At 59.5% G+C, this 114,339-nt stretch carries 106 protein-coding genes and 2 tRNA genes (2 of these 108 running past the window's edge); 61 read left to right on the plus strand and 47 right to left on the minus strand.

All coding sequences use genetic code 11. From position 1 onward, the window contains the following. The 3 genes in view from ACSHXH_RS11300 to ACSHXH_RS11310 are tightly spaced (each overlapping or abutting the next) and all read right to left on the minus strand, a layout consistent with a single transcriptional unit that may run on beyond the window. Positions 1-305, minus strand: partial view of an amidohydrolase family protein gene (locus tag ACSHXH_RS11300; RefSeq protein WP_435671900.1) — the beginning only. 556 nt of this gene lie to the left of the window's left edge; only the first 305 of its 861 coding nucleotides appear in the window; it begins with the start codon at positions 303-305; its stop codon lies off the left edge, out of view. Beyond that, a complete protein-coding gene (locus tag ACSHXH_RS11305) occupies positions 298-1,890 on the minus strand; it encodes an ATP-dependent DNA ligase (protein ID WP_435671901.1) in 1,593 nt (530 codons plus the stop codon). The genes ACSHXH_RS11300 and ACSHXH_RS11305 overlap by 8 nt, the downstream gene beginning before the upstream one ends. Beyond that, positions 1,887-2,894 carry a ligase-associated DNA damage response exonuclease gene (locus ACSHXH_RS11310; RefSeq protein WP_435671902.1) on the minus strand — a complete coding sequence of 336 codons (1,008 nt, stop codon included), beginning with the start codon at positions 2,892-2,894 and terminating at the stop codon, positions 1,887-1,889. The genes ACSHXH_RS11305 and ACSHXH_RS11310 overlap by 4 nt, the downstream gene beginning before the upstream one ends. A gap of 107 nt (positions 2,895-3,001) precedes the next feature. Between ACSHXH_RS11310 and ACSHXH_RS11315 the strand changes: the two genes are divergently transcribed. Continuing rightward, on the plus strand, positions 3,002-3,772 hold the full coding sequence (locus tag ACSHXH_RS11315; protein ID WP_435671903.1) for an HpcH/HpaI aldolase family protein: 771 nt from the start codon (positions 3,002-3,004) through the stop codon (positions 3,770-3,772). Between the two features lie 10 nt (positions 3,773-3,782). Here ACSHXH_RS11315 and ACSHXH_RS11320 read toward each other — a convergent pair whose 3' ends face one another. After that, complete coding sequence (locus tag ACSHXH_RS11320) at positions 3,783-4,721, minus strand: alpha/beta fold hydrolase (RefSeq protein WP_435671904.1); 939 nt, start codon at positions 4,719-4,721, stop codon at positions 3,783-3,785. Beyond that, on the minus strand, positions 4,721-5,011 hold the full coding sequence (locus ACSHXH_RS11325) for an SCP2 sterol-binding domain-containing protein (RefSeq protein WP_435671905.1): 291 nt from the start codon (positions 5,009-5,011) through the stop codon (positions 4,721-4,723). The genes ACSHXH_RS11320 and ACSHXH_RS11325 overlap by 1 nt, the downstream gene beginning before the upstream one ends. 90 nt (positions 5,012-5,101) lie before the next feature. Here ACSHXH_RS11325 and ACSHXH_RS11330 point away from each other — a divergent pair, with 90 nt between their 5' ends. The 5 genes from ACSHXH_RS11330 (at position 5,102) to ACSHXH_RS11350 (ending at position 10,138) form a co-directional block, all read left to right on the plus strand. After that, positions 5,102-5,656, plus strand: coding sequence for a tetratricopeptide repeat protein (locus tag ACSHXH_RS11330; RefSeq protein ID WP_435671906.1), 555 nt, complete (start codon positions 5,102-5,104; stop codon positions 5,654-5,656). A 38-nt stretch (positions 5,657-5,694) separates the two neighbouring features. After that, positions 5,695-8,577, plus strand: coding sequence for a helicase-related protein (locus ACSHXH_RS11335; protein ID WP_435671907.1), 2,883 nt, complete (start codon positions 5,695-5,697; stop codon positions 8,575-8,577). A gap of 1 nt (position 8,578) precedes the next feature. Next, positions 8,579-8,959, plus strand: coding sequence for an RNA-binding S4 domain-containing protein (locus ACSHXH_RS11340; protein WP_435671908.1), 381 nt, complete (start codon positions 8,579-8,581; stop codon positions 8,957-8,959). Between the two features lie 48 nt (positions 8,960-9,007). Further along, the gene (gene fdxA / locus ACSHXH_RS11345; protein WP_435671909.1) at positions 9,008-9,346 is read left to right on the plus strand and encodes a ferredoxin FdxA; all 339 of its coding nucleotides are present in this window, start codon (positions 9,008-9,010) and stop codon (positions 9,344-9,346) included. Positions 9,347-9,619: 273 nt separating this feature from the next. Beyond that, positions 9,620-10,138, plus strand: coding sequence for a CarD family transcriptional regulator (locus ACSHXH_RS11350; RefSeq protein ID WP_435671910.1), 519 nt, complete (start codon positions 9,620-9,622; stop codon positions 10,136-10,138). Positions 10,139-10,187: 49 nt separating this feature from the next. Here ACSHXH_RS11350 and ACSHXH_RS11355 read toward each other — a convergent pair whose 3' ends face one another. Together ACSHXH_RS11355 and ACSHXH_RS11360 are read right to left on the minus strand one after the other, a co-directional pair. Continuing rightward, complete coding sequence (locus tag ACSHXH_RS11355; RefSeq protein ID WP_435671911.1) at positions 10,188-12,068, minus strand: monovalent cation:proton antiporter-2 (CPA2) family protein; 1,881 nt, start codon at positions 12,066-12,068, stop codon at positions 10,188-10,190. Between the two features lie 134 nt (positions 12,069-12,202). Beyond that, positions 12,203-14,743, minus strand: a complete 2,541-nt coding sequence (locus ACSHXH_RS11360; RefSeq protein WP_435671912.1) for a hypothetical protein — start codon at positions 14,741-14,743, stop codon at positions 12,203-12,205. A 157-nt stretch (positions 14,744-14,900) separates the two neighbouring features. Here ACSHXH_RS11360 and ACSHXH_RS11365 point away from each other — a divergent pair, with 157 nt between their 5' ends. From ACSHXH_RS11365 to ACSHXH_RS11405, 9 genes are all read left to right on the plus strand, one after another. Further along, complete coding sequence (locus ACSHXH_RS11365) at positions 14,901-15,599, plus strand: SIMPL domain-containing protein (RefSeq protein ID WP_435671913.1); 699 nt, start codon at positions 14,901-14,903, stop codon at positions 15,597-15,599. Positions 15,600-15,675: 76 nt separating this feature from the next. After that, positions 15,676-16,680: a hypothetical protein gene (locus tag ACSHXH_RS11370; RefSeq protein WP_435671914.1), complete on the plus strand. Its 1,005-nt coding sequence runs from the start codon at positions 15,676-15,678 to the stop codon at positions 16,678-16,680. A 155-nt stretch (positions 16,681-16,835) separates the two neighbouring features. Beyond that, positions 16,836-18,698: a DUF4214 domain-containing protein gene (locus tag ACSHXH_RS11375; protein ID WP_435671915.1), complete on the plus strand. Its 1,863-nt coding sequence runs from the start codon at positions 16,836-16,838 to the stop codon at positions 18,696-18,698. Positions 18,699-18,756: 58 nt separating this feature from the next. After that, complete coding sequence (locus ACSHXH_RS11380; protein WP_435671916.1) at positions 18,757-19,422, plus strand: Crp/Fnr family transcriptional regulator; 666 nt, start codon at positions 18,757-18,759, stop codon at positions 19,420-19,422. Between the two features lie 133 nt (positions 19,423-19,555). Next, entirely contained in the window at positions 19,556-19,768 is a 213-nt protein-coding gene (locus tag ACSHXH_RS11385; protein ID WP_435671917.1) for a YgaP family membrane protein, read from the plus strand. 106 nt (positions 19,769-19,874) lie between these two features. Then, positions 19,875-20,759: an MBL fold metallo-hydrolase gene (locus ACSHXH_RS11390; protein WP_435671918.1), complete on the plus strand. Its 885-nt coding sequence runs from the start codon at positions 19,875-19,877 to the stop codon at positions 20,757-20,759. 33 nt (positions 20,760-20,792) lie between these two features. Beyond that, positions 20,793-22,532 carry a SulP family inorganic anion transporter gene (locus tag ACSHXH_RS11395; RefSeq protein ID WP_435671919.1) on the plus strand — a complete coding sequence of 580 codons (1,740 nt, stop codon included), beginning with the start codon at positions 20,793-20,795 and terminating at the stop codon, positions 22,530-22,532. 45 nt (positions 22,533-22,577) lie between these two features. Continuing rightward, positions 22,578-23,546 carry an SLAC1 anion channel family protein gene (locus ACSHXH_RS11400; protein ID WP_435671920.1) on the plus strand — a complete coding sequence of 323 codons (969 nt, stop codon included), beginning with the start codon at positions 22,578-22,580 and terminating at the stop codon, positions 23,544-23,546. A 108-nt stretch (positions 23,547-23,654) separates the two neighbouring features. Next, positions 23,655-24,704, plus strand: a complete 1,050-nt coding sequence (locus ACSHXH_RS11405) for a dipeptidase (protein WP_435671921.1) — start codon at positions 23,655-23,657, stop codon at positions 24,702-24,704. Between the two features lie 284 nt (positions 24,705-24,988). Here the strand turns inward: ACSHXH_RS11405 and ACSHXH_RS11410 are convergent. Then, positions 24,989-25,078, minus strand: a tRNA-Ser gene (locus ACSHXH_RS11410). A gap of 149 nt (positions 25,079-25,227) precedes the next feature. Here ACSHXH_RS11410 and ACSHXH_RS11415 point away from each other — a divergent pair. From ACSHXH_RS11415 to ACSHXH_RS11450, 8 genes are all read left to right on the plus strand, one after another. Beyond that, entirely contained in the window at positions 25,228-26,049 is an 822-nt protein-coding gene (locus ACSHXH_RS11415) for a DUF2059 domain-containing protein (RefSeq protein WP_435671922.1), read from the plus strand. A 190-nt stretch (positions 26,050-26,239) separates the two neighbouring features. Further along, on the plus strand, positions 26,240-26,896 hold the full coding sequence (locus tag ACSHXH_RS11420) for a 50S ribosomal protein L21 (protein WP_435671923.1): 657 nt from the start codon (positions 26,240-26,242) through the stop codon (positions 26,894-26,896). A gap of 13 nt (positions 26,897-26,909) precedes the next feature. Then, positions 26,910-27,179, plus strand: coding sequence for a 50S ribosomal protein L27 (gene rpmA / locus ACSHXH_RS11425; protein WP_435671924.1), 270 nt, complete (start codon positions 26,910-26,912; stop codon positions 27,177-27,179). Between the two features lie 108 nt (positions 27,180-27,287). Beyond that, a complete protein-coding gene (locus ACSHXH_RS11430; protein ID WP_435671925.1) occupies positions 27,288-27,830 on the plus strand; it encodes a GNAT family N-acetyltransferase in 543 nt (180 codons plus the stop codon). Between the two features lie 53 nt (positions 27,831-27,883). Continuing rightward, a complete protein-coding gene (gene obgE / locus ACSHXH_RS11435; RefSeq protein ID WP_435671926.1) occupies positions 27,884-28,918 on the plus strand; it encodes a GTPase ObgE in 1,035 nt (344 codons plus the stop codon). Further along, a complete protein-coding gene (gene proB / locus ACSHXH_RS11440) occupies positions 28,906-30,012 on the plus strand; it encodes a glutamate 5-kinase (protein ID WP_435671927.1) in 1,107 nt (368 codons plus the stop codon). The genes obgE and proB overlap by 13 nt, the downstream gene beginning before the upstream one ends. A 54-nt stretch (positions 30,013-30,066) precedes the next feature. Then, a complete protein-coding gene (locus tag ACSHXH_RS11445; RefSeq protein WP_435671928.1) occupies positions 30,067-31,332 on the plus strand; it encodes a glutamate-5-semialdehyde dehydrogenase in 1,266 nt (421 codons plus the stop codon). Between the two features lie 80 nt (positions 31,333-31,412). Continuing rightward, entirely contained in the window at positions 31,413-32,516 is a 1,104-nt protein-coding gene (locus ACSHXH_RS11450) for an ABC transporter ATP-binding protein (RefSeq protein WP_435671929.1), read from the plus strand. Here the strand turns inward: ACSHXH_RS11450 and ACSHXH_RS11455 are convergent. The 4 genes from ACSHXH_RS11455 to ACSHXH_RS11470 form a co-directional block, all read right to left on the minus strand. Then, on the minus strand, positions 32,513-33,580 hold the full coding sequence (locus ACSHXH_RS11455; protein WP_435671930.1) for a flagellar motor switch protein FliG: 1,068 nt from the start codon (positions 33,578-33,580) through the stop codon (positions 32,513-32,515). The two genes, ACSHXH_RS11450 and ACSHXH_RS11455, sit on opposite strands and share 4 nt — an antisense overlap. 54 nt (positions 33,581-33,634) lie before the next feature. Beyond that, on the minus strand, positions 33,635-34,171 hold the full coding sequence (locus ACSHXH_RS11460; protein WP_435671931.1) for a tetratricopeptide repeat protein: 537 nt from the start codon (positions 34,169-34,171) through the stop codon (positions 33,635-33,637). A 90-nt stretch (positions 34,172-34,261) separates the two neighbouring features. Beyond that, positions 34,262-34,423, minus strand: coding sequence for a chitin-binding domain-containing protein (locus ACSHXH_RS11465; RefSeq protein ID WP_435671932.1), 162 nt, complete (start codon positions 34,421-34,423; stop codon positions 34,262-34,264). Between the two features lie 67 nt (positions 34,424-34,490). Next, positions 34,491-34,928: a DUF6314 family protein gene (locus ACSHXH_RS11470; protein WP_435671933.1), complete on the minus strand. Its 438-nt coding sequence runs from the start codon at positions 34,926-34,928 to the stop codon at positions 34,491-34,493. A gap of 87 nt (positions 34,929-35,015) precedes the next feature. On the opposite strand from ACSHXH_RS11470, the gene purB reads away from it, so the two are divergent. After that, entirely contained in the window at positions 35,016-36,323 is a 1,308-nt protein-coding gene (gene purB, locus ACSHXH_RS11475; protein WP_435671934.1) for an adenylosuccinate lyase, read from the plus strand. Between the two features lie 40 nt (positions 36,324-36,363). On the opposite strand, the gene ACSHXH_RS11480 is transcribed toward purB, so the two are convergent. The 4 genes from ACSHXH_RS11480 to ACSHXH_RS11495 all read right to left on the minus strand — a co-directional run bounded on the left by ACSHXH_RS11480 (position 36,364) and on the right by ACSHXH_RS11495 (position 39,776). Further along, positions 36,364-37,494 (minus strand): saccharopine dehydrogenase family protein, encoded by a 1,131-nt coding sequence (locus ACSHXH_RS11480; protein ID WP_435671935.1) that lies wholly within the window; start codon positions 37,492-37,494, stop codon positions 36,364-36,366. Further along, positions 37,491-38,543: a saccharopine dehydrogenase gene (locus ACSHXH_RS11485; protein WP_435671936.1), complete on the minus strand. Its 1,053-nt coding sequence runs from the start codon at positions 38,541-38,543 to the stop codon at positions 37,491-37,493. Before ACSHXH_RS11485 ends, ACSHXH_RS11480 begins: the two co-directional genes overlap by 4 nt. 182 nt (positions 38,544-38,725) lie before the next feature. Beyond that, on the minus strand, positions 38,726-39,385 hold the full coding sequence (locus tag ACSHXH_RS11490) for a histidine phosphatase family protein (RefSeq protein ID WP_435671937.1): 660 nt from the start codon (positions 39,383-39,385) through the stop codon (positions 38,726-38,728). 76 nt (positions 39,386-39,461) lie between these two features. After that, complete coding sequence (locus tag ACSHXH_RS11495) at positions 39,462-39,776, minus strand: DUF1476 domain-containing protein (RefSeq protein ID WP_435671938.1); 315 nt, start codon at positions 39,774-39,776, stop codon at positions 39,462-39,464. 199 nt (positions 39,777-39,975) lie between these two features. Here ACSHXH_RS11495 and purC point away from each other — a divergent pair, with 199 nt between their 5' ends. The 5 genes from purC (at position 39,976) to ACSHXH_RS11520 (ending at position 44,893) form a co-directional block, all read left to right on the plus strand. After that, entirely contained in the window at positions 39,976-40,737 is a 762-nt protein-coding gene (gene purC / locus ACSHXH_RS11500) for a phosphoribosylaminoimidazolesuccinocarboxamide synthase (RefSeq protein ID WP_085631071.1), read from the plus strand. Between the two features lie 87 nt (positions 40,738-40,824). After that, a complete protein-coding gene (purS, locus tag ACSHXH_RS11505; RefSeq protein ID WP_435671939.1) occupies positions 40,825-41,055 on the plus strand; it encodes a phosphoribosylformylglycinamidine synthase subunit PurS in 231 nt (76 codons plus the stop codon). Beyond that, on the plus strand, positions 41,055-41,723 hold the full coding sequence (gene purQ, locus ACSHXH_RS11510; RefSeq protein WP_435671940.1) for a phosphoribosylformylglycinamidine synthase subunit PurQ: 669 nt from the start codon (positions 41,055-41,057) through the stop codon (positions 41,721-41,723). Before purS ends, purQ begins: the two co-directional genes overlap by 1 nt. Positions 41,724-41,790: 67 nt before the next feature. Then, complete coding sequence (locus tag ACSHXH_RS11515) at positions 41,791-43,554, plus strand: sensor histidine kinase (RefSeq protein ID WP_435671941.1); 1,764 nt, start codon at positions 41,791-41,793, stop codon at positions 43,552-43,554. 4 nt (positions 43,555-43,558) lie between these two features. Continuing rightward, entirely contained in the window at positions 43,559-44,893 is a 1,335-nt protein-coding gene (locus tag ACSHXH_RS11520; RefSeq protein WP_435671942.1) for a sigma-54-dependent transcriptional regulator, read from the plus strand. A gap of 56 nt (positions 44,894-44,949) precedes the next feature. Here the strand turns inward: ACSHXH_RS11520 and ACSHXH_RS11525 are convergent, their stop codons facing one another. Together ACSHXH_RS11525 and rocF are read right to left on the minus strand one after the other, a co-directional pair. Continuing rightward, on the minus strand, positions 44,950-45,993 hold the full coding sequence (locus ACSHXH_RS11525) for an ornithine cyclodeaminase (protein ID WP_435671943.1): 1,044 nt from the start codon (positions 45,991-45,993) through the stop codon (positions 44,950-44,952). 9 nt (positions 45,994-46,002) lie between these two features. Beyond that, on the minus strand, positions 46,003-46,926 hold the full coding sequence (gene rocF, locus ACSHXH_RS11530) for an arginase (protein WP_435671944.1): 924 nt from the start codon (positions 46,924-46,926) through the stop codon (positions 46,003-46,005). 120 nt (positions 46,927-47,046) lie between these two features. Here rocF and ACSHXH_RS11535 point away from each other — a divergent pair, with 120 nt between their 5' ends. After that, positions 47,047-47,475 carry an Lrp/AsnC family transcriptional regulator gene (locus tag ACSHXH_RS11535; RefSeq protein ID WP_435671945.1) on the plus strand — a complete coding sequence of 143 codons (429 nt, stop codon included), beginning with the start codon at positions 47,047-47,049 and terminating at the stop codon, positions 47,473-47,475. Here ACSHXH_RS11535 and ACSHXH_RS11540 read toward each other — a convergent pair. After that, the gene (locus ACSHXH_RS11540; protein ID WP_435671946.1) at positions 47,472-47,939 is read right to left on the minus strand and encodes a disulfide bond formation protein B; all 468 of its coding nucleotides are present in this window, start codon (positions 47,937-47,939) and stop codon (positions 47,472-47,474) included. The two genes, ACSHXH_RS11535 and ACSHXH_RS11540, sit on opposite strands and share 4 nt — an antisense overlap. 1 nt (position 47,940) lies before the next feature. Then, the gene (locus tag ACSHXH_RS11545; protein WP_435671947.1) at positions 47,941-48,555 is read right to left on the minus strand and encodes an exopolysaccharide biosynthesis protein; all 615 of its coding nucleotides are present in this window, start codon (positions 48,553-48,555) and stop codon (positions 47,941-47,943) included. 218 nt (positions 48,556-48,773) lie between these two features. On the opposite strand from ACSHXH_RS11545, the gene ACSHXH_RS11550 reads away from it, so the two are divergent. The 5 genes from ACSHXH_RS11550 (at position 48,774) to ACSHXH_RS11570 (ending at position 53,687) form a co-directional block, all read left to right on the plus strand. Continuing rightward, positions 48,774-48,859: transfer RNA gene (locus tag ACSHXH_RS11550), tRNA-Leu, on the plus strand. A 201-nt stretch (positions 48,860-49,060) separates the two neighbouring features. Continuing rightward, positions 49,061-49,717: an ABC transporter ATP-binding protein gene (locus ACSHXH_RS11555; RefSeq protein WP_435671948.1), complete on the plus strand. Its 657-nt coding sequence runs from the start codon at positions 49,061-49,063 to the stop codon at positions 49,715-49,717. Continuing rightward, positions 49,714-52,110, plus strand: coding sequence for an FtsX-like permease family protein (locus ACSHXH_RS11560; RefSeq protein WP_435671949.1), 2,397 nt, complete (start codon positions 49,714-49,716; stop codon positions 52,108-52,110). Before ACSHXH_RS11555 ends, ACSHXH_RS11560 begins: the two co-directional genes overlap by 4 nt. Further along, positions 52,100-53,140 (plus strand): lipocalin-like domain-containing protein, encoded by a 1,041-nt coding sequence (locus ACSHXH_RS11565; protein ID WP_435671950.1) that lies wholly within the window; start codon positions 52,100-52,102, stop codon positions 53,138-53,140. The genes ACSHXH_RS11560 and ACSHXH_RS11565 overlap by 11 nt, the downstream gene beginning before the upstream one ends. Next, a complete protein-coding gene (locus tag ACSHXH_RS11570; protein WP_435671951.1) occupies positions 53,133-53,687 on the plus strand; it encodes a pyridoxamine 5'-phosphate oxidase family protein in 555 nt (184 codons plus the stop codon). The genes ACSHXH_RS11565 and ACSHXH_RS11570 overlap by 8 nt, the downstream gene beginning before the upstream one ends. 205 nt (positions 53,688-53,892) lie before the next feature. Here ACSHXH_RS11570 and ACSHXH_RS11575 read toward each other — a convergent pair whose 3' ends face one another. Then, positions 53,893-54,498 (minus strand): nucleotidyltransferase family protein, encoded by a 606-nt coding sequence (locus ACSHXH_RS11575; RefSeq protein WP_435671952.1) that lies wholly within the window; start codon positions 54,496-54,498, stop codon positions 53,893-53,895. 9 nt (positions 54,499-54,507) lie between these two features. After that, positions 54,508-56,913: a GcvT family protein gene (locus tag ACSHXH_RS11580; protein WP_435671953.1), complete on the minus strand. Its 2,406-nt coding sequence runs from the start codon at positions 56,911-56,913 to the stop codon at positions 54,508-54,510. A gap of 146 nt (positions 56,914-57,059) precedes the next feature. Here ACSHXH_RS11580 and ACSHXH_RS11585 point away from each other — a divergent pair, with 146 nt between their 5' ends. Then, entirely contained in the window at positions 57,060-59,474 is a 2,415-nt protein-coding gene (locus ACSHXH_RS11585) for a GcvT family protein (RefSeq protein ID WP_435671954.1), read from the plus strand. A 38-nt stretch (positions 59,475-59,512) separates the two neighbouring features. On the opposite strand, the gene ACSHXH_RS11590 is transcribed toward ACSHXH_RS11585, so the two are convergent. The 4 genes from ACSHXH_RS11590 to ACSHXH_RS11605 form a co-directional block, all read right to left on the minus strand. Next, on the minus strand, positions 59,513-60,829 hold the full coding sequence (locus tag ACSHXH_RS11590) for an HlyC/CorC family transporter (protein WP_435671955.1): 1,317 nt from the start codon (positions 60,827-60,829) through the stop codon (positions 59,513-59,515). A 68-nt stretch (positions 60,830-60,897) separates the two neighbouring features. Next, the gene (locus ACSHXH_RS11595; RefSeq protein WP_435671956.1) at positions 60,898-61,824 is read right to left on the minus strand and encodes a site-specific tyrosine recombinase XerD; all 927 of its coding nucleotides are present in this window, start codon (positions 61,822-61,824) and stop codon (positions 60,898-60,900) included. After that, positions 61,821-63,377 (minus strand): hypothetical protein, encoded by a 1,557-nt coding sequence (locus tag ACSHXH_RS11600; RefSeq protein WP_435671957.1) that lies wholly within the window; start codon positions 63,375-63,377, stop codon positions 61,821-61,823. Before ACSHXH_RS11600 ends, ACSHXH_RS11595 begins: the two co-directional genes overlap by 4 nt. Further along, entirely contained in the window at positions 63,367-63,516 is a 150-nt protein-coding gene (locus tag ACSHXH_RS11605; protein WP_435671958.1) for a hypothetical protein, read from the minus strand. The genes ACSHXH_RS11600 and ACSHXH_RS11605 overlap by 11 nt, the downstream gene beginning before the upstream one ends. 120 nt (positions 63,517-63,636) lie before the next feature. Here ACSHXH_RS11605 and ACSHXH_RS11610 point away from each other — a divergent pair, with 120 nt between their 5' ends. Together ACSHXH_RS11610 and aroB are read left to right on the plus strand one after the other, a co-directional pair. Beyond that, the gene (locus ACSHXH_RS11610) at positions 63,637-64,197 is read left to right on the plus strand and encodes a shikimate kinase (protein ID WP_435671959.1); all 561 of its coding nucleotides are present in this window, start codon (positions 63,637-63,639) and stop codon (positions 64,195-64,197) included. Then, entirely contained in the window at positions 64,194-65,306 is a 1,113-nt protein-coding gene (gene aroB, locus ACSHXH_RS11615) for a 3-dehydroquinate synthase (RefSeq protein ID WP_435671960.1), read from the plus strand. The genes ACSHXH_RS11610 and aroB overlap by 4 nt, the downstream gene beginning before the upstream one ends. 37 nt (positions 65,307-65,343) lie before the next feature. Here aroB and ssb read toward each other — a convergent pair whose 3' ends face one another. Next, positions 65,344-65,865, minus strand: coding sequence for a single-stranded DNA-binding protein (gene ssb / locus ACSHXH_RS11620; protein WP_435671961.1), 522 nt, complete (start codon positions 65,863-65,865; stop codon positions 65,344-65,346). Between the two features lie 225 nt (positions 65,866-66,090). On the opposite strand from ssb, the gene ACSHXH_RS11625 reads away from it, so the two are divergent. Next, positions 66,091-66,660, plus strand: coding sequence for a lytic transglycosylase domain-containing protein (locus ACSHXH_RS11625; protein ID WP_435671962.1), 570 nt, complete (start codon positions 66,091-66,093; stop codon positions 66,658-66,660). Between the two features lie 252 nt (positions 66,661-66,912). Continuing rightward, positions 66,913-67,098, plus strand: a complete 186-nt coding sequence (locus ACSHXH_RS11630) for a Flp family type IVb pilin (RefSeq protein WP_435671963.1) — start codon at positions 66,913-66,915, stop codon at positions 67,096-67,098. Between the two features lie 85 nt (positions 67,099-67,183). On the opposite strand, the gene ACSHXH_RS11635 is transcribed toward ACSHXH_RS11630, so the two are convergent. The 5 genes from ACSHXH_RS11635 to miaA form a co-directional block, all read right to left on the minus strand. Then, complete coding sequence (locus ACSHXH_RS11635) at positions 67,184-69,268, minus strand: dipeptide ABC transporter ATP-binding protein (protein ID WP_435671964.1); 2,085 nt, start codon at positions 69,266-69,268, stop codon at positions 67,184-67,186. Between the two features lie 97 nt (positions 69,269-69,365). After that, entirely contained in the window at positions 69,366-70,559 is a 1,194-nt protein-coding gene (locus ACSHXH_RS11640) for an ABC transporter permease (RefSeq protein ID WP_435671965.1), read from the minus strand. Between the two features lie 17 nt (positions 70,560-70,576). Beyond that, positions 70,577-71,632 carry an ABC transporter permease gene (locus tag ACSHXH_RS11645; RefSeq protein WP_435671966.1) on the minus strand — a complete coding sequence of 352 codons (1,056 nt, stop codon included), beginning with the start codon at positions 71,630-71,632 and terminating at the stop codon, positions 70,577-70,579. A gap of 107 nt (positions 71,633-71,739) precedes the next feature. Then, positions 71,740-73,407 carry an ABC transporter substrate-binding protein gene (locus tag ACSHXH_RS11650; protein WP_435671967.1) on the minus strand — a complete coding sequence of 556 codons (1,668 nt, stop codon included), beginning with the start codon at positions 73,405-73,407 and terminating at the stop codon, positions 71,740-71,742. Positions 73,408-73,608: 201 nt separating this feature from the next. After that, complete coding sequence (gene miaA, locus ACSHXH_RS11655; RefSeq protein ID WP_435671968.1) at positions 73,609-74,505, minus strand: tRNA (adenosine(37)-N6)-dimethylallyltransferase MiaA; 897 nt, start codon at positions 74,503-74,505, stop codon at positions 73,609-73,611. 129 nt (positions 74,506-74,634) lie between these two features. Here miaA and pyrH point away from each other — a divergent pair, with 129 nt between their 5' ends. From pyrH to lpxB, 13 genes are all read left to right on the plus strand, one after another. Beyond that, positions 74,635-75,384: a UMP kinase gene (gene pyrH / locus ACSHXH_RS11660; protein WP_435671969.1), complete on the plus strand. Its 750-nt coding sequence runs from the start codon at positions 74,635-74,637 to the stop codon at positions 75,382-75,384. Between the two features lie 133 nt (positions 75,385-75,517). Then, the gene (gene frr, locus ACSHXH_RS11665) at positions 75,518-76,081 is read left to right on the plus strand and encodes a ribosome recycling factor (protein WP_435671970.1); all 564 of its coding nucleotides are present in this window, start codon (positions 75,518-75,520) and stop codon (positions 76,079-76,081) included. Between the two features lie 27 nt (positions 76,082-76,108). Further along, the gene (uppS, locus tag ACSHXH_RS11670; RefSeq protein ID WP_435671971.1) at positions 76,109-76,840 is read left to right on the plus strand and encodes a polyprenyl diphosphate synthase; all 732 of its coding nucleotides are present in this window, start codon (positions 76,109-76,111) and stop codon (positions 76,838-76,840) included. Continuing rightward, positions 76,837-77,625, plus strand: a complete 789-nt coding sequence (locus tag ACSHXH_RS11675; RefSeq protein WP_435671972.1) for a phosphatidate cytidylyltransferase — start codon at positions 76,837-76,839, stop codon at positions 77,623-77,625. The genes uppS and ACSHXH_RS11675 overlap by 4 nt, the downstream gene beginning before the upstream one ends. Next, positions 77,622-78,794 carry a 1-deoxy-D-xylulose-5-phosphate reductoisomerase gene (gene dxr, locus ACSHXH_RS11680; RefSeq protein ID WP_435671973.1) on the plus strand — a complete coding sequence of 391 codons (1,173 nt, stop codon included), beginning with the start codon at positions 77,622-77,624 and terminating at the stop codon, positions 78,792-78,794. The genes ACSHXH_RS11675 and dxr overlap by 4 nt, the downstream gene beginning before the upstream one ends. Positions 78,795-78,797: 3 nt before the next feature. Continuing rightward, positions 78,798-80,141, plus strand: a complete 1,344-nt coding sequence (gene rseP / locus ACSHXH_RS11685; protein WP_435671974.1) for an RIP metalloprotease RseP — start codon at positions 78,798-78,800, stop codon at positions 80,139-80,141. Positions 80,142-80,249: 108 nt separating this feature from the next. Beyond that, positions 80,250-80,408: a hypothetical protein gene (locus ACSHXH_RS11690; protein WP_435671975.1), complete on the plus strand. Its 159-nt coding sequence runs from the start codon at positions 80,250-80,252 to the stop codon at positions 80,406-80,408. 153 nt (positions 80,409-80,561) lie between these two features. Next, positions 80,562-82,835: an outer membrane protein assembly factor BamA gene (gene bamA, locus ACSHXH_RS11695; protein WP_435671976.1), complete on the plus strand. Its 2,274-nt coding sequence runs from the start codon at positions 80,562-80,564 to the stop codon at positions 82,833-82,835. Beyond that, complete coding sequence (locus ACSHXH_RS11700; protein WP_435671977.1) at positions 82,836-83,420, plus strand: OmpH family outer membrane protein; 585 nt, start codon at positions 82,836-82,838, stop codon at positions 83,418-83,420. It abuts the gene before it with no gap. 60 nt (positions 83,421-83,480) lie between these two features. After that, complete coding sequence (fabZ, locus tag ACSHXH_RS11705; protein WP_435671978.1) at positions 83,481-83,942, plus strand: 3-hydroxyacyl-ACP dehydratase FabZ; 462 nt, start codon at positions 83,481-83,483, stop codon at positions 83,940-83,942. Further along, on the plus strand, positions 83,906-84,724 hold the full coding sequence (gene lpxA, locus ACSHXH_RS11710; protein WP_435671979.1) for an acyl-ACP--UDP-N-acetylglucosamine O-acyltransferase: 819 nt from the start codon (positions 83,906-83,908) through the stop codon (positions 84,722-84,724). The genes fabZ and lpxA overlap by 37 nt, the downstream gene beginning before the upstream one ends. Positions 84,725-84,727: 3 nt before the next feature. Next, complete coding sequence (locus ACSHXH_RS11715) at positions 84,728-85,630, plus strand: LpxI family protein (protein WP_435671980.1); 903 nt, start codon at positions 84,728-84,730, stop codon at positions 85,628-85,630. Continuing rightward, positions 85,630-86,793 (plus strand): lipid-A-disaccharide synthase, encoded by a 1,164-nt coding sequence (gene lpxB / locus ACSHXH_RS11720; protein WP_435671981.1) that lies wholly within the window; start codon positions 85,630-85,632, stop codon positions 86,791-86,793. The genes ACSHXH_RS11715 and lpxB overlap by 1 nt, the downstream gene beginning before the upstream one ends. A gap of 33 nt (positions 86,794-86,826) precedes the next feature. On the opposite strand, the gene ACSHXH_RS11725 is transcribed toward lpxB, so the two are convergent. After that, complete coding sequence (locus tag ACSHXH_RS11725; protein ID WP_435671982.1) at positions 86,827-87,462, minus strand: invasion associated locus B family protein; 636 nt, start codon at positions 87,460-87,462, stop codon at positions 86,827-86,829. 460 nt (positions 87,463-87,922) lie between these two features. Here ACSHXH_RS11725 and ACSHXH_RS11730 point away from each other — a divergent pair, with 460 nt between their 5' ends. Continuing rightward, the gene (locus ACSHXH_RS11730; protein WP_435672026.1) at positions 87,923-89,479 is read left to right on the plus strand and encodes a helicase HerA-like domain-containing protein; all 1,557 of its coding nucleotides are present in this window, start codon (positions 87,923-87,925) and stop codon (positions 89,477-89,479) included. Positions 89,480-89,542: 63 nt separating this feature from the next. Next, complete coding sequence (locus ACSHXH_RS11735; protein WP_435671983.1) at positions 89,543-91,360, plus strand: ABCB family ABC transporter ATP-binding protein/permease; 1,818 nt, start codon at positions 89,543-89,545, stop codon at positions 91,358-91,360. Between the two features lie 83 nt (positions 91,361-91,443). Here ACSHXH_RS11735 and ACSHXH_RS11740 read toward each other — a convergent pair whose 3' ends face one another. After that, positions 91,444-95,211 carry an efflux RND transporter permease subunit gene (locus tag ACSHXH_RS11740; protein ID WP_435671984.1) on the minus strand — a complete coding sequence of 1,256 codons (3,768 nt, stop codon included), beginning with the start codon at positions 95,209-95,211 and terminating at the stop codon, positions 91,444-91,446. Then, positions 95,208-96,512: an efflux RND transporter periplasmic adaptor subunit gene (locus ACSHXH_RS11745; protein WP_435671985.1), complete on the minus strand. Its 1,305-nt coding sequence runs from the start codon at positions 96,510-96,512 to the stop codon at positions 95,208-95,210. Before ACSHXH_RS11745 ends, ACSHXH_RS11740 begins: the two co-directional genes overlap by 4 nt. A gap of 344 nt (positions 96,513-96,856) precedes the next feature. Here ACSHXH_RS11745 and ACSHXH_RS11750 point away from each other — a divergent pair, with 344 nt between their 5' ends. The 3 genes from ACSHXH_RS11750 (at position 96,857) to der (ending at position 100,422) form a co-directional block, all read left to right on the plus strand. Next, positions 96,857-97,513, plus strand: a complete 657-nt coding sequence (locus ACSHXH_RS11750) for a hypothetical protein (RefSeq protein WP_435671986.1) — start codon at positions 96,857-96,859, stop codon at positions 97,511-97,513. A 49-nt stretch (positions 97,514-97,562) separates the two neighbouring features. Beyond that, complete coding sequence (locus ACSHXH_RS11755; protein ID WP_435671987.1) at positions 97,563-98,891, plus strand: PQQ-binding-like beta-propeller repeat protein; 1,329 nt, start codon at positions 97,563-97,565, stop codon at positions 98,889-98,891. 79 nt (positions 98,892-98,970) lie between these two features. Beyond that, on the plus strand, positions 98,971-100,422 hold the full coding sequence (gene der / locus ACSHXH_RS11760; RefSeq protein WP_435671988.1) for a ribosome biogenesis GTPase Der: 1,452 nt from the start codon (positions 98,971-98,973) through the stop codon (positions 100,420-100,422). Positions 100,423-100,460: 38 nt separating this feature from the next. Here der and ACSHXH_RS11765 read toward each other — a convergent pair whose 3' ends face one another. The 6 genes from ACSHXH_RS11765 to ACSHXH_RS11790 form a co-directional block, all read right to left on the minus strand. Further along, positions 100,461-101,642 carry a peptidase S41 gene (locus tag ACSHXH_RS11765; protein WP_435671989.1) on the minus strand — a complete coding sequence of 394 codons (1,182 nt, stop codon included), beginning with the start codon at positions 101,640-101,642 and terminating at the stop codon, positions 100,461-100,463. A 133-nt stretch (positions 101,643-101,775) separates the two neighbouring features. After that, on the minus strand, positions 101,776-103,545 hold the full coding sequence (locus ACSHXH_RS11770) for a PQQ-dependent methanol/ethanol family dehydrogenase (RefSeq protein ID WP_435671990.1): 1,770 nt from the start codon (positions 103,543-103,545) through the stop codon (positions 101,776-101,778). Positions 103,546-103,942: 397 nt separating this feature from the next. After that, complete coding sequence (locus tag ACSHXH_RS11775; protein ID WP_435671991.1) at positions 103,943-104,458, minus strand: hypothetical protein; 516 nt, start codon at positions 104,456-104,458, stop codon at positions 103,943-103,945. Between the two features lie 36 nt (positions 104,459-104,494). Beyond that, positions 104,495-104,782, minus strand: coding sequence for a hypothetical protein (locus ACSHXH_RS11780; protein WP_435671992.1), 288 nt, complete (start codon positions 104,780-104,782; stop codon positions 104,495-104,497). Positions 104,783-105,067: 285 nt separating this feature from the next. Continuing rightward, a complete protein-coding gene (locus ACSHXH_RS11785; RefSeq protein ID WP_435671993.1) occupies positions 105,068-106,492 on the minus strand; it encodes a DUF4123 domain-containing protein in 1,425 nt (474 codons plus the stop codon). A 299-nt stretch (positions 106,493-106,791) separates the two neighbouring features. After that, entirely contained in the window at positions 106,792-107,202 is a 411-nt protein-coding gene (locus ACSHXH_RS11790) for a c-type cytochrome (RefSeq protein ID WP_435671994.1), read from the minus strand. Positions 107,203-107,357: 155 nt separating this feature from the next. On the opposite strand from ACSHXH_RS11790, the gene ACSHXH_RS11795 reads away from it, so the two are divergent. Both ACSHXH_RS11795 and ACSHXH_RS11800 read left to right on the plus strand, forming a co-directional pair. Further along, positions 107,358-108,335: an ABC transporter substrate-binding protein gene (locus tag ACSHXH_RS11795; protein WP_435671995.1), complete on the plus strand. Its 978-nt coding sequence runs from the start codon at positions 107,358-107,360 to the stop codon at positions 108,333-108,335. A 10-nt stretch (positions 108,336-108,345) separates the two neighbouring features. Continuing rightward, complete coding sequence (locus ACSHXH_RS11800; RefSeq protein WP_435671996.1) at positions 108,346-109,008, plus strand: ABC transporter ATP-binding protein; 663 nt, start codon at positions 108,346-108,348, stop codon at positions 109,006-109,008. A gap of 6 nt (positions 109,009-109,014) precedes the next feature. Here the strand turns inward: ACSHXH_RS11800 and ACSHXH_RS11805 are convergent, their stop codons facing one another. From ACSHXH_RS11805 to ACSHXH_RS11830, 6 genes are all read right to left on the minus strand, one after another. Further along, positions 109,015-109,569: a tetratricopeptide repeat protein gene (locus ACSHXH_RS11805; protein ID WP_435671997.1), complete on the minus strand. Its 555-nt coding sequence runs from the start codon at positions 109,567-109,569 to the stop codon at positions 109,015-109,017. Between the two features lie 54 nt (positions 109,570-109,623). Then, entirely contained in the window at positions 109,624-110,424 is an 801-nt protein-coding gene (locus ACSHXH_RS11810; protein ID WP_435671998.1) for an ABC transporter permease, read from the minus strand. Next, a complete protein-coding gene (locus ACSHXH_RS11815; protein WP_435671999.1) occupies positions 110,421-111,137 on the minus strand; it encodes an ABC transporter ATP-binding protein in 717 nt (238 codons plus the stop codon). Before ACSHXH_RS11815 ends, ACSHXH_RS11810 begins: the two co-directional genes overlap by 4 nt. A 143-nt stretch (positions 111,138-111,280) precedes the next feature. Beyond that, complete coding sequence (locus ACSHXH_RS11820) at positions 111,281-111,727, minus strand: hypothetical protein (protein WP_435672000.1); 447 nt, start codon at positions 111,725-111,727, stop codon at positions 111,281-111,283. A gap of 45 nt (positions 111,728-111,772) precedes the next feature. After that, positions 111,773-112,741 carry a YVTN family beta-propeller repeat protein gene (locus tag ACSHXH_RS11825; RefSeq protein ID WP_435672001.1) on the minus strand — a complete coding sequence of 323 codons (969 nt, stop codon included), beginning with the start codon at positions 112,739-112,741 and terminating at the stop codon, positions 111,773-111,775. Positions 112,742-112,818: 77 nt separating this feature from the next. Next, the gene (locus ACSHXH_RS11830; protein ID WP_435672002.1) at positions 112,819-114,000 is read right to left on the minus strand and encodes an ABC transporter substrate-binding protein; all 1,182 of its coding nucleotides are present in this window, start codon (positions 113,998-114,000) and stop codon (positions 112,819-112,821) included. Positions 114,001-114,173: 173 nt separating this feature from the next. Here ACSHXH_RS11830 and pedF point away from each other — a divergent pair, with 173 nt between their 5' ends. Further along, positions 114,174-114,339, plus strand: partial view of a cytochrome c-550 PedF gene (gene pedF / locus ACSHXH_RS11835; protein ID WP_435672003.1) — the 5' portion only. It continues 533 nt past the right edge of the window; only the first 166 of its 699 coding nucleotides appear in the window; its start codon is at positions 114,174-114,176; the stop codon falls past the right edge of the window.

Here is a 114,339-nt window from a genome sequence, read left to right on the forward strand (position 1 = left end):
ATCAGGCAGACCGCGCGAAACTGTTCGCCCATTTGGCGGGTCGCCTCAAGGGTGATGGTGTTGTCGCCGCCATAGAGGATGGAGTGCACGATAACCCCCCGTGTGCAGCCCAAAGCCGCCAGATGCGTGCGATAACGGCCCAGCCAAGCGTCCAGCGTGCCTGCAGGCGGGGTTTCCACGCGGCCGTCCCATAGGGCAAAGTCATCCCCGATAAGGTGCACATGGGCGTCGCAAGCGGCGTTGGGCAAACAGGCGCTGGGCGGGGTGACCGTACTGGGTGGTGCGTCTGCGGTGGGTTTATCCATAAGTCTTTAGCAATTCCTTAAGATCATCGAGGGTATTTGCCTCTTGCAGCGGTTTGTCCTGCCGCCATCGTGCCATGCGCGGGAACCGCAAGGCGATGCCGGACTTATGACGAGGAGACGCGTGGATGCCTTCGAATGCGATTTCAAAGACATGGTGCGGTGTGACCTGCCGCACCGGGCCAAATCGCTGTTGCGTGTTCTTGCGGACCCATGCCGTGATCTTGCGGAATTCGTTGTCGGTGAGGCCGGAATAGGCTTTTGTAAAGGGGACCAGATCGTTGCCATTCCAGACGGCAAAGGTGAAGTCGGTAAACAGGTTGGCGCGGCGGCCATGGCCTTGCTGGGCATAAATCATCACGGCGTCCACCGTCAGGGGATCAAGCTTCCATTTCCACCAATCGCCTTTCTTGCGGCCCGACAGGTAAGGGCTGTCTTTGCGTTTGAGCATAAGCCCTTCGGCACGGGCCTCGCGGGCGCGGGCGCGGGTCTGTGCCAGCGTATCCCACGTGTCGAACGGCAAGGGCGGGGCGGCTTTGACCGGTGCGTCGTCGGGGAGGGTTTGCAGCAGCGTGTCCATGCGGGCACGGCGGGTGCTCAAGGGCAGATCGCGCAGATCCTCACCGTTTTGTTCCAGCAGATCATAAGCCAAAAGGATCACTGGCGCCTCTGCCAAAAGCTTTTTCGGCACTGTCTTGCGCCCGATGCGGGCTTGCAATGTGTTGAACGAATGCGGCTGCACACCGTCCCACGCGACGATCTCTCCATCGAGAACTGTACCATCTGGTAAAATATCCGACAGGCGCGCAAATTCTGGGAACCGGTCGGTCATCAGCTCTTCACCGCGCGACCAGACATGGTGGGTGTCGCCCCGCAGAATGACCTGACCGCGGATTCCATCCCATTTCCATTCGGCTTGCCAGTCCGCAGGCGACCCTAGATCGCTTGGTGCGCTATCAAGTTGATACGCCAGGTAGAATGGGTAGGGACGGCTGTCGTCAGCGGTGGCATCTTCGGCTACGATCAGCGCGTGGTAGGTGGTGGTTTCCGGCGTCCAGCCCCCCATCAGACGGTGCGCGAGGCTCGGTTCAGCCTGCCCCGTGGCCTGGGCCAGAGCGCGGGTCATGAGCTTTTGGCTGACGCCAATCCGAAAACCGCCAGTGATCAGCTTGTTGAACAGAAACCGCTCTGTTGGATCAAGCTGATCCCAAGCGTCAAGGATGCGTGCCTTGCGCGTGTCGATATCAAGCGCAGAAAGTGATTTTAGCTCGTTGATCCAGTGGGTTAGGGGAAGGTCGCTTTGGCGGCTGGGCAGAGGCAGGGTCAAGGCGATGGTTTCGGCCAGATCACCAACGATTGGGTAGCTTTCCTCTAGCAGCCAAAGCGGGATGCCACCCACCTCGGCGGCCCATGCGCGCAGCTGCGGTGTGGTAACTGCGCGCTTGGGGCGACGGCCGGAAAACAGCGCGATGGTCCAGAGCTTGTCATCGTCCGAAGCTGTCTGAAAGAACGCGGCCAACGCCTTGGTTTTGAGGCTTGTTTTGGTGGTCTGGTCGAGGGTGATGAAGAGCGCGGCAAAGTCTTTCATGCAGCGTCTGCCGCGTCATCACCGCTGCCAAATTCGGTTGGAACAACCTGTGCATTATAGCCTTCACTGTTCAACCATCGCGCAAATATATCCGTGTAACCATGTGTTGTGTATATATTTTCCGCCGATGTTTGTTTTATGGCATCAATCAATCCGTCCCAATCGGCATGGTCTGAAATGACAAATCCCCTGTCGGCCGCACGACGGCGGCGCACGCCGCGCAAGCGCATCCACCCCGAAGCAAATGCGGTGGATGCCGGGCCAAACTGGCGGGTCCAGTTGGACCCAAGCGCGGCAGGCGGTGCAATGATCAACGCGCCGGGGTGGTCTTTGGCGTTCAAGCCGGGCGTGACCGCTATGGTGTCGGGCAAGGCATAGCCCTGCGCGCGTAAGACCGCGTTGGTGTTTTCCACCGCGCTATGAGTGAGAATCGGGCCGACACTGGGATCGACCATCGACAAGAGGCGTTGCGCCTTGCCCAGCGAATACGCCCCCAAGATCGTTGCCTTACCATCGGCTGCATTGCGCGCCCACCAGGTGTTGAGGTCTTGGGCCACTGAAGTTTGATCGTCCCATTTGAAAACCGGCAGGCCGAATGTGCATTCAGTGATGAAGCTATGGCATCTAACAGGTTCAAAAGCTTCGCAAAACCCATCTGGAACAACTTTGTAATCTCCAGACGCAACCCAGACTTCGCCCGCCACTTCGACACGGATTTGCGCGGAGCCCGGCAGGTGGCCAGCGGGGTGAAATGACACGAAAGCATCGCCAATTTTACGAACTTCCCCGAATTTAACGGTTTCTACAGAAATTGGCCCCAACCTGTGTTGCATAACCGGCGCGCAGGCATCGGTGCACAGATACCGTTTGTGACCCGGGCGGGCGTGATCGGCGTGACCGTGGGTGATGAGGGCACGATCCACGGGGCGCCATGGGTCGATGTAGAAATCGCCGGCGAGGCAATATATGCCGCGGTCGGTAAATGTGAGAACTTGGTTGGCCATGCGCCTAAGTATAGGAGACAAATCACACATCTCCAGTGGGGACGAAGGGTTGCCATGGCGCGCGCACGGCGTAGGGTGGCCTGATCAAGACCATCAGGAGACCCTTCATGCAGATCGCCGGATTTCGTCAACGCCTTTTGTCGCGTGTGCCATTGGCGGGCACCTTTCTGAAAACCCCGGCGTATCAGGTGATCGAGGTGCTTGCGCAGTCAGAGCTGGATTTCGTCTGTCTGGATGCGGAACACGCACCTTTTGACCGCAGTGCGATTGATGCGTGCTGTGCGATGGGTCGGGCCTTGGATTTCCCTGTGCTGGTCCGCGTTGGAGACAGTTCGGCGCGCGGAATCCTGCAAGCGCTGGATTGTGGGGCAGTTGGCGTGGTTGTTCCACATGTGGACAGTGCGGCCAAAGCGGCGGATGTGGCACGGGCCGCGCGGTTCGGGCGCGGCGGGCGTGGGTATGCCGGGTCTTCGCGGTGGGCGGGCTACGCAACGCAGTCGATGCCAGATTTGCTTCGGAAGTCGGCAGAGGAGACGGTTGTCATGGCGCAGATCGAAGAACCCGAAGGGGTTGCGGCAAGTGGTGCGATCGCCGCCACGGAGGGGATCGATGCGCTGTTTCTAGGACCTGCGGATTTGTCAGTGGGCTACGGGCATGACCATCAAGGGTCAGAGGATTTGATGGTGGCCATGGCGCAGGTGGGCAAGGCGGCAGAGGCGGCGGGCAAAGCCTATGTAACTTGGGTGTCCAATGCGCAAAAGGCGCAGGACTGGTCGCAGTACGGAATGAGCTGTTTTTTCATATCTTCGGAACATGCTTGGATGCGGGCCGGTGCCACCGCAGAGGCGCGCGGTGTGCACGAGATCGGCAAGGCTTAGGTCAGGTGGGCTAGGTTTTGAAGCTTGAAAACAGTGACACGGCAGAGCCGGTGACCTGACGCCGGATATTGCCACCTTCCATCAGCACTTCGTGTTCGGCACCGTCGACCAGAAGCAGCTTTCCTCCGGGCCATTTTGTCATGCGGTCGCGGATGGCGTCGGTGTCGACGATCCGTTCGTTGGAGCCGACAAAACACAGGGTCGGAAGCGCAGGCGAGGGCATCGCGGCAAGTGCTGCACATTCCGTCAAAGCGGTGGACAACCACGCGTAAGACGGCCCGCCAAGGCCGAATTTCGGCTCTGCCTCGACATGGCGGCGCAGGTCTTCGTAAAGGGCCGGATCGGTGGTCAGCAGGTTGTTCTCGAACGGTTCGGACGCGGGGTAGCTTTGGATCGACGTGGTGAGCGACAGGCGGTGGCCTTGCCCCAGCGCGATGGCCAGACGTGGCAACGCCCACGCCACGGGGCGCAAGTAGGGGGCCATCTTGACGCCCCACATTGGGCCGGTGAACACAGCCGATTTCATGTCCGACCCGGTCATCAGCGCGCGCAACCCGATACAACCGCCCATCGAATGCGCCACCATGTGCCACGGTTTGGGCAAGCCGTGATCGCGGGCAAAGCTGCGCACCGCGTCCCAATCCTTTTGAAAATCCAGAAACCGGTCAACGTGACCCACCATTGGATTTGGAGCGAGCCGGTCCGCCAGTCCCTGACCGCGCCAATCGACGGTCAGGGTGTGAAACCCGGCACGCACAAAATCCTTGGCGGTGCGGCCATATTTTTCGGTGTATTCGGTGCGGCCGGGCAAGATGAACACTGTGCCCTTGGCCTCTGGTGCGGCGGCGTGACCTACCCGAAGGCGCACCCCATCCGAGCTGCGCAGCCAATAGGCCTGAGTGTCCGGGCCTGATGCCAGATCGTGGCGATAGGGTGCGGGTTCGGCCATCAAGCGAGCGTGGCAGCCAGTTTCATTGCCATGCCCATGTCGCCGTCAATGGTCAGGCGGCCCGACATGAAGGCAGATGTGGGGTTGAGCGACCCGTCGAAAATCTCGCGCAGGGTGTCGGCATCGGCAGTGAAGGTCACGTCTGCGTCCGCGTCCCCGGCGCGCGCGCCATCGCTGTCCACAACAAGGCTGCCTTCGCCTTCGATGTTGAATTGCGCGGTGCCGTCGATTCCGCTGCCACCCAGTTTTTCGTTCATAGCGGCGACCGCCTGTGCCACAACATCGCTCATTATATCGTCTCCTTGTGATCGTATCAGGGTCTGAAAGGCTGGCATTTGCCGAACCTCGCGCTAAACTCCACCGTGGTTATGAGGTTCACAATGCGCAAATACAAATCTGCCGTTGCGGCATTTATTCTGGCATCCGGGGTGGCCGTTGGCCCTGTTTTGGCACAGGACGAACCGGCACGCGACCTGATGCAAGACCTTGCACAGGCCGAAGATGCCCGCGCCGCTGATCGGCTTGAGCGGCAGGTGCGGCAGGAATGGTCGAAATCGGGGTCAGCCACGTTGGATCTGTTGCTCAAGCGTGGGCAGGATGCGTTGGATGTCGACAATGTAGCGGCCGCGTTAGAGCATTTAACCGCGCTTACGGATCACGCACCCGATTTTGCCGAAGGCTGGCACGCGCTGGCACTGGCCTATTTCCGGGCTGAAATGGTTGGGCCTGCGGTGGATGCGCTGGAACGGACGCTTGCGCTCAACCCCGACCATTTCGGGGCGATGCGCGGCTTGGGTGCGATATTCGAACAGGTGGACAAGCCGCACCTTGCGTATGATGCCTATTCGCGGGTACTCAGCCTGCGACCGCACGATTCCGATGTGATTGACGCGTTGGAGCGGTTAGACCTTCAAGTGAACGGGCAGACGCTCTGACATCTTGACGACCCAGCAGGACGGCAAAGGACGCCAACATGGCCGGACATGCGCGGGTTGCGGCCATCCTTGGCCCGACCAACACAGGCAAAACCCATTACGCGATTGATCGGATGCTGGGCTATCGCACCGGCATGATTGGTTTGCCGCTGCGCCTTTTGGCGCGCGAGGTTTATGACAAGATCGTCGCGGCGCGGGGGCCGTCCGTTGTGGCCTTGGTCACGGGCGAGGAACGTATTATGCCGCCGCGCGCGCAATATTGGGTGTGCACGGTAGAGGCGATGCCCGAGGGGATGGGCTGTGATTTTGTCGGGATCGACGAAATCCAGCTATGTGCCGACCCCGAGCGGGGGCATGTGTTCACTGATCGCTTGCTGCGGATGCGCGGGTTGCATGAGACGCTGTTCATGGGCTCTGACACGATGCGCGGGCCGATCTCGGAACTGGTCGAGGGCGTTGAATTTGTGCGCCGCGAACGGATGAGCCAGCTGACGTATACCGGATCCAAAAAGATCAGCAGGTTGCAGCCGCGCACGGCGATTGTCGGCTTCTCGGTTGAAAACGTCTATGCGATTGCCGAGCTGTTGCGCCGTCAAAAGGGGGGCGCGGCTGTGGTGATGGGTGCGTTGTCGCCCCGGACCCGCAACGCGCAGGTGGACCTGTATCAGAATGGCGAGGTGGATTACCTCGTGGCGACTGATGCCATCGGGATGGGGCTGAACCTTGATATCAACCATGTCGCGTTTTCGTCGCTGACCAAATTTGACGGTCGCCGGATGCGCCCCCTGATGCCCAATGAATTGGCGCAGATCGCCGGACGGGCCGGGCGCGGGATGGCGAATGGCACGTTTGGCGTGACCGGCGAGGCGGGGCAACTGACCGAAGACGTGGCCGAGGCGATCACCAATCACCGGTTCACTCCGTTGAAAAAACTCAACTGGCGCAGTGCCGATTTGCGGTTTGGCACCCTGGAGACGCTGATTGCGTCGCTTGAGGTGAGCCCAAATGACGACCGTCTGGTCAAGGCCCGTGAGGCGGACGACCTTCAGGCGCTCAAGGCGTTAAGCGCTGTGGCCGAGGTGCAGGCGCGCGCGTCGAGCCCGCAATCGGTACAATTGTTGTGGGATGTTTGCCGTATCCCTGATTTTCGCGGTATCAGCCACGCCGAACATGCGGGGTTGTTAGAGGTTATTTTCGGGCATTTGCACCAGCGCGGCGCGATCCCGGATGATTTTCTGGCACGGCAGGTCAATCGGATCGACCGGACAGATGGCGACATTGACACGCTGTCGAAACGATTGGCGTATATCCGCACATGGACCTATGTGGCGCAACGCAAAGCGTGGGTGCATGACGAAAGCCATTGGCGCGAGCAAACGCGCGCTGTAGAAGACCGACTGTCAGATGCGTTGCACGAACGCCTGACCCAGAGATTTGTTGACCGGCGCACATCAGTGCTCTTGCGGCGGTTGAAGCAGAAGGAGGCCCTTTTGGCCGAAGTGAATGACAAGGGTGAAGTCACCGTCGAAGGCGAATTCGTCGGCAGGCTTGAAGGGTTCCGGTTCCGCCAGGACAAGGATGCAACCGGGCAAGAGGCCAAGACGCTGAAGACAGCGTCGCTTCAGGCGTTGGCCCCACATTTCCATCTTCGGGCGGACCGCTTTTATAACGCGCCCGATACCGAGATGGATTACACCGAACAGGGTGGCCTCATGTGGGGCGATCAGGCGGTGGGCAAGCTGACCGCTGGCGATGATCCGCTCAAGCCGCGCATTGTGGCGTTTGTCGATGAAGAGGCTGGACCGGATGTGGCGCAAAAGGTGCAGCGCCGCTTGCAGCACTTTATTGATCGCAAGATCGCGGCGCTTTTCGAGCCGCTTCTCAACCTCCAGAATGACGAGACATTGAATGGCCTGGCACGGGGCTTTGCCTTCCGCATGGTCGAGTCGATGGGAATTCTGCCGCGCGCTGATGTGGCCGATGACGTCAAGGCGCTCGATCAGGACGCACGTGGGGTGCTGCGCAAGCATGGCATCCGCTTTGGTCAGTTCACCGTGTTCATGCCGCTGCTGCTCAAGCCTGCGCCGACACGTCTGCGCCTTGTCTTGTGGAGCCTTGCGAAGAACCTCGATATTTTCCCCGAGGCGCCGCCTCCGGGACTGGTGACTGTTCCGAATGTCGCAGATACCCCGGCAGAGCATCATACCGTTTCGGGCTACCGTGCTGCGGGCGACCGGGCGATCCGCATCGACATGCTGGAACGCTTGGCCGATCTTCTGCGCGGTCAGGACAGCCGGGGCGGGTTTGAGGCCAATCCCGATATGCTGTCGATTACGGGTCTCACACTGGAGCAATTCGCCGATCTGATGGGCGGGCTTGGGTACAAGGCTGAAAAGGGCGAACGCGCCAAAGTGCGCGCGGTCGATGTGGCCGTGGCCGAGGTCACTGACGCCGCTGCGCCGGATCAAGATGCAGCGGCACCTGTCGAAGATGCGCCGGTCGCGGATGCAGGTCAGGCGACTGAGCAAGCCGCAGACGCGCCTGCACCCGTTGACGCGGTGGCCGAAGTGGCAAGCGCGCCTGCGGTGCCGTCTGTAGCTGAGACCGAAGTTGCACCCGGTGGTACACCTGATGCCGCGTTGGCCGAGCCAGAGGTTGAGGTGTTCTACACCTTTACTTGGCGTGGCAACCGCCCGGACCGCCAACCGCGCCGCGACGCAACTAAGGGTCGGCGCGACGGGGCCGGGGCCAAGCCGCAGGGCGACCGCCCGCGTGGTGGCAAAGGCAAGCCCAAGGGCAAAGGCCAGCCGCGCGATGCCGGGGCCAAATCGTTCCAAGCGCGCCCGCCCAAGAAGGAAAAGCAGATCGACCCGGACAATCCTTTCGCAGCGGCCCTCATGGGGCTGAAAAACAAGGACTGACTTGGCCGAGCCGGGGCAAAAACTGCGCATCGACAAGTGGCTATGGCATGCGCGTTTCTTCAAGACGCGCAGCCTTGCCGCCAAGATCGTGTCGGGGGGTAAGCTGCGTGTGAACGGCCAGCCGATTTCCAAACCGGCCTATTCGGTCGCGGCGGGGGATGTGTTGACCTTTCCGCAAGGCGATGCTGTTCGAGTGATCCGTGTGCTTGCCATGGGGGACCGGCGCGGTCCGGCCCCTGAGGCGCGGTTGCTTTATGATGATCTGGAGCCACCACAGCCTAAAGACCCCCAACCACAAGTTCCGCGATTTGAGGGCAAAGGGCGTCCGACAAAGAAAGATCGTCGCGCTTTGCAACAAACCCGGACTGACCTTCTTGAATGATTTTTGCGAGTGGCTTAGCTAGCTTGCGAACGATCGATGGACTGACCCATGACCTATATTGTCAACGATGCCTGCATCTCCTGCAAATTCACCGATTGCGTGGAGGTATGTCCTGTCGACTGCTTCTATGAGGGTGAAAACATGTTGGTGATTCATCCCGATGAATGCATTGATTGTGGTGTCTGTGAACCGGAATGCCCGGCGGATGCGATTCGTCCGGACACAGAGCCGGACATGGATAAATGGGTCGAGTTCAACCGTAAGTATGCCGAGAAATGGCCGGTGATCATCACCAAGAAAGACCCGCTCCCCAATGCAGAAGAGCGGGATGGCGAAAGCGGCAAACTTGAGAAGTACTTCTCTGAGGCGCCCGGCGAAGGCGGGTGATGATTCGTCCTACCAGCCGTTCAGCCGGCAGGTGTGCGGCGTAGCACGTTGTTTGAATTACGTTTTTCGCATCTGGACGGGGCGCTACCAGTGACCTGTTTTTTGTGTTATACTATCCACGTAAATGACACCTGTGGGACACACGCCTTAGGGCGTATGGCATATAAGCTGACATAAGCTTGTTCTGATACTCTGAATGAAACGACCGGAAGCGCTGCCTCCGTTCGCTATTTTCGTCTGTGTCGCATGGGTGCACGCCAAGGAAGGTTCTGAATGACCAAGTCGAAAAAATCCGAATTCCGTCCGAATGATTTTGTTGTGTATCCCGCACATGGTGTGGGTCAGATCGTGTCGATCGAAGAACAAGAGATCGCAGGCATCACGCTTGAGCTGTTCGTGATCTCGTTCGAGAAAGACAAGATGACCCTGCGCGTGCCGACACATAAAGCCACGGAAATCGGAATGCGGTCGCTAAGCTCGCCCGATGTGGTGAGCCAGGCAATGAAGACGCTCAAGGGCAAAGCCAAGGTCAAGCGGGCCATGTGGTCGCGCCGGGCGCAGGAATACGAGCAGAAGATCAATTCCGGTGATCTGATCGCAATTGCAGAAGTTGTCCGCGACTTGCACCGTGCCGACGATCAGCGCGAGCAGAGCTATTCCGAGCGGCAGCTTTACGAGGCTGCGCTGGAACGTCTGACACGCGAAGTGGCGGCCACATCCGGTGGGGACGAGCTTGCTGCGTCAAAGCAGGTTGGCGATGTTCTGATGTCGCGCGCCCCAGCGGCTGCGTAAGTCTGCACAGTTTTAGATCGAAAAGCGGTCCCATTTGGGGCCGCTTTTTTTATGCCGCGTCGTTGTTGGCATTTTCCAACGCGGTCAGCAAGGACGCTTCGAGTTCTTTCTCAAGCTCTTTGGCGCGCGCGATATAGGCTTCGTTCTGGGCCGACGGGATGTTGGGATCCCAAAGATCGGCGAGTTCACGCACGGTGTAGCGGTCGTGATGATAGAACAGCTTTTCCGCCTCATTGGCCTCGTATTCTGTCAGACCGATGTTTTCGAGAACGTAACGTCCTGCGCGCAGTGAGCTGTCGAACAATTCGCGCACGATGTCATTGGCCCCGGCCTGATACAGGCGATAGGTGTGGGTGCGGTCGCGCGATCTGGCGACGATGTGGATGTCCGGGCGCAGCCTGCGGGCATAGGTGATCAGCCGTTCCGCTGCCACCGGATCATCCAGCGCCACCATCAGCACCCGCGCGGTATCAATGCCTGCTGCATGGAGCAGGTCCGGGCGCAGCGGGTCGCCAAAGAACCCCTGATACCCGAACCGTCGCATCAGTTGGATGGTTTGCAGATTGTTGTCGATGACCACTGTTTTGACGCCAACGGATTGCACAAGGCGGTTGACGATCTGGCCGAACCGCCCGATCCCGGCGATGATCACGGTGCCTTGCTGGTTGATCTCGTCATGTTCAAGAACGTCGTCGCTGTCCTTGAGGCGCTTGGACAGGACTTCGTAAAGAATGAATGCCAGCGGTGTGATCAGCATCGACAGCGCCACAATCAACAGCAGCCGGTCCGCCACATCCGACGGCAGGATGGATTGCTGGAGCGAAAACGAGATCAGGACAAAGCCGAACTCACCGGCTTGCGCAAGGCCAAGGGTGAACAACCACTGATCCCGCCCGCGCAGTTTGAACGCACGGCCCAGCCCGAACAGGATCACCCATTTCAGGAACATCACGCCAAGGGCGAGACCAAGGATTGTGGCGGGTTCGGAAAACAGCAGGCCAAAATCAATGCCCGCGCCAACAGTGATGAAGAACAGGCCAAGCAACAGGCCCTTGAACGGCTCAATATCGGATTCAAGTTCATGGCGGAATTCGCTGTTGGCCAGAACGACCCCGGCCAGAAACGTGCCAAGGGCAGGGGACAGGCCAACTGCCGTCATTAAAAAGGCAATGCCGATCACGATCAGCAGCGCGAGCGCGGTGTACATCTCGCGTAGGCGAGCCGCGTGGATATAGCGGAACAGGGGCCGTGCACCATAGACACCGCCCAAGATGATCAGCGCGACGGCGCCTAGCGTCACAAGGGTCACGCCCCAGCCGGGCAAACCTTCGATCAAGGACATCGAGTGACCATGCGCGCCGTCACTATGGTCGAGCACATCTCGGGAGATCGAGCCATCCGCGCTTAGCATCGGAAGCGATGGCACCGCCAGCAAGGGCAGGATGATCAGCATCGGGATCACCGCGATGTCCTGCGTCAGCAAAACCGAAAAGGTCGACCGCCCACCGCTGGTTTGCATCAGCCCCTTTTCGCTTAGCGTTTGAAGCACAATTGCGGTGGAGGACAGGGCAAAGATCATCCCTATGGCCAAAGCTGTCTGCCACACAAAGCCAAGGTAGATGGCGGCGGTCATGACGGCCAGCATGGTGATCAAGACCTGCAACCCGCCCAAACCGATCAACCGGTGGCGCATGTCCCAAAGCGTGCGGGGTTCAAGCTCTAGTCCGATGAGGAACAGCATCATCACCACGCCAAATTCCGCGAAATGCTGCAAATCCGTGGTGTCGGCAACCAGCCCAAACACCGGACCAATGGCAACACCTGCCAACAGGTATCCCAGGACCGAGCCAAGGCCCAAGCGTGCGGCAATTGGCACGGCTATCACAGCGGCCAACAGGAAGACCGATGCCAGAAAAAGAAATTCGCCCATTCAGATCACGCCTTTCAAGCTGCCCCCAGCATGCAAGCCGTCTTGGGGCAATTGCAACTGCGTGGCCCAATGTTTGCAAAGTTATGTGGCACAGCGGTGATTGCTGCTGAAAGCGCTGGCGCAGATCAGACAGATCAGCCGTCTGGCATATCCAGAACCACGTTCCGGCCATTCTTGGAATAGCGCAGTTCGCTTTCGCCGATCACGGCAACTCGGCCGCCATCAAGACGATCGCCAACCTGCACCTTTTGGTATCGGCCATTCGACAAACGCACCAATGCGCGACGGCTGGACGGTTTTCCGTAGACGCCGATCAGGTTGATCCGGCGCAGGTTAATTGCGTTCGACACGGTTGCCTGCCGTGCCACATTCGCCGTCGACGGGATGCGCGGCTGTACTGTGCGCGGGGCGACGGCTGCGACTTGTGTGACTTCGGGTTGTTGCTGTTCGGTGTCGCGGGCCTGTTCCACAACCCGCGCAAAATTGCGCGGGCGGGTTACTGGGGCCGCGGATTGGGCCACGGCAAATTCCGTTGCCGCCGGTTGCGCGACTTCTTCTTCCGCCTTGAGCGTATCAGGGCGTGCGGCAGGGCGAAGTGCGGCCAGTTCGGCCAAGGTGCGCCCGGCAAGCTGGGCGCGTTCATTGCCTTCGATCAGGTCATTCGGGCGCAATCGTGGGCGGAAGGCCTGCAACGCCGGGGACACTTCGGTCGCGGTTTCACCTGTCGGCTCTTCAATGTCGGGTTGTGTCGGGGCTGGTCGTGCGGGGGGCACAACGGGCGGCAGGCCTGAAAACACGCGCACACCCTCTGGGTTCAGCGTGCCTTCGGGTGTTGCAACCACCAATCCGCGATCATCAAGTGTAAACCGGACGCCTGGGGCCGAGGGATTGGGTTGTGACAGGTATGTCTGATCATTGCGCAGGGTTTCAACGCTCGGAAGGGCGACCGCGTCAAACTGCTGAATGCGGCCGTCGATGGACGCGACATAAAGGTTATCCAACGTTGTCAGCGTCGGGGTCGCAGGCGCGTCGGGCGACCGCTGCCAGATACCAGTGGCCGCATAGCGCGCATCGGCCTCTTCGGGTGTCAGCGCGGCAGGCGGGGGGATGATGTCAGACAGTCCGGTGTCAGCGCTGTCGGCAGCGTCGCCAACATCAAGCGCTGCAAACCGGGCGTTTTCGTCTTCGTCTCGCGGGGCGGTGACCGATCCATCCAGCGGCAAAAGCTCTACGTCCGGCAGGCGCGCAATCGACGGCGTGTCATCATCACGGTCGAAAAACCGCGAAACGCCCTCGTCCAGAAACACGCTGGCCCATGCGGCGACTGCCAAAAGAAAGATCAGCAATGCGCTTGTCAGCATCAGGCCAAGAAAGCGCGGCTTGCCGCCGATCTGGGGGTCTGTCCGCGCGCCAAAAACAGTCATCCGGGCCTGTTCGTCCTGAACCGGGGCAGGATTGCTGGCTGTGTCGTCTGGTTTGCGTCCCGTCCGCAGCGCGGCAATGCGGGCAACGGCCGCGCGCGCCGGTTCTGGGTCGTGTGGCGGCTTGGCGCCTGTCGTGGGGGCCTGCGCAACAGGTGACGGGGTTGACGGCTCTGAGCGAGGTTCGGATTTGCGGCGGCTGAAAAAGCTGAAGCCTTTGCGCTCAACCGGACTTTCTGCGGGATCATCCTGAAGGATGGGCGCGGTCACGTCGCTGTCACGGGTCGATTTGCGCGCGCCCCCAATCTTGAAGCGTGGCAAGCCCGCAGCTTCGGGTTGTGAGGCGTCTATCTTTGGGGCGGGGGTCGCCGGGGGGGTGCCATCATCGTCCCGCGAAGCGCGGATCGAGGCAAAGGACGGGGTTGCAGGCGGCTCGGCAGGGATCACAGACGGCGCTGGGATGACCGGTTCCGCCGGGATGTTTGCGACAGGGCTCAAGGGCAGCGCGGCGTCGGGATCGGCGGCTCCGGGCGCGAGGGCGGACACCTCGTCCGTCTGCTCTGTGTCGGCAGCACTATCTGCGACTGCCGGTGTATCGGGCAGCACAGCATCCGCTGTATCAGGGGTCGCTTCAGCGACAACTGGCTCAGCAGCATCCGGCTCAGGGTCAGCAAGCAAGTCTGGCTGAAAGGGATCATCCAGCACAACCGGCGCAGGCGGCGGGGCCGCAACGATGACAATCGTCTGTGTGTCCCGCACGGGGAACGTGCCCATCCAACTGGCTGCGCGACCAAAGAACACTTCGCCTGCAAACTGTCCGTCCGGTGCAATCGCAACAAAGGACACAGGGTCAAAGTGATGGCTCTTGGCAAACGCCTCGGCCTCGTCCAGCGTTTCGTTGGCCACCGCCGCAACATAGACGGACCCGTTGTTGTGCGACCAATCAAAACTCAGGTCATCGACCGGGTAGGGCGTGGCCCCGTCCAGCGCAAGACGGATATCGTGTTGCAGGCCATCGCCGGTTTGCCCGGTGTCCGGAAAAGACAGGTATTTGATCTGCTCGTTGGGGATCACCAGTTTGACCTGCCCCCCATCGGTGGAAAGGGTGTCGGCCTCGGATCGCAGATCGGCCAACGCCCCTCTGAGGTCCGTGGCGTCAAGCGATACATCGCCCACACGGGCCCAGCCGTTGGGAACCCGGCGCAGCAGCGCGATACCGTCGAAGGAAAGAGTCAGGGCAAAGTCTGGCGTCATGTTTGTAATTTAGCAGCCATTTGCGTCGGATGGGAGTCACTTAGACACGTCATGAACCCGACTTAGCAAACTTTCGCGCGGGGAAAAATCTGGACTTGTAAGCAACACGGTAGATCGTGATTGTCTGAGGCTGTGATAGGCATGATTTGAGGGTCCGATGTTCAAAATATCAAGTTTTCTTGCTGCTGTTGCCCTTGTCGCCAGTGTGTTGCCAGTTTTGGCCGAGACGAAAGGCCAGATCACTGTCACCGGCGAAGGCCGCGTTTTTGCGGTGCCGGACATGGCCGTGATCACGATGGGCGCGTCCGCCGAGGCCGAGACGGCGAAGGGGGCAATGGATCAGACCTCGGATATCACGGCAGCGATTCTCGACCGGCTGACGGATGCACAGGTCGACCTGCGAGACATTCAGACCTCGGACCTGTCGTTGTCACCGCTTTGGTCAAACCGGGCGTCATCGGATAGCCGCCCGCAGATCGACGGATATCAGGCATCCAATCGCGTCACCGTTCGGGTGCGCGATCTGGATGCGCTTGGCGATATCCTTGATGCGGTTCTGAGCGACGGTGCAAACCAGCTTGGTGGTCTTCAGTTCACGGTGTCGGACCCGGCGCCGTTGTTGAATGACGCCCGTGTCCGCGCTGTGGCCGATGCACGGGCGCGCGCCGCTTTGCTGGCGGATGCTGCGGGCGTTGATCTTGGGGCCTTGATCAGCCTGAGCGAAGGCGGTGCACATGCCCCGCAGCCCATGATGATGAGCATGGCACGGGCTTCTGATGAAGGTATTCCGACGGCGCAGGGGGAAACCGAACTGCGTGCCGAGGTAACACTTGTCTACGAGATCATATCGCGGTGATCTCTGCCCTAGGCGTCTGACGGAACTCTGCCTATATTGGACCAAAACACCAAGAGCAGAGCGCCAAAGGAATTTTATGGCCCGACGACCGGCAAACCCGAAAACCGTCAACGTCTTGATCGTTGGGCAAATGGGGCGTCTTGCCTACGAGGCGCTCTTGTTTGCCCTTTCCATGAAGGCAAACACTGCTGATCCCCGGTTCAAGCTGATCGTGGCCGAACCCCAGCCCGGGCCAAAATGGCCGACCGATCCAACAATCCGGCCCGAACCGCTGCGCGATATGATAACGGCGGCAGGGGCGACCATCGTCCAGTTTGAGAACCGCCATTTTGGCAGCGATTATGCCTATGGCAACAAGATCGAGGCCCTGTTTGCCTTGCCCAAAGGCGAACCGTTCGTTTTCTTTGACACCGACACCCTGATCACGGGCGAGCTGGGCGATGTGCCGTTCGATTTCGCTAAGCCAAGCGCGTCGCTGCGCGTCGAAGGCACATGGCCGCAGATTGAACTATACGGTCCGGGTTATACCGAGATTTGGTCGTCTCTGTACGCGCGTTTCGGACTGGATTTCGAAAGCTCTTTGGACCTGTCGCAGCCGGATGAATACTGGAGACGCTACCTCTATTTCAATGCAGGTTACTTTTTCTATTCATGTCCGCATGTGTTTGGTCAGGCATTTCTCGACATGGCACTGAGCATTCAGAACGACCCGCCCGAGGCGCTTGTGTGTCAGCAGCTTAAGCCGTGGCTGGACCAGATCGCGTTGCCGCTGGTTGTCCACAAGTTGGGGGGCGGGCGCGATGCTTTGCCGGGCGGATATCTGGACGGCGCAACCAGCGTGCATTACCGGAACATGCCTTTGCTGTATGCCCGTGAAAGCGACGCTGTGGTGGATCTGCTGGAACAGATTGCGGCTCCCAACCCCGTGAAGCGGCTTTTGAAGGAATATGAGCCTCTCAAGCGGATGATTTACCAAAACCGTGGTCACAAGGTGCGTGCCTTGTTTGATCGCGCGCATCTGCCCAGCCGGGAACAACCCATCCGTCAGAGAATCAAAAAGAACGGATTCTGGATGGTCTGATTTCGCGGCGAAATTTTGCCCCAAAATCTTTAGATTTTTATTTACTTCTTAAGTTGATCACTTACGTTCGCTAGAGCCGACGGTATGATTTTCGCAATGTCTTGAAACGCTTACGGCCAAATTTTTCTGAGACGGTTGTCGAGCGGAGATTGTGCATGGCCTTTAAAATAGCGTTTACCTACGGGCCGACCAATGATCCCATTATCGATGTGCTGACAGGTGGCTATGCGTGGGACATGACGTTCTCGCGGACAATAAGCTGGGCGATTGCGGACGGCTTGACGGGAGAAGAGTGGGGCGACCGTGCTGCGGCTATCCAGACCTTCTCAACCGCCTTGGCGTCAATCGAACAGTTTATCGATGTTGAGTTCCAATACAGGGGCAGTTTCGATGATCCTGTCGCGGCCGGGCGCGTTGGGGCCGATATTGTCTACACGCTTGATAGCGAAACTGTGGACGCGTTTACCTTTGCGTATGCTTATTTCCCTGGCCCTGAGCCCACCACACGGACCGAACAATACGGGACCGAAGGCGGCGACGTTTTCATGAACTTCTCCAATGACATCATGGCGTCGTCGAGTTTCAGGCCCGGGTCGGAAGGGTTCCTCACCGTTATTCATGAAATCGGCCATTCCCTTGGCCTTAAACATCCGTTCGATGCCACCCCATGGCGCCCAACGCTGGATCAGCTGGACCAATCGCTGGTGCGGGACATGGATTGGTTTACGATCATGTCCTATTCGGATCAATACGAACAGGAACTGGAGCGGTGGGACCCGGCCACCCCGATGATACTTGACGTGCTGGCGTTGCAATATCTCTATGGGCAAAACCCCGACACCAATGCAGGCGACACGGTTCTGCGCCTTCAAAGTGAGCCGTTCTACTATACGATCTGGGATGCCGCCGGTGTTGACCGGGCGGATGCGTCTGGCCAGTCTGAAGGCTGGACGATCATACTTCCCGACTTTCAGGCGTCCGAGCTTGTGGATACGCTCACAGGGTTTGCGCTGCCCTTGGATCAATTGAACGGAACGCTGGTCGACTCCGCGCCGACGGAATTGATCTGGCTGATGGGGGATATCGAAAACGCCACCGGGTCACGGTTTGCGGATGCCATCGCGGGCAATCGGTTTGACAACGATCTGCGGGGTGGACGCGGGGACGACAGTCTTGAAGGGCTGCAGGGCAATGATGTCATTGACGGCAATGAGGGACTGGACGTGGCGTTTTTCTGGGGAGACCAGTCGTCCTTTACCCTGACGTTCACACCGGACTCTGTTTTGGTGCAAGACCGGCGCGCAGAGGGCGAAGGAATCGACACGCTACGCAATATAGAACTGGTCGAATTCTACACTGATAATGACAGCCAGGTTATGGATCTCACCGCGTTTGGCGGCGCGGCAGCACTCAGTGGCCCGGAATTGGACCTGATCATTGAACTTTACGTCGCCTATTTCAACCGCGCGCCTGACGCGATTGGTTTGAACTATTGGGGCACGGCGTTTGCAAATGGTGTCACGCTGACGGCGATGTCGGAGTACTTCTTCGATCAGAATGAAACCCGCGCGACCTTTGGTGGCGACATGACAAACACGGACTTTGCGAGGGTCGTTTATGACAACGTCCTTGGCCGTCAGCCAGATCAAGACGGCTTGGCGTTCTGGGTCCGGGCTTTGGACACAAATGAGGTGAGCAAAGACCAGTTCATTCTTGACGTGCTGGCCGGTGCCAAGGCAGATCCGGGACCGGATGCGACACAGGCGTTCGTCGAGCAGCAGCTTGCCGATCAGGCCTATCTTGAGGCCAAAACCGATCTGGGGGCCTTGTTCGCCGTGCATCGCGGGCTGAGCAATGGCGCCGACGCCATCGCGGTGTTTGATGGGTCGCAGGCCAGCCTTTCTGAGGCACTTAATGCGATTGACCAGCTTTACGCAGCGGCGCTTGACCCTGACACGGGCGCGTTTCTGATGCCGATGGTCGGTGTGCTGGACAATCCGTTCGACCCGATTGCATGATGGGCGTCGTGGCTCGACGAGGAGGGCCACGAAAACCTGATCATGCGAAGGGTGCAAAATGACCGACACCGGCTGGATCGAGCAATTTCAAGGGCTTCGCACTCTTCCAGAGGCCGTTAAGCGGGCTCTGGTCGCCGAAAGCAAGGTCGTGCATGTCCCGCCAGGCACATCGGTGTTCGGCCCCGGTGCAGTGCCGGACAGTTTGCTGTTTCTGACCAAGGGGCGCGTGCGGGTGCAGCAAACCTCGGAAGGAGGGCGCGACATTGTGCTCTACCGGGTCGAGGCGGGCGAAAGCTGTGTCCTGACCACCGCCTGTCTGTTGGCGCATGAGCCGTATTCAGCCGAAGGCATCACGGAAACCGATGTCACCGCGATTGCAATCCCGCGTGGCACGTTTGATCGGCTGATGGGGGCTTCGCGCGACTTTCGGGACTTTGTCCTGACCGCCTATGCGCGGAGGATCACAGACCTGTTTCGGGTGATCGACGAAGTGGCTTTTGGGCGGATTGATGTCCGACTGGCCAGCCGCTTGGTCAGTCTTGCAGTCGAGGGGGATGACCTGATGGCGACGCATCAGCAATTGGCCAATGAATTGGGCACCGCGCGCGAGGTGATTTCCCGTGTTCTGCATGATTTCCAGAAACGTGGCCTGATCGCCCAGTCGCGTGGCCGGATCACGCTTTTGGAACGCACCAAGATCGAGGCTTTGGCGGCGACGGTTTGAGGTTTGCAACCGGATCAGGCAGCGGCCAAGTGCGCCTCATCTGCGAATTTCGGAATATTAGGTGACAATATCACTGAACTCTTTACACCAAAGGCGTAGCAACACGTTAGCTTTAGCCTTGGAGGGTTTCAAAATGACTGTAAATGTCGGTACCATAGACCGGGTTTTGCGCGCGGTTCTTGGGGTTGTTCTGCTCTACCTCGCGTTTGCAAGCGGCCTGCCGCTGTTCGACGGGGCAGTGTTCAAATACGGCGCGGCGATCGTCGGGGTCGTGATGCTTGTTGTTGCTGCGGTGCGTGTCTGCCCGCTATACGCGATCATCGGAATCAAGACCTGCCGGACCTGACGCAAAGGGGCTGCAACACGGCAGAGGCGGCGCAGACCTGCGTCGCCTTGACCTGTCGTTGTTCCAGTCGCGTACTTTACATCTGGCGACCAGAGGAGAGATCATCATGACCCAGTATCCCGTGGACATGGCCGTCATCCCCGAGGTTTCGGGCTATTTCGACGACGCCACCAACACCATCAGCTATATCGTAAAAGACCCCGCATCGAACGCTTGCGCGATCATCGACAGCGTGATGGATATCGACTACGCGGCAGGGCGGATCACCTATGATCATGCGGACGCGCTGATTGCCGAGATCACGTCGCGCGGGCTTGTGCTTGAATGGATCATCGAGACCCATGTTCATGCCGACCACCTGTCTGCCGCGCCCTACATTCAGAACAAGCTTGGGGGCAAGATCGGTGTCGGGTCCAAGATCATGGTGGTGCAAGATACCTTTGGCAAAGTTTTCAATGAGGGCACCGAATTTCAGCGTGATGGCAGCCAGTTTGACACGCTGTTCGAGGACGGTGACCGCTACAAGATTGGCACGATGGATGCGTTTGCGATCTACACCCCCGGCCACACCCCGGCCTGCATGGTGCATGTGATCGGCAATGCGGCGTTTGTCGGTGACACGCTGTTCATGCCCGATGGCGGATCCGCACGCGCCGATTTTCCCGGTGGGGATGCGGGCATGCTGTATGACAGCATCCAGAAGGTGCTGACATTGCCGGACGACATGCGCCTGTTCATGTGCCATGATTATGGCCCCAATGGCCGCGACATTCAGTGGGAAACCACTGTAGGTGACGAGAAAGCGCACAATATCCATGTGGGCGGCGGCAAGACCAAAGAAGACTTTGTCAAGCTCCGCACCGAACGCGATGCGACGTTGGACATGCCCAAGTTGATCATCCCGTCCTTGCAGGTCAATATGCGTGCCGGGACAGTTCCAAAGGACAAAGACGGCAATCCGGTGCTGAAGGTGCCAATCAATACGCTTTGACCGCCTTGTCCGTACTCTGATCCGAGAAGACACATGACTTTCAATATACGCGGCTATTTCCCGGTTCTGGACTGGGGGCGTCGCTATGACCGCAACGCTTTCTCGAACGACATGATTGCAGCGGTGATCGTGACGATCATGCTGATTCCGCAATCGCTGGCCTATGCGCTTTTGGCGGGTTTGCCGCCCGAGGCGGGGATCTATGCGTCGATCGCGCCGATCATCCTGTATGCCATCTTTGGTACCAGCCGGGCCTTGGCCGTGGGGCCCGTGGCGGTTGTGTCGCTGCTGACGGCCTCTGCCGTAGGGCAGGTGGCCGAGCAAGGCACCGCAGGCTATGCCATCGCCGCTCTGACGCTTGCGTTCCTGTCGGGCGGGTTCCTGATGCTGTTGGGCCTGTTCCGCCTTGGGTTTCTGGCAAACTTTCTCAGTCATCCTGTGATTTCGGGCTTCATCACCGCATCGGGCATCCTGATCGCGTTCAGCCAGTTGAAGCACCTGCTGGGCATCACCGCGCATGGACATACCTTACCGCAATTGATCAGCTCGCTTTGGGCGCATCTGGGGGACATTAACCTGATCACCGTGCTGATCGGGGGGCTGGCCACAGGGTTCTTGTTCTGGGTGCGCAAGGGGCTCAAGCCGTTGTTGCGCCGTTTGGGGGCATCGCCCACGCTGGCAGATGTGCTGACCAAGGCTGGACCAGTTGCGGCAGTGGCTGTGACCACGATGTCGGTCTGGCTGTTTGGTCTGGACGGGCAGGGCGTCAAGATCGTGGGCGAGGTCCCACAAAGCCTGCCGCCGCTGACCTTGCCGGGATTATCGCCTGATCTGGTGCAGCAATTGCTGATGCCTGCCATCCTTATTTCGATCATCGGATTTGTGGAATCCGTCTCGGTGGCGCAAACATTGGCAGCCAAGAAACGCCAGCGGATTGACCCCGATCAGGAACTCATTGGTCTGGGTGCGGCCAATATCGGTGCTGCATTCACGGGCGGCTATCCTGTCACGGGCGGGTTTTCGCGGTCGGTTGTGAACTTTGACGCAGGGGCCGAAACGCCCGCGGCTGGGGCGTTCACCGCTGTGGGTCTGGCCATAGCCGCCGTCGCGTTGACGCCGCTTGTGTACTACCTGCCCACTGCCACTTTGGCCGCCACCATCGTTGTTGCGGTTCTCAGCCTTGTGGATTTTTCGATCCTGAAAAAGACGTGGGTCTACTCCAAGACCGATTTCACCGCCGTTGCCGCCACCATCGTTCTGACTTTGGCACTTGGGGTTGAGGTGGGTGTGGCGTCGGGCGTCGGCATTTCGATCCTGTTGCATCTTTATAAAACATCGCGTCCCCATGTGGCCGAGATCGGGCTTGTTCCCGGCACCCAGCATTTCCGCAACATCAACCGCCACAATGTTCAAACTGACCCCACGATCCTCAGCCTGCGGGTCGATGAAAGCCTGTATTTCGTCAATGCGCGCTTTCTTGAGGACATGGTGCAGGCACGGGTCGTGGACGGATGTGCGATCAAGCATGTGATCTTGATGTTCTCGGCGGTGAACGAGGTGGATTATTCCGCGCTGGAAAGCCTTGAGGCGATTAACCTGCGTCTGACGGATCTGGGTATCGGTCTTCATCTGTCCGAGGTAAAAGGCCCGGTGATGGACCGGTTGCAACAAACACATCTCTTGCATGCGCTCAATGGTCGGGTGTTCCTGTCACAGTTCGAGGCATGGACGCAGCTCGCGCCACCGTCCGGCACAACCGACGCGGCAGAGTAGGGTGGCCGCAATGACCCGACATGCGCTTAGGAAAGACACCGCCACATGACACAAACCACCGCCGAGCCCGTTCCCGTACAAAACCGCCTTGCGCATTTTCCCGTCGCCTTCTTCAGTGCGGTCATGGGGCTCATGGGCACATCGCTGGCGTTCAAGGCGGCGGGGTTTGTCACAACGGGCTATGGCGTGGCCGGGTTTGCGCTGTTCGTTTTCGCGGTGCAATTGGCGTTCTACGCCACCAAGGCGCTGCGGCATCCCAAGGCCGTAGCGGCCGAGTGGAACCATCCGATCAAGCTCGCGTTTTTTCCGGCGATCAGCATTTCGCTGCTTTTGGGTGCGGTGGCACTGCGCGATGTGATGCCCGGTGCGGCGCTGGCGATCTGGGTGGCTGGCGCTGTGTTGCAGGGCATTCTGACCCTTGCCATCGTCACAAGCTGGATCAGCCACCGTGGTTTTGGCGTGGGACAAATGTCGCCCGCGTGGTTTATCCCGGCGGTGGGCAATGTGATCGCGCCCATTGCAGGTGTGTCGCTGGGGTTCGTTGATGCGAGCTGGTATTTCTTTTCGCTTGGGCTGCTGTTCTGGATCGTGCTGCTGACGCTGGTGTTCAATCGGCTGGTGTTTCACGATCCCTTGCCCGGCAAACTGCGCCCGACTCTGACCATTCTTATTGCGCCGCCTGCGGTTGCCTTTGTTGCGTGGCTTCAACTGAATGGCGGCGTGCTCGATGCGCCGGCGCGGGTGCTGTATAACCTTGGGCTGTTTTTTACTGCGCTGGTCTTGTTGCAGGCGCGAGGGCTGATCCGTCTGCCATTTGCGCTGTCCTTTTGGGCGTTGTCCTTTCCGATTGCCGCCATGACCATCGCATCTTTCCGGTATGCGGCGCTGTCCGGGGCGGCAGTCTTTGGGATCATCGCATGGGCATTGCTGGCGCTGCTTTGTACGATCATCGCGGGCTTGGTGTGGCGGACCTCTTTGGCGATCCTGCGCGATGAAATCTGTCAGCCGGATTGATGGTCTGCGACACAAGGCGACGGTTTTTGGGTCGCCTTTGCTGGGATAGCGGTATCTAACTCAGACACGACGCCCTCAAATTCTGGGGCGCTTGTCATTGGAGACACCATGACCCAGTTCCCCATTTTCGACGGCCACAACGATCTGCTTTTGCGCCTCCTGCGTGGCGATGTCACCGCCGAGGGCGTTGCTTCTGGCCTGCCGGACGGGCATATCGACAAGCCCCGTGCGCAACAGGGCGGTCTGGGCGGCGGGATGTTTGCGATATTCGTACCAAGCCTCGGCGGGGCCAGCGTCAGCGACGACGAGATGTGCAAGGACAGCTACGACATCCCTCTGCCCGAACAGGTTGCCGAGGCTGAGGCGACAAGCTGGACCGAGCGTGGGATGGATGCGATCTATGATCTTGAGGCCGCAGGTGCCGTCCGTATCTGCCGCTCCGCTCAAGAGATCGAAGCTGCGTTGCCCGCCGAGGAAATGGCAGCCGTGATCCATATCGAAGGCGCCGAAGCCATCGACCGCGATTTCGAAAAGCTGCACGCATGGCATGCGCGCGGGCTGCGGTCCCTTGGCCCGGTCTGGAGCCGGGACACGGTCTGGGGTCATGGCGTGCCGTTCCGCTATCCGTCCGACCCGGACACAGGGCCGGGATTGACCGACGCGGGCAAGGCGCTGATCCGCGAATGTAACCGGCTCAAGATCGTGGTCGATTTGTCCCATCTCAATGCCAAAGGAGTCGAGGACGTGGCCCGCATCACCGACGCACCACTGGTGGCGACCCATTCGAATGCCTGGGCGGTTTGCCCCCATTCACGCAATCTGACGGATCGGCAGCTGGACGTGATCCGCGACAGTGATGGAATGGTGGGCATTAACTTTGCCAGCGCGTTTCTGCGGCCGGACGGGCGGATGGAGTCCGAGTTTGAGATAGACATCCTGCTTCAACACTTCGACCACCTTATTCAACGCCTTGGTGAGGATCGGGTCGGACTTGGGTCTGATTTCGATGGCGCGCTTGTTCCTGACAAGATCGGGGACTGCGCGGGCCTTCCCAATCTCATCAAGGCACTGCGGTCTCGCGGCGTTGATGATGGCCTTATGGCCAAGATCACACATGGGAATTGGGTGCGGGTCCTGCGGCAAACGTGGGGCATATAATTTAACTTGATCAGGGATATTAATTTCAAAACATTTATGTGGCATGGATCTGATGTTCATCAGCCATGATCAGAGCGCTGTATGCCATCTGTACGAAGGCGTCGGCGTCATGAAGCAGGGCTGCTTTGCAGAAGTGCTGAGCGTCTGAGCCCTGCGCCGTACCGAGGCCAAATCCCCCGACACGCAACATCTTTTGGACAGCGCAATCAACTAGCTCAAGTCGCGCCCGAGGCGCAATTCGTTCAATCGAACGTCTGCGCCTGTGTGGCTGCCACAAAGATAAGTGGCGGAGAGACAGGGATTCGAACCCTGGGTGGAGTTGCCCCCACAACGGTTTTCGAGACCGCCCCGTTCGACCACTCCGGCACCTCTCCGCGGGGGTCTGGAGGGGCGTTTAGCTTTTGCGTCAGACCTGTGCAACCTCTATTTGATGCCAATCACACGTCGGCGACTTCCGCCGGGACGGGTTGGAATTGCGTGACCCGCGGCTTAAGTTATGGGCATGTAATCGGGGAGACGCGCGATGTTCCGCAATATGATGCTGACGGCAGCTACGGGCGTTGCGATGCTCTCGTGGTCGATGCCCGCATGGGCGACGCCTGTTGACGATTTGCTGGACGCTTTGGGCGTGCCCCAGATTGTCGAGATCATGCGCGAGGAAGGTCTGGTTTACGGCGATACGCTGGCCCAGGACATGATCCCGGGCGGGTCAAGCAATGGCTGGACGGCGACAGTTGCGCGGATCTATGACCAAGATCGGATGCTGGCCACGGTGCGCGATGTCTTTGCCAGCGAATTCGGCGATGCAGACACGACGGACCTGCTTGCGTTTTTCGCGTCCGACACCGGGCAGCAGATCGTCAGCCTTGAGCTAAGCGCGCGGACCGCGATGCGCGAACAGGAAATCGAAGACGCTGCGCGCGCGGCCTACCGGGATCTTCAGGGCGGCGATTCAGAACCGCTTGCCGCAATCACCGAATTCGTCGACACAAATGATCTGGTCGAGGCCAACCTCGTCGGCGCGCTCAATGCCAATTATATGTTCTATCTTGGGCTTGTGGATGGTGGCGCGCTTGAAATGAGCGAGGGCGATATTTTGACCGAAGTTTGGTCCTCCGAAGAAGAAACCCGCGCCGAGACCCGCGAATGGGTATTTGCCTTCTTGTTGATGGCCTACAGACCGCTGGCCGATGGGGTGGTCGAAGACTACACTGCATTGTCCCGAACTGACGCAGGTCGTACCTTGAACAGGGCGTTGTTTGCCGGCTTCAACCGGATGTATGACGACATCTCTTATGCGCTTGGGCTGGCGGTTGCGCGGCAAATGCAGGTGCAAGAGCTTTAGGCGGCAAAGCCGTTGACAAAGAGGGTAGGTCGCCGCATAAGCCGCGCACATGAAAGTCGGGGCTTTGGTCCCGCCTTTTGTTTTTGATGATAACGTTGTCCCTGACGGGGCACGCAGTCCGAGGTGGGTCGTAGGCCCGAAAACACCGCTATGCGGGGCCACAGGACGCGGGTGATAAAGGAAAGAACAGATGTTCGCGGTGATGAAAACCGGCGGCAAGCAGTACAAAGTCCACTCGGGCGATATTCTGCGTGTCGAAAAACTGGCAGCCTATGCAGGCGAGAAAGTCCAGTTCAATGAAATTCTGATGCTGGGCGGCGACACCGTTGTCGTTGGCGCACCCATGGTCAGCGGCGCTGCCGTTCAGGCCGAGGTTGTGGACCAGATCAAAGGCGAAAAAGTCATCAACTTCGTCAAGCGCCGCCGTAAGCACAGCTCCAAGCGGACCAAGGGTCACCGTCAAAAGCTCACCTTGGTGCGCGTGACAGACATTCTGGCTTCCGGCGCGGACAAGTCCGGGATCAAGGCGGCCATCGGTGCTGGCTCTGTTGCAGGTGTGGCCGTTGCGGCGGCTGCCTCCAAGAAAGCGACTGCTCCGAAAGCAGACAAGAAAGCCGAAGCGCCCAAAGCAGCACCCGCTGCTGGCGGTGCAGACGACCTCAAGCTGCTGTCCGGCGTTGGCCCGGCGCTTGAGAAAAAGTTGATTGAAGCTGGTGTGACCAGCTTTGCGCAGATTGCAGCCTGGACAGATGCAGACGTCGAAGAATTCGGCGAAAAGCTGTCTTTCAAGGGCCGGATCGAGCGTGAAGGCTGGATTGAACAAGCCAAAGAACTGGCATCGAAGTAAGGAGACCTGACCTATGGCACATAAAAAAGCAGGCGGCTCATCCCGCAACGGTCGCGACTCTGCCGGACGCCGTCTTGGCGTCAAACTCTACGGTGGCCAGTCCGCGATTCCCGGCAACATCATCGTGCGTCAGCGAGGCACCAAGTTCTGGCCGGGCGAAGGCGTGGGCATGGGCAAAGATCACACGCTGTTTGCAAAAGTCGATGGCGCTGTGACGTACCACAAGGGCCTCAAGGGCCGCACCTTCATTTCGGTTCTGCCAGCGGCGAAGGCCGCAGAGTAAGCCGACCTTAAGGTTTGACAAACAAAAGGGGATCGGCGCAGTCGTCGGTCCCTTTTGCCGTTCTTGGAGCGCGCCGCCCCTTCGATATCTGCCTTGAGGAGAAAGCAGATGATCCATGACCAACCCTTGGCCGACCCGCCCGTCGTGACAACCGACCGTTTCGTGCTGCGCCCCCTTCGAGCGTCTGACGCGGGGCTCATCACGCATTATGCCAGCGAAAAGCGTGTGGCGGCGATGACGTCGAACTTGCCTCATCCGTATCCACCCGGTGCGGCGCAGGCGTTTATCGACCGCATCTGCGCGACGGACCGGACAGAAGACGCTTGGGCGATGGACGGCACGCCGAACGATGCGTCCGAATTGATGGGGGTGATCTCGCTCAAGCGGATGGATCGCAACCAATCCGAGGTTGGATATTGGGTGGCACCGCCATTTTGGAACACCGGCCTGGCCTCCGAGGCGGTACAGGCGCTGGTCGCGGCCAACCCGCTGAAGAATGCGACAATGTTCGCAAGCGTGTTTCAGGACAATCCGGCCTCGGCCCGTGTTTTGACCCATTGCGGCTTTGAATATATCGGTGACGCAGAATCCTTTTCCGTCGCCAGAAACACAACGGTCCAAACATGGACCTACCTCAAACGTATGGGCTGACGCGCGTCTGCAAACCCGATAGACCGCGCTAGGGCTCGATCAAAGGCTAACACATGAAGTTCCTCGACCTCTGCAAAGTCTATATCCGCTCTGGTTCGGGCGGGAATGGGTGTATCAGCTTTCGCCGCGAAAAATACATCGAATTCGGCGGTCCCGATGGGGGGGATGGCGGAGGCGGCGGGGATGTCTGGGCCGAGGCGGTGGACGGGCTGAACACGCTGATCGATTTTCGATATCAACAGCATTTCTTTGCCGACAATGGCCGCCCCGGTGCTGGGCGTCAGCGCACGGGTGCCAATGGCGAAGATATCATCCTCAAGGTTCCTGTCGGCACCGAGATACTGGATGAGGATGAAGAGACCGTCATCGCCGATATGACCACCTTGGGTCAGCGCGTGCTGCTGGCCAAGGGTGGCAATGGTGGCTGGGGCAACCTGAAGTTCAAGACATCGACCAACCAGGCGCCGCGCCGCTCCAATCCGGGGCAAGAAGGCGTGGAACGCACGATTTGGCTGCGGCTCAAGCTGATCGCGGATGTGGGGCTGCTGGGCCTGCCCAATGCTGGTAAATCCACCTTTCTTGCGGCCACGTCCAACGCCCGTCCCAAGGTCGCCGATTACCCGTTCACCACGTTGCATCCCAACCTTGGTGTCGTCGGGGTCGATGATGCCGAATTCGTGGTTGCCGACATTCCCGGTCTGATCGAAGGCGCACATGAGGGCAGGGGTCTGGGCGATCTGTTCCTCGGCCATGTCGAACGCTGCGCCGCGCTGTTGCACTTGATTGACGGCACGTCTGGCACGCTGCTCGAAGACTACCAGACCATCATCAATGAGATCGAAGCCTATGGCGAAGGTCTCGCCGACAAGCCGCGCATCACTGCACTCAACAAGATCGACGCGTTGGACGACGAAGAACGCGCCTTCTTGAAAGAAGAGCTGGAACGCAAGGCAGGTCACGAGGTCATGCTGATGTCCGGCGTGTCCAAGGAGGGGCTGACAGATGTGCTGCGGGTGCTGCGCCAGCATGTCAAGACGACGCGGAAACGCGAACAGGCAATCGACGAGGTTGAACCGTGGCGACCCTAAGCGACGCACGCCGACTGGTCGTCAAGATCGGGTCGGCGCTTCTGGTTGACAAAATTCAAGGCACCCTGCGCCGCGACTGGTTGTTGTCGCTGGCCGCCGATGTGGCCCGGATCAAGGCGCGGGGCACCGATGTGATCCTTGTGTCCTCGGGCTCTATTGCGCTGGGTCGCGGTGTGTTGAAACTGCCGCGGACAGTTTTGCCGCTGGAACAATCGCAGGCGGCTGCGGCGGTGGGGCAAATCCGTCTCGCCCGCGCCTATGAAGAAGCGCTTGATCCGCATGGTCTGACCACGGCACAGGTGCTTGTGACGCTCGAAGACAGCACCGACCGCCGCCGTTACCTCAACAGCCGGGCAACGCTTGAGACGCTGATCGGCTTTGGCGTCATTCCTATCGTCAACGAAAACGACACGGTCGCAACCGACGAAATTCGCTATGGTGACAATGATCGGCTCGCGGCACAGGTCGCTGCCACTGTAGGTGCGGACCAGTTGATCCTGCTGTCGGATGTGGATGGCTTCTATAGCGCCAACCCCCATATTGACCCCACTGCCGAATTCTTCCCGATCATCGACACTATCACCCCCGAGATTGAGGCGATGGCAGGTGACGCAGGCTCGGGCTTGTCCAAAGGCGGCATGAAGACCAAGGTGATGGCGGCCAAGACGGCCACTGCCTCGGGTTGCGCGATGGCAATCACCGAAGGGTCGCGCCTGCATCCGCTGACCGCACTTGAGGACGGCGCGCGCGCCACATGGTTCACACCGCAGCTTGATCCGCACGCGGCGCGCAAACGCTGGATTCTGGCGATGAAACCGCAAGGCGCGCTGACCATCGACGACGGGGCAGCCCGCGCATTGGGGCGCGGCACATCGCTTTTGCCACCGGGCATTGTTGCCGTCTCGGGCAAGTTCGGACGGGGCGATCCGGTGATGATCAAAGATGCGCAGGGCCGTGATCTTGGTATGGGTCTCAGTCGCTATACCGCGACCGAAGCGCAGGCGATCAAGGGGCACAATTCAGCCGAGATCGAGGAAATTCTGGGCTATCCGGGGCGCGCCGTGGTAATACACCGCGATGATATGGCGATCTGATCCGTTTCTTCTTTTTGCAAATACGCATTTCCGACCTCTGCAAGGGCGACACCGATGAAAGACCTCACAGACATCCCCGCACTCATGCACGATATCGGCCTGCGCGCCAAAGCGGCCGCCCGCGAATTGGCCTACGCCCCGGCAGAGCGCAAGCAGGCGGCCTTGATCGGTGCGGCAGATGCCGTTTGGGCCAACCGCGCTGCCATCATCGAGGCCAACACGCAGGACATGGAATATGGCCGGAAAAAGGGCCTGACCGACGCCATGCTGGACCGTCTTATGCTGGACGAAGGCCGCATTCGCGGCATCGTTGACGGCTTGCGCACCGTGGCAGAGCAACCTGATCCGGTTGGTCAGGTGATGACCGAATGGGACCGTCCCTCTGGTCTCCACATCAAACGTGTGCGCACGCCGTTGGGGGTGATCGGCGTGATTTATGAATCCCGTCCCAATGTGACGGCGGATGCTGGCGCGCTGTGTCTCAAGGCGGGCAATGCGGTGATCCTGCGCGGCGGATCGGAAAGCTTTCATTCATCGGGCGCGATCTACGACTGCCTCGTCGAAGGTCTGCGTGCAGCAGGATTGCCCGAAGACGCTATCCAACGCGTGCCCACCCGCGACCGCGCGGCGGTCAGCGAGATGCTGACAATGACCGAAACGATTGATGTGATCGTGCCCCGTGGCGGCAAGGGTCTTGTCGGCCTTGTGCAACGCGAGGCCCGTGTGCCGGTCTTTGCCCACCTTGAAGGCATCGTGCATATCTATGTCGACAAACACGCCGACCCGGTCAAAGCGCTGAACGTGATCCTTAACGCCAAAACCCGGCGGACAGGCGTATGCGGCGCGGCGGAATGTCTGCTGATCCATAAGGATGTGGTGGATACGATCGGGCAGGGCGTCATTCGCGCGCTGGTGGATGCGGGCGTCGAAGTGCGTGCCGACGCAACCCTGCACACCATCGAAGGCACCATTGCCGCGACCGAGGCCGATTGGGGTGCGGAATACCTTGACAGCATCATTGCCGCCAAGGTGGTCGATGATGCGGATGCAGCCATTGCCCATATCAACCGCTACAGCTCGAACCACACCGATTGTATCCTGACCGAAGACGACGCCACTGCTGACACGTTCTTTGAACAGATCGACAGCGCAATTCTGATGCGCAATGCCTCGACCCAGTTTGCCGATGGCGGCGAATTTGGCATGGGGGCCGAGATTGGCATTGCGACGGGCAAAATGCACGCGCGTGGGCCGGTCGGGGCCGAGCAATTGACCAGCTTCAAATACATCGTGGTTGGCGACGGCACAACGCGGAGCTGAGGGGTTGTCTGCGTGCCGCTGGACTGTTACCTGACATAGGCTAATCCGATACTTTTACTCGGAAAACTCGTGAGGCAGCAGTGACCGGCACCCATCCCAGGCTGGAAATCCGCAACATCGTGCGGGACTATGACGGCAAGCGCGTGGTCGATGATGTGTCGCTCGTGCTTCAGCCGGGCAATGTGACCTGCCTGCTGGGGCCGTCGGGCTGCGGCAAATCTACAACCCTGCGGATCATCGCGGGCGTGGACATGCAGACCAGCGGCACGATCCATGTGGATGGGCATCTTGTCTGTGACACGGTGTTTCGTGTGCCCCCCGAACGCCGATCTATCGGTTTGATCTTTCAGGATTTTGCCCTGTTTCCGCACCTGAGTGTGGGCGACAATGTGGGCTTTGGCCTGACCGGATCGCGCAAGGACAAGCTGCCCCGCGTGGGAGAATTGCTCGAACGGGTGGGGCTTGCGCATTACATCAACGAATTTCCACATCAATTGTCCGGTGGCGAACAGCAGCGTGTGGCACTGGCCCGTGCTATTGCGCCACGTCCCTCGATCATGCTCATGGACGAGCCGTTCTCCGGCCTCGACAACCGACTGCGCGACGGCATCCGCGACGAGACATTGGCGCTTTTGAAGGAAGAGGGCACATCGGTTCTGCTTGTGACGCATGAGCCCGAAGAGGCGATGCGCATGGCTGATGAAATTGCGCTGATGCGTGACGGCAAGATCGTGCAGCGCGGTGCGCCTTATAACATCTACAACGCCCCGGCGGACAAGGCTGCGGTGGCGTTTTTCTCGGACATCAACCTGTTGACCGGCACGGTGCGTGGCGCACTGACCGACACGCCGTTTGGCCAGTTTCTGGCGCCCGGTGTGCCGGACGGGGGACAGGTCGAGATTGTCTTTCGTCCACAGCATGTGGGCATCGACTTTGACCGCCACGGGCGTGGGCCGAACCCAACCCCGCTTGCCGGCGCCCCGGCGCGTGCTGTGGTGGAACGGGCGCGGTTCATGGGCTCAGAAAGCCTTGTGGAATTTCGCATGGATCACGACAACAGTATGATCCGCGCGACGGTGCCAAACGTGTTTTTACCAAAACCCGGAACGGTGATGTGGCTAACCGTGCGCCGCGACCGATGTTTCGTGTTTCGAAAGGACAGCGGATCGGTGATCCGGGTTTAATCATCGTCATCGCCGGATGCGGCAATAAGGGTGATTTCCCCGCTGTCAGCCATATCGCGGATGACCCGGACAATGGCGTTCATGGCGCCCTCAGCGTCTTTTGGTTTGATACGACCAAGGTCTTCGGCTGTTTCACGAAGAGAATCCGCCATCCGTTTGGAAATATTGGACAAGATGAAGTCAACGCTTGCTTTGTCATCCTCTGTCTCCGCGCCTGCGATGACCCGTGCCAGCGTATCTTGATCAAGATCGCGGGTCAGTTTTGGGACGTCGATGGCAGCCATACGTTCGGGTACATGACCAAAGGTGAAGATCGACTTGCGCACCTGTTCAGCAAAGCCTTTGTCCTCTTCATCAAGTGCAGTCAGCAATTCGTCGCGGGTGGCCGCGCGCGAGAAATTAAGGATCGCACCCACCCGTTCCGAAGGCTGCGCACGGAAAGCGCGGAGGGGTTCGGCGTCCAACTGGCTGGCAAGGCTGATGCCAATACGCTCTGCCGCGTCGGGGGTGACGGCGTCGGTCATGGACATTGCATAGGTGATGCGCCGGGCCAGATCGCCGGGCAGGCTGCTGAGCAGAGCGGCGGCTTTGGACACGTCGAGCTTGGATACGAGAACTGCGGCCACTTGCACGGATTCTGACGTCACAAAGCCCTGTAGCCGCGTGTTGGGCAGATCCGCAATGCGTTTCCACGGATCCCCGATCTGGCGCACGCCTGCTTCTTTGCGCAGGCGGTTGGCGGTTTGGTCGCTGATCTTTCCATCAAGCGCCGTCAATGCACCTGCAATGTTTCCGGGAAAGGAAAGCCCAATTGAATCAAGTTCTTCAGTGAATTCTGTGATGACCGCATTCATCGTTTGGCGGTCAATATAACGCATTTCGCCCAAAAGCTGTGTCAGCTGCATCTGCAAATCCTCGGGCAGGGCCGTCAGGGGCACATCGGCCCCTTCCTTGAGGATGAACTGCACGACAATCGCTGCCTTTGCCCGACGCGACAGGCGCGCCACGCGATTTGGGGGCGGGGCGGCCACGGGGCGCCCCGAAACTTGTGTAAGCTGCGTCATGAACCATACTCCGTCCTGTCCGTGCAGGGTTAGGCGGGTAAGGTTAAGAAATCGTCAGTAACTGTAGCCACGACCCGATTGTATGGCCATGCGCAGCGCCATTTCTGACCATGTGGACCGACCACCGCGCTGGCGAATTTCGCTCAGCTGTGCCTTGGCAAGGGTGATATTGCCCGTCTCGGCATGCCATTGGCCCAGATAAGACCGCGCCAGCAGGTTGTCGGGGTTTGCTTCAAGCGCGCGGTTGTACCAGACATAGGCATCATCCATGCGCCCCGCTTTGCGCGCGGTGAAACCTCGATAGGTCAGTACACTGTCGGCGCTTTGATCTGTGACCGCATCCAACACCCGCTCCGCGTCTACAATCCGCCCCGCATAGGCAAGCTCTCGGACCGCGTTCATACGGTCTGTGTCGTTCAGGCTGCTGTCGGTGGGTTCCACACAGGATTTGATTTCGGCATCCCAGACCAAGCCATCGGTGCAGGTTTTGGTCGTGTCTGTTGGCGTCGGCGGCGTGTCGTCGTCAAAACCGACTGCAAAAACAAGAGCCGGAGCTGTGATCAGGGTCGTGGCAAGAAGTAGTGCGCGCATGATGACTTCCTTTTGGACAGGTCAGCATTTAGCTCAAAGAAAAAAGACGGCCAGAAAGGCCGCCCTCAAGAAGTCTTGATCGTGGGGGCTTTAGCCGCTCACGACTTTGCAGCTGTTGGACTCTGCGTCATAGATGCTTCCTGTTGCGCAGGTCATCTTGGCCTCTTCATGTCCCCATTGGCAGGACGCAAAGCTGGACGTTGCCGTGGCAAGCGTCAATGCGGCAGTGGTCAGAAGTGTCTTGATGGTCATCAGTCGTTCTCCTGTTTTGAGTGGATGAAAGGTAGCACGCGACGCGCATTTGGCAAAACCTATCTGCTCAGAGCCCCGGTCGGCTGTAGCGCGTGATCATTTTATAGGCTTTGCGCGGTCCGGACACGTCCCATGTGCTGGTCCAGTCGGGCCAGGTATCAAACCGGTAGGTCACGTCATACGTGTCTGGATCGCACCAATGGGTTGCGTTGGGCGCATTGGGCGTGATGCTGTGAAAGGCGCGGCCGTCCTCAAAGTCGACATAAATGCCTGTGTCGTCCTGCCGCCAAATGTAACGGCGTTCGGCGTGAAAGGGCGGCTGGCCGGGCAGGTGCAGTTGGCCAATTTCGCGGTAGCCAAGCCCCGCCGCCAAAGGCGTGAACTCTGCCGTGCCGACGAATCGACCCGTTGATCCGGCACGGTGGTCCACAATGTCGCGCGCGACGCGCCAATGCCCCTCGAAATCAGCAAGGCGACGGGCTTCGGTCAGGGCAAAGCGTCTCATTCCCGGTGGCCTCTCTTGTCGCGCTGTGGAGGGCAGTCTAGGACAGCGCTTGAAATCTGCAAGCCAGCCCAAGAAAGGATCGCGCCCATGATCCCCCGTTATTCCCGTCCCGAGATGGTGTCCATCTGGGAACCCGCCACCAAGTTCCGCATCTGGTTCGAGATCGAGGCCCACGCCTGCGATGCGATGGCCGATCTGGGTGTGATCCCGCGTGAGAATGCCGAGGCGGTCTGGAAGGCCAAGGATGTCGAATTCGACGTGGCCCGGATTGACGAGATCGAGGCGGTGACCAAGCATGATGTGATCGCGTTTCTGACCCATCTGGCCGAACATGTGGGCGCGGATGAAGCACGCTTTGTGCATCAGGGCATGACCAGCTCGGACGTGCTCGACACCTGTTTCAACGTCCAGCTTGTGCGCGCCGCCGATATCCTGATCGCCGATCTCGAAGGGCTGCTGGCCGCACTCAAGCGCCGCGCGTATGAGCACAAGGACACCGTGCGCATCGGCCGATCACACGGCATCCATGCTGAACCTACCACGATGGGCCTGACTTTTGCCCGGTTCTACGCCGAGATGGATCGCAACCTGACCCGGATGCACGCGGCACGGGCCGAAGTGGCCACGGGCGCGATCTCGGGCGCGGTGGGCACCTTTGCCAATATCGACCCGCGAGTCGAAGAGCATGTCTGCGCCAAGCTCGACCTCGTGGCCGAACCGATCAGCACACAGGTGATCCCGCGCGACCGGCACGCCGCGTTCTTTGCCACATTGGGTGTGATCGCGTCGTCGGTGGAGAACATCGCCATTGAAATCCGCCACATGCAGCGCACCGAGGTTCTGGAAGGGGCAGAGTTCTTCTCGATGGGTCAAAAGGGCTCGTCGGCTATGCCGCACAAGAAAAACCCGGTGCTGACCGAGAACCTGACAGGGCTTGCACGGATCGTGCGGATGGCCGTAATCCCGGCGATGGAAAACGTGGCCCTTTGGCACGAGCGGGATATCTCTCACAGTTCAGTCGAGCGCATGATCGGGCCGGATTCTACGATCACGCTGGATTTTGCGCTGGCGCGTCTGACGGGTGTGATCGACAAGATGCTCATCTTCCCCGACAACATGCTCGACAATATGAACAAGTTCCCCGGTCTGGTGATGAGCCAGCGGGTGCTTCTGGCCCTGACGCAAGCCGGTGTCAGCCGCGAGAACGCCTATACCTACGTGCAGCGCAACGCGCTGAAGGTCTGGGAACATCGCACGGATTTCAAAGCCGAGCTTTTGGCCGATGCCGATGTGGTTGCCGCCCTCAGCGCCGAGGAGATCGAAGAGAAGTTTGATCTGGGCTACCACACCAAACACGTCGATACGATCTTTGCCCGCGTGTTCGGGGAGTCCTGAGCATGGTCATCCTCGGGTCTAGCCCGAGGATGACGGCCCACTAGGCCAAATGATCCACCACCATCAGGTGCTGTGCCAGGGTCTGGACTTCGTCCAGCCAGCGCGTCACCAGTTTCGGATCATGCGGGGCAGGCGTGACGCCCGGCGCAATCTCGCGGTTCAGGACCGCTTCAATCGCCAGCGACACCGGCACCGACACAAGCCGCGCCATCGCGGTGCCCCGTTCATCGCCCCACGCGTCCATCACATACGTCTTGTGCCAAACCGCATGCCCGTCCCGTTCGACCAGCAGGTCCACACAAAGCACCACGCGGTCGGCCTCACCATCGGCATAGGCGTTCTTGGCCAGCAGGTCGGCAGCCATCTCGGTCAGGCGCGCCTCATCCGCCGTGCCAACTTCGGCAAAGACATCGCGCCACGCCTCGGCCCATCCGTTCAGCCGCAGGGTGCCACGCACGAATTCCTTGACCTGCCAGCGTGGATCAAAGCGGTAGTCGGCCATAAAGGGAAGGCTGTCGCGGTTCGGATACACCTCGAACGCTTCGGGCTGCGGCAAGGGCGCATCATAGCGGCTGATCGCATCCCAAGGGCGTTTCACCTCCAATTCGGTAAAGTGGCGGATGGATTTTGACGGTGACCGAAGTGCCTTGAGAACCCCCACGGGTGCCCAGCTGAACTTATAGCGGAACGCGTTGCTCACCTTTGGCACGCCACCACAATAGGATTTGAAAGAGATCACGTTTTCATTGTCATACGCGCCACTCTTTATGTAATCGGTCACCAGATGATGCGCCATCAGATGGTCGATGCCAGGATCAAGCCCCACCTCGTTGACGAGCGCCACACCTGCCATCTTGGCGGCACTGTCCAGCGCCCGCATCTCGGGCGCGATATAGGACGACGACACGAAATGCGCCTTGGCCTCGATAGCCATCTGAGCGAGGTCCACGTGCCAATCGCCCGGCAGCATGGACACAACCACATCGCCCTCGGACAACGCAGCACTCAGAGCGGTCGGATCAAACACGCGGATGTCGTCGGTCAGATCACCCACCGCGGCGCGCGCCTTGTCCAGCGTTCGGTTCCAGACCGTCACCGCACGGCCACCTTCAATCAGCCGCCGCAGGCCGGGCACCGAAGACAGGCCCGTTCCACACCAATGCACTCTCATAGCGTCACCTTTTGAATATGGTCGTCGAAATAGCTCTGCGCGCGTCCCCAGACACCGGCCTCCAGCGCGCCCAGCGTCTTGAGATGGGGCAGCAATTGCGCAGCGAAATCCACCGAGGATTCGCGCGGCATCAGTGAGGGCAGGTTGTCGATCGCCATCACATCCAGTGGCGGCGCGGTGCAGGCCCGCGTCACGGGCGCGTCCCAGCGTGTGACGTGATCATAGACCTTGATCGGAGAGAAATCGCTGTCTGGGTCACAGGCGATGTCGCCAATCACCCGCAGGTTTCTAGGCTGCGTGCAAGCGTCGGCAGGCACAAAGACCGGCGTGCCGGGTCGCGCAAGGATGCAATTGAAAAACAACGTGTGATCAAGCACTTCCGGGAAGGTGCCGCCATGTGCGGTCTCGGCCATGTCCCATTTGGTTACCGGCAAGCCAACAGCTTCACAAAGATCGCTCGCCCCGGTGCCGACACGCCCCAAGGCCCCGATCACCAGAGCCGAAGGCGCCGCCCCATCCAGAGCAGTCTTTACATCTTCGCGCATTGCACTGGACGACGCCCATGTGGACACAGGCGGGCACGGCGCGCCGCGCAGTTGCGCCGCATAGGCGAGCAAAGACACCGCTGCACCCGCATACCCGGCCCAATACCCAAAGGCCGCAACACGCCGACCGTCAACATTTTCGAGATATTCCAGATCATAAAGTGTCCCGCCACCGGCCTTGAACCGCGCCAAAAGGCGCTGACCTGCGGGCTGGCCTTTATACGCATGTCCAAAAAGGATGTGGCGGTGATGCAGTGCCATATCATTATCCGGTAATTCTTTTAATCCGAAGATAATGGCATCGCGTGGTGCATCGACCCAACTGCCCTCGGGCGCAATAACAGCCCCGGCCGCGGCATAATCTGCCGTTGGGATCACCCGTGCCGAGCTGTCCTCAACCGTGACCTGTAGGCCGTGCGCAATCAACTCCGCGACGCCGTCCGGCAGGACACCCACACGTTCTTCGTTGTCGCGGCTTTCTGCGCGCACCCATAAATGGGTCATCCTGTTCCCCCCACGTCGACTCATTGCACACTAGTCAGCGCACCCCTGAGACAAAAGCCCTGTCGCGGACTTCTTTGGGCGAAAAATACCTCCGCCGGAGGCAATCCCGAGGGCGCAGCGCACCGCGCTGTGATCGAGATATCATGGGCGCGCAACAGCGCGCTCAATGGATTCCGCGTTGTTCAGATATGTGTTTGGGCAAACAGCCGGTCCGGCGTGTCCAGATGTGGCAAGGCGTTGAACTGGGTCAGGGCCAAATGTCCTTCCAGCGGCAACCATGCGCTGACCGAGGTGTTCTGGACCGACAGGCAAACGTTGCAAAACGCCGTCATATCAAGGCCCAGCGTCAATCGCATCGCCATACCGATCAACCCGCCGGATGTGACCACCAGCGCGCGGCCGTTTGATGCGCCGATCTCCGCCAGCGCATCCCGGACGCGGGTTTCAAACTGGACAAAGGTTTCCGGCGCGCCCTCCAGCTTGCCATCCCGCCAATGTCCAAAAAGCGCAGGCAGATGCCGCACAAAGCCTTCGCGTGTATCGGGCAGCATAATGCCATGCTGTTCGGCCAAAAGCTGCGACAGGGTGAAATATTCCAGCTCATTGAGCCGCGCATCGCGCGTCACCGGGCCGGGCGTGTCGGCACTGATCCCATCGGCGGTCTCGATATGTCGGCGCAAGGTGCCGGTCCAGACCTGTGCGAAAACATCGCCTTTTTGTCGGAAATGGTCACCCAGCCACCCGGCCTGCTGATGGCCAAGCGGGCTCAGCCGGTCATATTCGCGGTCGTCGCGCGCCCCGGTATTGGCTTGTCCGTGACGGACCAGAACGATGTGGGACATGGGGCCTCAAAGAACGGCTGGCACAAAAGAAAAGCGCGCCCGTGGTGCGGGCGCGCAGTGGCGGCGGTGCGATGGATCAGAGTTCGGTCAGGATCTGGTTTTGCGCAACGATCATCAATTCTGCCATCTTGGCGCGAATCTCTTCATCGCTGGCCTTGCCGCCCAGATCGCCAGACACTTTTCGCACCACATCTTCATGACCCGCCTCTTCGAAATCGGCCTTGATCACTTCCCTGGCATAGGCGGCTGCCTCGTCGCCGGATTTGCCCATCAGATCGGCGGCCCAAAGACCAAGCAACTTGTTGCGGCGGGCTTCTGCCTTGAACTGCATTTCTGCATCATGGGCGAACTTGTTCTCAAAGGCGTTTTCGCGGTCGTTGAACGTGGTCATGGCGCTGATCTCCAGAAGACGAGTTTTGGGTTGCCCTTGGTATGACCTGACAGACCCGGCGGTTCAAGTGCGCGCGTTGCTTGCGGCAGGTGCCTGCATGCACTAAGACGCAGTCAAACGCAGCCGTTTTTCATGTAAGACGGACGGTGATGCGCACAGTTTTTTCGTGCCATCCGGCGCATTGACAGAAAGACCCCACATGGCCCGTCGCAAAAAAATTTACGAAGGCAAAGCCAAGATCCTGTATGAAGGCCCGGAACCGGGCACGATTGTTCAGTATTTCAAGGACGATGCCACTGCCTTCAACGCCGAAAAGCGTGACGTTATTGACGGTAAGGGCGTTCTGAACAATCGACTGAGCGAATTTTTCATGGTTGGCCTGAATTCCATTGGCGTGCCGACGCATTTTCTCAAGCGGCTCAACATGCGCGAGCAATTGGTCCGCCAATGCGAAATCATTCCTCTCGAAGTCATTGTGCGCAATTTTGCCGCTGGCACCATGGCCAAGCGTCTGGGCATCGAAGAGGGCACACCGCTGCCGCGTCCCATCGTGGAATATTGCTACAAGGACGACAAGCTGGGCGATCCGCTTGTCACCGAAGAACACATTGCCGCCTTTGGCTGGGCTAGCCAACAAGACATGGATGACATCCTGAGCCTTGCGTTGCGGGTCAATGATTTCATGTCCGGTCTTATGTACGGCGTCGGCATCAAGCTGGTGGATTTCAAGATCGAGATTGGTCGAGTGTATGACGGCGATTTCCAGCGTTTGATCGTGGCCGATGAAATCAGCCCCGACAGCTGCCGGCTCTGGGATATCGAAACCGGCCGCAAGCTCGACAAGGACGTGTTCCGCCGCGATCTGGGCAACCTTGCGGATGCGTATACCGAAGTGGCCCGACGTCTGGGCGTGATGCCGCAGAACGCGACACCGATGGAAAAGCCGAAGCTGATCAACTGACGGCGCGCCCGGTGACGGGGGCGGCGTTTGCGTATTTGGAAAACGAAGAAGCAGGGGGCGAGCCCCTTGGCTGAGACGGAGACGACCATGAAAGCACGGGTGCATGTGATGCTGAAAGACGGGGTTCTGGACCCGCAGGGTGACGCGGTGCGCCACGCTTTGGGCGGTCTGGGGTTTGACGGTGTCGAAAAGGTCCGTCAGGGTAAGGTGATCGAGCTTGATCTGGCCGATGGAACCACCGAAGAGGTTGTGCGAGACATGTGCGAAAAGCTGCTCGCCAACACGGTGATCGAAAGCTACCGGATCGAGATGGCCTGATGCGCGCGGCGGTTGTTGTTTTTCCCGGATCAAACTGTGATCGGGATTTGGCCGTGGCGTTCCGCGAGGCGGGCTGCTCGGTCGAGATGGTCTGGCACAAGGACACGTCCTTGCCTCAGGGCATTGATATTGTCGGTATTCCCGGCGGATTTTCCTTTGGCGACTACCTGCGCTGTGGCGCGATTGCTGCCAATTCGCCCATCTGTGCCGAGGTCAAAGCCCACGCTACGCGCGGCGGCTTTGTTTTGGGGGTCTGCAACGGATTCCAGATCCTGACCGAAACGGGCCTCTTGCCCGGTGCGCTGTTGCGCAATGCGGGTCTGAAATACATTTGCCGGACCGTGCCCCTGACCGTGGGTACAGCCGACAGCGTCTATACAAACGGCTACACGGTCGGGCAGCAGATCGGTGTGCCGATTGCGCATCACGATGGCAATTTCACCGCCTCGGACGAGATCGTGGCACAGCTTGTCGCCGAGGACCGCGTGGCGTTCCGCTATGGCGACAATCCGAACGGATCGACGGCAGATATCGCGGGTATCCTGTCTGACAATCGCCGCGTGCTGGGGATGATGCCGCATCCCGAACGTGCAGCGGATGAAAAGCACGGCGGCACCGATGGCAAGGCCCTGTTTTCTGGTCTCGCCGCAGCCCTGACAGCGGCTTAGCGCCGGTTGACGCAAGCGTGACGCGCCGCTGCTTGAGAGGCGCGTGTGCTTTGTCTATTCTGAGGCTATGGGCAAGGGCACGTCATTGACACGTATTTCAACGCGGACAGGATCGCTGTCTTGGCGCGTGCGTTTTGCATTGGCGCTGCTGACCGCAGTGGCCGTGGTGACGGTATTCCTGACCAATCGGTATCTGACTGACCAATTCACCGAAAGCACCCGCAACCGGGCGGAATTGCGACTGGCGCTATACTCGGGCAACCTGGTGTCCGAACTGCGCCGCAACGCCATTGTGCCGCAACTTTTGGCGCGTGATCCGGCGCTTATCGGGGCTTTGAATTCTGGAGATTTCTCGCAAAGCTCGCAGCGTTTGATCTCCTTTGTCGACGAGATCGGCGCGGCGTCGCTGATGCTTTTGGACTCCGATGGGCGCACGGTGGCCGCAACCAACCGCGAACGGCTGGGCGAACAACATCGCAGCGCGGGTTACTTCATCGAAGCCCTGCGCTCGAACGCCACCGTCTTCACTTCGCAGCGCGAGGAGGTGGGCAGCTTCAACTTCAGCTATTCGCGGCGCATCGAAAGCCAGGGCCAGTCCATCGGCGTGATCGTTGTGGAGGTGGATCTGGCCAAATTCGAACGCGCGTGGGCAGGGATTTCCGACGCAGTGCTGGTCACCAACAGCGAAGGCGAGATCATCCTCGCAACCGAGCCGCGCTGGCGGGGCCAGACCATCGCCACAGCGCTGGAACGCCAACCCGCAGACAGCGCGATTGAACGGGCAATCCGCGCCACTGCCGATTGGACAGCGCTTCCGGCGGATGCCTATTTTCAGGGTGAAGCGGTGATGCGCATCGAAGGCCGCATTCCGTTCCGGGGCTGGAACATGGCGTCCTTCACCACCTATTCCAGCGTCCGGGAACGGGTCAACGCGGTGCTGGCGCTTGAGATCATGGGCTTTGCGATTCTTCTGGCGATGGCGTTCTATGCCCTGAGCCGCAAGACCGCGCTGCGCATGGCGCTGTTCCAGCGTGAGTCGGCAGAGCTTCGCGCATTGAACCAACGCCTCCAGCGGGAAATCGCCGAACGCGAACGGGTGCAGGAAACGCTTGCTGTCGCCGAACAGACACTCGCGCAAAGCTCGAAGCTGGCCGCCTTGGGCGAAATGTCAGCTGCCGTGAGCCACGAATTGAACCAGCCTTTGGCAGCAATGAAAACCTATCTGGCGGGGGCCAAGCTTTTGATGCGCCGCAACCGTCCCGAAGAGGCGCTGTCCGCCTTTGGCCGGATCGACGATCTGATCGAACGGATGGGCGGCATCACACGCCAGCTCAAAAGCTATGCGCGCAAGGGGCAAGAGGCGTTTTCCCCAGTAAATATGGGGGATGCGCTGGCCTCAAGCCTGTCGATGATGGAACCGCAGTTGAAGTCGCGCAAGGTCAAGATCACCAAGATCCTGCCCGAAGAGCCGGTGCTGGTGATGGGCGACCGGATGCGCATCGAACAGGTGATGATCAACCTTTTGCGCAACGCGTTGGATGCCACCAAGACCGTCGCCGACCCGCAGCTTGAGCTTATTCTGGCCAGTGGGGAAACTGCGACGCTGACCATCCGCGACAACGGCCACGGGATCGAAGACCTCGATGCCCTGTTCGAGCCGTTCTACACCACCAAACAGCCGGGTGACGGCGTGGGGCTGGGGCTTGCCATTTCCTCGGGGATCGTCAACGACCTAGGGGGACGGCTTTTGGCGCGTAATGCTGAACAGGGCGGCGCGGTGTTCGAAATGCAATTGCCGATATTGAACGATCAAACGCAGGCGGCGGAGTAAAGCCATGGGCAAAGCCATGAAGATTGCCATAGTCGACGACGAAAAGGACATGCGGCAGTCGATCAGCCAATGGCTGGCACTGTCGGGATATGACACCGAAACCTTTGCCAGCGCCGAAGAGGCGCTTGGAACCTTAGGGGCGGATTATCCGGGGATCGTTATTTCTGACATCAAGATGCCGGGGATGGACGGCATCCAATTGTTGCGCAAGCTGATGGGATCGGATTCCGCGCTGCCGGTGATCATGATCACCGGCCATGGCGACGTGCCCATCGCTGTTGAGGCCATGCGCATCGGCGCGTTTGATTTTCTCGAAAAACCGTTCAACCCGGACCGCATGTCCGATCTGGCCAAAAAGGCCACCAATGCGCGCCGCCTGACGCTCGATAACAGGGCGTTGCGGCGCGAACTGAGCGACGGCACCCAGATGATGCGCAAGCTGATCGGGGCCAGCGCCGCGATGGAGCGTCTGCGCGAGGACATCCTTGATCTGGGGCAGGCGGACGGCCACGTTCTCATTGACGGGGAAACCGGCACCGGCAAGACCCTGATCGCCCATGCCTTGCACGCCGTGGGCAGCCGCGCGGGCAAGAAATTCGTTCTGATCTCCTGTGCGGCAATGGACGAAGACTCGCTGCTGCGGCGCTTGTTTGGTCCAACGCTGCCGGACGATGCGCGCCTGCCTGCCGTCGAAGAGGCGCGTGGCGGCACGCTTGTGCTCGAAGACATCGAAGCGCTGTCTGATGTCGCGCAGGCACGCTTGCTCACGATGATCAATGATCAGGGCAACCCGCCTGAAACGCGGATCGTGGCGATCTGCAACCTTCAGGACGAGGGCCGCACCTGCGAAGACGCGCTACGCCCGGATTTGTACTACAGGCTTGCCGCGCTCAAGATCACACCGCCCCCGCTGCGTAACAGGGGCGAGGATATCCTAACATTGTTTACTGCCCTCGCTGATCAATATGCCGATGAGTATGGCTGCGAGGCCCCGCAAGTCAGCGCGCAGGAAGCGGCACAGCTTTTGCAAGCGCCGTGGCCGGGCAATGTGCGCCAGTTGATCAATCTCGCCGAACGCGCGGTGCTGCAATCGCGTCGCGGCACGGGGACCATCGCGTCGCTGCTGATGTCAGACCATGACGAAATGCAGCCGGTGATGACAACCGAAGGCAAACCGCTCAAGGAATATGTCGAGGCGTTCGAACGGATGTTGATCGACAACACCATGCGCCGGCATCGCGGATCCATCGCGTCCGTCATGGATGAGCTGTGCCTGCCACGCCGGACGCTGAACGAAAAGATGGCCAAATACGGATTGCAACGCTCCGACTACCTTTAGGCGGGGCAAAGCTTTTCGAAATGGCTTGGGACGGATTTTCGAAAATCCGTCCCCGCTCATCCAGCTGCGCGCATCAGCATTCCATAAAGATCGCGTGGGTTGTCCGGGTCGGCGAGCAAATCCAGCGGCAGGTTCAACCCGGTCTCAATGGTCAGGTCATGAACCACCCGCAGCGCCGAGAAATCCTCGATCGCAAAGCCCACACTGTCAAACAACGTGATCTCGCGCGCATCGCGGCGACCCGGTTCAGCACCGGTGATCACCTGCCATAGCTCTGTTACCGGGTGATCCGCGTCCAATTGTTGGATCTCGCCCTCGATCCGCGTTTGCGGCGGGTATTCCACAAAGATCGACGACCGGAGGAGGATCGCTTCGGCCAGTTCGGTCTTGCCCGGACAATCGCCGCCAATTGCGTTGATGTGGACGCCGCTGCCCACCATGTTGTCTGTGAGGATCGTTGCATAGGCCTTGTCTGCCGTGCAGGTCGTCAGGATCTGCGCGCCCTCAATGGCCGCTTCGGCGCTGGTGCAGGCCACCACGTTCAACCCTGTGCTTGAAAGATTCGCCGCACATTTCGCCGTCGCCTCGGGATCTTTGTCAAACAGGCGCACAGTGGTGATGCCGCAGATCGCCTGCATGGCGATGCTTTGAAATTCCGCCTGTGCGCCATTGCCGATCATTGCCATGGTGTCAGCCCCTTTGGGCGCAAGATGCTTGGCGGCAACAGCAGACATGGCCGCGGTGCGCAGCGCAGTCAGCAGCGTCATTTCTGACAAAAGCACCGGATACCCGGTCTCCATATCCGCGAGCAGCCCAAAGGCAGTCACGGTCTGCAACCCGTCTTCGGTGTTCTTGGGGTGGCCGTTCACATATTTGAACGCATAGAGCGTGTCATTTGCCGTCGGCATCAGCTCGATCACCCCGACAGGGCTATGTGCGGCCACGCGCGGGGTTTTGTCGAACGACGGCCAACGGCTGAAATCATGCTCAATGGCGTCTGCGATGCGTCGGATCATCTCGGGCAGGCCGACGTGGTGCACCAGCTGCATCATGTGATCGACGGAAACGAACGGGACAAGGGCCTTGTCTGACGGTTGCATGGGCGGTCCTTACATCAAGCGGGGGGTGGGGCGGTCAAAGATACGGCGACCCAGCGCCGAGGCGGCAAGATCGACCATCAGATGCGCGGTGCGCCCACGTTCATCCAGCATCGGGTTCAGTTCGACCAGATCAAGCGAGGTCATCACCCCGCTGTCGCACAAAAGCTCCATCACCAGATGCGCCTCGCGCACGGTGGCCCCGCCGGGCACAGTGGTGCCGACCGCAGGCGCATGGGTCGGGTCGAGGAAATCCACATCCAGGGACACATGCAGCGCGCCGCCCGCTTTGGCGACATCCTCGAGGAACGGGCTGAGCAAAGCAGCCACACCGACTTCGTCAATGGCCCGCATGTCAAAGCCGCGCACCTGTGTCTGTGCCATCAACGCACGTTCCGGCAGATCGACCGATCGCAACCCGATGATACAGGTGTTGGCAGGCGGCACGACGGCGGGCAGGGGCGGGAAGCCGTCAAAGCCGGATTGCCCTGTGGCGTAGGCCAGCGGTGTGCCGTGCAGATTGCCCGACCCGGTCGTTTCTAGCGTGTTGAAATCGCTATGCGCGTCCAGCCACAGCACGAATTGCGGACGACCTTCCTGCGCAGCATGCGCGGCCACGCCGGGAACGGTGCCCAGCGACAACGCGTGATCTCCCCCCAGAAAGATTGGCAGCCCTTGCTGGATCGCCTCATGGGCGGCGCGCATGAGCGCGGTGGTCCAGCCGATTGTCTCGGACAGGTTTACCAACCCGTCACGTTCAAGGATATCATTGGCGTCTGGTGCGACATTGCCCAGATCGGTCACGCGGTGCCCCAGATCGGTCAGCGCGCGGGCAATCCCCGCGGTGCGATAGGCGTCGGGCCCCATGAGGCAGCCCTTGCGCGCCTTGCCACAATCCAGCGGTGCGCCAACCAATACGATATCCTGTGTTGCCATCGATCCTGTGTCCCTTTTGTCTGTGTCGTCAGGTGTATCTGACGAAATGAGACATCAGGAACTGTGCAAATTGCACAATTTGGCGCATGATCTTACATATTGGTAATCTGGTGGATCAATATGGACGATATCGACAAACGACTCGTGTCTGCGTTGCGCCACAACGGGCGGGCCTCCGTGTCTGATCTGGCAAGCATTCTGGGGCTGTCACGGGCGACGGTGCGGGCACGGCTGGATAGGTTGCAAATGGCTGGCGATGTGGTGGGCTTTACCGTTGTGGTCCGGGAAGATGTGGCGCGCGATCCGGTGCGCGCCTTGATGATGATCGGCATCGAGGGGCGCGGCACGGACCGGGTGATCCGGCAGTTGAACAGCCTGCCACAGGTGCGCGCCTTGCATTCGACAAATGGCCGCTGGGATGTGATTGCAGAGCTTGGCACCGACACGCTTGAGGCGCTCGACGACGTGCTGTTCCGTATCCGCAAAGTCGAAGGGGTGACGCAGTCGGAAACGTCCCTGCTGCTGTCCACCCGCAAAAGCGGGCTCTAGGCCGAACGCCGCGCCGCTGCGATCCAGATCCCGGCCAGTGCGAGTGAGATGACCATGTTCCAGCTTGCCATCGACAGGCCGAACATTTCCCATGGGACGTCGTCGCAGCGCACCAAGGGTGCGGTCATGATCTGGTCGAACAGCTCGTCGGTGGACAGCCCGCCAATGGGGCCAGATGTGCAGGTGGTCGGACCTTCCCACCACCCGCGCTCAACCCCGGTGTGAAAGCCCCCGATGGCCGCTGTGCTGAAGGCAGCCAACGCGCCAATCCACGCCAGAATCGGTGCTCCGAACCGCAACGCGATCAGGCCGATGACAATCGCCACCACATGCGGATAGCGTTGCCAGATGCACATCGCACAGGGTGGTAACCCGCCGATGTACTGGAACCCGAACGCCCCGAGCATGAGAGCCAGCGATCCGCTTGCCGCGAGCAGCATCAGTATCTTGCGTGTCACGCGCATTCTACATCCCCAACCAGGCTTTGATGATGCTGGCCAGCGTCGCACCCGCAATGACCAGCGTTGCGATCCATGTCGTGCCCAACAGAGTGCCCAGAATGACCAAGATACCGTCGCGCTGCAACAGGCCCATCGCCACCACGACCACCGCGATCCCGGGAACCGTGTTGGTGCCCGGCAGCGGCACCAAGATCGACGCGCTGAATAACACCAAAGCCGCGCCGACCACACGGTCCAAAGGCGCGCGGGTGAGCAGGCCCAAACGCGGGCGGCTCACCGCCTCGATCCGGCGCAACCATGGGCCTGCACGCGTCGCTAGAACGCGCAAGTCCGCAGAGGACACGCTGCGTGCGGCCAGCCGGGTGGGCAACCACGGCACGCGCCGCCCCAGCAGGATTTGTGCGGCAACAAACATCAACGGCAACGCGACCACCTGCGGGATTCCGTAGAGAAACGGAATGCAACAGGGCAGCGCAAGGATCAGTAAAAACAGACCAAAGGCGCGTTCATTCAATTGCTTGAGCACCCATTCAAGCGTGACACTGTCGTTCTGCGCGTCATCGGCCAGCCGGTCGAGACGGTCCGAAATGGCCATGTCCTCAAACTGTGCGGCTGTCATTGGGGCGTCTCCTTGGGGCCGATGCGATCGTTGCTGTCGCCAACTGTCTCGCGGGGTATCAAATCGCTGTGGTCGACACCAGCATTAGACTGAGGCAGAGTTAGGTGTTGCGCGTCTGCCTGGCAGAACATCGTGGATATCGGCCCACAAAAATGGATGCGTTTTCGCGCAATAGGGGCTGGACCTTTTGAGACAAGTTCGCTAACTCCACATTCCGTGCCCAAGTGGCGGAATGGTAGACGCAGGGGATTCAAAATCCCCCGACTTAACGGTCTTGTCGGTTCGAGTCCGACCTTGGGTACCAATCGCTTACAGTGTTTTCTTCATCTCTTGCATGAAGAGAGACTGTGCCGATTTTATGGCGCTTGTCGGCATCTTTTCAGAATCGATATCCTGCGGTGATCCTCGTGCCATGTCGCTTTGGCAGCGGTGCCAAATCGCGCGGGACGCAGTCTTTTTACCAGACCGGGCTTTTCATTGCTGTGGCGCGTGATAGCTCAGGCGCATGGTGTTGACTGTTCAAGACGTGACAAAATCCTACCCCGCCGCCGAGGGCAGTACGCCTGTCTTGCGTGGCGTGTCGCTGGCGTTGTCGCGGGGGGAAACGCTTGCGCTGACCGGGGAATCGGGATCGGGCAAAAGCACGCTGTTGCACCTGATCGGTGGCTTGGATAGCGTGGACAGCGGAACAATCCATGTGGACGGGCGCGACATCACCGATATGACCGACACGGCCCGCGCGGCGCTGCGGCGATCGGAGGTTGGCGTGATCTTTCAGCAATTCAACCTGATCCCCTCCCTGACTGTTGCGGCCAATATCGCGTTTCAGGCGCGACTGGCCGGGGCCTATGACGCGGATCACGCGGCCCAACTGGCCGCCGCTTTGGGCCTGACCGACCACTTGACCAAATACCCCGAAGCCCTGTCCGGCGGGCAACAACAACGCGTCGCCATCGCCCGCACTTTGACGGCACGGCCCAAGCTGGTGCTGGCGGATGAACCAACCGGCAATCTGGACGAGGCCACCGCCTCGGATGTGCTTGACCAGATGTTGCGTCTTGTACGCGACACCGGGGCGGCGCTTTTGATGGTGACCCATTCGCACAGCGTGGCCCGGCGGATGGGGCGGCATGTGCATCTGAGCCAAGGTCACGTGGTGTGATCTGGACAGCCTTGACAGCGCTGCTGTCGCATTGGCGGCGCAACGGGGTGCAGTTCTTTGCCCTGATCAGCGGGCTGGCGCTGGCCACGGCGCTGTGGTCAGGCGTGCAGGCGATCAATGCAGAGGCCCGCGCAAGCTATGACGCTGCCGCTGCGACCTTGGGCGAAGGCCAGTTCGACCAGCTTGTGCCGCGCGCAGGCGACGGGATCGACCAATCCACCTACATCGCTTTGCGCCGCGCGGGCTGGCAGGTGTCGCCGGTGCTTGAGGGGCGGTTCGACACGGATGCAGGAAGCGTGCGGATCGTGGGGCTTGACCCTCTTACCGCGCCGGGCACGATTGCGCCGGTAGGTCTTCAGGGCGACACATCCCTGACCGATTTCCTGACGCGCGGTGTGCTGTTCGCGTCCCCGGACGTGGCAGACCGCCTTGACGGCGCGGTGTCACAGCAGGTTATCCGCGATCCGTCTGTCGCCCCCGGTGTGGCGTTGACTGATATCGGTGTGGCGCAAATGCTGCTGGGGTCGGCTGGCACGCTCAGCCGATTGATCATGGCCCCAGACCAGCCGATGGGTTTGCCAGAGATCGCGGCAGTTGCACCTGATCTGACCCGCCAACCGGCGCAGGACACGGGTGCGGGCAGGCTCACAGATAGCTTTCACCTGAACCTGACTGCCTTTGGATTGCTCAGCTTTGCGGTGGGGATCTTCATCGTGCACGGCACCATCAGCCTTGCCTTTGAACAGCGCCGCAGCATGGTGCGAACCCTGCGCGCCCTTGGCGTGCCGCTCAACACCTTGATCGGGTTGATGATTGCGGAACTGGTGCTGTTTGCGCTGGTCGCAGGTGCGATCGGGGTGGCTTTGGGCTACGGTATTGCCGCTGTGCTTTTGCCGAACGTCGCGGCGACGGTACAAGGGCTGTACGGGGCATCCGTGGCCGGCACCTTGCAATTGCGCGCGGAATGGTGGCTGTCCGGCATGGCCATCGCAGTGGTGGGCACGGGGGTGGCGGCAGCCGGTGCCTTATGGCAAATCGCCCATATGCCACTTTTGTCGAGCGCCCGTCCACGCGCATGGGCCGTGGCATCTGGGCAAGCCGCATGGCGCCTGGCCGCAGCGGCCACAGCGCTTTTCGTGGCAGGCGCAGGCATTGCGATCTGGGGGGAGGGCTTGACCCTTGGCTTTGCGCTGCTGGCGTGTCTGTTGATCGGCGCGGCGTTGATCCTGCCATTGCTGTTGCGCGGAGCAGTGTCGCTGGCCGATGGATTCGCTCAAAGTGCCATGTGGCAATGGTTCTGGGCTGACACGCGCCAGCAGGTGCCGGGGATGAGCCTTGCGCTGATGGCGCTTTTGTTGGCGACGGCGGCGAATGTGGGCGTCACCACAATGGTCTCAAGCTTTCGGATGACCTTTGTCGACTTTCTTGATCAACGCTTGGCACCCGAGCTGTTCATCCGCATCGACGACGCCGCGCAAAGCTTTGATCTTGAGGCCTATCTGATCGTCAACGCCCGCGAGGTACTGCCGCTTCTGTCGGTTGAGACAAACATCGCGGACGTGCCCTCTGACTTGTTCGGTGTGCGTGTCGGGCCAACATACCGCGAGAATTGGCTGTTTCTGGCGGATACCCCAGATGTCTGGGACCGCGTTGAGACAGGCGCGGCGGTTGTTGTCAGCGAACAGCTTGCCCGCCGTGCAGGGCTTTGGACCGGCGACACAGTTGCGGTTGCACCCAACCTGACCCTGCCCATCGCGGCCATTGTGGCCGATTACGGCAACCCTTTGGGGCAGGCCTTGATTGCCGAGGATCTGTTCCGCACGCTTTATCCCGACCTGATCCCGCTGTCCTTTGGCGTCCGCTCGGACGATCCGGCGGCATTGCGCGACCGCTTGACCAATGACCACGGCTTACCCTACGGTTTGATCACGGATCAGTCGCGGATCAAGGCGTTCTCGCTCGATGTGTTTGAGCGCACGTTTACCGTCACCGCCGCGCTGAATGTGTTGACGCTTGCGGTGGCCGCCTTTGCCATTCTGATGAGCCTTTTGACATTGGCCGCACTTCGTATCCCGCAACTTGCCCCCGCTTGGGCGCTTGGCCTGACTCGGCGCAGGCTCGGGCAGCTGGAGCTGCTGCGCGCGGTGGCTTTGGCGTTGGTGACAACGGTGCTGGCCATCCCGTTGGGACTGATGCTGGCGTGGGTTTTGTTGTCTTACGTGAATGTCGAGGCGTTCGGATGGAAGCTGCCTATGTACCTGTTCCCCGGCCATTATGCGCTACTAATGCTGTTTGCGCTTCTGGCGGCGGGGCTGGCGGCCCTCTGGCCTGCGATCCGGCTGATGCGCACGCCGCCATCAGACCTGCTCAAGGTGTTTGCCAATGATCGCTAGGGCGCTTTTTCTGATCTTCTTGTTGCCGGTGCACGCAGCGGCGCAGGGCTTTGCCGGACTTGGGACCGATGCCGACGGCTTTGCCGTACCCGCGCCGAACCCGGTGTTCAACTTCCCGCAGGATCACAGCGCGCACCCGGACTACCGCATCGAATGGTGGTATCTGACCGCCAATTTGCGCGGCCCGGACGGCACACCGTACGGCGTGCAGTGGACGCTGTTCCGCTCGGCATTGGCCCCTGAAACGCGCGTGGGCTGGTCGGACCCGCAGGTCTGGTTTGCCCATGCCGCCGTCACGACACCTGATACGCATCTGGTGGCCGAACGTATCGCCCGAGGCGGGATCGGGCAGGCGGGGGTCACGACCCAGCCGTTCGAGGCATGGATCGACGATTGGCGTATGGCAGGGCCGTCATTTGACACCGTCACCCTGACAGCACGCGGCAGTGATTTTGCCTATGATCTGGCGCTCAACGCCACTGGCCCATTGGTGTTTCATGGCCAGGACGGGTTTTCGGTGAAATCGGCGCAAGGGCAGGCGAGCTATTATTATTCACAACCTTACTACGCGGTGACGGGCACCCTGACATTGCCGACGGGCGATGTGCCTGTGACCGGGGCGGCCTGGCTTGACCGGGAATGGTCGTCGCAACCTTTGGCCGATACGCAAACCGGCTGGGATTGGTTTTCGCTGTCCTTTGACACCGGAGACAAGCTGATGGGGTTCTTGTTGCGCGAAGACGATGGCACGGCCTTCACCTCAGCCACATGGATCGCGCCGGACGGCACGACCACGGCCTATCCTGACGGGGCGTTCACGGCGCAGCCCTTGGTGATGCACAGCGTTGCGGGACGCGACGTGCCCACACAATGGGCGGTGCAATTGCCGGAACGCGGCATCGACGTCACGGTGCGTGCGATGAACCCGGATGCGTGGATGGCGGTGTCCATCCCCTATTGGGAAGGGCCGGTGATCGTCGACGGATCGCATACGGGGCTCGGCTATTTGGAGATGACTGGATATGAATAAACAGACCGAGCTGGCAGCGTTTCTGGATCTCGGTTGGCAGCGCCTGACACGCGGAGTTGCCGACAGACGCGCGGCCGCGCGGCATCCGGTCTTTGCCACCGTATCTCCCAAAGGTCACCCGGAGGCGCGTACCGTTGTTCTGCGCGGCGCCAGCAGGAGCGACGGGACGGTCGAGGTGCACACCGATGGTGGGTCGGACAAGATCACGTCGCTGCGTGCCAATCCCCATGCACAGCTTATGGTGTGGGACGAAAAGCCCAAATTGCAGATCCGCCTGTCCACAACCGTCACGATCCACCAAGGGGCCGATGTGGCGGACAAATGGCGCAGCGTGCCCGACGGATCACGCATGGCCTATGGGGCCACGCCAATACCCGGCACAGCTATCCCAACCGCCAACGCCTATCAAAAGCTGGCAAGTCATGACTGGTTCGCCGTGATGGTCTGCCGAATCGATTCGATTGAGCTGATGCAGCTTACAGATCCGCACAGGCGCGCGGTGTTCAGCGCGCAAAATGACTGGTTTGGAGAGTGGCGGGTGCCCTAACGTCATGTATCTTGGCCTTTGGCAGGGAGATTGTCACAAAACTGCCACTTTTGTCTTGCTTCGGCACGCTCCTTGGCTACTGTAGCCGCCAGCGATGAATTTCGCATCAAGTTTACAGCCGATTGCGCCCGAAAGTGGCAGCGATCGAAGGGAATGGGACGGTTGGGGAGAGCCGTCCCATTTTATTTTCAAACATATCCAAAAATCATCGGTCCGGATTGTTCGCCCGCCACAGGGTCCAGGCATCGGGCGTATCAAGATCGGTCAGTGCGTTATTCCCCGGCAGCGCGACCCGAATCAGACGGGCGCGGTTGGTCTGTAGAATCGCCCGCGCGCCGTGATCTCCGGTCAGGTCTGCGAACTGGGTGATCAGGTCGGCCGGAAAGATCACTGGATGCCCCGGCGTCCCATCCGCGCCCGCGGCTTGCACAATAAAGTCACGGTTGGCGGTTTCAAACGCGCTTATCACCAGACGCATATCCGCTGCGGTTAAGTCGGGCATGTCAGCGGGCAGGATCATCAGGCCTGTGCTGTCGCTCCGCACCGCGCGGGCGGCGAGACGCAAGGAGGCCGACATACCTTCGGACGCGTCAGGGACGGGGATGCACCGCGCGGGCAATCCGGCAAGCGCGTCCGCGCGCGGTGATGGACCATCGGGCAGGGTGACCAGCACATCCGCGCCCAAGGCCAGCGCCCGCGCGGCCACACCGCGCAAAAGCGGCGCGCCGTCCACGGGTTCAATCAGCTTGTCGCGGCCCGCCATCCGGCGGCTGGCCCCGGCGGCGGGAATCACGATGGTTACTTGGGTCATCCGCGCAGTCTAGCCGCGCATCTGGCCTCCGTCAGCGTCGTAAAGCGGCGTTGTGATCAGCGTGGCATCCCGCATCTCGCCCAAAATCTCGATCTGGGCTTTTTGCCCGTCCTGCGCATGGGCGCGCGGGATCAACCCAAGGGCGATCGATTTGCCCGCATGATGCGAATAGCCGCCAGAGGTGCAGAACCCCTGAACCACGCCGTCGACCCAGATCGGTTCATAGGCATTCACATCCGCGTCCCCTGCATCGACCTCGAACGCACACAGCACGCGGTTGGGGGGCGTGGCGCGTTCTGCCTCTGCCGCTGCGCGTCCGATGAAATCGACGTTCTGGGACCATGCGATAAAGCGGTCCATGCCGGTTTCGGCGGCAGTGTAATCCGGCGAAAATTCCGACAGCCAAGAGCCAAAGAACTTGTCCAGACGCAGCGACATCATCGCGCGCATGCCAAAAGGTTTCATCCCGTGATCCTGACCCGCCGTCCAAAGCGTGTGCCACACTTGCCGTTGCGCCACGGGTTCGCAGTAAATCTCATAGCCCAGACCCGCCGTATAGCTGACCCGCTGCACAAGGCAGGAGGTCATGCCGATGGTCATGGACCGGACGTCAAGAAACTTGAGATCCGTGGGATCGCGCGTCACCGCGTCGAGCACCTTGCGTGCGTTCGGTCCTGCAATCTGGAACCCGGTCAGCGCGTCCGACACGTTGCGCACCGTCACGCCATCCTGTGCGTTTTGTTCGAACCACCGCGTGTGATAGGCCTGTGCGCCATAGCTTGCGGTCAGCTGGAACCAGTCATCCGCAAGGCAGGAAATTGTGAAGTCACCGATCAGGCGTCCCTGTGGGGACAGCATTGGAGTCAATGAGAGACGCCCGATTTTGGGGATGCGACCCGCCATGATCCGGTCCAGCCAATCGCGCGCATTGGCGCCGCGCACCTCGTATTTGCCGAAGTTCTGAACTTCATTGATGCCAACGGCCTCGCGCACGGCTTTCACCTCGCGGGCAGTGGCCTCCCACGCGTTGGAACGGCGGAAACTCGGTGTTTCAAAGCGCGGCTCGTCTGGGGCGGCGAAGTAATTCACCACCTCCAACCCGTACTGCGCGCCCCAGACCGCGCCCATGCCATCAAAGATATCAAACATGGGTGTGGTGCGATTGGGCCGTGCAGCGGGCAGTTCTTCGTTTGGGTAGCTGACGGAAAAGCGCTTCTGGTAGTTCTCGATCACCTTCGGCAGCGTGTAGCCGGGGCTGATCCAATCCCCGAACCGTGCAACGTCCATCGCCGACACGTCGCGTTCGCATTCGCCGGTCGTCATCCACTGCGCCAGCATCAGGCCAACACCGCCACCTTGGCTGAACCCCGCCATCACGCCGCAAGCTGACCAGTAGTTGCGCAAACCCGGCACTGGACCGACAAGCGGGTTGCCATCCGGCGCAAAGGTAAACGGTCCGTGGATCACCGATTTCACGCCGGCACGTTCAAGCACGGGGAAGCGTTTATAAGCAAATTCAATACTCTCCCCGATCTTGTCAAAGTCATCTGGCAAAAGCTCATGGCCAAAGTTCCACGGCGTGCCATCCACCGCCCAGGGGCGACAGGGTTGTTCATAAAACCCGATGCACAACCCACGCCCTTCCTGGCGCAGATAGCTTTCGCCCGCCGGGTCCATCACATGCGGATGCTCGTTGTCGCGTTCGTAGATCTCTGCGATCTCGTCGGTGACGATATACTGATGCTCCATCGGATGCAGCGGCAGGTAGACCCCCGCCATCGCACCTACTTCGCGCGCCCAAAGACCGCCTGCATTGACCACATGTTCGGCATGGATCGTGCCCTTGTCGGTGACCACATCCCAAGTGCCATCGGCGCGAGGATTGGTTTCCCTGACCATAACATGGGTCTCAATCGTGGCACCGCCCATCCGCGCCGCCTTGGCATAGGCATGGGTCGTGCCCGACGGATCAAGATGCCCGTCAAGCGGATCATAAAGCGCGCCAAGGATGCCATTGAGATTGGTGATCGGTGCGATCTTGGCGATCTCTTCCGGACCAACAATTTCTGTCTCAAGCCCCATGTAACGGTGCTTGGCCCGCTCTGCGAGCAGCATGTCGAACCGGTCTTTATTATCGGCCAGCGTGATGCCGCCGACATGGTGCAGCCCGCAGGACATGCCGGTGATCTCTTCGAGTTCTTTGTAAAGCCGGATCGTATAGCCCTGAAGTGCTGCCATATTGGTGTCGCCATTCAGCGTGTGAAACCCGCCCGCCGCGTGCCATGTCGAGCCGGAGGTCAATTCCGACCGTTCGACCAGCATCACATCTGACCAGCCTAGCTTGGTCAGGTGATACAGCACCGAAACGCCAACGACGCCGCCGCCGATCACACATACACGGGTGGTGGTTTTCATGAAGGTTTCCTCGTTTTGTTGAGGTGACAATGGGCGGGACAGGTTCTCTTCGTCCTGTCGGAAAACGACACGGTGTGTCGGCAGAGGGCAACATCTTTTAGACGTGTCGGCAAAGGGTGGAGGCGAAATCACCGGAGCGACTCGCCATGAAGACCCACGCACAGGCCGTTGTCATCGGAGGCGGCGTCATCGGCTGTTCGATTTTATACCATTTGGTAAAATTGGGCTGGACTGACGTTGTTCTGCTGGAACGCGACGAGCTGACAAGCGGGTCAACTTGGCACGCGGCGGCCAACATTCACGGGCTGCATGACAGCACCAATATCAGCCGTATCCAGCATTACACGATGACCCTCTACAACCAGCTTGAGGCCGAGACCGGCCAAAGCTGCGGTGTGTTCCAACCCGGATCGCTTTACCTTGCCCAGACCGAAGCGCGCGAACACCAGCTGCGCCTGCAAGCGGCCAAGGCCAAGCTGTATGGCATGAACTTTCACGAGGTGAGCCGCGCCGAGGCTGAGGTGCTGCATCCGCTGGTGAATTTCGATGGCATCCGTTGCATCATGTATGAACCCGATGGCGGCAATGTGGACCCGTCCGGCGTGACTGCGGCCTATGCCGCCGGGGCCCGTCAGAAAGGCGCAGAGATCCACCGTTTTACGCCCGTGACCGCCACGGATCAGCAACCTGACGGCACATGGATTGTCCGCACACCCAAAGGCGACATTCACACGCCCTGGGTCGTGAATGCCGCCGGTCTCTGGGGCCGCGAGGTGGCCGCGCTGGCAGGGATCAAATTGCCGCTCTTGCCGACCGAACATCAGTATTTTGTGACCGAAACCATTGCAGAGATTGCCGCGATGGACCGGCGCTTGCCGTCGGTTGCTGACCGGGACGGCGAATATTACCTGCGCCAAGAGGGTAAGGGCCTGCTGGTGGGCGCGTATGAAAAGGACGTCCGTTTCTGGGCCGAGGACGGGACGCCACAGGGCTTTGGCCACGAGCTGTTTGCCGATGATCTGGAACGGATCGAAGACAACATGATGCGTGCCATCGACAGGGTGCCAGCGGTGGGGGCTGCCGGGATCAAGCGGGTGATCAACGGCCCGATGATCTGGTCGCCGGACAGCAATGTGCTGCTTGGTCCGGTGCCCGAGAAACAGGGCTATTTCTGCTGCAACGGCATCATTCCGGGGTTTTCGCAATCAGGCGGCATGGGCTTGATGGTGGCGCAATGGATCATCGAAGGCGAGATGCAGTACGACATGTTTGCCTGGGATGTGGCGCGTTTTGGCGATTGGGCCGACGCAAAATTCACCAAGGCACGGGTTGGAGATCAATACGCGCACCGCTTCAAGATTCATTTCCCGAACGAGGAACGCGCGGCGGGTCGACCGGTGCGCACGCGCCCCGTCTACGAGATGCAGCGCGAGATGGGCGCGGTGTTCGGCCTGAACTACGGCTGGGAACACCCGCTCTATTTCTCGCAGGATGTTGTCGAAAGCGCGGGGTTCACCCGTCAGCCGTGGTGGGATGTGGTGGGCCATGAGGCGCGCACCTTGCGCGACAAAGCCGGGATCATCGACATCTCGAACTTTGCCAAGTACCGCGTCACGGGGTCGGGGGCCGAGGCGTGGCTGAACGCGGTGTTTGCCAACCGCATGCCGCGCGACGTGGGTCGGTCCTGTCTGACACCGCTCATTGGTAAACGTGGCGGCGTTGCCGGCGATGCCACGGTCACACGGCTGGCCGAGGACGAATTCTGGATCATCAGCTCTGGCATGGCGGAACGCTATCAGAAACGTTTTTACGACGCGGTGCCGCTGCCCGAGGGCACGATATTTGAATCGCTGAGCACCACCTGGAGCGGCTTTAACGTGGCAGGCCCACAAAGCCGCGCGCTGCTGCAACGCCTGACCAACATCTCGCTCGACACCGCCGATTGGCCCTTCATGCGCTCCAAGCTGGTTGAGGTCGCAGGGGTGGAGGTGATGGCGCTGCGGGTGTCTTTCACCGGCGATCTGGGATGGGAGCTGCATTGCCGGGCCGGGGATCAGGCGGCGCTTTACACCGCGTTGCTGGAGGCAGGCCAAGAGGTTGGGGCGGTGCCAGTGGGCAGTCGTGCGCTGATGAGCCTGCGGATGGAAAAAGGCTATGGGTCTTGGGGGCGCGAATACAGTCCGGAATACTGGCCGCAGGAATGTGGACTGGACCGTTTGTGCCGCAGTGACAAACCTTACCTGAACCGGGATGCGGCGCTGGCCAATATGCAAAAACCCGCCCGCGAACGCATGGTCCTGCTTGCGCTCGATGCCAGCGACACCGATGCGTCAAACGCGGATGCCACGGGCGGGGAGCCGATCTTCAAAGACGGCATCGGCATAGGGCGGGTTTCGTCGGGGGCTTACGGCTATCATGTGGGGATGTCGCTGGCGATTGCCTATGTCAAAGATGCAAAGCCAGGCGATACAGTCGATGTGATGGTGCTGGGACGTCCGCATAGGGCTGTGATCCTTGACCAACCGCCTTTCGATCCGGGCGGTACGCGTCTGCGCGCCTGACCTTTTCGGGTTTCCAAAGCCCCCAATCGTTGCCGGAACTATTCCGCCGACAAGGGCCGTATCTTGAGCGCGGTGATGCGGTTGTTGTCGCGCGCCACAACCTCGAACCGGAAGCTGTGAAAGCTGAAACATTGGCCGATAGTGGGGATCATCTGCGCCTCGTGGATCACCAGACCGGCGACGGTGTTGGCCTCATCATCGGGCAGTGTCCAGTCAAGCTGGCGGTTCACGTCCCGGATCGTCATGGCGCCATCAATCCAGTAATTGCCGTCCTCGTCCGCTTTGACAGGGTGATCGCCATCGGGGTCGAATTCATCGGTGATCTCGCCCACGATTTCCTCAAGGATGTCTTCGAGCGTGATCAACCCCTGCAACGCGCCATATTCATCCACGACCAGCGCAAAATGGGTGCGGCGGCGCAGGAACTGGCGCATCTGGTCGTCCAGCGACGTGCTTTCGGGGATAAAATACGGCTTCATCGCCACTTCGGCGAATTTGAAGCTGCTCATGGCATCGGCAGGGCGTTCGCCTTCCTGCATGAACTGGTACATTGCGCGGAACAGATCCTTGGCATGGACCACGCCGATGATGTTTTCGGGATCCCCCCGGAACACTGGCAGGCGGGTGTGGTTCGATTCCAGACATTGGCGCAGGATGTCCTGCGGGTCTTTGTCGGCGTCGATCATCTCGATGCCGGACCGGTGAAGCATGATCTCTTCGACCGTGCGTTCGCTCAGATCCAGCGCGCCAAGGATGCGGTCGCGGTCTTCTTTTTCGACCACGCCTTCGGAATGGCCCAGTTGCAGCGCGCCGGCGATTTCCTCGCGCACGGCAAGGATGTGACTGTCGGGGTCGGTCTTGACGCCGAACAGGCCCAGAACACCGCGCACCAGCACCCGAACGGCGCTGACGATGGGGGAAAACACTCTGATCACCAGCGCAATAACTGGCGACACCCGGCTTGCGGCAGCTTCGGGATTGGTGATCGCATAGGTCTTGGGCAGAACTTCGGCAAAGACCAGAACAAGCACGGTCATCACCAACGTGGCCAGTGCCACACCGGATTCGCCGAACGCCCGTGTGAACAGCGCCGTGGCCAGCGAGGTGGCGAGGATGTTGACAAGGTTGTTGCCCAGCAGGACCGACCCGATCAGGCGCTCATTGTCTTCGGTGATCAGCAACGCGCGGTCCGCGCCCTTGGAGCCTTTGTCGGACATGGAGCGCAGCTTGCCACGTGATGCGGCGGTCAGCGCGGTTTCAGAGCCGCTGAAGAACGCTGACAGCACGAGAAGGCCAAGAATGGCGGTGGAGGTCATCCAGAATGCGGCGTCTGCCGCTGTCGTTGCGGGTTCCATGGGGTCCAACGTTTTGAAATGCTGACAGGGTTATGGGGGCAGGGCCCGTCGTGTTCAAGAGCCGTGGGTCAGTCCCGCGCCATCGGGTGGTGATCAAGCACCAGCTCTTTGAGCCGTTCTTCGAGAACATGCGTATAGATCTCGGTAGTGGACACATCCGCGTGGCCCAGAAACGTCTGGATTGCGCGCAGATCCGCGCCGTTGGCCAGCAAATGGGTCGCAAAGGCGTGCCGCAGCGTGTGCGGGGTCACTTTGGCAGGGGACACGCCACCTTCGGCCGCGAGGTCTTTGATCAGCACATAAAATGCGTGCCGCGTCAGGTGGCCGGACTTGCCGCGCGACGGAAACAGAAACGCCGACGCGGCTTTGCCGTTGGCGCGGGCGCTGTCCTCCATCTCTTCGCGGGTCTTGAGCCAGTCGCGTAGGGCGGCGCGGGCCGGGGGGGACAGCGGTACCATGCGTTCCTTGCCGCCTTTGCCCCGGATCAGCAGCATGCGCGGATCGCCCTTGGCCGAGGACAGGGGCAAAGACACCAGTTCAGTCACGCGCATGCCGGTGGCGTAAAGAAGCTGCATCAGACAGGTGTTGCGTTCCTTCTCGGCAGGGCTGCGGCCATGCGCAATGGCGGCATCAAGCAGGCGGTCCACCTCTTCGATCGAGAGCGTCTTGGGCAGGCGCTTGTCGCGCCCCGGACCACTGATCTGCACTGCCGGATTGTCGGTGCGGAACCCTTCCTCAAAGCAAAAGCGATAAAGTTGTTTGATTGCGGACAGCCGTCGCGCGCGGGTGGACTTGGCCAAGCCCTGCGCGTCGCAATAGACAAGGTAGTCTTCGACATCCGCCTTTTGCGCCGCTGGCAAGGACGATCCGCGCGCGCGCAGCCAGCCGGTGAAATCCGACAGATCGCGGGCATAGGCGAGTTGCGTGTTCGTCGCCGCCCCGCGTTCGGCGGCCTGAGCATCCAGAAACGCCGAAATCCAGTGCCGGTCGTTCATCGTCGCGCGCCTTCCATGTCAAGGATCGCAAGTTGCAGCGCCGCGCGGCGGGCGGTGTCCTCTAGCCCGAAGGCCCGAAAGGTGTGCAAGGCTTCGGTGACATCGGCATCATTGCCGCTGGCCCCGGTTTCGAACCGCTGGATGGCAATCAGCAAGGCTTCGCCCAACCGGTTCTGGCCGGGAAGCGCCGTCAGATCCTCGGGCGCGCGGACCGTGCCGGTCCAGGCCAACGCAAGCGCTTCGCCATGCGGCACATCAGAGGGGGGGCTGGTCGGCGACTGGCCCAACGCGATGGCCGAGAGGAACGCCAGACGTGGGTCAGCGCTTGTCGTCAAGGCGTGGGCGGCGGTTTCGTAATCATTCGACAAAAGCCCCGAAATATGCGCGATCTCCTGCGCGCGGGTGGACAGGGGCAAGTCTTGCAGGCGGATGGCAAAAAGGTTCGAGAAGGGCACCAAAAGGCCCGCGCTGCGCATTTGCGGCCAGACCTTTTCGAGCGAGGACGACACCGCCCCCGGATCGCCGGTGTTCAGCGCGGTTTCGAACCGTTGCAGTGCTTCGACGCGGTCCCAGATGCCGCCGGACGCGGCGCGCATCTGTTCGGTGTAGACGCCCAAAAGCTGGTTGCCGTCGATCGCTCCTGCGCGGGCCAGCCGTTCAGCGGCTTGCAATTGCGCCCGCCACCCCGAATCGCCCGTCACTTCGACCACTGCAAAGGGCAGGGGCAACGGGGTTGTCGGCAGCGCTTCGCCGATGGCTTCGAACAGGCGGAATTGTAGCGGCGTCGGGCGCACGGGGGGGCGCAGCGGTGTTGTCGTTTCGCTATACTCGGGATCAAGGAACCGCAGCAGGAGTTCGGTGTCGAGATCGGACAATTGGCCCAGCGTTGTGGCGGTTTGATAGACCGTCATTGCGCGCGGGAAATCGCCGCTGCGGGTGGCGCACCAGATCCGGGTAGGCAGATCGCGGCTCAGATTGGGGCTGTCGGCAAGCATCATGCACAGCGCCTCGTCCGAGCCGGTGAGCAGGGCAAGATCAAAGGCGCGATCAAACAGGTCGGGTGTCAGGGGGCTGACCCGTTCCAGCATGGCTTCGGCCGGGGCGACCAGACCGTGATGGTACAACACGTCGATCCGGGTGCGGAGGAATGCATCGCCTGTGCTGATCGAGGGTGTTTCGGCTTCGGCCAGAAGCAAGGTATGCAAGAGCATATCCAGTGCCGGAACCGACGGGCTGCGCATTTGTAACGCGTCAAGGGCTGCGATCAGGTCGGTGTCGCGGCTGCCTTGCCAAAGCGTGGGCGGTAGGCCTGTGACCGAAGTCGGCAGCAAGCCAACGCCCCCCGCGCTTGGCGCGTCCAAGGATTGGACCTCAATGTCGGGGACACGGACGCTTTGGGCGATCGGTGTGTCGGCTGCTGCGGGCGGGGCCATGATCACAGGCGGCGCGTTGCGCTGCACCGCAAGCCAATCAATCGCCGACAGCGGTTGTTCCTGCGCCCAGACCGGCAGTGCCCAAAAGGCAAAAGGGATAAGGAGGGGCTTAATCTGCATCCAGCGTCACAGGCTTTCTGACTTCTGTTTGCGGCGGTGAAAAATCAGCACCGAAGAACGGCCCGATATAGGCATAGGCCACCAGTGCCACTGCACCGATGATGAAAAGATAGATCAGTCCTCTTGCTATGCGCCCCATGACGATCCTTGCCCTGCCTTGTTGATTTTTTCCAAGTTATAACTGGCCTTTTCCCCAAGATCACGTCATTCAACCACCGTTGACAAAAAATTGGCGGCACTTGGCCGAGATACAAGGGCTATGTCAGACACAATGCAGGCAAGACTGAAGAAAACGGTGGTGCTGGTGGGCATGATGGGTGCCGGGAAAACCGCTGTTGGCAAGGCACTTGCCATAGCGCTGGATGCGCCCTTCCTTGATTCGGATGCCGAGATTGAGAAGGCAGCCAACATGACGATCCCCGAAATCTTTGAGCGCGACGGTGAGCCGTTTTTCCGCCTCAAGGAACGTCAGGTGATCTCGAGGCTTCTTGAAAAAGAGCGCGGCATTCTGTCGACGGGTGGCGGCGCTTATATGGCCGCAGCCAACCGGGACATCATTTCGGAAAAGGGCGTGGCGGTGTGGCTGAATGCCGATCTGGACCTGCTCTGGAGTCGTGTCCGGCATAAAGATACGCGGCCTTTGCTGCGGGTGCCAGAGCCGCTGGCGGCCTTGACCCGGCTTTATGAAGAACGAGTGCCGGTCTACGCCATGGCGGATCTGACCGTGCCGTCGGACCCCGGTATCTCAATCGATGATATGGCGATGCGGGTGATTGAGGCTCTCAAGACGCGCCCGGATGTTCTGGAGGTTCAAGGGTGATCGAAACCGTTCATGTTCCGCTTGAGGGCCGCGCCTATGACGTGCGGATTGCACCCGACCTTTTGACCAGCGCCGGGGCCGAGATCGCCCCGTTTCTGGCGCGCCCAAGGGTGGCGATTGTCACTGACGCGCATGTTGCCGAACTGCATCTGGGGTCTCTCGAAGTGGCGTTGGCTGCGCAGGGCATCGCATCTGTCAGCCTGACATTGCCAGCCGGCGAATCCACCAAAGGGTGGCCACAGTTCGAACGCACCGTGGAATGGCTGCTTGAGCAAAAGGTCGAACGCCGCGACGTGGTTGTGGCGCTTGGTGGCGGCGTGATCGGCGATCTTGTTGGCTTTGCGGCAGCGGTGCTGCGCCGGGGCGTGCGGTTCGTGCAGATCCCCACATCGCTTTTGGCGCAGGTGGACAGTTCGGTGGGCGGCAAGACCGGCATCAACGCGCCGCAGGGCAAGAACCTGATCGGGGCCTTTCACCAGCCTGCACTGGTGCTGGCCGATATTTCTGTGCTGCACTCCTTGCCCGAGCGTGATTTCCTTGCTGGCTATGGCGAGGTGGTCAAATACGGATTGCTGGGGGATGCGGCGTTCTTTGACTGGCAAGACAAGAACGCGGCTCGGATCACCGCCCGTGACCCCGATGCGCTGGCCTATGCGGTCAAACGATCCGTTGAAATGAAGGCCGATATCGTGGTGCGCGACGAGACGGAGCAGGGCGACCGCGCGCTGTTGAACCTTGGCCACACGTTTTGTCACGCGCTTGAGGCAGCGACGGGTTATTCGGACCGTCTTTTGCACGGTGAAGGAGTCGCCATCGGGTGCGCGCTTGCGTTCGAGCTGTCATCGCGCCTTGGTTTATGTGCCCAGGAAGAGCCAAGCCGCGTGCGGCAGATACTGCATGCGATGGGCATGAAGGTCACGTTGGCAGATATAGAGGGCGATTTACCGGATGCGGCGGCATTGCTAAACCTGATGGGTCAAGACAAGAAGGTGATCGACGGTCAGCTGCGCTTTATTCTTGCGCGCGGTATCGGGGATGCGTTCGTCACGTCGGACGTGCCGTCTGAAATTGTGCTGAACCTGCTTCGGGATGCGCTGGCGGAACGATAAAAAAGGCGCCGCTATGGGCGCCTTTTTCTTATCTGTCTTAGAACGGGATTTCGTCGTCAATGTCGCGCGCAGGCGCGCGGGCTGGGCCACCGCCACCACCGCTAGATCCGCCGTAATCGCGATCCCCGCCGTAGTCGCCGCCATAGTCGTTGCCGCCGCCTCCGCCAACATAGCCACCGCCGCCACCTCCACCGCCGCTGCCATCACTACGCCCGTCAAGCAGGGTCAGTTCGCTTCGGTATGGGCGTAGAACGACTTCGGTTGAATAGCGGTCCTGACCGGATTGGTCCTGCCATTTGCGGGTTTCAAGCTGGCCCTCGATATACACCTTGGAGCCCTTCTTGAGATATTGTTCGGCAACCCGCGCGAGCGGTTCCGAGAAAATGGCAACGCTATGCCACTCGGTCCGTTCCTTGCGTTCGCCAGTGTTTTTGTCTTTCCAATTCTCGGATGTTGCAATTCGCAGGTTGCAGACCTTTCCACCGTTCTGGAAAGTGCGCACTTCCGGATCGCGGCCAAGATTGCCGACGATGATGACCTTGTTGACTGAGCCGGCCATGATACCCCCATCTTTGTTCGAATCTCTGGCGCAACGCGCCGTTGCCACGACCTTACACCAGCGCATCCCTCAGATACCATCAGCTTGTGGTTAAGAAATCATGACCAACCAAGGCTGGTGTGAACGCCAATTTCGGATTATACAGCAGCAAGATCTCAATGTGGGACGTGAGCATTTATGCGAACAGCAAGACAGAGATTTGTTGCGGTAATCAGTGTGGCCGTGATGATGAGTACAAGCGCCGTGAGCGCAGAGGTGTTGTCCTCCAAGAGCCGCATTGCGCTCTTTTCCAGCAAAACCAAGGTTTTGGACTCCCGCGCCGCGCAGCAATACAAAAGCTCGGTGCGGTTGCAGCCGCCCAAGGTGGTGACACCGACGAAATGGGGTGATGCAGGCACCGGAGACAGCGTGCCCCAGTACCGTGGCGGATATACAGGTGTCTATGCCGGTATGGCCCGCGATGCCGCGCGCCGCCATGGTATTCCCGAAGACCTGTTTTTACGCCTCGTGCAGCAGGAATCGAACTTCAATCCAAACGCCCGGTCTCACAAAGGCGCGATCGGTCTGGCGCAGTTGATGCCCGGAACGGCAAAAGACCTGCGCGTTGATCCGAATGATCCTGCCCAAAACCTTGAAGGGGGCGCGCGCTACCTCAAGGAACAGTATCGCAAGTTTGGCCAGTGGCCGCTGGCGCTTGCCGCGTATAATGCCGGGCCCGGTGCTGTTGAAAAGCACAACGGCATCCCGCCCTTCCGTGAAACGCGCAACTACGTCAAGAAAATCTGGGGCCGCTAAGCCGTCCCGGATTAAGACGCGTGCTCAGCAGCTTAGACTAACGCGCAGGCAGCGTGGACTTGGTGGTTTGGTCAGGATTATTGTGGGCAAAATTTACAAAAATTGCTCCAAATCTGTGCCAATGAGGTCAAATTGATGCCCCATTTCTGCATCAAACCTACGTTCAGACAACGATGCGATTTAGCAAAATATCGCCAGTTGATAGATAGGTTTGGACCAGACGGCGTGGTCTCTTAAAGGTTGGAGAATGGTATGATCAAGTTCATCAAGAGCTTTTGCCATGATGAAGACGGCGCAATCACCGTGGAATGGGTGGTTTTAACGGCTGCAGTCGTTGGCTTGGCGTTTTTGTCTTACGATCAATTGGAAGCGAGCAATGAAGTCGTGCTGGAAGCCACAGGCGAAGCCGTTGCGACAGCGGTCGATTACCTCGAATAGAAATCGCGCCATACCGTGACGGCGTCATGGGTGCCTGGGGTCAGGCATCTTGTCTGTTCATTTAAGGCTGGCGCGGATCGTTTTGTCACTCTGCCGCGATCTGGATCACTGGTTCCATTTCGGCCAGTTGCGCATCGGTCAGATGACATTTGACCTGATGTCCCTCTTCCAGCGTGCGCAGTGCCGGAACCTCTTTTTCGCAAAGCCCCCCCGGAACCCGTGATTTCCAACCACAGCGTGTCTGAAACGGACATCCCGATGGCGGGTTCATTGCCGATGGAATATCCCCCTCAAGCACGATGTGCTTTTTCTTGACCCGCGTGTCGGCAATCGGCACAGCAGACAAAAGCGCCTCGGTATATGGGTGGTAGGGCGGCGCGAAAACCTGATCTGTTGTGCCCAGTTCCACCACATGCCCTAGATACATAACCATAACGCGATCAGATAGATAGCGCACGATGCTCAGGTCATGGCTGATGAACAGAAGCGTGGTTTTCTGTTCGCGCTGGATCTCCATCAACAAATCCGTCACCGCTGCTTGCACCGACACGTCCAGCGCTGACACCGGCTCATCGGCCACCACGATCCGAGCATTCCCGGCAAAGGCGCGTGCAATGCCGACGCGCTGCTTTTGTCCCCCAGACAGCTGACGCGGCATGCGGTCGGCAAAGGCGCGCGGCAGTTTGACCAGATCAAGCAATTCCAGCATCCGTGCACGCCGTTCGCCATCACTCTTGCCAATCCCGAACACTTCGAGCGCGCGGATGATCTGGCGGCCCACGGTCATGGACGGGTTAAGCGTGTCGAACGGGTTCTGGAACACCATCTGCACATCGGCGATGGTCTGGGTGTCGCGCGCCTCGATCGGGATGGATTCGATGTTGCGATTGTCGAGCAGGATTTGCCCGTCTGTCGCCGTCTCAAGCCCCATCAACACCTTGGCAAAGGTGGATTTGCCACATCCCGACTCCCCCACAATGGCCAGAGTTTCAGATTCGCGTGCCTCAAAGCTCAGGGTCTCGTTGGCCTTGACTACCTTGGTGTCGCCCCGTTTTCCCAAAAGGGCGTTGGCCGCGACCTCATAGTATTTCTTGAGGTTGTCCATCTTGAGAACAACCCGCCCCGGTTCGGCCTTTTGCGTGGTTTCGGCAAGCGCCATGGGGGCCTGCCAGTCGATTTCCTGAAAGCGCAGACAGCGCGTGGCGTGGCGTTCATTGCCGGGCACGTCCATCATCTTGATATCGCCTGCATCACAGCGCCCAGCCTCGAAGTAATCGCAGCGGGGGCCAAAGTTGCAGCCCTTGGGCCGCTCGTGTGGGAGCGGGAAATTGCCCGGAATGGCGCGCAAGGGGCGGGCGTTCTTATCGGCACCGGGCAGGGGGATCGACCGGAACAGCGCCTGCGTATACGGGTGCTGCATCTCGTCAAACACATCGGTGATCGACCCGCGTTCCACCGCTTCTCCAGAATACATCACACAGATGCGGTCGCAGGTTTCCAGAACAAGTCCAAGGTTGTGGCTGATGAACAGCATTGAGGTGCCGTATTTCTTGCCCAGCTCCTTGACCAGCTCGACCACAGCCGCTTCGACCGTCACATCCAGCGCGGTGGTTGGCTCGTCCAGAATAAGCAGTGACGGCTCGGCCATGAGCGCCATGGCAATCACGATGCGCTGTTGTTGGCCGCCAGACAATTGGTGCGGATAGGCATCCAAGATGCGCTTGGGGTCGGGCAGTTTCACATCGGTGACCACCTGAAGCGCACGCGCATACGCCTCTTTCTCGGAGGCTCCGCGATGGATGATCGGCACCTCCATCAATTGGCGGCCGATCTTCATGGCGGGGTTCAGGGACGCCATTGGCTCTTGGTAGATCATCGCGATCTCGGACCCGCGAATCTTGCGCAGCTCGTCCGGGCTCATCTGGCTCAGATCACGGCCCTTGAACTTGATCGACCCGCCGACAACCCTCCCGTTCTTCCCGAGGTCCTGCATCACACCCAAGGCAACCGTGGATTTGCCACAGCCGGATTCGCCAACAAGCCCAACAGCCTCTCCGGGCATCACCTTGACGGAAAAATCCATGACTGCCGGGATTTCCCGCAACCGTGTGAAAAAGGAAATCGAAAGCGTGTCAATCTCAAGGATCGGACCGTCGTAGCTGTCTTTCATTCTGTCTCTCCCTGTCGGAGCTGGAGACCTGCGTCCCTCTTCATCTTGCCAAGTAAACTCCGGGGGTCTGGGGGCTGGCCCCCAGTTCCGCCATCAATCAATCGCGCAAGCTTTCTTCTCTTAATCCATCGGCCAACAAATTGAGCCCCAACACCATGCTCAAAAGCGCAAAGGCCGGGACCATGGCGGGGTGCAGGTAGATTTGCAGCAACCTGCGTCCGTCATTGATGGTCGTGCCCCAATCCGGGCTTTCCGGCGGCAGGCCAAGACCGAAGAACCCCAATGTCCCCAAAAGGATCGTCGTGTAGCCGATGCGCAGGCAGAAATCGACGATCAGCGGTCCGCGCGCATTGGGCAGGATTTCCCACAACATGATGTACCACGGGCGTTCACCGCGCGTTTGGGCGGCGGCGACGTAATCGCGGGTTTTGATGTCCATCGCCAGTCCGCGCACGATCCGGAACACGGTGGGCGAATTCACGAACACCACGGACACGAACACCACCAGAATGCCGCCTTGCAGGTTGAACAGGTCGATGGCATCGGGCAGCACGGTGATCGCTGTTCCCGGCTGAGATATGAGCGACAGGTAAAGCCATCCCATCACCCCCAGCACAGCAATCAGCATCGGTGTGCGGACCTTGGGTTGGGTGCGGTAGCGCGAGTTAAGCAAAACCGCGACGAAGATGATCGGGAAGACAAACAGCACCATCGCCATGTAGTTGGGAATGCCTGTATCGACGATCTCGGGTGTGACGAGCAGGTAGAACAGCAAGATCACCGGGAAGGCGAGGATGAGGTTGGCCAGAAAGCTGAGCAATGTGTCCAGTTTGCCGCCGTAATATCCAGCAGGCAGGCCCAGCGTGATGCCGACCATAAACGCGAACAGCGTCGCCAGGGGGGCGATTTGTACCACCACCCACGCGCCCTTGACCATGCGGCTGAACACGTCACGGGCAAGGTTATCGCCGCCGAACAGGTAATAGGCGTATTGGCCCTCGTCTGCGCCAACAATCGGCGTTCCGGGCGGCTTGTTCTTCATGCTCGAAACTTGCGCCAGTGCATCATGGGTGACGATCATGTCAAACGCGCCGAAAATCCCGGTAAAGACCCAGAACATGACCAGCGCAAAGCCGATCATGCCGATCGTGCTGTCAAACAGCTTGCCGTACAGGCCCAGTCTGCGTTTGTAGACGATGGACAGGGTGAAAAGGACAATAAGAGCGACCCAGACAGGCATAAACTGAATGAGGACGCGGGTGAGAATGTCAAACCAACCGAGCGGTTCCATGGTGCTGTTCCTTCCGCTCAGGACACGCTGATGCGTGGGTTAAGATAGACATACCCGATATCGGATATGAGCTGCGTGATCAGAACGACGAAGACCGACACGACAGATACGCCGAGCAACAATTCGATGTCATTGTTCCCGGCGGCCTGTACCAGCGTCCAGCCGAAGCCTTTGTAGTTGAACAGGGTCTCGACAATCACCACGCCGTTCAGCAGCCACGGAAATTGCAGCATGATCACCGTAAACGGCGCGATCAGCGCGTTGCGCAGGGCATGTTTGATGACGATGTTGGGAAAGCTGACCCCCTTGAGACGGGCGGTGCGGATGTATTGTGCTGTCATGACCTCGGCCATCGATGCGCGGGTCATGCGGGCGATATATCCCATGCCGTAAAGGGCGATGGTCATCACCGGCAGGGTGAAATTTTCAAACGTGGCGTTCTCCATCGCGCTGGTGGCAGAGCCGTTGAACCAGCGCAGGCCGAACGCGGTGGATGCAAACACAGCGATGAAGACAACGCCGGACACGTATTCCGGCGTTGCAGTGCTGATGATCGACACGGTCGAGAGCGACCGGTCCGTGCGGCTGCCTTCGCGCATACCGGCAAGAACGCCAATGATCAGCGCGCCGGGCACCATGACCATCATGACCCAGAACATCAGCTTGCCCGTCAGGCCAAGCCGCGTGGCGATGATTGCGCCGACATCATCCTGAAATACGCTGGATTGGCCCCAATCGCCTTGCAGCACGCCACAAAACCGGCGGTCTGTGTCGGTGGTGATACCGTCTTCCATGGTGCCGTTGCAGCGCGATCGCACGGTGCCATCGCGGCCTTCGATCACCCAGCCGGGGGCGGCACCAAGCCATTGGGCGTATTTCAACGGCAAAGGTTGAGCATAACCGCGGTCGCGCAGAAAGCTGTCGACCTGTTCGTCCGTCATCCGGACATTGCCCTGGTTCTTGGCCAGCTTTTCAAGGTTTGGCGCAAGGTTGGTCAGCCAGAAAACGATGAATGTCAGGCACAGAGCCGTCAGCACCATCGTTCCGATGCGCCGAAGCAAAAACAAAGCCATGTCGGGTGGGTCTCCCTCGTCATGTCCGCACGGCAGCGCGCAGAGCGTGGAGTCTCAGGTGGCGTCTGCCCCCCTGATCGTCAGAGGGGCAGAGCCGGAGTTATGGATCAGGCCGCGAAGCCGAGCTTGTAAAGGCGGAACTCGTGGGATGGGTGCTTTTCTGCGTTCACCACGGTGCCGTCGTGGTGGTTGTAAAGCGCCCGCCAATAAGGCTGGATGATCACCCCATCGTCGCGCAGGGTTTGCTGTACCTTGGACATCACCTCGCGCCGGGTATCGGCGTCTGCGATGGACAGGGCGTCTGCCATCAGCGCGTCAAACTCGGGGTTGGCATAGGCGCTTTCGTTCCATGCTTCGCCGGTCCGGTAGGCCAGCGACAGGACCTGCACCTCGAGCGGGCGGTGGTTCCAGCTGGTGGCGCTGAACGGGAATTTCGTCCAATCGTTCCAGAAGGTCGATCCCGGCAGCACGGTGTGTTTGATGTTCACACCCGCATCCGCGATCTGCGCCGCGATTGACGCGCCGGTGTTGCGCTCCCAATCATCGTCCAGGGTGATCAGCTCGTGTTCGAAATCGGCAAACTCGGTCGTATCGAGCATTGCTTTGCCCGCTGCCGGATCGAATTCGGGTGCGCCGATATCGGCATAAGCGGGGTGGATTGGGCAGACATGATGGTTCTCGGCGACTTGACCCCGACCGTTATAGCCCAGCTCAAGGCAGACCTGGTTGTCCACCATCATGGTCAGCGCCTTGCGCACGTTGCGGTCGGCATAGGGAACACGACCGTCAACATCGGTCTGCTGGTTGAAACGGTGTACCAGCGTGGCGGCGGTAACGGTTTCAGTCTTGGCCCACCCGATGGCATCAAGGATGTCGATGAAGTCACCCACGGATTCATAGAGCATGTTCACTTCGCCCGATTCTGCCGCTGACAGCCAAGATGCGGGGTCGGTGCCGTAGTCGATGAATTCGATCTGGTCGAGATACGGGCCACCCCAGGCTTCGGTGCCCCACCATGTGTGGTCGGTGGCGCGTGCGATCACAGCCTTGACGCCGACTTCGATGGAGACGGGACGGAACGGACCTGTTCCGATGCCATGTGCATAGACATCGCCGCCGTCATAGCTTTCGTGCACAATTGCGGACGGGTAGTCCGACATATTGGCCACAATCGCAATATCGGGCGCGGACAGGTTCAGACGCACGGTAAGATCATCGACAACCTCAATTGCACCGTCGCGGGCCTGACTGGTGTCTGCGTCGATCAAGCCGCCCATGCGCGCGGACATGGAATTGCCTTCCATCGCGGCATCACACCATCCAGCGATGTTGCGGGCCACGTCTTGGGCGGTGAACGCATCGCCATTGTTCCACGTCACACCGGGGCGCACATTGAGCGTGTAGGTCTTGGCGTCGTCGCTGACCTCCCAGCTTTCAAGAAGCATGCCGCGGAATGTCCCATCGCGCTGGTATTCAACCAGATATTCAAGGAACCCACGCGACTGGTTGCCCAGTTCGGACCAGTCATAGGCGCGTGGATCTTTCATCGCTTTGACAAGCGTCTGAATGCGCAGCGTGCCGCCTTGTTGGATGTTGGCGGTTTGCGCGAGCGCGGGTTGGGACAAGCCAATTATCCCATAAGCCGCCGCCGCAGTGACACCCAATCCGGTGGCCCGCGTCAGGAATTCGCGGCGGTCCATTTTGCCTGCCTTGAATTCTTCGGCATAAAGCGCGGCTGCCGGATGAAGGGTCTTGGGCTGTGTGGTTTGCGTCATCTGTATCTCCCTGTGACACGTTTGTTTTTTGTGCCGATTTTTTGTGCAGCTGGATGGCACTTTGTTGTGTAATCGATATAGCGCCTGATCCCAACGCACTCGTCAATCGTCAGAGTAGACCATTTGAGGTTCGTTTGCGACACCAACTGTGACCCGGTGCGACATCTTTTGCAGTTGGCTCTGCGGTTTAGATTGCGACGCTTAGAGTTCCCTTGCGTCAATCTGCTGCCATGATTTCATCCGTGCACGGAACCAAGTGCGTTGCCGTTTGGCAAACTGTCGTGTGAGGATTGTCGATTTCTCTCGCGCTTGGTCAAGCGTCATAGTCCCGTCAATGACGGCCATAAGCTCTGCCGCGCCGATGGCCTTGGCAGAGGGCAGGTCAGCGGACCATGTCGGATGATTGGCGCGGGCCTCGTCCAGCGCCCCTGTTTCGAGCATCCGGGCAAACCGTGCACCGATCCGGGGCGTCAGCCAGTCCTTGTCTGCCGTGATCACTAGCGCAGTGGCGTCCGACACCGCGAGCCGGGGTGGCGCGGTGTCGTCCTGCCACGCGGCGAGCCCGGTGCCAGTTGTCGTCAACACCTCCCACGCGCGCTGAACCCGCATCGGGTTGGCAAGGTCAATGCGGGCGCGGGTCGCATCGTCCAGTTCTTCTGCCAGTACGGCGTGGCCTTCGTCATTGATCCTTTGCATGGCGGTGTCGCGGATATGGTCGGGCGTGGCCGGGATCTGTGCCAAGCCTTCGGTAAGCGCGGTAAAGTAAAGTCCGGTGCCGCCAATGATGATGGGGCGCGGGCCTTCTGACAGGAACGGTTCCAGATCGCGCAACCAATCCCCCACCGAATAGGGCAGATCACCCGGCACATGCCCATAAAGCGCATGAGGCGCGCGCGCTTCATCCTCAACCGTGGGGCGGGCGGTCAGCACGCGCCAATCGGAATAGACCTGAATGGCGTCTGCATTAATGACAACCCCGCCCTGTGTTTCGGCAATGCGCAGCGCAAGTTCGGACTTTCCACTTGCCGTGGGCCCGGCAATCAGAACCGGTTTGCGCGGATCATGAGCCCTAATATCGTCCAAAACGCCGTTTGCCACGCCTGTTGATCCTTTGAACCATGCCTGTCTTGCGGCGTGTTGGTATTGGGCGCGACTTCGCCTTGCCCCTGTGCCGGTTTTCCGACAGTTTATGCGCAACTTTAGACTCTCGTTTGAACGGAGCGCAATATGGCGGACAGCATCACCCATCATCCGAAATACAAACGTGTCATGCTCAAGATTTCGGGCGAGGCACTCATGGGCGATCAAGGGTTCGGACTGCACCCGCCGACCGTCCAGCGCATCGCGCATGAGGTCAAATCGGTCCATGATCTGGGCGTCGAGATTTGCATGGTGATCGGCGGCGGCAATGTGTTCCGCGGCCTTCAAGGCAGCGCTCAGGGTATGGAGCGTACAACGGCCGATTACATGGGCATGCTGGCCACGGTGATGAACGCGCTGGCGATGCAATCGGCCTTGGAAGAGCTGAAAGTGTTCACGCGCGTGATTTCGGCCATTCGCATGGATGAAGTGGCCGAGCCGTATATCCGTCGCCGCGCTGTGCGCCATCTTGAGAAAAAGCGCGTTTGCGTGTTCGCCGGAGGCACAGGCAACCCGTATTTCACCACCGACACGGCGGCTGCGCTGCGTGCCAACGAAATGAATTGCGAAGCGATCTTCATGGGCAAAAACGGCGTAGATGGCATCTACGACAAAGACCCGCGCGCTCATGCGGATGCAAAACGTTACGATGCAGTGACCTATGACGAGGTTCTGCAAAAGAACCTGAAGGTCATGGACGCCTCAGCCATTGCCTTGGCGCGCGACAACAACCTGCCGATCATTGTCTTTCCGCTGGACGAACCGGGCGGCTTTCGTGGCATCCTTGCCGGAAAAGGCACCTACACCAAGGTCCATGGCGGCGCGCCTACGGCCTGATCGGGCAGGGCGGCCCGACCAATCGGTCACAGATCACAGATCTTGGGCGATCTTGCGGTGCAAGGCGCTATACTTTCGCGCGTGTGTCGCTTAGAACCGCCATCAAAGCAGAAAAACCGCTCTTGAGGGCTACATGGCAGACGACTTTATACTTGATACCGACGATCTTACGCGCCGCATGGATGGGGCAATGGCAAACCTGCGTACGGAATTCGCGTCCCTGCGCACCGGCCGTGCCAGCGCTTCGATGCTGGAGCCCATCATGGTAGATGCCTATGGCAGCAGTACCCCGATCAACCAGGTCGGGACTGTCAACGTCCCCGAGCCGCGGATGGTCACGATCAACGTCTGGGACAAGGGTTTGGTCGGCAAGGTCGAAAAGGCGATCCGCGAAAGCGGTCTTGGCATCAACCCGCAGCTGAATGGCACCATTATCATGCTGCCAATCCCCGAATTGAACGAAGAGCGTCGCCGCGAATTGGGCAAGGTTGCTGGCAATTACGCAGAACATGCGCGCGTGTCGGTCCGCAACATCCGGCGTGATGGCATGGATCAGATCAAAAAGGCCAAGGCAGACGGCCTGTCCGAAGATGACCAGAAATTCTGGGAAACCGAAGTTCAGGAATTGACCGACGGCTACATCAAGAAAGTCGACGCTGCTTTGGAGACAAAGCAGGAAGAGATCATGCAGGTCTGAGGACCAACCCGGAAGGACGCGGTCACAATGGCACAGCCTCAGCCCAAAGCAAAAGACGACGGACCCCGCCACGTGGCCATCATCATGGATGGCAATGGTCGATGGGCGACGCAACGGGGGCGTCCCCGTCTGTTCGGCCATCAGGCAGGTGCCCGCCGGGTGCGCGAAATCGTCGAAGCTTGCCCGGACCTGGGTGTTGATTACCTGACAGTGTTCGCCTTTTCGACCGAGAATTGGAAACGCACCCAGTCCGAAGTGGCCGGATTGATGAACCTGTTTCGTCGGTACATCACGCGGGAAGCCAAGTCTTTGAAGGCCAACGATGTCTGTGTCCGCTTTATTGGGGACCGGGTGCGTCTGGATCAAAAGCTGGTGTCCATGATGGATGAGCTGGAAGCGCTGACTGCCAATTGCAAGACGGTGAACCTTACCATTGCGATCAACTACGGAGGCCGCGACGAGGTAGCCCGTGCCACCAAGCGGCTCGCCCGCGATGTGGCAGATGGCAAGCTAGATCCTGATGCAGTGGATGAAGAAACGCTGCCAAAGTATCTGGATACATGCGTTTTACCTGATCCTGACCTTGTGATCCGCACCAGTGGAGAGGCCCGGATTTCGAACTTTCTGCTGTGGCAATCGGCCTATGCAGAATATGAATTTATCGACACGCTTTGGCCTGATTTCACAGCAGAAGAATTCAGCACCCTTGTCGAAGGCTTTGGAACCCGTGATCGCCGGTTCGGAGCCGTGTCTGCATGACGTCTGGTAAGTGGGACGACCTTGCCCCGCGGCTGTTTTCGGCCGTGGCCATGGTCGGCATTGGTGCGCTCGGCGTTTGGCTAGGAGGGCTGTGGTTCCATGCTTTGATCGCCATCGTGGTTGGACTGATGGTGTGGGAACTGGTGAAAATGCTGGACACCGCGCGCAGCAAATCCGCGCTGGTGCTCGGTGTTGTGGCTGGTCTTGTGTCGATGGTTGCGGTCGAAATCCCCGCTGCTTTTGCGCTGCCATTGTTGTTGATGCCGTCGATGTTGGGCTTGTCCCGGATGGAGCAGGGCGGCGTGACCTACGCGGTCTTCACAGCCCTGATCTTGCTTGCTGGCTACGGCCTCATGACCTTGCGGGACGATTTTGGCCTGACTTGGATGATCTGGCTTTTGCTGGTGGTGGTCGTCACGGATATCGCGGGATACTTTGCCGGGCGCTTGATCGGCGGGCCGAAACTCTGGCCGCGCGTCAGCCCCAAGAAAACATGGTCGGGAACGGTTGCAGGATGGGCTGGGTCCGCGGTGGTTGCGGTGTTTTTTGCAAGCGGAACCAATGCTGGGATCGGATTGATCGGGGTCAGCATTGCTGTCAGCATGGCCAGCCAGATCGGCGATATCGCCGAGAGCGCGATCAAACGGCGTGCTGGGGTCAAGGACAGCTCGCGGCTCATTCCGGGGCATGGTGGTTTGTTGGACCGCTTTGATGGTATGCTCGGGGCTGCGCTGTTCATCGTGATCGCTGGGCAGCTTGTCGGATTTCCACCGGGGACCCCATGAGGCGCATCACGATTTTCGGGGCCACAGGCTCTATCGGTCAAAACACGCTGGATCTGATCGCACGGGACAGTGAAGCCTATCAGGTTGTGGCCCTTACGGGTGATCAGAACATCGCACAGCTGGCGCGCGATGCGATTCAGCACCGGGCCGAGATTGCGATCACGGCCGATGTCCATCGGCTGGATGACCTGCGTACAGCCTTGTCCGGCACTGGAATCAAAGCCGCAGCGGGGCCGCATGCCTTGGTTGAGGCAGCAAGCCGTCCTGCGGATTGGGTGATGTCGTCAATTGTGGGGTCTGCGGGGCTGACCCCCGGATTGCGCGCGCTTGAACAGGGGGCACGCCTTGCGCTGGCCAACAAGGAAAGCATGGTCTGTGCGGGGCCGTTGATGCTAAGCACAGCGAAGGCGCATGGCGCACAAATCCTGCCCGTAGACAGCGAACATTCAGCAGTGTTTCAGGCGTTGATCGGTGAAGACATCAGCGCGGTGGAGCGGGTCATCATCACCGCGTCGGGTGGCGCGTTCCGCGACTGGCCGTTGGAAGATTTGGCAAACGCCACGCCAGAGCAGGCGGCGCAACACCCCAATTGGGACATGGGGCAACGGATCACGATCGACAGCGCGACAATGTTTAACAAGGCACTGGAACTTATTGAGACCAAAGAGTTCTTCGAGATTCATCCATCAAAGATCGAAGCTGTCGTTCACCCGGAATCCATGATTCACGCGCTTGTCGGGTTCAACGACGGGGCGCTTATGGCCCATGTCGGGCCGCCTGATATGCGCCATGCCATCGGTTTTGCACTGCACTATCCGCATCGCAAACCGCTGCCCGTGGAACGGCTCGATCTTGTGGCATTGGGGCAACTGACCTTTCGCGCTGCCGACGAAACCCGTTGGCCGGCGCTGCGCCTTGCGCGCGAGGTCATGGCGCAGGGCGGTTTGAGCGGCGCGGTGTTCAATGCAGCCAAGGAGCGCGCACTTGACGGGTTCATCGCAAAACGCATCGGATTCCAACAGATTGCGGTGGTTGTCGAAGAGGTTCTGTCCAGAGTTTTGGCCCAACCGGGTCACATTGATGCCGACATTACACTTGATAACGTGATGAACGCAGACCATCTCGCACGGGTACGGGCAGATGAAATCATAAACGAAATAGAGGGTTGAATTTTGGATATTGCAGCGCTTCTGCCGCAGTTCGGTAGTCTGATTTGGACCCTCCTTGCCTTCGTTGTCGCATTGTCGATCATCGTGGCAATCCATGAATACGGCCACTACATCGTGGGTCGCTGGTCTGGGATTGACGCCGATGTATTCTCGCTTGGCTTTGGTCCGGTGTTGTTTTCGCGGGTCGATAAACGCGGAACGAAATGGCAATTCGCCCTGCTGCCTCTTGGTGGCTACGTCAAGTTCAAGGGCGACAGCAATGCGTCGGGTGGCAAGGACGATGAGGCCATGTCGACCCTATCAGCCAGCGAACGCCGACGGACGATGAATGGCGCACCGCTCTGGGCGCGCTCTGCGACCGTGGCGGCGGGACCGCTTTTCAATTTTGCGCTGTCCATCCTGATTTTTACCGGTGTCTTCATGATGCGCGGCGATGTTACCGAGCCGGTCAAGGTCGGAGAATTGCGCGCCGTTCCTGCGCAGAATGAACTTCAGGTCGGGGATATCCTGATCGGGATCGAAGGCACGGACCTTCCGCCGTTTAGCGAATCTGCAAGCTTCCAGACCTTTCTTGATGACCTGCCTGAACAAGAGCACCTTGACTATACCGTTCTGCGCGATGGATCCGAAGTGACAGTGCAGGGGCCTTATGTGTACCCACCTGTAGCGACCCAGATCATTCCACGCTCTGCGGCGGATGATGCAGGGTTCCGTGCCGGAGACATCATCATCTCGGTGGATGGCGGGTTGATCTATGCGTTTGATCAGTTGCGCGATGCGGTCGAAGGGTCCGAAGGGGCGACACTGAACCTCGAAGTTTGGCGGGACGGCGAGATCCGCGTTCTTGAGCTTACGCCGCGCCGCACCGACGAGCCGCAACAGGATGGAACGTTCCGCACAGCATACAGAATTGGCATCGTTGGTGGCATGTTCTTTGAACCGGCAACAGAATTCGCGGGCCCCGTCAGTGCGTTTGTGTCTGGTGTTGAGCAGACGGGACGCATCATTGACGGATCGCTGACCGGGCTTTGGTCGATGATCACGGGCGCGATCAGCACGTGCAACTTGTCTGGCCCGATTGGAATCGCGGAAACGTCTGGATCGATGGCCTCGCAAGGCACCGCCAGCTTTATCTGGTTCATTGCCGTGCTCAGCACTGCGGTTGGCTTGTTGAACCTGTTTCCAATCCCTGTTCTGGACGGCGGGCATCTTGTGTTCCACGCCTATGAGGCGGTCACCGGCAAGCCGCCGAGTGACAAGGCACTGCGCGTCCTTATGGGTGTAGGTCTGACCATGCTTTTGTCGTTGATGCTCTTTGCTCTGTCCAACGATCTGTTCTGTCCCTGATCCCACCGGAAACTAGGGCGATTTCACAGAATCGCCCTAGTTTCCGCCCGATTGCTGACACAATTCACCGACACTTTCTGGATCAGAAAACGACATTCGAGGTGCGTCATGCAAACCATCCAAGAAGGCTATCGGTCATTCAGTCTGCTGATCTCAATCAACTGGGATCGGTTGCTTTACGTGTTTGCAATTGTGGCCTCATTGTTTCTGGGCGCCTTTCTTGGCACTTTGATGATCGAAGCAATGACACACCCTGCGGGCTATTGACCGCATAGGCGTCTGCGCTTTTGACAAGCCATGGCAATCTGGGTACTCACGTCCACAAAAGGATGTCTGAGTAGGTTGCCAACAATGACACATAAAACAAGCGGGCAGGTAACGCGACGAGCAGCGCGGAACCCCTCATTTCGACCTCTTCTTATGGCTGCGTCTGTTGCCTTGACCCTAGGGTCCGTTGCAGTGCCGAATATGGCGTTGGCGCAGGATTTCCGGTTCAACGCGATTTCGGTCGAAGGCAACCAGCGCATCGAGACCGGCACAATCGCCAGTTTTCTGGGTGTGGCGCGCGGCGAAACTGTATCTGCGGCGGAGCTGAATGACGGCTATCAGCGGGTTCTTGCCTCTGGTCTGTTCGAAAGCGTCGAGATTGAACCACGCGGCAACACTCTTGTTGTGCGGGTCGTCGAATTTCCGACCGTCAACCGCATCACCTTTGAAGGCAATGCGCGCGTAGACGACGACACCCTTGCCACCATCGTTCAGTCGGAGTCGCGCCGGGTGTTCAGCCCGTCTGTCGCCGAAGCGGACGCCGCGCGCATCACCGAAGCTTATTCACAGCAGGGCCGGATCGCCGCCCGCGTTCAGCCAAAGGTCATTCGCCGGTCCGACAACCGCGTCGATTTGGTATTCGAAGTGTTCGAAGGCGGCGTGTCCGAGATCGAAAGCATCGGCTTTGCCGGAAACCAGGTTTTCAACGATCGCCGTTTGCGCCGGGTGCTCGAATCCAAACAGGCCGGTTTGTTCCGCGCATTGGTGCAGTCGGACACGTTTATCGAAGACCGCATCGAATTTGACCGTCAGGTCTTGCGCGACTTCTACCAGTCGCGCGGCTATGTCGATTTCCGCACCACCGGCGTCAACGCCGAGCTGAGTGAAGAACGCGACGGCTATTTCATCACCTTCAATGTTGAAGAGGGGCAGCAATTCAAATTTGGCGAGGTGACCGCCACCTCCGATTTGGCCGAGGTCGATGCAGACGTGTTCCAGAACGCGATCCGCTTGCGGTCGGGCAGTGTGTATTCACCGACTGCCGTTGAAACTGAGATCGCCCGCCTCGAACGTCTTGCGATCCGCGAGGGCGTTAACTTTGTCCGCGTTGAGCCGCGCGTGACCCGCAATGACCGCGACCTGACGCTGGATGTTGAATTTTTGCTGACGCGTGGCGAACGTGTCTTTGTCGAACGGATTGACATCGAAGGCAACACCACCACGCTGGATCGCGTTGTCCGTCGTCAGTTCCGTCTGGTTGAAGGCGATCCGTTCAACCCGCGCGAAATCCGCGAAAGCGCAGAGCGTGTTCGCGCACTTGGTTTCTTTGGGGATGCACAGGTTGAAGCCCGCGAAGGCTCTACGCCGCAGCAGGTCGTGATCGACGTGGACGTGCAGGAACAGCCAACCGGCTCGTTGAGCTTTGGGGGATCGTATTCCACCAGCGGTGGCTTTGGTGCGGCGATCACATTCCGCGAACGCAACTTTCTGGGGCGGGGGCAGCAACTTGCCCTTGGTGTGACCTCGGGGGTGGATACGTCGAATTATAATTTCAGCTTTACCGAACCGGCGTTCCTTGGCCGGGATGTGGCTTTCAACTTCAGCCTCAACTATCTGGAAACGGACAACGCATCGGCTGAGTATGACACCGTAATTGGCAACTTTTCGACTGGCTTCACCTTTCCGGTCTCGGAAAACGGTCGTCTGAGTTTGCGTTACGGCGCGCGCTATTCCGAGATCAGGAACCTTGCGCCCGAAGTGGGATCAATCATCACCGCAGAGGCCGAACGCGGCGAAGTGTGGGACAGCTTTGTTGGCTATCGCTACAGCTTCGACACGCGGCGTACCGGCCTGAACCCGAATGCAGGTGTTCTGCTTGAGTTTGGTCAGGATTTCGGCGGACTGGGCGGCGACAGCACCTATATCGAAAGCTCGTTGCGGGCCGTGGCACAGACGCGAGTCTACAATGACGAAGTCACGTTGCGGGCCACCTTGCAGGCTGGCGCGCTGAGCTATTCCGAGGGTGGGTCGCGGGTAACCGACCGTTTCGCGCTGGGATCAAACCTGATGCGTGGCTTTGAAGGCGGTGGCATTGGTCCGCGTGAACTGGGGCCGGGAAATGTCAACGATCCGCTGGGCGGTAATTATTTTGCTGTTGCGCGTTTCGAGGCGGAGTTCCCGCTGCCCTTGCCCGAGGAATATGGAATTTCCGGTGGCGTGTTCTACGATGTAGGCAGCCTTTGGGGCCTCGATGACACCAACGCAAACGTCCTGTACGAAGACTTCTCCGCGCGTCATGTGATCGGTGTTTCCGTCTTCTGGACAACACCGCTTGGGCCGCTGCGCTTTAACTTCAGCGAAGCGCTGAGCAAGGAACAGTTCGACGAAGACCAAAGTTTTGATCTGACCATCTCAACGCAGTTCTAAATGCTGGTTTCTTTTCGCACATGGACAGGAGCGCTCTTCGGAGCGCTTCTTTGCATATCACATCCCGTCCATGCCCAGCAGGATGGCGGGTTGTCGAATGTGGGCGTGGTACAAAGCCTGATCCTCACGGTTGCGCCAGAAGCACTTTATGCGCAAAGTGATTTTGGCCAACGCATTGCCCGCGAAATCGAAGCGGAAAGCGTTGAAATCGCCTCTGAAAATCGGCGCATCGAAGCAGAGTTGACCCAAGAAGAGCGCGATTTGACTGAATTGCGCGACACGCTTGCTGCGGCAGTGTTCCGTACTCGGGCAGAAGCGTTTGATGAAAAGGTCCAGCGCCTTCGCCGTGAACAGGACGAAAAAGCCCGCGCTGTCGGTCAGCGCAGCGAAGAGGCTCGCCGCGCGCTCTTGACGGCGGCGCAGCCGGTGCTTTTCCAATTGATGGTCGAAAGCGGCGCAGTGGCGGTTTTGGACCGGCGCGTGGTTCTGCTTAGCGTAGATTCCGTCGATATCACCGAGCAGGCCATTTTGCGGGTCAACGCGGAATTCGGCGATGGTGCAGAGATCCTGCCGCCACGTCCCTAAACCTTGCCCCCCGGCAATGGGATTGCTACTCACAGCGCACCAAATTCAAAAGGACGCCCCATGAGCGACACGCTTCTTCGCGCCGACATCCAGTTGATCCAGCGCATCCTGCCGCATCGGTATCCGTTCCTTCTGGTGGACAGGGTTGAAGAGATCGACGGCACCCAAACCGCGATTGGCATCAAGAACGTCACGATGAACGAGCCGCATTTCCAGGGCCATTTCCCCGGCATGCCGATCATGCCCGGTGTCACGATCATCGAAGCGATGGCACAGACCGCCGCCGTCATGGTGGGTACAGCGCTTGACATGGCGGACAAGGACATGAAGGTTTATTTCATGGCGATCGACAAAGCCAAGTTCCGGCGCAAGGTTATTCCCGGTGACCAGTTGCAGATGCGCCTGACCACGCTGCGCGGCAAGCCCGGTGGCAAAGTCTGGAAATTTTCTGGTATGGCCACGGTCGATGGCGAGATGGCGGCGGAATGCGAATTTTCGGCCATGATGGATCTTCCCGCGTGACAGCCCACATTCATCCCAGCGCCGTCATCGAAGAGGGCGCGCAGATCGGTGACGGCTGTGTGATCGGCCCGTTCTGCCATATCGGCCCCGAAGTGGTCCTGTCGGAGAACGTGGTGTTGAAAAGCCATGTGGTCGTTGCGGGCCAAACTCTGATTGGCGCGGCGACGGAAATCTATTCCTTCGCGGTGATCGGAGAGATCCCCCAGGACCTCAAATTCGGGGGCGAAAAGACGAGCCTGATTATCGGCGCGCGCAATCGCATCCGCGAACATGTGACGATGAACACCGGCACCAATGGCGGTGGTGGTGTGACCCGTGTGGGGGACGACAACCTGTTCATGGCAGGCTGTCACGTGGCCCATGATGTGCAGATCGGCAATCGCGTGATCGTGGTCAACAGCGCGGCCTTGGCCGGGCATTGTATTCTCGAGGATGACGTGATCGTCGGTGGCCTGTCGGGGGTGCACCAGTTCGTGCGCATCGGGCGCGGGGCCATCATCGGCGCGGTCACGATGGTGACCAATGACGTGATCCCGTATGGACTTGTGCAGGCAGATCGCGGGCGTCTGGACGGGTTGAATCTTGTTGGGCTCAAACGCAAAGGCGTCAGCCGTGCGGACATCACCGCGCTACGTGCTGCGTTCCAGATGCTGGCACAAGGCGAAGGCGCGTTTCAGGACCGCGCACGGCGGCTCGGGGATGAGACTGACAGCGCCTATGTTCACCATATCGTTGACTTCATTCTGGGGGACACGGATCGGTCGTTCCTCACACCGGGCTGAGCGATGACGCTTGCGCTGATCTGTGGTCAGGGACGGTTGCCACGCATCGTGGCAGATGCGCAGACAGAGCGCCCTCTGATCTGCGTGTTGGCGGGGTTCGAACCTGACGGGCTTGTTGCGGACCTGACCTTTTATCTTGAAACGCTGGGCACGCTTCTGGACACGCTTCGGGCGCGCAGTATCACCCGTGTGTGTTTGTGCGGGTCCATTCGCCGTCCTCCGATTGATCCTGCGCGTCTGGACACGAAAACTGCGCCGCTGGTGCCGCGCCTGCAAATGGCGCTGACTTCGGGTGATGATGGCGCGCTGCGCATCGTAATGGAGCTGTTCCAAGAGGCAGGCCTGACAATTGCTGCCGTAGATGAACTGGTGCCTGATCTTTTGCCCGCAGAGGGCGTGCTGACCTTTAAATCCTACGCCCCCCAGAACAGCACTGAGGCCCGGATGGGTGAACGCGCCGTAGCCGCCATGGGCGCGCGCGATGCGGGGCAGGCCTGTGTTGTGCGGGGCGACACGGTGCTGGCCCGTGAAGACGCGGCGGGCACGGATGCGATGCTCAGACGGTTGGCACGGGACCGCAACAGTGGGGGCGGTGATTTCCTCACCAACCCGATCAACGCTGCCAGCGACATGTTCGGCGGGCTTTTGGGCGATGCCACCGATTGGCTGACCGGTGGGACGTCGCCCACCGAGGGCGGCATCCTGTTCAAAGCCCCTAAGCCTGGGCAGGACCGGCGCGCGGATCTGCCCGTCATCGGTGGGGGCACACCCGACGCCGTGGCCGCCGCGGGGCTGTCTGGCATCGTGATCGAAGCCGATGGTGTGATGATCCTTGATCGCGCCAAGACCGTGGCGCGGTGCGACACGCTGGGCCTGTTCCTGTGGGTTCGGGAAAAGAGCGCCTGATGCGGGTCTTTGTCGTCGCTGGAGAAGCCTCGGGAGACAAGCTGGGCGCGGCTTTGATGTCCGGTTTGCGCCTGCACGCGCCGGGTGTGACGTTCGAGGGTATCGGTGGCGACCGTATGATCGGTGAGGGGCTGCACAGCCTGTTTCTGATGGATGAAATCTCGATTATGGGCATCACCGAGATCCTGTCGAAGTACCGCGCGCTCAAGGCGCGCATCCGGCAAACGGCGGATGCGGTGCTGGCGGCAAAACCCGATGTGCTTGTCACCATCGACCTGCCGGAATTCGGTCTGCGGGTGGCCAAGCTTGTCAAGGAACGCAGCGACATTCGCACCGTGCATTACGTCGCTCCAACCGTGTGGGCGTGGCGACCGGGACGGGCGAAAAAGATGGCCCGCCACATTGATCAGGTTCTGGCCCTTTTGCCGTTCGAGCCGCCCTATATGGAAGCCGCTGGCATGCGCTGCGATTTCGTCGGTCACCCGGTGGTGACCGATCCCGTTGCATCGCAAGCTGATGTGACCGCGTTCCGGGCCCAGTTTGGGATCGGAAACGCGCCGTTGGCTTTGATCCTGCCAGGGTCGCGTCGCAGCGAGGTGTCGCGCCTTTTGCCGATCTGTTCAGAGGTGGTCGCACGCCTGCACGCTGCTCGCCCGGACCTGAGGTTTGTGCTTCCCGTCGCACCCAATGTGGCCTCACTGGTTGAGGCGGCGATCGACACATGGCCTGTCAAGCCCGTGATCCTCAATCCAACGCAAGAGGGGATGGCGTCCAAACTCGCGGCTTTTGCAGCGGCGGATGTGGCGGTTGCCGCGTCCGGCACCGTGTCGCTAGAGCTTGCGGCGGCAGGCACACCAATGGTGATCGCCTATGACATGAACTGGCTGAGCCGTCAGATCATCGGACGTTTGCTGCTGGTGGACACAGTGACACTGGTCAATCTCGTGTCTGAAACTCGCGTGGTGCCTGAATTTATCGGGGCCCACTGCCTTCCCGACCCTATTGCACAGGCGGTGCTGAACATCCTCGACGCGCCAGACACGCAGGTTGCGGCGATGGCACTGACCTTGCAGCGCTTGGGGCAGGGCGGGCTGCCTCCGGGGGAACGTGCTGCGTTGGCGGTTCTGGACGGGCTGAAACGCAACGAGGGTGGAACCGTCTGATTCCACCCCCGCACTTTTGATCCAAGATCTTGCTTACTGGCGCTGTTCTTCCAGCGCGGTGATTTCGTCAAACGCAGCCGTAAAGCCCGATAGGGACATGGTCACGGTCACACGCTGGTCGGGTGCCAAAGCCGGAACAATGGTCACATTGGCGGCGTTGCCACGGCGGAACGCCGCGACGTCTTCGGCGGTAAAGCCAACCCGCGAATAGCAGCCAACGGTGGTGCAGAACGAAAAGTCATAGCGCTTGGCCTGGCCGGAATCGACGCGCACATTTAGCTTTTCGGTGAGCAGGGTTTCCAGCGGCACAACAAAGGTGCCACCTGCCGCAACCTGACCGGCATTCACAAGGCGGAAGATGCTGACTTCGGCCACGTTGCCCCCGTTCTCATCCTTGAGAAGCTGGTACATCTGGCAGGGCTCTGTGCCTTCGCTGACGCGCAGACATTGCACCGCCCAGTCCCCGTGTGTGGCTTTGACATAGGTATTGTCATCCTGTGCAACAGGATCAACCACCGCTTCCCCGGTGTCCAGAACAGACAGATCCGCGGAAGGAGCCGGCGTTGGTACTGCGGGCGCGTCTTCGGTTGCTGTCGTCTCTTGCGCCAGTGCGACGCCTCCCAAGGTCAGTCCAACAATCGTGGTCAGAAGAAAAAGGCGTTTGGTCATAAAGTCCTCTCCGAAACATCGGTCACGTTTGAAGTTGCGTTATCATGGGTGACACAGAGTGTCAGGTCCAAACGCAAAGAGTTGATCCGCGATGCGGCGGTTTCTTGCGTCGTTGCCGATAAGGTATTTCAGGAACGCTGGGTTCATGTGATGAAAGAGCATTGCATAGGAAGGCATTGAAATGAAAAGGGAAGATGTGTTGACCACATCTCCCCTCATAGCTCCCTGTCGGACTGACCGACTATTATTGAGGTGACGCTACGAAATGATGCCCACAGCGTCAACAGGCAAAATTCAAACCCGAATTCACAAAAAAGGCCGCGCTGTCACGCGCGGCCAGTCCAACAGGGAGGAATGTTTGCACGGCAAGAGGATCAAAACCGTCCAAACAAATACAGACTGGCGACAAGAGGTTAAGATTGTATGTTCGGACCCGGAACAGATGGACAAGGGAATGGGTATGGAAAACGGTGTCTTTGTTGGTGGTGGGGGCGACGGCTACGGCGTCAAGCAATGGTTGCGTCTGGATTTTGCCAACAGGCACGGACTTGTTGCTGGGGCCACGGGCACCGGGAAAACCGTGACGCTGCAAATTCTAGCCGAAGGCTTTTCCGCCCAGGGGGTTCCGGTGTTCATGTCGGACGTCAAAGGCGATCTGTCCGGTCTGGCGAAACCCGGCAGCGCAGAGTTCAAGCTGCACCAACCCTTCACCGACCGCGCCCAAACGATTGGTTTTGACGATTTTGCTTACCGCGCCTTTCCGGTCACCTTCTGGGACCTGTTTGGCGATCAGGGACATCCGATCCGCACCACGGTCGCGGAAATGGGGCCGCTTTTGATTTCGCGCTTGCTGGAACTGTCCGAGGCGCAGGAGGGCATCCTGAATATCGCGTTCCGGGTTGCCGATGAAGAAGGCTTGCCGCTTCTTGACCTCAAGGACCTGCAATCCATGCTGGTCTGGCTGGGTGAAAACAAGGACACCGTGTCCTTGCGCTACGGCAATATCGCGGTGCAATCGGTGGGTGCGATCCAGCGTCGTCTGCTGGTTTTGGAAAATCAGGGGGCCGCGGATTTCTTTGGCGAACCGGCGCTTGATCTACGTGACCTGATGCGCGTTGATGCGGACGGTCAGGGGCAGATCAACATCCTTGCGGCAGATAAATTGATGGCCTCGCCGCGCCTTTATGCGACCTTCCTGCTTTGGCTCTTGTCCGAGCTGTTCGAAGAGCTTCCCGAGGTGGGTGATCCTGACAAACCCAAGCTGGTGTTCTTTTTTGATGAGGCGCATCTGTTGTTTGACGGGGCGCCCAAGGCATTGGTCGACAAGGTGGAACAGGTCGCCCGCCTGATCCGGTCTAAAGGGGTGGGCGTGTATTTCATCACCCAGAACCCTGATGACATTCCGGAAGATATTCTTGGCCAATTGGGCAACCGCGTGCAGCACGCGCTGCGGGCCTTCACCGCGCGGGATCGCAAGGCATTGCGTATGGCGGCGGAGACCTACCGCGAAAACCCGGCCTTTGACACCGAACAGGCGATCCGCGAAGTCGGCGTGGGCGAGGCCGTAACCTCGATGCTGGAACGCAAGGGCATTCCGGGCGTTGTCGAACGCACGCTGATCCGGCCACCATCGTCACAGCTCGGCCCCATATCGCCTGCGGAACGTGGCGGTGTCATTGGAACAAGTGATCTGGGCACGAAGTATAAAAACAGGCTCGACCGTCAGTCTGCCTACGAAATCCTTGCCCAACGCACCAAAGACGCGGCGGTGGCTGCCGCAGCGGCAGAGACCAAAGAGGTCGATCTGGACGTTGCTATGCGCGAATACACGGCCGGGCGGCGGTACACCGGCGCAAGGGTGGGGCGGTCGACCTCGCAACCGGCACGCACCCGGTCCAGCCGCAACAGCGAAAGCATCGGCGAGGCGATTGCGAATGTCGTGGTCAAGGAACTCAAGGGCACAACGGGTCGCCGCATCGTGCGCGGTATACTGGGCGGGCTGTTCAAAGCGCGGTGAGCACTGGTTCTTTGCGGGTCTGCGGGCTAAGTGGAGGCACCATGCCAAGACGAAAGCCCACACATGCCAAGTGACATCAGAACCGACGCCGACATCGCCGCTGACGAACGGCGCTCGGGCGCGCGCACCATTCGCAAGGTGGGGCCGTACCTGTGGCCCGTGGACAAGCCATGGGTCAAGCGCCGTGTCGTGATCGCAATTGCCTGCCTGATCATCGCCAAGGTGGTGAACGTCATGGCTCCGCTGTTGTTCGGTAAAGCGGTGGATGCGCTGAGCGGTGAGGTGTCAGACCTCATGTTGGGCGGCATTGGCCTGACGCTGGCTTATGGCGTGGCGCGGTTGATGAACGTCGGCTTTCAGCAGTTGCGCGACGGAGTTTTTGCCAAGGTTGGACAACGGGCATTGCGCGCGCTGGCGCTGGAAACCTTTACCCATATTCACCGCCTGTCGATGCGCTATCACATCACACGCAAGACAGGTGGGCTTAGCCGGATCATCGAACGCGGGGTCAAGGGTGTCGATTTCCTCCTGCGCTTCATGCTGTTCAGCGTGGGGCCGCTGATCCTTGAACTGACGCTGATCATGGGCTTTTTGTGGTTCTTGCTCGACGTGCGTTACATGGGCGTGGTCATGGTCACCATCGTGATTTACGTCTGGTTCACCTTCAAAGTCACCGAATGGCGCGTGCGCCTGCGCCGCGAGATGAACGCGCAGGACACTGATGCCAACCAAAAGGCGATCGACAGCCTGCTCAACTTTGAAACTGTCAAGTATTTCGGCGCCGAAACCCGCGAGGCCGACCGCTATGACCAGTCGATGGAGCGCTACGAGGGCGCTGCTGTCAAAACAGCCACATCGCTGGCGCTGCTCAATTTTGGGCAGAGCGTCATCATCACCGCTGGTCTGATCACGGTTATGGTCATGGCAGCTTTGGGTGTGCAGAACGGCACGCTGACCGTGGGCGATTTCGTCATGGTCAACGCTTATATGATCCAGATCACCATGCCGCTGAACTTTCTTGGCACGGTCTACCGCGAAATCCGTCAGGCGTTGGTGGATATGGGCGAAATGTTCGACCTTCTGGAACAGCCGCAAGAGGTGTCGGACAAACCCGGCGCGCCCCATGTGCGTGTCTCGGAAGGGGCGGTGCGGTTTGAGGATGTGAAGTTCGGCTATGATCCTGCGCGCTCCATCCTGAAAGGCGTGTCGCTGTATGTGCGTTCGGGTGAAAACGTGGCGCTGGTTGGTCCGTCGGGATCGGGAAAATCCACCATCGGGCGGCTTTTGTTCCGGTTCTATGACGTCAGCGGCGGGTCGGTGAAGATCGATGGTCAAGATGTGCGTGACGTGACACAAGACAGCCTGCATGACGCTATCGGTGTCGTGCCGCAGGATACGGTTCTGTTCAACGACACGATCCGCTATAACATCGCCTATGGCCGTGCGGGGGCCACTGAGGCTGATATCATTGGTGCCGCGCGTGCTGCCCAGATCCACGATTTCATCCTGTCCTTGCCCGAAGGCTATGACACGATGGTGGGCGAACGGGGGCTCAAACTGTCGGGCGGGGAAAAGCAGCGTGTCGGCATCGCCCGCACCCTGCTCAAGAACCCGCCGATCCTCATTCTGGATGAGGCGACATCCGCACTGGACTCCGAAACCGAAGCCTCGATCCAGGGTGCGCTGAAGCTGGCAAGTGAAGGGCGCACGGTCATCACCATCGCGCACCGTCTGTCGACCATCGCCGATGCGGACCGGATTGTTGTGCTCGAAGACGGGCTGGTTGCCGAAGAGGGCACCCATGACGATCTACTGGCGCGGAACGGGCGCTATGCGGCGCTTTGGAACCGTCAGATGCAAGAGGAAGATGCGGCGGCCTGACACGTTCACGGGCATCGACGCTGAGCCTCGAAATCATCGGGACCAAGCGCGTCACCGCATTCGGTCCCGATGATCAGTAAGCCCTATTCAGCGGCTTGCACCGGAAGGTCGCCATCATCGCGGCGGCTTCGGTTCAGCACCTTCTTGAGGTCGTCCAGCTTGGGTGCGCCGGTTTGGCTGTCTTCGTATTCGGTGCCGGGCAGCGGATCATCTTCCCAGACGATTGTCGGTGAAGAGACCTTTTTGGCTGCGCGCTGCAACGCCCAGTCCCGGCCTGCGCGGCTTGCGCTGCCGCCGCCCAGACGGGCCATCAGACGGAACATCCACAACGCGTAGGTGGTGAACCAGACCCGCAACGCCAGCATCGACGGCGTAAAGATCAGGGTCAGTACCGTGGCAATACCCAGACCGAACACCACCGCCGTCGCCAACTGTTTCCACCACAGTGCGGTGGGGCTGTCGATGGAATAGCCGCCACCGAAGAAATCAAGGCTGAGGCCGAACATCATCGGCGCAAGCCCTGCCATGGTCGTGATCGTGGTCAACAGAACGGGGCGAATGCGGTCTTCTGCCGTGCGAACAATCGCTTCGATCCGGGGCATGTAGCGCGAGTATTCCTGATAGGTGTCGATCAGAACGATGTTGTTGTTCACCACGATCCCGGCAAGCGCCACGATCCCTGTCCCGGTCATGATGATACTGAATGTCTGGTCCATCACCAGCATCCCGATCAGAACGCCGGTTGTCGACAAAATCACCGCCAACAGCACCAGAAGCGCGTTATAGAAGCTGTTGAACTGCGCCAGAAGGATGATGAACATCAGACCCAAGGCCGCTGCAAAGGCGTTCATCAGGAACGCGCCGCTTTCTTCCTGTTCTTCTTGGTCCCCGGTCCATTCCCATTCCACACCGGACAGCGGATCGGTGTTGAGCCACTCGGTCAGAACCGCGATCCGTTCGTTGGCATTGACCGGAATGATCCGCGCACCATCGTCAAGAAAACTTTGCATCTCGGACATCGAGGTCTGTGCGGCGCCAAACAGGGCGTAGGTTTCCTCGTTCGAGCTGATGATCTGGCCGCTGTCCGATTGCTGAAGCAAGCCCAGCGTCACATCCGTGTTGTCCGGCCCGTCCATTACAACCTTGCTCAGACCGACCAGCACATCCGCTTTCACGTCAAAATAGCGCTTTTGGTCGACGCGGTTGATCTCGGCCAGTTTGGCCACCGGCTGGCGCGTGATGAAGTTGGAGAGCGGCACAAGCCCGTCTTCGGTGCGCACCCTCAACGTGTCCAGCGTCGACAAAAAGCGGTCTTCTTCGGGCAGGCGCACGCGGATGTCGATCTCTTCGTCCGAGCTGGGCACCCGCATGGTATCAAGCAGGATGCCGCGTGTCACAAGCTGCACCATCGCGCCAACGGTGGCCACATCCGCGCCATAGCGACCGGCCTTTTCGACGTCGACGTCGATTTGCCAATCGATACCGGGCAGGGGGCGCGTGTCTTCTATCAGCGTCAGACCGGGTGTGTTTTCGAACCGCTGACGCGTGGTTTCGGTCACCGCCAGCAAAAGGTTCCAGTCATCCGCTTTAAGCCGCAGATGCACCGGCTTGCCGCTGGCGGGACCCTGTTCAAGCGCTTTGATCTCGACCTCGATCCCCGGCAGGGTTTGAGCGGTGGCGTTCAGCTCTTCAATGATGAGATTGCCATCCAAGTCGGGACGGTCAGCGCGGTCTTCCCACGGGATCGTCTCGAACTGCACTTGCCCGATGGTGTCACCGGGAATTGCCGCGCCACTTGCATCGGTGTTCAGCCCGCCGTCACCGGCAAAGGAAAACGCGTTTATGACGCCGGGATGCGCCAGCACGATGTCTTCGACCCGCCGCACCAATGCGTCTTTTTCTTGCAGGCTCAGGTTGCCGCGCGCACGCACATAGGCAATGGCCTGTTCGGGTTCGGATTCCACAAAGAATTCGACGCCGTTGCTGTTTTCGCCGAAATACATGAACACGCTGACGACAAAGCCAAGCACGGCAGCGATCGACACAATCGGCATGATCGGGTTGCCGGCGATGAACTTGATGAAATAGCCAAACAGCGTCCGCCGTCGGTGTCCGTCAATGCGGTTACGCTTCCACGAGATCGACGCGGCATCCAGCACGATCGACGCCAACACGGACGCGATCAGGAACAGCGCGATCCCCGGCAGATGCGCGGCAAGCCCGGTGCCGATGGGCGGGAACAGGAACCCCGGCTCCAGCAGCATCAGTGCGCCCGCGAACAGCATGAGCAATACAACCGGCACCATTGCCACGCGCACCGGCCAAGTTGCCTTGGCCTTCAATGCGGTCGATGCCCCGTCCAGCATCCGCGAAAACCGGCCCGTGACGCCACCCATAACCGGCAGATAGACCAGTGCCACAACCAAGGAGGCGGACAGAACAAAGATCAACGTGACCGGCAACATGCCCATGAATTCGCCCGGAACACCGGGCCAGAACAGCATTGGCAGGAACGCGCATAAAGTGGTCGCAGTCGAACTGACGATGGGCCAGAACATCCGCTTGGCGGCCTCGACATAGGCCGTCATCGGGCCGGAGCCTTCTTTGATGCGCTTGTCGGCGTATTCAACCACCACAATCGCGCCGTCCACCAGCATGCCCACGGCCAAGATCAGGCCGAACATTACGATGTTGGAAATGCTGACACCCATGATCGTCAGGAAGACAAAGCACAAAAGGAACGAGGTCGGGATCGCAAAGCCCACCAGAAGTGCGGCGCGCAGGCCAAGGGCGGCCAAAACCACGATCATCACCAACGCAACAGCCGTCAGAACAGAACCTTCAAGCTGCCGTACCATACTGTCGACGATGCGCGATTGGTCATTCGAGCTGCCCACCTGAACAGCAGCGCGCAGTTCGGGCGGCCAACCAGCTTCGGCTGCGGCAACTTCGGCTTTGACCAGCGTGGCCGTGTCGATCAGGTTAAATCCCTTGCGTTTGACAACTTGCAACGCAAGCGTCTTTTCCCCGTTGAACCGGGCCGTACCCTGACGGTCTTCAAACGTCAGGTTGATGGTCGCCAGATCGCCCAGCGTCACAACACGGTCGCCGTTAACCTTGACGGGCAGGTCATACACATCGCTTTGGTCGTCAAAGCTCGAAGGGATCTTGACCGCAAAGGTGCCCTGTTCGCTGCGCAATTCACCAGCAGCAATCAGCTGGTTGTTGTTGCGAACCACGCGGATCAATTCATCCGCAGTGACGTTGTAGCTTTCAAGCCGAAGCGGATCGATCACCACCTCAAGCATCTCGTCCCGGTTTCCGGCAAGCCCGGCCTCAAGCACCGGTTCAAGCGATTCAAGCCGGTCCTGCAAATCCTTGGCCACCCGCGCCATCGTGCGTTCGGGCACCGGCCCGGTGAGGTTCACGATGATGATAGGGAATTCGGAAAAGTTGATTTCGTTGATTGAATACTGTTCAGCCCCTGCGGGGAAATTGGCCTGAGCCTTGTTCATCGCATCGCGCACATCGGCCATGACCTGGGTTTTGTCCCAGCCAAACTCGAACTCAAGCGCGATCCCGGCATACCCTTCCGCTGCGGTGCCGGACATTTCCTTGAGACCGTCAAGATCGGCCATCTCGGTTTCCATCGGCTTGACCAGCAAGGTCTCGCTGTCGGCTGCCGAAATGCCCGGAAACTGCACGGACACGAAAAGCGCCGGGATCTCGATGTCCGGTTCGCCTTCCTTGGGCAGGGTGTCATATGCAAACCAGCCAATGATCAGTGACAGCGCGATGAATGCCAGCACCATACGGGCGCGTTCCGCAGCCCAGTCGACAATCCCGGTCATTGGATGACCTCTTCAAAGCTGGGTGCTACGGGCACACCGTCGGTTACGAATTCCTGTCCAACGGTGATGACATCGACCTGATCAGGCAGGCCGGTCACATAGATGCCTTCGGGCGCATCGCGCAGGATGGTCACGGGCATGAACAGGGCGGCGCTTTCGGCGTCGATGGTGCGCACCCCAAGCGTGCCTTCGTCGTTGAGTGTCAAAGACGAAGACGCCAGAACATGCGCCATTTCGCCCCGCGACTGGATCAGAATTTCTGCCGTCTGACCATCGCGGATCGCAAGATCCGAGTTTGGCACGGTCAATTCCACGCGAAACGTGCGGGTGGTCGGATCCGCCGAGCGGGACAGAAAGGTCACACGCGCCTGCACATCGGGCCCTTGGTTCAACCGCGCGCCCGCGATGGCACCGACCTCAACGCGGTTTACCTCGTTTTCCGGTACAAAGCCCACCACCTTGATGGGATCAAGCTGGATCACCGTCGCGCACAAACCGCCCGGTTGCAGCAAGCTGCCCAATTCGGCGGTGTCGGTTTCCAGAACGCCTGCAAAAGGGGCTGTGATCCTGAGCCGGTCAATCTCGGTTTGGGCGCGATTGACAGCCGCTTCGGCGCTTTCGATGCTGGCCTGAAGCGATTCCAGACCCCCTTTGGCGGCAGCAACACCCGAGTCGGCGGTCGTGATCGCGGCTTGTGCGCTTTGAACGCTGGCTTCCGTGTTTGCGACGCGGGTTTGGCTGGCAAACCCGTCCTCGCTCAGTCGGGATGCGGCGGTGGCATTGATGCGCGCCTCTTCCAGCCGCGCCTGTGCCTCGGCCAAGCGCGCTTGTGCTTCTGGAATGCGGGCTTCGATCTCGGGGCGGCGGGCCTTGGCTTCGGCCAGACGCGCCTGTGCTTCGGCAAGGCTGGACTCGCGGGTGCCGGGGTCAATCGTGCACAGGTCTTGGCCTTCTTGCACAAACGCGCCTTTGCGCAAGGGCGGTGACACGATCTTGCCGCTCACCTCGGCCACAACGGATACAAAGCGCGTTGCTTGGGTTTCGCCACGAAGACGCACCTGCGTGTCAACTTCGCGTGCAACAGAGCGTTTCGCCATAACGCGCACGACACCTTCGGCAACCGCTTCTGCGGCGGGGATGTCATCGGTGAAAGGCTCCGTGACTGCTGGGTCATCCGCGGCCACTGCATCGTCGCGTGGGCTCAGGTCGGTCACCAGCGCAAAAAACCTGTCACGTTCAATGACAAGGCCGAACAGCACGGCTGCAACCAGGCAGGCGGTGATAAGGGGAACAATTCGCATCAGAGGTAACCTTGTGCCTGCACGTCTATCATTGCTTGGGGCTGCCAACGCAGACCGGTGATACCGAAACCCATCCTGTCAGCAGACAAAATGTATACGGTGAACTAATCGGTTTAGATTACAGAAGGTGCCAAGATTTTCAAGATGAACCGATCGGTTCAGTGTGGAAAGGCACCGATTTGCACTCCGGCAGCGCCATTTTTCGGCGCAACCCTACTGGGAGTGTCACATGTGGTTCCTTATACAGATGAAAAGCCCTGCTTGGCACCTGAGCCGCAGCGCGGTATGAGGGGCGACATTCAGGTGTGGTGTGGACCAAACACACGTCAAGAGGGGGCTTTCGGGTGAGCGATACAGACAGCTTTATCGACGAGGTAACCGAAGAGGTTCGGCGCGACCGGCTTTTCGGGGTTATGCGCCGCTATGGCTGGATTGCGATTCTGGCGGTCCTGCTGCTCGTAGGTGGAACGGCCTACCGTGAATATTCCCGCGCCACCCAATCGGCACAGGCGCAAGCGTTCGGTGATGCCATCCTTGTCGCTCTTGAGAACGATGCCGCCGCTGATCGCGTTGCGGCGCTTGACCAGATCGATGCGCCCTCGGTTGAAGGTGCGGCCGTTCTTGACATGTTGATCGCCGCCGAAGAGGCGCTGGATGGCAATGGCACAGCGGCCGCCACCCGGCTCAATGCCACCGCCATCAATGGCGAACTGCCCGAGATTTACCGCCAGATCGCCAGTTTCAAGGCGCTGACCCGTCCTGAAACGCCTTTGGGCGCTGAGGAACGCCGCGTGGCCTTTGAAGCGATGGCTACCCCCGGCGCGCCGCTGCGCCTGTTGGCAGAAGAACAACTGGCCCTTCTGGACATCGAGGCAGGCGACACTGATGCGGCGCTGACGCGCCTCAACGCGCTGCTCACGGATTCCGAGGTCACAGCAGGCTTGCGCCGACGCGCGTCTCAGTTGATTGTGGCGCTGGGGGGCGAGATCGCGGCGTCCTGATCGGCAAGCTCAAAGAGTACCGACACGGCAAAAAGACGAGGGCAGGGCAGTGCAAGCAAAACTTATCGTAGCAAGCGTGATTGCGACCGGTGTTCTGGCTGGGTGCGCGGAACGCGAAATCATCCTGCCCGGCGAACGTCTTGGTGTACGGGAGGTCTTGCAAGAAACGCAAAGCACGCCGACCGAGGCTTTGACCAACAGCACGATCCCTGCCAATGTTCCGGCGGCAACGAACAACGCGTCGTGGGCGCAAAGCCATGTCAGCCCATCTGCCCGCACCACCAACGCGGCGCTGGCTGCTAACCTGACGCCGCTCTGGTCGACCTCGATCGGACAAGGCGATAAGCGTCGCGCGCGGATCATCACCGATCCCGTTGTTGCGGATGGCCGCATCTTTACCATCGACAGCGCAGGACGCGTGTCCGCAACTTCGACCAGCGGGCAAGCGCTTTGGTCCTACAGTCTTGTGCCGCTGCGTGATGACGCTTCGCAAGCCTTGGCGGGTGGGTTGGCTTATGACAGCGGTCGGCTTTATGTGACATCGGGTTTTGGCACGCTGACCGCCGTTGACGCATCATCCGGCGCGGAAATCTGGACCCAACGTCTTGACGCTGCGGCCACAGGCGCGCCCACCGTGTTTGGCGACCTGGTTTATGTGGTTGCGGGCGACAGCACCGCTTGGGCGGTTGAGGCTGATGATGGCCGCGTGCGTTGGCAATCCGACGGCTTGGGCGACATCGGCAACGTGGCCGGGGCGGCGCCGCCTGCGGTGAATGACAGCCATGTGGTGTTTTCGTTTGGCAGCGGCGCTGTGCAGGGCGCGTTCCGTCAGGGCGGTCTGCGTCTTTGGAGCGCGGACATCGTTGGCGCGCGCAGGGGCTTTGCCATTGCCTTGGTGGATGACATCACCGGCTATCCGGTGATTGAGGGCAACACTGTCTACGCGGGCAACCATTCGGGCCGCGTTGTTGCGCTGAACGTCAATTCTGGCGAACGCCGCTGGACGGCGCAGCACGGCGCGCTCGATCCGGTCTGGCCTGCGGGCAATTCGGTATATCTCGTATCCGATCTGAACGAGTTGATCCGTCTTGACGCCGATGACGGCACACAAATCTGGTCGGTGGACCTGCCGGGGTATGAACCCGTCCGCCGCCCGCAGCGCCGCCGCGATTCTGCCTTTACCAATCACGGGCCGATCATGGCAGGCGGTCGTCTTATCGTGGCATCGTCGGACGGGCTGATCCGGTCCTTTGACCCGGCTTCGGGCGACCTTGTTGGTCAGACCGAAATCCGGGGCGGGGCCACAACCCGGCCTGTAGTGGCGAATGGGGTGCTTTATGTCGTCTCGACCAATGGTGTTTTGCACGCTTATCGCTGACCCCTTTCACAGGCGCAGGAAATAGGCTAGGCGAGCGGCTTGATATCACACCGAGCCCAAGTCGGAGCCCTGCGCGCCCATGTCCTTTACCCTCGCCATCGTCGGTCGTCCCAATGTCGGCAAATCGACCCTGTTCAACCGACTGGTCGGCAAACGGCTTGCTTTGGTCGATGACCAACCGGGTGTGACCCGCGATCTGCGCGAAGGTGCTGCACGGCTGGGGGATCTGCGCTTTACCGTGATCGACACCGCTGGTCTGGAGGAGGCCACTGACGAAAGCCTGCCAGGCAGGATGCGCAAGCTGACTGAACGAGCGGTGGACATGGCTGATATCTGCCTGTTCATGATCGACGCCCGTGTCGGCGTGACGCCCGCTGACGAAGTACTGGCTGAAATCCTGCGCAAACGCGCCGCCCATGTAATCCTTGGTGCCAACAAGGCCGAAGGCAACGCCGCCGAGGCGGGTGTTCTCGAAGCCTACGGCTTGGGGCTGGGCGAACCGCTGCGCATCTCGGCTGAACATGGCGAAGGCATGCCGGATCTGTATGCGATGCTGCAACCGCTGGCTGACGTGTTCGACGAACGTGCCGAAGCGGACGCACCTGAAACCGAAGTCGATGTGGGCGAAGACGATCCCGACGCGCCCCGCGCCATCACCAAGACCAAGCCCTTGCAAATCGCCGTCGTCGGCCGCCCCAACGCAGGCAAATCGACGCTGATCAACAAGATCATCGGCGAAGACCGCCTGCTGACAGGCCCCGAGCCGGGAATCACCCGCGATGCGATCTCGGTGCAGACGGAATGGGAAGGTGTGCACATGCGCATCTTTGATACCGCCGGAATGCGCAAAAAGGCCAAGGTTCAGGAAAAGCTTGAAAAGCTGTCTGTCTCTGACGGACTGCGCGCGGTGAAATTCGCCGAGGTCGTGGTTGTGTTGCTGGATGCAGCCATCCCGTTTGAAAGCCAGGATCTGCGCATCGCTGATCTGGCCGAACGCGAAGGCCGCGCCGTGGTGATCGCGGTCAACAAATGGGACACCGAGGATGACAAGCAAGACAAGCTGAAGATGCTGAAAGAGGAGTTTGAACGCCTCTTGCCACAGCTGCGCGGCGCGCCTTTGGTGACCGTTTCGGCGAAAACCGGGCGCGGTCTGGACCGTTTGCAAGCCGCCATCATCAAGGCGCATGACATCTGGAATCGCCGCGTGACCACGGCGCAATTGAACCGCTGGCTGGGTGGGATGATCGAACAGCACCCGCCCCCCGCACCGCAGGGCAAACGGATCAAGCTGCGCTACATGACACAGGCGAAGACCCGTCCGCCGGGTTTTATTGTCATGTGTTCACACCCCGACAAGATGCCCGAAAGCTACAAGCGCTATCTGGTGAACGGCCTGCGCGAAGATTTCGACATGCCCGGCACTCCCATTCGCCTGACGCTGCGCGGGCAGGGCGACAAGAACCCCTACAAAGGCCGCCGCGAAAAGAACGCTGGTGCGTTGAAGAAGCATTTGGGAAAGGGACGTGGGTAGGTCGTAGCGGTCAGATTTTCATAAAAGCGTTCGGGACGCTACCTACTCAAGCTGTCTAACATCTCCTTGCAGATGTGATCCCGCGCTTCAATATCGTCCGAATTAGCGACCCATGCATGGTCTACAACCAAATTGCCAACAGCAACGATCTGTTTCGCGATTTCCTGCGGAGTAGTCTCGTCAATACGTCCCTCCGTCCAATCATGAAAGGCCGATGAATAACGGACTACGGCACCGCTGGCCGACAGCTCGACGGTTCCTCCTTCTGCAAAGAAGGTCAGCGCATCTCCCATCTCTTCGCCGATGAGTCTCAAACGTGCTCCAAGTCGATGTTTGAGAATTGCGACAAAAACTATCGCTGCTGAAAAGGTGAATTTATCGACAAGTACGCCGACCTGACGGTCGTTTGCGCCTTCCGAGATTGCGTCGATCAAAGGCATGGTCCGAAGAAAATCGCCGCCAGTATTGCCTCGCACATCAATGATAAGGGGAGTATCAGGACGGGACCTGACGCGATCCGCTGCCCGGGATACCGCATTTGATAGGTCAGTGTCGCCAAGATCGAAGAAGCTCGGAAGCACCATGAGCAGTCCAAGATGACCGAAATCCACAACCTCAAGATAGGTTTTGGGGGTCCAATGCGCGTCGGCTTTTCCATGTTCGTTTCGAGGATACAGCGAAGACGCGAAAACCAATTTTCCAGTATCCGGGGTGATCCGGTTTATCTGTCCAGTGGCGTCTCGTAGACGGAATTTAAGTGTGCCGCTGCCAGAGACTACGTCCAAGCTGGCCAATGCGCTTGGCCAGACAAACAGGATTGGTCCAATGACACGTTCTCGCTGTCTGGTCCCTGAAAGCAGGTTCCGTGATATGGCTTCGATTTCGCAAACGGCAATGCCATTTATGGAGATCAATTCGCTGCCAATTGCAGCGCCTGAATCGAAAGGGGCGCCAACCAGTCGCACACTGTGACCGATGGTGACAAACCTGTAAGGCAGAATCGAGATGGCAGTATTAGGGATCAGACGCGTGTGTCCATTCCTCGGCAGGGCCAGAAGCCGCATCAGTGAAAGGAGAAACTCGTCCTTTGCGTTCTTTAGTGCAGCCTGGCGGGCGTCTCGAATGTGGTGATCCAAGTCCTCACGAGCGATTTCTCGGAAGCTGGGATCGGTTGCAAGAACCGTTCTTTCTATTTCCTCTAGATCATGGATCAATGACATTGGGGCAACGCGCAAGCATGTAGGTGACAATGTCTAGCAGGTTTCACACGAAACTACTCTCGCACCAATCACCCTCCCAACAAAAAACGGCGCACCCCAAGGTGCGCCGCTCTTTTTTACCGCTTGGTAAAAGTCAGTTCGCCGCTGCCAGCTCTTTCGGCAGACGGAAGGTCCAGAGCGTGCCGCCCTGGTTCAGGTAGTTGACCTTTTTGGCCACTTCCCCGCCCCACAGCGGAACCGCACCACCCCAGCCAGAGATGACCGAGACATACTGCTCGCCGTCCTGATCCCAGGTGATCGGCTGACCCACGATGCCCGAGCCGGTCTGGAAGGACCAAAGCGTTTCGCCGGTCTCGTCATCCAGCGCCAGGAACTTGCCCTCGGGGGTGCCAAAGAACACGAGGCCACCAGCGGTCGTCATCACACCAGACCAAAGCGGCGCTTCGTTCTTGTATTCCCACTTCCATTCGCCCGTGTCAGGATCAATCGCCTTGAGCGACCCGATATGGTCTTCGTAGTTCGGTTTGATGGTAAAGCCGGAGCCAAGATAGGCCGCGCCCTTCTTGTAGGTGATCGGCTCGTTCCAGATATCCATGCCCCATTCGTTGGACGGCACATAGAAATTGCCGGTCCGCTGCGAGAACGCCATCGGCATCCAGTTCTTGCCACCGAGGAAGCCCGGAGACGAGAAAACTACGTCGCCTTTCTTGCCATCGGCAGAGGCGGTGGGATCACCGGGGCGGTTGTCCTCGACAAAGACCGGGCGCCCGTCATCACCGATGTCGCTGGCCCAAGAGATGTCCTTTACGAACGGATAGGCATCGACGAACGCGCCGTCTTCGCGGTTCAGGACATAGAAGAACCCGTTCCGGTCGGCGGTGGCGTAACGCATGTTGCCGGAACGGTCGACATAAGACACGACCTCGTTCACGCCGTCATAGTCCCAGCCTTCACGCGGTGTGGTCTGGTAGTGCCACTTGATCTCGCCGGTGGCCGGGTCGATCCCGATACGGCTGGCGGCGTAGAGGTTGTCACCTGCGTTGCCATCGGTTGGCGTACCCGCATTGCGCAGGTGGCTGTTCCACGGCGCGGGGTTGCCCGTGCCAAAGACCAGAGTATCCGTGTCGGCGTCGTAAGAACCGCCAAGCCATGTGGCACCGCCACCGGTTTTCCACATATCACCCGGCCATGTTGCGTTAAGCGTGCCGGTCATCGTGCTTTCTTCGCCATTGAGCATGCCCATATGGCCTTCGATTACGGGACGGTGCCAAACCAGATCGCCCGTATTCACGTTGCGTGCCTGCACAGAGCCAACGATCCCGAATTCACCACCCGAATTGCCGGTGATGACCAAATCCCCCACAACCAGCGGGGCAGCCGTGTAGGAATAGCCCGCTTTGTAGTCGTCGATCTTGTCGCGCCACACCACATCACCGGTCTTGTAGTCCAGTGCCACGATCCGCGCGTCCAATGTGCCAAAGATCACCTTGTCGCCCGCCAATGCTGCGCCGCGATTGATTACGTCACAGCAGGGCAGGATGCCTTCGGGCAAACGGGCATCGTACTGCCACAGCTCTTCGCCGGTGTTCAGGTCAATCGCGTAAAGGCGCGAATAAGACCCTGTGATGTACATGATGCCATCATAAATCAGCGGTTGCGTTTCCTGGCCGCGCTGCTTTTCGCCCCCAAGGCTGAACGCCCAGGCAGGAACAAGGTTCTTGACGTTGTCCTTGTTCAGCGTGTCCAGCGGTGAGTAGCGCTGCAAATGCCGACCCATCCCATTGGTCACGACCTGATTGGTTATGGTCTGGTCATTGGCCAGCATCTCTTCTGTCACACCCGCTGCAAATGCGCCTGATGCGGCGAAGATGCTGGCTGTAACGGCGGCAACAAATCTGTTCATCCGTATTCCTCCCGTGAACGTACAGTTGCAAAGATCCAGATGCACACCGGCGCACATGGACGATTGTTGGCAGTATAAGGATAACCAAACGCCGTTGTACGCGACTTGTGTCGTAAGACCTTTTGGAGATTGACAGGACTTTGGTCGTAATGTTCTGCGAGTCGACGTCCAGAAGGCAGAGCCTTTGTTTGGGCTTACTGACTTTGTGTGTGTCAGACTTTTCCGACAAAATAGCAGACTTAACCCTGCGACTTCCTACCGAGGGTTTTGGCACAGTTAAGTTACTGTGTTTGCCATTTAACCCAGAAGGTCAAAAACCGATAGTTTTTTATGCGTGTTGGCCTGCGCCGCTTCAAGTCCGCGTTCATGAGTTGGCAGCGCAGAAAAGTTCTGTGCTTCAGGTGCCCTTGATATATCGGCAGGTTCCTGCGGAAATCGACTTTTCGATGAAGCCGTCATAATGGCCTCTCGTAAAGACAGTGACCGGGTCTTCGAATCCAAAAATCTCTTCATCAAGCATAGAAATCCCAAGATCGACAAAAAAGTACGTGCCGTCGTCTGTATGTGCGATCTTCTGCGACAATGTTTTTAAAGCGACAAAGTTTTCGTCAATCACCCCGGTAAAGAATGGAATACCGTTGATATTCAGATTTTCCTGCGAATCCGTCATGATGAGTTCAACAACCTTGCCGTCTTCATAAGCAACATTCGGCATCCATTGCGTATACTCAATTGACGGGTCGCTCCGAAGTTCAGTTACACTGTCCTTGCCCCCGAGGAATTGAAGAAACTGCGGCATTGCGCTAAGGCGCTGTGTTTCACGAGCCGGCCCGATTTTCGCGGCCACCTCTTCTGGGCTGTCACCAAAACGAATTGGGCCGACACCCACCAACGGCTCTATTGTCCAGTCCATCTTCATATGCTCCTTCGCTCTGTGCGATTTACGGCCTTAGATCACGCCTGCTGCGCTGAGGCAGGCCATGTAAGCGCCAGCTTCCGTCAATGCTTCGTTGTATTTTCCGGGAAATTGCACAGCAATCACACCAGCTTCCATGAGAAATGCACCCTCTACGCCAACTGTGTTTATGACGGTTTGCATGAAACTCCGGTAGGCAGGGCCACGGCTTCCGTGCCCTATCGTGGCCATGTGATCGGCTCGATCCATTTGGATTGCAATGCCTGCACTTTCGGACAGTCCGCCCATGCGTTTCGGGGGCATGTGATGTCGCTCAGTCACGCCGCGTTGCGCTCCTAATCGACTGTATGCTCCGCCGCTGTATGGTGGTGGTCTGGCACCATTCCCACCAAATGCTGCGGCGCATGTCTGCTGGTTGAGCGGACAATTTCTACAGTTGTTTCGGCGCCACTGTTCAAATCGTCTGCGCCCATTGCGATAAACTCTGTAAGCGCGAGCTGCCACACGTCCGACACGCGCCACCGCGGCACCGGCTGATGCAAGAACAGCCCGTCCTGCAGGGCTCGCGAGCACGCGTGCCGCGGCTAAAACGAGGGGCACAACCATTTAAATACCCACATTGCTCAGGGCAGTAGCATCCATACGCTGAAACTCCGCCATCATGCGATTCATATTTTCGTCTGGCGTGCGCTTTCCATCCTGAAAACCAGCCAATACATCTGCATCACCAGCAATCGCATGATTTGTGATCAGCATGAGATATGACCAACAGGCGAAAGACGCATCTTCTTCAAAGCCTATGGCCTGACCAGAGGACAATGCGGCTGTAATGGTCGCATCAATTTGCGCCGGGGTGAACTGCGCACACATTTCCGGGTCAGAACCGTAAAGAAAGGTCCGCATGTCAGCCAAGATTGCCTGATCGCTCGCACCGCCAATGCGTGCAGCGCTCTCGATAGAAATCTTAAGGGGGCCGCGAGAGGAGGAAGTGCTTCGATTGGAGAACTCCATCCACGCTTCATTGGCGGGGCAGAATTCCGGGGATGGCATGAACAGTATTCTGCTTGCCGGTCCAAACAAACGCGCACGCTCTGTCGCGTCGAGCGCAATAAGGGTTTGTGCCATGACATTGGCATCGGCGTGCCGAAATAAAACCATGTCATGTGTTGCGGCCGACGCGCTTTTGTCTTCCGCGTTGGACGTCTCCCCCTGCGTATCTTGGGGTGCGAACGGGTTCGGAACGTCGGGATCATCCTGCGCGATTTCATCTTGCGCATTGCTGTCATCAAGATCTGGCTTTGGGTCCATTGCATCGATGGGATAGAGCACCATGTTCAGCCCGCGCAGATGCTTGTAAAGTGCGTCTTCGCCCGCGTCGCATTGCCAAAAGACAGCTGCAGGTCTTCCGGAAAGCAAATCGAAAAGGGCGGTCACAGTTCCAGCGTGATCCCGGTTGGGGGCCATTTCGTTTTGTTCTGTTAAAACAACAAGGTGCGGCGCGGTGATAACGCGCTGTGGATCATTGTCACCTCGGTCCAGATACAGCGAGCGAGACCTGAATCCTTTCTGCAAAAGCAGGGTCGGCAGATTGTCGAATTGTGCTCCGTCGAGTAGCGCGAACAGAGGTGTACGATTGGACGCGAGAGAAGATAAATGAGCCTCAAAGGGGTTGCGTCTTTCCTGAAGTGGCCCGAGGTGCACTGATGCCGCATCCGAAAGCTTTGACAAGAGGTCACTGGCCAGGCCCAGTTCCGCGCCGTCATCGAAGTCTTCGGGAAATCGCTTACGCGAGGTGACACTCTCTAAGACGTAGTCTGTCTCGAAGATGTAATCTCTGAGCGCGCTTTCGGCTTGCTTGTCGTCTTCCGCTAAAACCGCGATCGTACAATCACTTACGCGGATGCCAGTCCCATTGTTTTGGCTAACAACACACTCAAAAACAAACCGCGTTTTGGTCATCTGCTCAATGGTCTCATTTTGAAAACGGTTAGATGGCCAGTCTTTTTTGGCGAACTCGATAACGGAATACATCAGTAAAATGCGTCTATGCGAAAGATAAGCATTCCCTAGTCGCCGGTCAATAAAATAGAGGCGCCCCCGCGGCGCGCCAAGTTTCGCTGACGTTGCGCACGGCAAGCATTGATGCGCTAAAGCGGGCGCCAGAAATTTCGCTTGGCATCACCGTTTGGGCACTAAGACGATTCATATTGGACCCATCACGGAAAGACGGAAATTTCGCTGGATTTTCAACATAAACCGCACAACATTTTGTACTCGGGTGCCACTCGGTCCAAGGACAGCACCTCTTGGTGCCGCCCCCAATCCCTGCTTCACTTCGAAATGGCCGAATTGTCCTGTGTTGTGATGGATATAAGATAAGCAAGGATGAAATCCTGCACGGTGCGATCTTCAATCCCGACATGGCGCATCTTGGTGCCGGGCATAAACCCGTCATTGTCCTCCATCCACGCCCGCAAGGCGGCGGTGGTCCACACAATGCCCGACGCGGCAAGCGCGATTGAATAGTCGTAATCCTCATAGGTCCCGGCACCGCGTCCTACGATATTCTCAAGCGGAGGCCCGTAGGACGCATCTGTCGGCTCGATCGCGTGACAGCGGCGGCACTCTGCCTCGAAAAGCGTCTTGCCTGCGTCGATCTTCACCTGCTCAAAAGTGATCTCGCTGGCAAAGGCCGGAAAAGCGCACAGGCTTGCGGCTGCGATAAGGGCAAGGCGTGTCATGGGGTGGTCTCCTTTATGCTGATGCCTCAGCGTAAGAACGCCACGAACCAGCCAATATGATCCACATCAACACATCCTCTGCGTGCCCACATCCTTTGGTCGTATTTTCGCAAGAAAAGCCGCTGTTACTGTGGGGGCAGTCATTCTGGGAGGACATGATGAGCTTACTTTCAACCATCCGTGCGACCTCTGCCGCGCTGGTTCTCGTCGCTACAGGCGCTTTTGCCGAAACACCCGTTCTGCGCGCTGCGGTACTGGAATTCGGCACAGTGAATTGGGAACTCGACACCATCAAACACAACGGGTTTGACATGGCACAGGGGTTTGATCTTCAGGTGCAGGGTGTCGCAGGAAGCTCTGCTGCGCAGGTCGCCTTTCAGGGCGGCGAAACGGACGTGATCGTGTCTGACTGGCTCTGGGTTGCGCGCCAACGGGCCGAGGGCAAGGACTTTATCTTTATCCCGTATTCCAAGGCGGTCGGCGCGTTGCTGGTGCCGGAAGGCAGCGCAGCCACATCGCTGACAGACCTCAAGGGCGGCAAGATCGGCATTGCCGGTGGCCCGCTCGACAAAAGCTGGTTGATCCTGCGCGCCTATGCCGAAAAGATGCACGGCATGGACCTTGTCACCGAGACCGAACAGGTCTTTGGCGCACCGCCGCTGATCTTCAAGACAGGCCTTCAGGGTGAATTGGATGGTGCGATCAATTTCTGGCATTTCCTTGCCAAAATGGAAGCTGGGGGCATGAAACCCCTTATCACTGTGGACGCCGCTGCGCGTGAACTGGGCCTTGATCCCGAAACACCGCTTCTGGGGTATGTCATGCGTGGGGAAACCCTGCGGGATCATCCCGAACTGGTCAAAGGCTTGGCCGCTGCAAGCCGGGCTGCCAAAGATCTGCTGGCCAGCTCTGACGCCGAATGGGACCGTTTGCGCCCGCGCATGAATGCCAAGACTGATGCCGAGTTTGGGGCGCTCAAGGCCGGGTTTCTACAGGGCATCCCCGCAGATGCCGCGGTCGATGAAGAGGCCGCCGCGCGTATGTTGGCGCTTATGGCCGAATTGGGCGGAGAAAAGCTGATCGGGGCCGCGACCACACTGCCCGAGGGCGTTTTTGTCCAACCCGGCAGTTGATGTGACCGCGGTGCCCAACCTCAAACTGGTGCGTGACAGCGGTATCGCAAACCCGGCAGAGTCGCCTTTGCCTGTGTTGACGGTTTCGCTCGAAGGCATGTCTTTTGGGGGCAAAGCGGTTCTTGGGCCCATCGAGTTCAAACTCGCGCCGCGCGAAACCGTGGCGATCATTGGGCCGTCGGGTGTGGGCAAGACCACCCTGATGCGCATCATCGCCGGGCTTGAGCAGCGCCACGCGGGCCATGTCCGTCGCCCCGGAAAACTGGCCATGGTGTTTCAGGAACCAACGCTCATGCGCTGGCGCAGCGTGGCCGACAACCTGTCTATCACTTTGGGGCTGACGCGGGTGCAGATCGACACAGCCTTGGAAGAGGTGGGGTTGCCGGGACGCGGCGGCGCGTTTCCCGACCAGCTATCGCTTGGTCAGCAACGCCGCCTGTCATTGGCGCGTGCGTTCGCCGGAAAGCCCGATGTCTTGTTGATGGACGAGCCTTTTGTCAGCCTTGACGCTGACCTCAGTGACGAAATGATGACCCTCTTTGAGCGTTTGCGTGACAGTCATCCGGTTGCAACGCTGCTCGTTACGCACGCAATTCCAGAGGCGGAACGGCTGGCCAACCGCATCGTTGAACTGTCCGGAACGCCGGCACAGCTCAAACCGCGCGGCGCCTAAACGTCCCTAGAACACGGGCGCGTATTTCCAGTTGTCGGCATCGGGCGTGACCTCGTCCAGATCATAGCCCGCACCCTGCAACCGCTTGGCCACGGGCAATCCGTCGGCAGCGGCTTCATCGACAAATTGCCGCCCCAGCGCTTCGTCCTGAACAATGCCATGTCCACGCATCAGGTTCAGGCCGTGGTTGAACTTGCCCACCGGGTCGCCCAATTCGGCGGCCTGTCGGTCCCAGTCTGCACTGGCATCCGGGTCATACTCTCCGCCCAATCCGTTATTGTCGAGCTGGCTCATCCACGTCATTGCCCCGGTATATCCTGCCTCCGCGCAATTCTTGAACAACGCCCGCGCAGTGGCATGATCGCCCGACTTGGTCAGCATATATCCGGTCGAACACAGCACCATGCCGGTCTCGCCTTTCTCGGCGCGGTCCAGCATGGATTGCCACGTCATCTCGTCTGGATTCAGTACGCCACCCGGATCATCGTCATCGGGCTCGGCCCAAAGGGCGGTGGCAGTCAGTGCAAGCGCGCAACTTAGCGGGATCAGGATCTGTTTCATATCGTGATCCTACCGCATAAGACCGCTCAAATCATCACGCTTATGGTCGTAGTCCTAGCCCTTGCGGGTCATCATTCCCCGCGCTGGATCATAACCCCACACCGCCAGCCCCATGAACGCAACCGTTGCCAGCGCGGTCCACACAAGCGCCGTCCCGTTGACATCAACATAAAGCGCAAAGCGGATTAATTCGACCGCGTGTGTGAAGGGGTTGGCCGCACAGATGTCGTGCAACAGCTCTGAACTTTCTGCCATCTTCCACAGCGGGTAAAGCGCCGAGGACAGGAAAAACATCGGGAAGATCACGAAATTCATCACGCCTGCGAAATTCTCCAATTGCTTGATAAAGCTCGAAAGGGCCAAACCCAGCGCCCCGAGCATCAACCCGGCCAAGATCAACGCAGGCAGGGCCGCGATATAGCCCCAGCCCGGCAGCGTGATATCAAACAACCACGCCACCAGCAGGAACGTATAGACCTGCAAAACCGAGATAATCGTGCTCCCAAGCAGCTTGCTGAACAAAAGCCAGGCCCGCGACAAGGGCGCCGTCAGCAAAAGCCGCATCGACCCCATCTCGCGGTCATAGACAAGACTGAGCGACGATTGCATTCCGTTAAACAGCAAGATCATCCCGCAAAGCCCCGGTACGATGTAGGTCTCATAGGTGATGTAGGTCTGGTAGGGTGGCGAGATCGACAAACCCAAAGCCGCCCGAAATCCCGCCGCAAACACCAAAAGCCACACCAGCGGCCTCACCAAAGCCGCGATGAACCGCTCACGTTGATGCACAAAGCGCAACGCCTCGCGGATCACGATGGCGCGCATCGCCACCAATGCATGCCGCGCCCCACTCATGCCTTTGCCCTCGTCAAATCTGCAAAATAGGCGGGCAGGGATGTATCTCCGCGAAGCTCACCACAGGACCCATCCGCCAAAACCCGCCCGCGATGCAGCACGATCACCTGATCGTCGTCCAACACTTCGTCGGTCAGATGCGTGGCCCAGAGCACGGTCACACCGCTGTCGGTACACAGGTCGTGAATGTGCCGCGTCAACCCCGCGCGCGTGGTCGCGTCCAACCCGACCGTCGGCTCATCAAGCAACAGTACCTTTGGATCATGCAAAAGCGCCCGGGCGATTTCAGTCCGCCTGCGATGGCCACCGTTCAGAGCGCGTGCCTTTTCGCTCGCGCGCTCGCCCATCTCAAGCCGTGCCAACGCGCCGTCGATCCGCCGGTCCGCATCTCGCCCCGATAGTCCGTGCAGTGCCGCGAAATATCTCAGGTTCTGCCGCACAGTCAGGTCCAGGTCCAACGTACTTTGTTGAAACACCACGCCCAGTTTGGCCATCGCTGCCAAAGGCGCGGTCCGTAAATCATGCCCTGCAATGCGCGCATCCCCGGCTTGAGACACAAAAAGCCGTGTCAAAAGCGAAAACAACGTCGATTTTCCCGCCCCATTTGGTCCAAGCAGGGCGGCAAAGCGTCCCTTCGGTACCGAAAAAGACACAGCGTCCAGCGCGGTTTTGGGGCCGTAGGAAAAGGACAGATCGAAGACTTGCAAACTCATACGTTCTGTCCTGCCTGTCTTTGTTGGTTCAAGATATCCTCGTGGGCACGCTTTGCGCGCGGGGGCAGAGCCCCAAGGTTTGCCGTTAACGGAAAACTGACGATGCGTCGACGCATCGTCAGCGCCGGATGACCCAGTCCAGACTATTCAATGGTAATCTCCAGCCGCTGCGTCTCACCGGTCGATCCCGGCACCCGCAAGAAATACTGTCCGGGTTTGATCGCAACAAAACCGATCTCCATTGTGCCGGCGTCGTCGAACTCGATGGAATTCAACCCGATTGGGCGAATTTCCAGATCGTTGACAATAACCTCGTCGATCCAGATCGCGCGAAAGAACTCTGAACCTTCCAACGCCAGCTCGGCTGACCCGTCGCCTTCGATCTCGAACTCGTAATATGTGCCCGAGCTCAGAACCCAAGGGGCGTCGGCAAGCGGCACGCCCGAACTCAATGTGATGGGCGGAAGATCGGCCTTGTTGGCCGAAGACAGGATGCCCGCGCGGCCCCATTGATCACGTGGTGCGCCATCGGCAAAGGCAACCATTGGCACAAGCAGGGCCAGACATAATGTGGCGAGGGTTGGTTTCATGTTTGTCTCCTTGGTAACGGTGTTGTGCGGAATGTCGCGCCGACTTCAGTCGGTTGGCCGAAATGCAGCACCCCAGGGGAAACGGCCCACTTTGATGCTCTTGATCGCTTTCCGGCTGGCCACGTCGATCACGGTCACATCACCGGACACCCCGTTGGTGGTGAACAACAAGCTTCGGTCCCGGTTGAAATCCATATGCCAGACGCGGCGTCCGACGAGGATATAGTCTTCGACCTCGTAGGTTTCGGCATTCACCACCGCCACATGGTTCGACGGTCCCAAAGCCACAAAGGCGTGCGTGTCACCGGTGGTAAATTCAAACCCCACGGGTTGCACCCGGTCGGGATGGATGTTGGCCACGTCAAACTCTATCTTGGCCTTTTCGGTCTGCGTGGCCACATCAAACACTGAAATCGTGCCACCAATCTCGGCGCTGACCCAAAGCTCGGTGCCGTCTTTGACGAACTCTGCATGGCGAGGGCGGGAATCCACCAGCGTGTTGGCGAACAAGGTTTGTGTTTTGGTATCGATCCAATGGGCCATGTTGGTGGTCTCGGACGTGGTGATCGCGATGCTGCCATCGGGCGAAACGGCCATGCCTTCGGGTTCGATGCCGACGTCGATCTGCGCTACCACGGTGCGGGTCTCGGTATCGACCACGGTGGTGATCGCGTCATCCTCGTTGGCGATATAAAGGTGTCGGTTGTCAGGATGCAGCACAAATTGTTCGGGGTCTTCGCCCGAGGGAAGGTCATACAGGATTTTGCCTGTTTCGGGGTCCATGACCTGAACCGCGTCGCTGTCGGACGCGCAGATATAAACGACCGAGAAATCCTTGGAAAAGGTGATCCCGCGCGGGCGCTCTCCGGTTTCCAAGGTGCGCACGACCTCAAGCGTGTCGATGTCGATCACGCTGATTGTGTCGTCTTTTTCGTTCGTGACCCAGATTTCATCCGCAAGCGCGGTGCTGGACAGCAAGGCAGCGATCACTGTGGTGAGGATCGGCAGTTTCATCGGTGTCGGTCCTTTTTGTTTGGTGATGGCAGGGGTTAGCCCCCCGAACCCCCGGCATGTTTGTAAAAATAAGAAGATCAGTTTTCAAAGGCGGTGCAGCTGCTTTCGGGTTGATCGAGGCCCAGCGTGTCCAGTTCGGTGCGCTGGTGCAAAAAGCCTTCGAGCGGTGCCTGAGCCACCAAGGCGCGTTCATGGACCAGCGGGATCGGTTGGCGCAGCTGGCCGTTCCACGTGCGGAACGTCAGCGGGCGGCCTTTGAAACCCGCCAGTTCGAACGCGTCCGAGAGCATGTAGTCACGCAAGGCGTCGGCATCGGCCACGCCGGTGCGGGTCACAGCTTCGCCGATGGCGCGCAGCGCGGCCCAGACAGCATAGTCGCGGTCCAGCATTGGGCGGCTCGCAAGTTCTTCAAAGCGGGATTGCAATTGCGCGGCACCCCAGGCCTCGACCACACGATGCCAGGTCACCGGGCGCAATCCTTCCGATCCAGCCACAGGCCGGGGCCGCCATGTATTGTACGAGATGTAGCGCGCGAAATCATCAGCCGCGTCCGCGACCAGCAGCACATCGTAATCTCCAAGATCCTGGGTGAAAAGCGGCACCTCCTGACTTGCGTTGCGGCGCATATCGGCGTCGAACACCCATGTCTTGCGCGCCTCAAACGACAGCCCGAACTTGCGCGCCGATGTCTCAAGTGTATCGGCCCAAGCCTGATCGTCAGGTCGTTCACCTGCTACAAGTGCGATCTCGTCCCATCGGCGGGTCACGAAGAACTGCATCAGAGCGTCGGCTTTCATCGCGTAAGAGGGCAGGGTGTGCAGCAGGTTTGCCCGGCACTCGGTATCGCGCAGCGTCACATCCGCAGCACTGGCGTTGAACAGCAAGGCCCCCGCGGCCTCGGGCAGGTCCGCTGCGGACAAGACCTGTGCCATCGGCGCGTCCAGCACCAAGAGATCGCCGTCGGCCAAAGCGGCGCGTGCGGCTTGCACGAAATCGCCATCTGGCGCGACAGTTGTCACGCTCAGGCTGTAGGTCTGACCGAGAAAGCGCCCCGTGGTGATATTGTCTTCCAACCCAAGCTCGGCACCGCGAAGGCCCAGGTCCTCGGGGATCGGATCGAGGTTCGACAAGGTGGGTGGGGCGGGCACCTCTTGTTTGAGGTAATGGATCGTTACGTCCATTTGTGCGCTGGCACTGGTCGCCGAAATACAGGCGCACACGCAGCACATGTCACGCAACGCGCGCACAGATCGCAGCATATCAAACCCTCCCTGTCGCACAGTAGACCGCTGACAAATTCAGCTGAAATACGACCATTGTCTCGGGCAATTGTCCTTGGAATCGCCGCTGCGCGCCACGAAAGTCCAATACCCCAGTCCAAAACTGAAATGTACAAATCCGACAAGACACGACTGTGCCTGAGGAGGACCCCATGACAGCCATCACATACAAATCCGCACTTGCCGCCGTGGCCCTGACCGTCAGTGCCACCCTTGTCTATGCCCATGGCGATGTGACACCGCAGGCGGTCGACACAGCGGGCTTGCCGGAAACCGGCGATGAGTGGCTGTCGGAAAACCCTTACCGGGCTGACGCGG

The sequence above is a fragment of the Marivita sp. genome, assembly GCF_051251565.1.
Classification (GTDB): Bacteria; Pseudomonadota; Alphaproteobacteria; order Rhodobacterales; family Rhodobacteraceae; genus Marivita.

Bases quoted from the DNA above. Each gene is read 5' to 3' on its own strand.
- ACSHXH_RS11675 (WP_435671972.1), top strand. From the start codon at position 76,837: ATGACGTCTGGTAAGTGGGACGACCTTGCCCCGCGGCTGTTTTCGGCC.
- fdxA (WP_435671909.1), top strand. From the start codon at position 9,008: ATGACCTATATTGTCAACGATGCCTGCATCTCCTGCAAATTCACCGAT.
- ACSHXH_RS11805 (WP_435671997.1), bottom strand. From the start codon at position 109,569: ATGAAACAGATCCTGATCCCGCTAAGTTGCGCGCTTGCACTGACTGCC.
- ACSHXH_RS11625 (WP_435671962.1), top strand. From the start codon at position 66,091: ATGATGAGTACAAGCGCCGTGAGCGCAGAGGTGTTGTCCTCCAAGAGC.
- ACSHXH_RS11485 (WP_435671936.1), bottom strand. From the start codon at position 38,543: ATGACCCATTTATGGGTGCGCGCAGAAAGCCGCGACAACGAAGAACGT.
- ACSHXH_RS11640 (WP_435671965.1), bottom strand. From the start codon at position 70,559: ATGGAACCGCTCGGTTGGTTTGACATTCTCACCCGCGTCCTCATTCAG.
- ssb (WP_435671961.1), bottom strand. From the start codon at position 65,865: ATGGCCGGCTCAGTCAACAAGGTCATCATCGTCGGCAATCTTGGCCGC.
- ACSHXH_RS11520 (WP_435671942.1), top strand. From the start codon at position 43,559: ATGGGCAAAGCCATGAAGATTGCCATAGTCGACGACGAAAAGGACATG.
- ACSHXH_RS11540 (WP_435671946.1), bottom strand. From the start codon at position 47,939: ATGCGCGTGACACGCAAGATACTGATGCTGCTCGCGGCAAGCGGATCG.
- ACSHXH_RS11400 (WP_435671920.1), top strand. From the start codon at position 22,578: ATGACACAAACCACCGCCGAGCCCGTTCCCGTACAAAACCGCCTTGCG.
- ACSHXH_RS11545 (WP_435671947.1), bottom strand. From the start codon at position 48,555: ATGACAGCCGCACAGTTTGAGGACATGGCCATTTCGGACCGTCTCGAC.
- ACSHXH_RS11375 (WP_435671915.1), top strand. From the start codon at position 16,836: ATGGCCTTTAAAATAGCGTTTACCTACGGGCCGACCAATGATCCCATT.
- ACSHXH_RS11355 (WP_435671911.1), bottom strand. From the start codon at position 12,068: ATGGGCGAATTTCTTTTTCTGGCATCGGTCTTCCTGTTGGCCGCTGTG.
- lpxB (WP_435671981.1), top strand. From the start codon at position 85,630: ATGCGGGTCTTTGTCGTCGCTGGAGAAGCCTCGGGAGACAAGCTGGGC.
- ACSHXH_RS11690 (WP_435671975.1), top strand. From the start codon at position 80,250: ATGCAAACCATCCAAGAAGGCTATCGGTCATTCAGTCTGCTGATCTCA.
- ACSHXH_RS11365 (WP_435671913.1), top strand. From the start codon at position 14,901: ATGTTCAAAATATCAAGTTTTCTTGCTGCTGTTGCCCTTGTCGCCAGT.
- ACSHXH_RS11380 (WP_435671916.1), top strand. From the start codon at position 18,757: ATGACCGACACCGGCTGGATCGAGCAATTTCAAGGGCTTCGCACTCTT.
- ACSHXH_RS11555 (WP_435671948.1), top strand. From the start codon at position 49,061: ATGGTGTTGACTGTTCAAGACGTGACAAAATCCTACCCCGCCGCCGAG.
- ACSHXH_RS11635 (WP_435671964.1), bottom strand. From the start codon at position 69,268: ATGAAAGACAGCTACGACGGTCCGATCCTTGAGATTGACACGCTTTCG.
- ACSHXH_RS11790 (WP_435671994.1), bottom strand. From the start codon at position 107,202: ATGACACGCCTTGCCCTTATCGCAGCCGCAAGCCTGTGCGCTTTTCCG.
- ACSHXH_RS11320 (WP_435671904.1), bottom strand. From the start codon at position 4,721: ATGGCCGAACCCGCACCCTATCGCCACGATCTGGCATCAGGCCCGGAC.
- ACSHXH_RS11390 (WP_435671918.1), top strand. From the start codon at position 19,875: ATGACCCAGTATCCCGTGGACATGGCCGTCATCCCCGAGGTTTCGGGC.
- ACSHXH_RS11740 (WP_435671984.1), bottom strand. From the start codon at position 95,211: ATGACCGGGATTGTCGACTGGGCTGCGGAACGCGCCCGTATGGTGCTG.
- ACSHXH_RS11415 (WP_435671922.1), top strand. From the start codon at position 25,228: ATGTTCCGCAATATGATGCTGACGGCAGCTACGGGCGTTGCGATGCTC.
- ACSHXH_RS11820 (WP_435672000.1), bottom strand. From the start codon at position 111,727: ATGAAACCAACCCTCGCCACATTATGTCTGGCCCTGCTTGTGCCAATG.
- ACSHXH_RS11455 (WP_435671930.1), bottom strand. From the start codon at position 33,580: ATGACGCAGCTTACACAAGTTTCGGGGCGCCCCGTGGCCGCCCCGCCC.
- ACSHXH_RS11600 (WP_435671957.1), bottom strand. From the start codon at position 63,377: ATGCAGATTAAGCCCCTCCTTATCCCTTTTGCCTTTTGGGCACTGCCG.
- ACSHXH_RS11405 (WP_435671921.1), top strand. From the start codon at position 23,655: ATGACCCAGTTCCCCATTTTCGACGGCCACAACGATCTGCTTTTGCGC.
- ACSHXH_RS11735 (WP_435671983.1), top strand. From the start codon at position 89,543: ATGCCAAGTGACATCAGAACCGACGCCGACATCGCCGCTGACGAACGG.
- bamA (WP_435671976.1), top strand. From the start codon at position 80,562: ATGGCTGCGTCTGTTGCCTTGACCCTAGGGTCCGTTGCAGTGCCGAAT.
- ACSHXH_RS11480 (WP_435671935.1), bottom strand. From the start codon at position 37,494: ATGAGAGTGCATTGGTGTGGAACGGGCCTGTCTTCGGTGCCCGGCCTG.
- ACSHXH_RS11730 (WP_435672026.1), top strand. From the start codon at position 87,923: ATGGAAAACGGTGTCTTTGTTGGTGGTGGGGGCGACGGCTACGGCGTC.
- ACSHXH_RS11815 (WP_435671999.1), bottom strand. From the start codon at position 111,137: ATGAGTTTGCAAGTCTTCGATCTGTCCTTTTCCTACGGCCCCAAAACC.
- ACSHXH_RS11810 (WP_435671998.1), bottom strand. From the start codon at position 110,424: ATGAGTGGGGCGCGGCATGCATTGGTGGCGATGCGCGCCATCGTGATC.
- ACSHXH_RS11775 (WP_435671991.1), bottom strand. From the start codon at position 104,458: ATGGACTGGACAATAGAGCCGTTGGTGGGTGTCGGCCCAATTCGTTTT.
- ACSHXH_RS11785 (WP_435671993.1), bottom strand. From the start codon at position 106,492: ATGTATTCCGTTATCGAGTTCGCCAAAAAAGACTGGCCATCTAACCGT.
- ACSHXH_RS11570 (WP_435671951.1), top strand. From the start codon at position 53,133: ATGAATAAACAGACCGAGCTGGCAGCGTTTCTGGATCTCGGTTGGCAG.
- ACSHXH_RS11325 (WP_435671905.1), bottom strand. From the start codon at position 5,011: ATGAGCGATGTTGTGGCACAGGCGGTCGCCGCTATGAACGAAAAACTG.
- purC (WP_085631071.1), top strand. From the start codon at position 39,976: ATGGCCCGTCGCAAAAAAATTTACGAAGGCAAAGCCAAGATCCTGTAT.
- ACSHXH_RS11330 (WP_435671906.1), top strand. From the start codon at position 5,102: ATGCGCAAATACAAATCTGCCGTTGCGGCATTTATTCTGGCATCCGGG.
- ACSHXH_RS11605 (WP_435671958.1), bottom strand. From the start codon at position 63,516: ATGGGGCGCATAGCAAGAGGACTGATCTATCTTTTCATCATCGGTGCA.
- ACSHXH_RS11335 (WP_435671907.1), top strand. From the start codon at position 5,695: ATGGCCGGACATGCGCGGGTTGCGGCCATCCTTGGCCCGACCAACACA.
- rpmA (WP_435671924.1), top strand. From the start codon at position 26,910: ATGGCACATAAAAAAGCAGGCGGCTCATCCCGCAACGGTCGCGACTCT.
- ACSHXH_RS11515 (WP_435671941.1), top strand. From the start codon at position 41,791: ATGGGCAAGGGCACGTCATTGACACGTATTTCAACGCGGACAGGATCG.
- ACSHXH_RS11725 (WP_435671982.1), bottom strand. From the start codon at position 87,462: ATGACCAAACGCCTTTTTCTTCTGACCACGATTGTTGGACTGACCTTG.
- ACSHXH_RS11585 (WP_435671954.1), top strand. From the start codon at position 57,060: ATGAAGACCCACGCACAGGCCGTTGTCATCGGAGGCGGCGTCATCGGC.
- lpxA (WP_435671979.1), top strand. From the start codon at position 83,906: ATGCGAATTTTCGGCCATGATGGATCTTCCCGCGTGACAGCCCACATT.
- purS (WP_435671939.1), top strand. From the start codon at position 40,825: ATGAAAGCACGGGTGCATGTGATGCTGAAAGACGGGGTTCTGGACCCG.
- ACSHXH_RS11830 (WP_435672002.1), bottom strand. From the start codon at position 114,000: ATGCTGCGATCTGTGCGCGCGTTGCGTGACATGTGCTGCGTGTGCGCC.
- ACSHXH_RS11535 (WP_435671945.1), top strand. From the start codon at position 47,047: ATGGACGATATCGACAAACGACTCGTGTCTGCGTTGCGCCACAACGGG.
- ACSHXH_RS11465 (WP_435671932.1), bottom strand. From the start codon at position 34,423: ATGACCATCAAGACACTTCTGACCACTGCCGCATTGACGCTTGCCACG.
- ACSHXH_RS11795 (WP_435671995.1), top strand. From the start codon at position 107,358: ATGATGAGCTTACTTTCAACCATCCGTGCGACCTCTGCCGCGCTGGTT.
- purQ (WP_435671940.1), top strand. From the start codon at position 41,055: ATGCGCGCGGCGGTTGTTGTTTTTCCCGGATCAAACTGTGATCGGGAT.
- purB (WP_435671934.1), top strand. From the start codon at position 35,016: ATGATCCCCCGTTATTCCCGTCCCGAGATGGTGTCCATCTGGGAACCC.
- ACSHXH_RS11590 (WP_435671955.1), bottom strand. From the start codon at position 60,829: ATGGAACCCGCAACGACAGCGGCAGACGCCGCATTCTGGATGACCTCC.
- ACSHXH_RS11825 (WP_435672001.1), bottom strand. From the start codon at position 112,741: ATGAAACTGCCGATCCTCACCACAGTGATCGCTGCCTTGCTGTCCAGC.
- ACSHXH_RS11580 (WP_435671953.1), bottom strand. From the start codon at position 56,913: ATGAAAACCACCACCCGTGTATGTGTGATCGGCGGCGGCGTCGTTGGC.
- obgE (WP_435671926.1), top strand. From the start codon at position 27,884: ATGAAGTTCCTCGACCTCTGCAAAGTCTATATCCGCTCTGGTTCGGGC.
- rocF (WP_435671944.1), bottom strand. From the start codon at position 46,926: ATGGCAACACAGGATATCGTATTGGTTGGCGCACCGCTGGATTGTGGC.
- ACSHXH_RS11370 (WP_435671914.1), top strand. From the start codon at position 15,676: ATGGCCCGACGACCGGCAAACCCGAAAACCGTCAACGTCTTGATCGTT.
- ACSHXH_RS11525 (WP_435671943.1), bottom strand. From the start codon at position 45,993: ATGCAACCGTCAGACAAGGCCCTTGTCCCGTTCGTTTCCGTCGATCAC.
- ACSHXH_RS11745 (WP_435671985.1), bottom strand. From the start codon at position 96,512: ATGCGAATTGTTCCCCTTATCACCGCCTGCCTGGTTGCAGCCGTGCTG.
- ACSHXH_RS11395 (WP_435671919.1), top strand. From the start codon at position 20,793: ATGACTTTCAATATACGCGGCTATTTCCCGGTTCTGGACTGGGGGCGT.
- ACSHXH_RS11360 (WP_435671912.1), bottom strand. From the start codon at position 14,743: ATGACGCCAGACTTTGCCCTGACTCTTTCCTTCGACGGTATCGCGCTG.
- ACSHXH_RS11575 (WP_435671952.1), bottom strand. From the start codon at position 54,498: ATGACCCAAGTAACCATCGTGATTCCCGCCGCCGGGGCCAGCCGCCGG.
- ACSHXH_RS11420 (WP_435671923.1), top strand. From the start codon at position 26,240: ATGTTCGCGGTGATGAAAACCGGCGGCAAGCAGTACAAAGTCCACTCG.
- ACSHXH_RS11350 (WP_435671910.1), top strand. From the start codon at position 9,620: ATGACCAAGTCGAAAAAATCCGAATTCCGTCCGAATGATTTTGTTGTG.
- ACSHXH_RS11765 (WP_435671989.1), bottom strand. From the start codon at position 101,642: ATGTCATTGATCCATGATCTAGAGGAAATAGAAAGAACGGTTCTTGCA.
- ACSHXH_RS11645 (WP_435671966.1), bottom strand. From the start codon at position 71,632: ATGGCTTTGTTTTTGCTTCGGCGCATCGGAACGATGGTGCTGACGGCT.
- ACSHXH_RS11610 (WP_435671959.1), top strand. From the start codon at position 63,637: ATGTCAGACACAATGCAGGCAAGACTGAAGAAAACGGTGGTGCTGGTG.
- ACSHXH_RS11310 (WP_435671902.1), bottom strand. From the start codon at position 2,894: ATGGCCAACCAAGTTCTCACATTTACCGACCGCGGCATATATTGCCTC.
- ACSHXH_RS11595 (WP_435671956.1), bottom strand. From the start codon at position 61,824: ATGAACGACCGGCACTGGATTTCGGCGTTTCTGGATGCTCAGGCCGCC.
- ACSHXH_RS11445 (WP_435671928.1), top strand. From the start codon at position 30,067: ATGAAAGACCTCACAGACATCCCCGCACTCATGCACGATATCGGCCTG.
- ACSHXH_RS11490 (WP_435671937.1), bottom strand. From the start codon at position 39,385: ATGTCCCACATCGTTCTGGTCCGTCACGGACAAGCCAATACCGGGGCG.
- uppS (WP_435671971.1), top strand. From the start codon at position 76,109: ATGGCACAGCCTCAGCCCAAAGCAAAAGACGACGGACCCCGCCACGTG.
- dxr (WP_435671973.1), top strand. From the start codon at position 77,622: ATGAGGCGCATCACGATTTTCGGGGCCACAGGCTCTATCGGTCAAAAC.
- der (WP_435671988.1), top strand. From the start codon at position 98,971: ATGTCCTTTACCCTCGCCATCGTCGGTCGTCCCAATGTCGGCAAATCG.
- frr (WP_435671970.1), top strand. From the start codon at position 75,518: ATGGCAGACGACTTTATACTTGATACCGACGATCTTACGCGCCGCATG.
- ACSHXH_RS11715 (WP_435671980.1), top strand. From the start codon at position 84,728: ATGACGCTTGCGCTGATCTGTGGTCAGGGACGGTTGCCACGCATCGTG.
- ACSHXH_RS11630 (WP_435671963.1), top strand. From the start codon at position 66,913: ATGATCAAGTTCATCAAGAGCTTTTGCCATGATGAAGACGGCGCAATC.
- ACSHXH_RS11460 (WP_435671931.1), bottom strand. From the start codon at position 34,171: ATGCGCGCACTACTTCTTGCCACGACCCTGATCACAGCTCCGGCTCTT.
- ACSHXH_RS11470 (WP_435671933.1), bottom strand. From the start codon at position 34,928: ATGAGACGCTTTGCCCTGACCGAAGCCCGTCGCCTTGCTGATTTCGAG.
- ACSHXH_RS11315 (WP_435671903.1), top strand. From the start codon at position 3,002: ATGCAGATCGCCGGATTTCGTCAACGCCTTTTGTCGCGTGTGCCATTG.
- ACSHXH_RS11650 (WP_435671967.1), bottom strand. From the start codon at position 73,407: ATGACGCAAACCACACAGCCCAAGACCCTTCATCCGGCAGCCGCGCTT.
- ACSHXH_RS11495 (WP_435671938.1), bottom strand. From the start codon at position 39,776: ATGACCACGTTCAACGACCGCGAAAACGCCTTTGAGAACAAGTTCGCC.
- ACSHXH_RS11305 (WP_435671901.1), bottom strand. From the start codon at position 1,890: ATGAAAGACTTTGCCGCGCTCTTCATCACCCTCGACCAGACCACCAAA.
- ACSHXH_RS11385 (WP_435671917.1), top strand. From the start codon at position 19,556: ATGACTGTAAATGTCGGTACCATAGACCGGGTTTTGCGCGCGGTTCTT.
- ACSHXH_RS11700 (WP_435671977.1), top strand. From the start codon at position 82,836: ATGCTGGTTTCTTTTCGCACATGGACAGGAGCGCTCTTCGGAGCGCTT.
- ACSHXH_RS11565 (WP_435671950.1), top strand. From the start codon at position 52,100: ATGATCGCTAGGGCGCTTTTTCTGATCTTCTTGTTGCCGGTGCACGCA.
- ACSHXH_RS11770 (WP_435671990.1), bottom strand. From the start codon at position 103,545: ATGAACAGATTTGTTGCCGCCGTTACAGCCAGCATCTTCGCCGCATCA.
- pyrH (WP_435671969.1), top strand. From the start codon at position 74,635: ATGGCGGACAGCATCACCCATCATCCGAAATACAAACGTGTCATGCTC.
- ACSHXH_RS11430 (WP_435671925.1), top strand. From the start codon at position 27,288: ATGATCCATGACCAACCCTTGGCCGACCCGCCCGTCGTGACAACCGAC.
- fabZ (WP_435671978.1), top strand. From the start codon at position 83,481: ATGAGCGACACGCTTCTTCGCGCCGACATCCAGTTGATCCAGCGCATC.